We start from the raw sequence: 115,343 nt of genomic DNA on the forward strand, positions 1-115,343 counted from the left end.
AGCGCAATGCCGTCGGTGGTGAGGAACATCGAGTAGGGCATCGGTGCGTTGTTATATTTCTCGGACACGTTGTGCCGCATTTTATAGCGGATCGGGAAAGTGCCAAGCGGTGTTGGATGCTTATCTGTACCGAGCAGAACTGCCGCAGCACCAATTTCATAACCACCTTGGAAAACCGAAATAACGCGCGCTTGCAAATCGACTGTCATGACCAGTGGACCGTCCGCAATCCCCTCATCATCCCAATGCCATTCGCCATATTTGATTGGTCCGTCGATTGGCAGAATCCGCTTGATGACAAAAGCCTCGTCCTTAGGCGTCTTTGCTTCTTGGGCCTTTTTCTCGGGAATTTCCTGAATAACCGGTTCAGAGACGAATTCCGGAGTGGTGCTGTCGCCGGTGCCCGTTTGAGCATTTGCCTGCGCAACAGCGTCCTCATCGACCGGAATCGCGTCTTCCAGCGGCGGTGCCTCAGCATCCGTCACTGTGTCTTCGGACATAAATCCGCTAGCCAGCGTTGCTCCGCCGAATGCCAGCACCAATGCAGCGGTCGCGCCGCCAATCCATTTAGTCATCGAGTTCATGCATATAGCTCTGCACGAAAACCCTTAAATTTTCCAGTATACGGATGAAGGCGTCCCGTTACGAAACGCCTTTTCCGGCCAAAATTACTGTCGAATATCAGTGCGAACTACCCATGCGCACCGAATTGATTGGCAATCGCGGTGCTGATCCGCAGGCTGAGCTGATACGCGCGCTCTAACGGATCGATATAATCGCGCTGGATTGCGGTGTAGCCTTCGCCAGCACCATCGGGATAATCGCTAGGCTCATCTACGGAGAAATTGTCGAGACCCGGAAAGCTAGTCGGATAGGCGCGGCGAAGCTGTGCCAGCGCATCGTCAATCCGCAGGGTGAACACCATTTCCAGCACATCATTGCGGCTGATATCGTTGGCGCGGCTAAAGGCCGGGATCGATACCGCTTTCAGGAACATATGTTGGAGCAGCGTCAGCCGAAGCGCCTGCAGCGCACCGATAGACCGGCGGATATTCTCGCGATCATCCAGTGGCGCTTCATCCGGAATCATATCGAGCAAGCGGTGCAGTTTCAGCGCATCGACTCTCAAGCGAGAGGCGAGACGGCGGAATACACCCGTCCGATCGTCCTTGGTCAGATACTCGGCGAGCGTTTCGCAAGCATCCGACAGATGGCTCTCGGTTCCGCGATAGGGTCTGCTTGCCCAATAGGCGGAGTTGAACAACTCCCCGAAAGCGGCAACGGTTTTGATGCTGGCCAGCGCGTTGGAAGCCCGCACCAATCGTATGAGCTGCTTACCGCGCTCGCTCTCGGTTAGCAGTGCAGCGAGGTCTTCGTAGTTGCCATCCGCCGCGCTGCCGATGCCCGAAATGATGTTAATCGGATAGCCGAGCTGCTGAAGAATTGCGTTGTGCGGGATCGCGCGGATTTGTCGCAAATTCATATCGCGATCAGCGCTGAGATCAGACTGACGGCGAGAGACCCGGCTACCAGTGCTGTTGAGCAGGCCAAGGCCAAATGCGGTTAGCGCGCGGCTGTAAGTCTGACTCTCAAGGTGATCGCGCTGGTGCTTGCGAACCGCGCGATAGAAATCGAGGCTGAGATCAGTACGGCGATAGAATTGGTCTGTCGGCGCATCGGGATCGGTATGCGCCGGATCGAGTGTGGCGATACGGGTGAGGGTCGCCAGCGCTAACTCAGGCGTGGCGAAGTGCAAATAGCCGTCGCCGCCCTGGAAGCTGACTTCGGGTTCCAAACGGATGCCCGCACGAACAAACCGCCGCCGCGTCCATGGGCTTAGCGGCCATGCCAGCCGGTCAGCAAATCCGCCCGGATGCGCGCCGCGGCCCATGCTTTCGCCATGCGTGTTGAATATCAGCGCAGCGACATCGGTCAGTCCGTTGTCCTTCATCGCTGTAGCAAGGCGGCCCTGTAGGCGTTCGATAGCCAGGCTGGCGGGGATCTGCCCGACAAAGCGGCCTGCATCAGAGAAACCAGTCTGGATCGCGATACGGCCGCGACCGCGCGCGTATTCTTGATAAATTGGCTCTGCGAGAAGCGCGTCGAGGAACCGCCCGCCATGCTCCAGCGCGCTTTCGGTCTCGAACAAAGGTGAGACATCGACCATGTCTTCAATCCCGAACAGTTTCGAGAAATACAGCGCGGCAAGAATGGTGGAGGGCTGCTCACACTCCGCAATCAGCATCCGGATCGGGGCATCGCCATCCACATGCTGGATGATTTGCGCCATTGCGAGGAATTGACGGATCGCGGTGCTGCTTTCGATAGCCAGTGCAGCGAAGTTTGACCGCAGCGGCTGAACTTTCTCCAGCAATTCGCGCAGGGTCGCCATCGCGCCTTTGCTGCCCAGATCAAGCGTGTTGTCCGGATCAATCCGGCGGCGGATAGCATTATGCAACTGGCTGGAGTTCACGCGGAAGTGGATCCAACCCATCCCCAAGCCATCGGCACGCATTGCTGCGGCAAGTGTCTTCAAGCCAATCGCGCGCTGCGTATCAGAACCAACTGCCTCTGCTTCCAGCAGTTCAATCACTGGCGCTAGTGAGAGCAGTTTATGCGGGTGATCAGCCGTCAGGGTGTTCGCAGCTTTCGAAAGGGCGGCTGGCTCGGACAAATCCTCGCCGAAATCAGCCGCGCGATCTTGTGAGTACGAAAGCGCATTCCGTAGTGTTTCAAGCAGTGGATGGGCATCGTCGATTGCCTGTAGTGTAGAGACGTAACGTTCCAGTCGTTGCGCTTTTTCAGACAGGCGGAAGCCAATGGAATCGAACCATTTGATGTCGGTTCGGCCATCCATGTCGTATCCGACCCAGCTGGCGAACCGGAACGGCAGCGGCTTGGCTTCGTACCACTTGCTAGGGAAAGCTTCCGCAGCTTGGCCAAGCGCATTGGAGACGATCCGGTCACGCGCATCTTGCGCATGGGCAATCGCCTGCATTGCGCGGTCATGTTCGTAGCTTAGCGAGATTGTTGGACGTTCGGATGTCGCGACACAGGTGTCGTCAGTAATTTCGGCATCGCTGCTAGCAGATTGAGCGACTGCCGCAGTCTGTTCCGGTGTCAGCAGGAATGTGGGGTGCGCAGTAAACACTGCATGCAGGCCGGGGTTCTCCCAGCGAGCGCGGAACGCGTCAAAATCGTCGCCGCCCAATTCTGCCAGTGCTGCGTCATTTGCTTCCGGCGATATCGGCGCGAGATTACTCCTCAGCCGGCCCGCACGGCTTTTCAACGATCCGCATTCCAGCTCGGCAATCATCCGCTCGATATCGTCGAGGCTGATTTTCTGCGATTCCAGCTCGCGCGACAGATCGAGCGAGAGTTGGAACACGGGATTGAACAACGGTGTTTCCCGCGTCTGCTGATGTAGTTCGCTCAGGCGCTTGGTAAGATCGGCAACGCTCTTCATCCGTTGAGACCTGCTGCTTCGCGCGCCATTTCTTCGATTTTCGCGATATCCGGCTCTCCTTTTGGAGCGACCCAGCTTCCGCCGACGCACAGCACTTTATCGAAAGCGAGCCATTCGGGCGCGTTCGCCAGATTGACGCCGCCGGTCGGACAGAAACGGCATTGGCCAAACGGTGCAGCGAGTGCTTTGAGCGCTGGCAATCCGCCCGCCGCCATTGCGGGGAAGAATTTGAAGTGCGTTAGACCAAGATCAAGCCCGCGCATAATGTCGCCAGAGTTGGCGATGCCCGGCAGAAAAGGCACGCCATGGCGGATCGCCGCGCGGCCCAATGTCTCGGTCAGGCCGGGCGAAACGATGAATTCGCTGCCGGCTTCCAAAGCGTCTTCCAGCTCTTCCTGATTGGTCACAGTGCCTGCGCCGACAATCGCTCCGGGGACTTGCTTCATCGCTTTGATTGCATCCAAGGCTTGCGGCGTGCGTAGAGTGACTTCGAGGCAGCGTAGACCACCTGCCACTAACGCCTCTGCCATGGGCACCGCATGAGCGACATCTTCGATGACAATCACGGGTACTACGGGCGCAGTGCGCATGATGGTTTCGATATCGCTCATTGATTGGCTCCAGAATATTGGGTGGAAAATGCTGCCGCTGCGCCGAACAGGCCGGGCTGCGGGTGAATAATAAGTTTGACCGGAATGGTCGCCATTAAACCGGCAAACCGACCTTTGGCGCGGAAGCGTTCGGCAAAGCCGGATGCGGTGAGCGTGTCACGAATGCGGTAGCCAAGACCGCCAGCTATCACGACGCCTGCTGCGCCATGAGCCAGCGCAAGGTCGCCTGCGACACTGCCTAAAGACAGGCAAAACCGGTCCACTGCGGCGGCGGCAAGGCTGTCACTGCCATCCTGCCCTCGGGTCCAGATGGCGATGTCGTCTTCCTCGGTTACGGGTTTGCCCTCGAGTGCGGCGAGAGTTTGGTAAATGTCGCTGATAGCGGGACCGGAAACCACCCGTTCCGCCGAAACGCGATTGTGCCGCTTGCGCAGCCGCGCGAGGATTGCATCTTCGATAGAGTCGAGTGGTGCAAAGTCGATGTGCCCACCTTCGGTCGCTTGTACGCGGTATTCGCCGGTAGGTTCGCGGTAGAGATGCGCAACGCCGAGCCCTGTCCCGGGGCCGAGCACACTCAGCCTTCCGGTTGACGGCAGCGCGCCTTCCGGTCCGGTTAGATGAATGAACTGGTCATCATCAGCGCGCGCAACCGCATGGGCGACGGCTTCAAAATCATTAACGATGACGTGCTGGTCGCAGCCCAACTTTTCTTTGATCAGAGAGGGGCGGATGATCCATGGATTGTTAGTGAAACGGATGACTTCGCCATCGGCGCGGCCTGCAACCGCCATTGAGACGGCATTCGGCAAAGTGCCACCCTTGCGCTCACGGAAATCTTCCCACGCGGTCTGGAAGCTCACATGATCGCTGGTGTGTAGCGTTTCAGGCTCCTCCAGTGTGATTGCGCCACTGTCGGCAATAGTCGCGATGGCAAAGCGGGCATGTGTGCCGCCAATATCAACCGCGACGAGTTCCCGAGCCATTACAGCCCAGCCTGCGCGAGCATGGAGGAACCACCTTGCTCTGCGCCATCGGCATGCGCGCGGAACATTGCGAATAGCTCACGGCCGAAGCCATCATTGGCAGACGGATCGCTTGCTGCGTCGCGGTGATCTAAATCAGCGGTAGTGGTGAGAGCGCCCGTGTTTGCGCACAGTCGCACAACATCACCATCCTGCAATTTCGAAAGCGGTCCGCCCCCCAAAGCTTCTGGCGTGCAGTGGATCGCAGCGGGAACCTTGCCAGATGCGCCCGACATGCGGCCATCGGTCACCAGCGCGACTTTGTATCCGCGGTCCTGCAACACGGCGAGAGGCGGGGTCAGCGAGTGAAGTTCCGGCATGCCATTGGCGCGCGGGCCCTGAAAACGAACCACGACCACAACGTCTCGGTCCAGCTCGCCTGCTTTGAATGCGGCGCTTACATCTTCCTGACGGTTGAATACGCGGCAGGGTGCCTCAACGGTGTAACGGTCTTCGGATACGGCGCTGGTTTTGAAAGTTGCGCGGCCGAGATTGCCCTCGACCAAACGCATGCCGCCATCCTTTTGGAATGGATCGCCAGCGGGGCGTAGCATGGTATCGTCGCCGCTTTTGCCCACTTCGCGCCACGTTAGCGCATCGCCATCGAGTCCGGGCTCTTCGCCATAGCGGGTCAGATCGCTGTCACCGACGGTCAGAATGTCTTGATGCGCCAATCCGGCATCGAGCAATTCCTTGATCACATAGCCCATGCCGCCGGCATCGTGGAAATGGTTCACGTCGCCCGATCCATTGGGGTAAACGCGCGCCAGCAGCGGCACGACCGAGGAAAGTTCAGACAAATCGGTCCAATCGAGCTGCACGCCCGCAGCGCGCGCCATTGCCGGAATATGGATCGCGTGGTTTGTTGATCCACCCGTTGCCAGCAGACCGACAGCGGCGTTAATAATCGCTTTTTCGTCGACGCAGTGGCCGATTGGGCGATAGTCATTGCCGTCAACACCGATGGCTGCAACGCGGTGCACAGCTTCCCGGTCCAGCGCCTGACGCAGCTTGGTGCCCGGCTGGATGAAGGCCGCGCCCGGAATATGCAGACCCATCATTTCCATCATCATCTGATTGGAATTGGCAGTGCCGTAAAAGGTACAAGTGCCAGGTGAGTGATAGCTCCCCAATTCGCTTGCAAGCAATTCTGCGCGTGTCGCTTTACCCTCTGCATAAAGTTGGCGGGTCGCCTGCTTTTGCTTGTTAGAAATACCGCTGGGCATCGGACCGCTGGGCACAAAAATCGCAGGCAAATGGCCGAAGCGCAGCGTGCCGATCAGCAGTCCCGGTACGATCTTGTCGCAAATGCCCAGCATCAGCGCACCGTCATACATCGCATGACTAAGCGCGACGCCGGTGCTGAGCGCTATCACATCGCGGCTGAACAACGACAATTCCATACCGTTCTCACCCTGCGTCACACCGTCACACATGGCGGGAGTTGCACCAGCGACTTGCGCCGTCGCGCCGACTTCGCGGGCATAGATTTTCAGGCGTTCCGGATAGCGACCATAAGGCTGATGCGCGGACAGCATATCATTATAGGCGCTGACGATCCCGATATTGGCGCCCTTATGCGCCATCAACGCCTTCTGGTCCTCCTCCGCGCCCGCATAGGCATGGGCGAGGTTGGAGCAGGACACAGCATTACGATCCGGCTGGTTGTCAGCTTCGCGCTTAATCAGTTCGAGATAGCGGCCGCGGCTGCTTTTCGACTTCGCGATAACGCGCTCCGTGACTGCGTGGAGTGTGTCGTGCAGATTACTCATACCAGCTCACCCCGTCTTTTTCGGCGAGAGCAATGGCGGCGCTCGGCCCCCAACTGCCGGCGGTGTAGGTCTGTGGTGCCAGGCCTTGTTCGGCCCAGCCGGCACGGATTGCGTCGATCCATTCCCATTGTGCTTCAACTTCATCACGGCGGACGAACAGCGTCTGATCACCCTCGATCAGATCGAGCAGAAGCCGTTCATAGGCAATTCGCTTGTGCTGGCCGACAAAGGCATCGGGCATCGAAATATCGAGTGGAACAGAACGCAGCCGAATACCATCGCGACCCAGTCCAGGTACTTTGGCCATCATCGATAGCTGCACGTTCTCTTCGGGCTGGATGCCGATTACCAGCCGGTTCGGGTCCATCTTCGCGCCTTTTCCTTCGAAGATAGAGTGCGGCACCTGGCTGAATTGTACGACGATCTCCGTCACGCGCTCGGGCAGGCGTTTGCCGGTGCGCATGTAGAACGGCACGCCTTTCCAGCGCCAATTGTCGACATGCGCTTTGATCGCGACGAAGGTTTCGGTGCCTGAATCTTTGCCTAGCTCGTCATCATATCCGGGAACGGCTTCGCCGCCAATTGCGCCTGCGCGATATTGGCCGGTGACGGTTTCGCCCGCTGCCACTTCGCGCAAGGAACGGAGCACTTTGACTTTCTCGTCACGTATAGCGGTCGCATCGAAATCTGACGGTGGCTCCATCGCAACTAGCGCAAGCAATTGCAGCATATGGTTCTGCACCATGTCACGGATCGCGCCTGCATCGTCATAGAACGCCACGCGTCCTTCAAGACCGACCGTTTCCCCGACAGTGATCTGCACATGGTCGATATGCGCGGCATTCCACAACGGTTCGAACATGATGTTGGCAAAGCGCAGCGCAAGCAGGTTCTGCACCGTCTCCTTGCCCAGATAGTGATCGATCCGAAAAATCCGTTCTTCGGGGAAGGCAGCGGCAACCGCATCGTTGATCTCGCAGCTGGTTTCCAGATCGGTGCCAAGCGGTTTTTCGAGGCACATCCGCACGTTCTCGCCGTCCAGACCGGCATGTTGCAGACCCTTAATGGTCGGCTCAAACAGGCTGGGCGCAGTGGAGAGGAAAATTGCCAAGCCGCGCTCAGGCTCGCCGACTTTTGCCGCAAGATCGCTAAATCCTTCAAGGCTGGTCGCATCGAGCGGCTGGTAGCTCAAACGATTGAGGAAATCGGCCATCCCGCTGCGCCGGTCGGCAGGCATGTATTTTTCCAAGGCTTCGCGCGCAAAGTTGCGAAACTCGATGTCGGTCAGGTCAGATCGCGCCGTGCCGATGATCTTCACATCATCCGCAATCAACTCGTCAGCGTGCAATGCAGCGAGCGAGGGCAGCAGCATACGCTGTGCCAGATCGCCGGTCGCTCCGAATAGCAGCAGCTTGTCAGCCGTAAAATTCATGCGTGCCTATCTCCCAATTTGGCATCTCCCAATTTACGTGAGTGGGTAAGCCGCAGGTGTAGCACTCGCCTTCGCACCATGCACCCCGCATGATGCGCCTTTCGTGTGGCCGCATATGTATTCATAGCGCCAAGGCGCTGTGGGAGTTGGGTGCCGAAGTTAGACGGGGGAGTTAGCTGGCGGAGACGGCCACTTCGTTCGACAGAAAGTTGCTCGGCCCGAAGCTGGTCATAAAGCTGACATCGGCAGCATCGCGCCCAACACCGATCTTCACGATGTCTTCCGCATTGGCCATATTGGTGGCGTCGATCAGATACCAAGCGCCGCCGCCAGCAATCGTCGGGTCGGATAGAAACACCTCGGCAACCGCGTGAAAATCCTGCGGCGTCACTTGCGGGGCAAAGCAACTGACAAAGCGCGCCGGGATCGCGCTAGCCCGCGCTAACGTTACCATCACATGCGCATAATCGCGGCACACACCGCGCCGCTCGACAAAGCTGTCGACCGCAGTGGTGGAAGCGTTGGAGCTCCCGGGCGTGTAAGTGAAGTGGTTTGCGACCCATTCATGCATCGCCATAATGCGTGCGCCGCCCGCTAGGTCGCCGAATTCATCTTGAACAAAGCCCTGCATCTGGTCCGCTTGGCAATAGCGCGAGTCGAACAAATACTTCACCGCCTCTGCGGGCAGATTATGCGGTTCGACACGGTTCAGAGAACTGATCGGGCTGAGTAGCCGGTTGAGCTCCACCTCCGCCTGATATTGAACCGCATATTCCCCATCAACACTCAGCCAAATTCGCTCGCCAATATCATCCCCCGCCGCCACGCGCGCGAAGTGCTGAGCCTCGGGCAGAAAAGTTTCCGCAGACAGCAAGCGCTGCTCCGGTATCGCCGCTGCCTCGAATTGCAGCAGAATATCGGTCGGCTCGGCGGTGGAGAAGGCGAATTGGGCGGAGATGGTTATGGGCATGATGGGGTAAGGCCTGAGCAGGTTGCAAAGTTTCGCTTTGATTTCTTTCGAGAATCGGCATGGTGTGGGTTAACGGGAGGCATTTATGAGACATTTGGGAATTCTTGTCGCGGCTTGTGTTTTGGTGGCGGGCCCTAGCGCTGTCGCGGCGGCGCAGGACGACAAGTCTGTCGATGTCGAGAGCATGACCGTGAATGAACTTGTCGACGTCTTGCAGGATCGCAGAAATCCATGGACTGACAGGGCCTGCACGGTGGGCGTCCCAGTCCACGCGGAGCTCAACAAACGGATTCCTGGTCGGGATTTTATACAGAGTGGACTGCTTCTGGCCGAAGCGTTGTGTGCCGACGAGAATGATGAATACGCCCTGGGTGCAGCGAAGGTCGCTGAACTTGAAGCTTTGTCGCCCGAACAGGATTTCACGGGTCTTGGATTGTACTTTGCGCGACAGTCCGAGGATGCACCCGCCGCATTGGAACGGCTGCGCGGTCTGACTGACAAGCAAATGTCCGGATTGGGTCGAGAGCAGCTCTGGGCGGTTGGCCGGATGCTCAATGAGCAGGGGACCACAACGGAGTATGAGGCTCTTGCTTTGCACTGGGCGAATAGCGGCAAATTGGGTCTATTCGACATCGATCTGCAAAGCAGCTTGGCGCGCAACGCGCTGATCTCCGCGTCGGCGTCGGACGAAACCGTAAATGTCGACGGTATGTTGGCTCTAATCCGGCGCCCTAGAAGTTATACCGATATGCTTGCCGATCGGCGGTTAGAACCGTTTTGGCCACAGATCGAAGAGCGTGCTGGTGTCGGCCTGACAGCGATCACCGCCGAGTTCTCGGATTGGGCTTTGGCCCGTCTCGATACCAATGAAGGGGACCGGGATCGTTTCTCCGACGCCGCGCACGCGTTGCATTTCGAAGGACGCTTCGATGAGGCGGTCAAGCTTGCGCAGAGTTGGCGGAATAAACAGGACGATCTCGATACGATCAAGGAAGGTGACGGTTGGGCGCTCAACATTCAGGCATACGCTTATGATGCATTGGGTGAGACCGACAAGGCAGACGCGGTGTTCGACGCATTGGCTGCGATTGACTACGAAGAGAATTACTGGGTCGTCAATTTCGTCATCAATCGCGCTTCGCGCTTGATCGGCAGAGGGCGTTGGGAAGAAGGCCTTGAGGCGGCGAAACTCGCACGCGAGGTCGCAAAGGAGAACGGCTCACCATATGCAAAGATGATCGTGGCAGAAGATCATGCGTGCGCGCTGACCAAGCTAGGGCGCGACGCCGAAGCAGAAGCTGAGTTGGAATATTTGCGAGAGAACTGGAAGGATTCCGCGACGCTCGCCGCATCGGGACTGATGTGCGCAGGGAAACGGGATGAGGCGGCCTCGTTGGTTCGCACTGCTATTGCGGACGAACGGTATCGCGATGGTGTCATCGGAAATTTGCAAGCCGATAAGTTCGAGCTGTTCTACGCACCGTCGATCTTGCCAGGTATCAACGATCTGCTGTCCGATTATCCCGAGTTGAGGGCAGATTTCGAAAAATACGCTCGCGCTATCCCGGATGAGTATACGCCTGCTGCGCATGGGCTTCGCAAAGACACCTGACGAGCACCAATGACTAAGCCGGGACACCATACAGATCATGCGCGTCAGCTTCCTCGACTTCGACGCTGATGATATCGCCAGCGGCCAGCGTTTCGGGCACATTGCGCAGGAAGACATTGCCGTCGATCTCGGGTGCGTCGGCCTGGCTGCGGCCGGTCGCGCCGATGTCGCCGTCCTCGTCGGGCTCGCCAACTTCGTCCACAATGACGGGTAGCGTTTTGCCGACTTTGGCCGCGAGTTTGGCGGCGCTGATCCGCTCGGTGACTTCCATTAGGCGGGCATAGCGCTCTTCTTTGATATCCTCTGGCACAGGATCGGGCAGGGCATTGGCCTGTGCGCCTTCGACCGGTTCGAAACGGAAGGCTCCGACCCGGTCGAGCTGGGCTTCTTCGAGCCAGTCGATCAGATATTTGAAGTCATCCTCGGTCTCTCCGGGGAAGCCGACGACGAAGCTGCTGCGCACTGCGATGTCAGGGCAGACGGTGCGCCAGTTCTTGAGCCGTTCGAGGACCTTCGCCTCATTCGCAGGGCGCTTCATGCGTTTGAGGACCGCGGGGCTGGCGTGCTGGAACGGGATGTCGAGATAGGGCGTCAGCAGTTCCTCCGCCATCAGCGGGATCACCGCATCGACGTGTGGGTAGGGGTAGACATAGTGCAGCCGGACCCATGGGGGAACTCCGTCGCCGATATCCAACTGCCCAAGCTCGCGGGCCATATCGGTCATATGCGCGCGGACGGGGTGGCCCTTCCAATCGCGCTCTTCATGGCGGGTATCGACGCCGTAGGCAGAGGTGTCCTGGCTGATGACGAGCAGTTCGCGCGTCCCGGCAGCGACCAATTTTTCGGCCTCGCGCAGAACCGCATCGATCCGGCGGCTGGCGAGCTTTCCGCGCAGGTCGGGAATGATGCAGAAGGAGCAGGAGTGATTGCAGCCTTCGGAGATCTTGAGATAGCTGTAATGGCGCGGGGTAAGCTTGATATCCGGTTGGGGTATCAAATCTACGAATGGTCCCTGCGATGGCGGTGCGTGGGTGTGCACGGCCTCGACCACTTGCTCATATTGATGTGCGCCAGTTACAGCGAGGACTTGCGGATGCGCGGCGCGGATTGCGTCGGCTTCTTCGCCCATGCAGCCGGTCACAATCACCCGGCCATTCTCGGCTATGGCTTCGCCAATGGCTTGGAGGCTTTCCTCCTTGGCGCTGTCGAGAAAGCCGCAGGTGTTGACCAGCACGACGTCAGCGCCGGCATAATCGGGCGACATCGCATAACCGTCTGCCCGCAGGCGCGTGAGGATGCGTTCGGAATCGACCAAGGCCTTCGGGCAGCCGAGGGAAACCATGCCAACTTTCTTGGCGTCGGCCAGCGTCTTGGGAAGAGTCGTGGTGTTCATGATGGCCGCGCCCCTACACCCGAAAGCGTCTTTGCGCTATACCGCGCTGGTTGGGTCGCACCATCTGGGAGGAATTGATGAACTTATTCGATGTGAACTGGCTGGCGATTGTGCTTGCTGCTGCGTGCGGATTTATTGTTGGCGGCATTTGGTACGGGCCGGTAATGGGCAAGAAGTGGATGGGCGCTGTTGGCCTGACTGAAGACCAGATAAAAGAAGGCAATATGGGCCTGATTTATGGCGGCGCTTTTGCGTTTTCACTGCTTGCAAGCTGGACGTTAGCGCATACTTTTGCGAGCTATGCCACTGACCTGTCTGTGGCCGTAAAAGTCATGACGGCATTTGGTGTAGCGATCGGCTTCATCATTCCGGCGTTGGGGACCAATTACCTGTTCTCGCAGAAGGGCAAGACCTTGTTCTTCATCGATGCAGGATATTGGATGCTGTTCTACATCGCGATGGGGCTGGTTCACGCCTATATGCCGTAAGATGCGGTGAGCTCTGGGGAAGGGCGCGGTTTAGCTGTGGCCGTTATGGCCGTCGCCGCGCTCTTCGCCATTTTCGGTCGGGACGATTTCAACTACGATATCGCCCGGCTGAAGATCCTGGCACTCGTCTTCCCAGAAGCCGAGGACTTTACCGCCGCGATAGACCCGCAGCCCGCGACCGCCAGTTCTGAGTTCTGTGATTGCACAGCCGCATTCTTCGGCAGTAATCTCGCGTTCGACTAACTGCACGCGTCCGGTGACCGAGGCAAGGTCGGCGAGATAGTCGGCGATATGCGCGCCTTTCGCTGAACCCGCCAACAGTAAGCCGGTGAAGCGCACCGGATTGATTACATTGTTGGCACCGGCTTGGCGGGCGAGGGATTCGTTGTCGTCCGCACGGACTACCACGCTAATCGGCACATCGGGCGCCAAAGCGCGCACTGTCAATGTAATCAGGATCGAGGTGTCATCGCGCCCTGCGGAAACCAGCACATTTTGTGCTTCGGTAATCCGGACGGCTTTGAGTGTCTGATCGCGTGTTGCGTCGGCAGCCATGATGTTGCAGCCCAGCTTTTCAGCTTCGGCGAGACGATCCTCGCTCGGATCAATGACCACGATATTGCTGCCGTCCATCCCGCGTTCGATCAACTCATTGACCGATTCCGAGCCGGACACGCCATAGCCCAAGACTACGATGTGGTTGGACAGCTTCTCTTGAATGCGTTTCATGCGAAACTTCTCCCAGCTGCGCTTCATAATGAAATTGTAGGCGGTGCCCACGAAGATAAAAAATACGGCGAACCGGATCGGCGTCACAATGACCGCCTCTACCATCCGCGCCCGGTCCGTTACCGGCACAATGTCGCCGAAACCGGTAGTGGTGACCGAAATCAGGGTGAAATAGATGACATCGGTGAAGCTGACTTCGCTATCGAGATTGTCGACCAAACCGCCGCGATCCCACCAATGGATCATGACTACGATTGCGAGCAGGAAGATCGCGAGCCCGAGCCGTATGCCCAGATCACCCCATACCGGCACGCGCGACGCGCGCCGTAGCGGCTGAAACTTCGGCCCGCGCATTCGGCGCCTGGATTTCGGAGTTCCAATACGGTCGATTTTATCGCTCATGCAGGCTTACCGTTGCGGCAGCTTGCTCGCAGGGTCAATGCGCTTGTTATCTTTCATGATTTCAAAATGCAGCTCGGTTTCGGTGGCGATACCTGCATCACCGGCTAGACCGATGCGTTCGCCCGTCTTCACAACATCCCCCAGTTTGACCGTCAGCTTTGCAAGGTGGCCGTAGCGCGTGCGCCATCCATTGCCATGATCGATCACCACCAGACGCCCAAAGCGTTTCGGTTCGTCATCGGCGAATACCACCGTGCCTGAAGACGATGCGCGTACCATATCCAGCGGATTGGCTTTCATATCCAAACCGTCATGTCCTTTGCCGTCTTCGCGAAGGCTGAAGCCCAGCATCACTTTGCCATCATGCGGCCAGCGGAAATAGGGTTCAGTACGGACTTGCCGCGGTACGGGAACGGATTCGATCACCGCCGGGATGATCAGTCGTTGGCCCTTTGTGATGTTGTAGGGCTCCTCCAACCCGTTCGCGATGGCGATATTGGTGAAGGGGATGCCGTAACGGTGAGCGATCCCAAAGCCGGTATCGCCGTCCTTCACCACGTGCACCTTCTGCCGCGGAATCTGTAACTTCTGGCCGATGCGTACGTTGTATGGTTCCTGCAAGCCATTGGCTGCGGCAATGACAGAGGCGGGCACTTGCGCGCGATTTGCAATGCCGCCCAGCGTTTCGCCTTCGGTCACAACATGTTCGGTTTCAGTGGTTGGATCGCCTGCAGCAATTAGCAGCGGCGCAGCCAGTAGTACGGCCCATTTTCTCACGCGGCTTGTCCTCATTGTGAATATCTCCCAGCCAAGGCCTCGAGAGAGGTGTGGTGAGTGAGGTCCAGCTGAAGCGGCGTCACCGATACAAACCCCTCGTCAATCGCCTCCAGATCAGTCCCGTGATCAAGCGTATGCTCGATCGCATGCAGCCCGAACCAATAATAGGGCAGGCCGCGTGGATCTTTCCCTTCGACTACCGAGCCGCGCGAATAGTCATGGAATCCTTGCCTGACTGCGCGAATCCCCGCAACTTTTTCGCCCGCAATCGGTGGAAAGTTTACATTTACCAGCGTGCGCTCGGGCAGCGGAGCGTCGAGCAACGGAGCGATGGCTTTCGCCGCCCATTTGCGCGTGGCATCGAATTGCTCGTGCTCGGCAGAGCGGTTGAGAACCTGACTAAGCGCGATGGAACGGATGCCTGCCAGCGCACCCTCTATGGCAGCAGAGACGGTGCCCGAATAGGTAATGTCATCGCCCAGATTGGCCCCGCGATTGACGCCGGAGAGGATCAGATCGGGCGGACTGTCCATTACCTTGCGCAAACCCAGCGTGACCGAGTCCGTGGGCGTGCCGGTGACAGAGAAACGGCGAGGGCCGTGCGTGTGTAACCGTACCGGCGCATTGAGCGTCAGCGAATGGCCTGCGCCCGATTGCTCCTCATGCGGAGCGCACACCCAGATATCATCGCTGAATTCGGCGGCGATGTCTTCGAGCACTTTCAGGCCCGGTGCGAATATTCCGTCATCATTGGTTACGAGTATGCGCATCAGGATGCAGGCTCAAGCTTTTCAACTCCGCCCATGTAAGGCTGCAAAACCTCCGGAATTGCGATACTCCCGTCAGATTGCTGATAATTCTCCATGATCGCTACAAGCGTTCGGCCAACCGCCAGGCTGGAACCGTTGAGCAGGTGGAAGAACTCGGTCTTTTTTGCTCCCTCGGGACGATAGCGTGCGTTCATCCGGCGCGGCTGGAATGCACCGCCGTTTGAGCATGAACTAATCTCGCGATAAGCCTCTTGGCCGGGCAGCCAGACTTCCAAATCGTAGGTCTTCATCATGGTCGCGCCCATGTCACCGGCGCACAGTATCATCTTGCGATAATGCAGACCCAAAGCCTGCAGCACGCTCTCTGCACAAGCAGTGATCCGCTCCAATTCGGCTTCGCTTTCGTCAGGCAAAACGGCGCTGATCAGTTCGACTTTCTCGAACTGGTGCTGGCGGATGAAGCCGCGTGTATCGCGCCCGGCAGACCCTGCCTCGGATCGGAAGCACTGTGTCAGCGCAGTAATCCGCATCGGGAAATCGCGCTCCTCGAAAATCTGCTCACGGAAAGAATTGCCCAGCACCATTTCTGAAGTCGAGATCAACCAACGCCCATCGGTCGTTTGGAACAGATCTTCGGAGAATTTGGGCAATTGTCCCGTGCCGAACGCCGCGTCGTCGCGAACCAGCAGCGGCGGATTGCATTCGGTGTAGCCATGCTCGCCTGTGTTCTTGTCCAGCATGAACTGGCCAAGCGCGCGGTGGAGGCGCGCAATATCGCCGCGCAGGAACGTGAAGCGCGCGCCGGACAGTTTCGCCGCGGTGTCAAAATCCATACCGAGCGCAGGTCCCATATCGGCATGCTCCTGTGGCTTGAAATCAAACGTCGGTTTATCGCCCCACTGACTGATTTCGACATTGTCGTCTTCGTCCGCACCATCAGGAATGTCGTCAGCGACCAGATTGGGCAGGCGAGCCAGCGTGTCTTTCAGCTCTTCGCCAAGCTGCCGATCTTTCTCCTCCAGATCAGGCATGGCTTGCTTCAGTTCGGCCACTTCGGCCTTCAGCGCCTCGGCCTTTTCGGTGTCTCCTTGACCCATCGCCTGACCGATAGCTTTTGACGCGCCGTTACGTTTGGCCTGCGCGTCTTGGATGGCAGTGGCGGCTGAGCGTCTTGCTTCATCAAGCGTTATGATTTTTGCGGCCACAGGTTCCAACCCTCGACGCGCCATTACCGCATCGAAAGCTTCGGGATTGTCTCGGATAAATCGGATATCGTGCATGGGCGCGGCTATGGACTCGTTTTGGTTTGGCCTCAAGCACCGCTGTGGCTAACGCGTGAATATGCGCAAAGTCCTCGTCCATTTTGTCGGCTTTCGGGATGACAGGTACTGGAACGCCGTACGTATCTGGGGGCTGCCCGATATGATCCATGAGGCGTGGGACATGTATGCGGAAAATGATATCGCGCCCGGCGATATCATCATCTTCGCCAATGGAGACTGGAACCAAAAACCGCGCAGCTTCACTGTGGAAGCCGCGCGGTCTCGGGAAACCAGACGCATCGGGAGAGAAACGTCCGGCTGAGTTGGTTGCCGTTAGAAGCGGAACTCGCCAGTTACAAACACCCGGCGCGGATCGCCGTAGAAGCCGGTGAGCGTACCTTCTAGTCCGAGCGTCGGCGCGAATGGCATGCCATTGGTGCCGCCTGCGACGAAGTTGTATCCGGCCACGATGTAGCGTTTGTTGGTCAGGTTCTTGCCGTGAACACCAATCGACCAACGGTCGCTGTCGGCGGTGTAGACAATGCTGGCATCGAGCAGGACAAACCCGTCCTGATCGAGGAACGCGTTGGGCGTTTCAAACTGGCTGGCATCGGATCGCATACTAACCCCGCCAATCAGATCGACGATCCCGTCAGCAACCGGCAGACCCAGATCGAACCCTGCATTGACCGTGAATTCCGGCGTATTCTGGAATACCCGCTGGTTCGCTACATCATTGCCGAATGCGTCGATGAACTGGTTGTATTTCGCATCGACATAGCCGAGCGACCAATTGACGTTGAAGCGGCTTCCCGCACCGGCAAAATCCCTGCCGACCAGCGCGTTGCCTTCAAATTCGAAGCCGTTCACATCCGCTTCGCCAGCGTTGCTGGTGATGCCGATGAAGCTGTCATTCACGCCGTCATTATTGGTATCGACGCCGACCGATCCGGGGATCTGGATGCCAGTGTAATCGCCTTTGAAGGCAGCAACAGCAATGTTCAGGCGGTTGTCGAGCAGCGAGGCTTTCCAGCCCAGCTCATAGCTATCGACCGTTTCGGGATCGAAGCTGAGGAACTGGAACTGGTCGTCGAAATCGATGTCGCCATCGCCGTCCAGATCGGGCGCCGCGCTGGTCTGGCCGCGCGGATCGAAGCCGCCGCCCTTGAAGCCGCGTGAATAGGTGAAGTAGATATTGTGGTTCTCGTTCGGCTTGTAGCTGATCGAGGCACGCGGGGTGAATTCCTCGAATGTCTGGCTGCCATTGAAATCCGACGTGACGGCGATGGGGATGGCAGTCGATGGCGGGAACAGATCGGAGAACCCGCCAATAAAGGTCGTCCTGAGGACTCGGCTGGTACGTTTGTCGCTGGTGAAACGACCGCCAACCGATATGCTCAGCTGCTCGGAGATGTCATAGGTGAAATCGCCGAAGATCGACCACGTCTTGGTGTTCACATCACCCAATGTTTGCGCATTCAGGCCGGGCAGATTGATCAGATTGCCGGTATTGGCCAGCAGCACATCGAAGGCGGTGAACGCGTTCGCGTCGAGATAATACGCGCCGATCACACCGTTTAGATTGTCGCTTTCATAGAGCAGCTGCAATTCTTGGCTAAACTGGTCGTTCTCGTAAATTGCGGGAACGTCCAGATCGCCCGACGGCAGGCTGTCGAAATCAATCGGCGTAGTCGATTTGTCTTCGCGATAGCCGGTGATACTTTTCAGTGTGATCGTGTCGCTCACTTCGACCGCGATGTTGAGCGCGCCGCCATAGGCTTCGACTTCCTGATCGACGACATTCAGACCTGCGCGAGTATCGTAAACATCATCCAGCACCGGAGCGCCGCTTAGCAGTCCGGGAATCAAGCGATGCCCCTGACGGGCCTCGCTATTGTCTTTCACATAATCGCCCGACAGGCGTGCGAAGACAGGGCCATTGTCAAATTCCAGTGTGGCGCGGCCAGCCCAAACATCTTTGTTGTAATTCTCGACGCCCTGCAGGTTGAGATTGTCACCAAAACCGCCACGGCTAAGGCGCGCCGCGCTTGCGCCGAATTTCAAACTGTCGGAGATCGGCGCGGAGCCGCTGACTACCAGATCGGCTTGATTGTATGAGCCGTATGTCCCGCGCACTTTCAGCTCGACATCATCAGGCAAACGGCGGGTCACATATTTGATTGCACCGCCGATTGTGTTGCGGCCATAGAGCGTACCTTGCGGTCCGCGCAGAACCTCGATCCGCTCGACATCATAGATATCCAGAACGGCGGCTTGCGGGCGGTTGATGTATACATCATCAACATAAAGACCGACGCCGGCCTCGAAACCCGCGACGGGATCCTGTTGTCCGACACCGCGGATGAAGGCGGTCAGCGTGGTGTTGGTGCCGCGCGAGACTTCCAATGTGAGGTTGGGGACTTTCTGGCCGATTTCGGTCAGTTCCAATGTACCGGTCTTGGCCAATTCTTCACCGCTTACCGCGGTAATGGATAGCGGCACATCGACGATGCGCTCCTCGCGGCGACGTGCAGTGACGGTGATGATCGGATCGTCACTGCCGGCCTCGGCAGTTTCGCTTCCGTCGATGTCCTGCGCAAGGGCAGGTGTAGCGGTGAAAGCAAGCGCGGCGGTGCCCGCCATCAAGCTACAAATTAGTGTGCGATTGGTGAAACGCATCGATTCTCTCCCATGTTTCTGACTCTTTAATATTGAAATATGAACCAACTTTCAAGTTTAGTCTTGCGAGGAATCGATTTGCCGCCTACGCAAACTCTCAATGGGGTCGGGAAGGTCAGCAGCCATCGTGCAAACTCAACAGCAGCCTGAAAAGCAACCGCGTACCGAGCGTGGGCGCAAAACGCTGCGCAAATTGCTTGATGCTGCAACTGTCGAATTTGGTGAGAAGGGCTTTCACGAAGCCTCGATCAGCGGGATTACGCGCCGCGCAGGTGTCGCGCTGGGCAGTTTCTACACCTATTTCGAATCCAAGGACGCGATCTTCCGCGCGCTGGTCGCCGATATGAGCGATTCGGTAAAACACGCCGCCCGTGAAGCGATTGACGGGCGTATGACGGCGCTGGAGATTGAACGCGCTGCGCTCAAAGGCTTCCTCGACTTCGCGGGCGAGCATAAGGAAATTTACCGGATCATCGACGAGGCGGAATTTGTCGATCCGGCCAGCTACCAAAACCATTACGAGACAATCGCCGAACGCATTTTGGACCGGCTCAAAGCTGGCGCTGCCGAAGGGCACTTCCGCGCCGATCCGCAAGAAGCACACGCATGGGCGCTGATGGGAATGAACGTGTTCCTTGGCCTACGTTATGCGATTTGGGGTCGGGAAGACGACATGTCGTCAGACGAAGTCGCCGCCGCCGCCAATGCGATGCTGGCGCATGGGATCGCTGACTCGAAGTAGTCCCAGCCGCATGTTTGAACGGAACGAATTGCCGCGCGCTCCGTTTCCTGAACTTCAAACACACAATCAGCAGATGATAGGCGGCGGCAATGGACAGAGGATATTTGGGCGTAGGACTTGCAGCTTTGGCAGCCGGTACAGCAGTAGTGGCTGCTGCAGCAGACCAAACCGAACAGCCGCAATATACTGTCATCAGCACAGCGGATAATATTGAAGTGCGCGAATATGCGCCGATGATTGTCGCGCAGGCCGAAGTTTCCGGCGATCGCCGCCGGGCCATGGGGCGCGGCTTTCGGATCATTGCCGATTATATCTTCGGAAATAACCTATCCCAGAAAGATATCGCAATGACATCGCCGGTTACGCAGCAAGCGAACCCGCGCTCTCAAGGCGAACAGATCGCGATGACCTCCCCGGTCACTCAGCAAAGCGATGGTGAGACGTGGCAAGTGCGCTTTATCATGCCCTCGAAATATACCATGGAAACGCTGCCGAAGCCGAATAATCCCGACGTGACCCTGATTGAGGTTCCGGCCAAAAAAGTCGCCGTGATCCGATTCTCCGGCTGGGCATGGCAGGAGAGAGTCGATCAGCACGAGAGCGACTTGAAAGCCTATCTGGCGGCGACCGAACACACCGCAGCAGCGTCACCAACATATGCCTTCTATGACGCGCCGGGCACACCTCCGGAACAACGCCGCAACGAAGTGATGATCGAACTGGCAGAGGCTGAATAGCCCCAGCTCAGTCCGCGAAGAACGCCGCCGCCTTTGCGAACCAACCCTTAGGCGGCGTTTTGGCTGCAGCAACATTCGGCGATACCGGACATTCCAAGCAATAGGCCTGCATTCCGCGCACGGTTAGCAATCTGTTGAGATCCAGCTGAGCCTGCCCGATGAGCGCTTGCTGTTGACCGGCGACCATCGCGAATAGATCGCTATTTTGCCGGGCCGTATCAGCGTCATCATCCATCAACAAGCTGCGGAGCAACGTGCTATATCCGTCGGGCCCGTAGCCGAGATATTGCGCATGCCAAGCACCCTCTTCGAGGCCTGCTTTCTCAGCCGCATAGGCCAAGGCATCTTCGATCCCGCCATATTGATCGACCAAGCCGATTTGGCGTGCTGTTCCGCCATCCCAGACGCGCCCTTGACCAATTGCGTCCACTTCCTGTGTGGTCTTGCCGCGTGCTTCCGCAACGCGGGTGAGGAAGTCGTTATAGCCGTCTTCGATGGAAACTTGCAGAATTGTATCGACTTCCGGGGTGAACCCGCCAATTAGATCGGGTTGACCCGACAGCGGCGTTGATTGCACACCATCTGCATTGACGCCCCATTCTGCAGCTGCATCTTCGAATGTCGGAATGACCGCAAAAATGCCGATAGATCCAGTGATCGTTTCCGGTTCCGCAAAGATACGGTCAGCGGGTGTGGCCACCCAGTAACCGCCACTTGCCGCTACATTGGCCATCGATACGACTATCGGAATCTCTTTCGCCTTATGACGCAGGATCGCGCGGCGGATTTCCTCTGATGCGAGAACCGAGCCGCCCGGTGAATCTACCCGGACCACCAGCGCCTTGAATTCTTCATCCAACGCATCATCGAGCAATGCGGCAATGCGATCACCGCCTGCAGTACCGGGGCCAGCATCGCCGTCTACGATCTCACCTGCGATGGTAACAACACCAATGGCATCACCTTCGGTATCGACCGGATTGTCGGCCAGCCATGCACCAAGTTCGGTATACGCGAAGGTGCCGGGCGCATCGTCCCATTCATCCTCACCCGCGATTTCTGCGACGCGCGCTCCGAATGCGACCTTGTCACCAAGCTTGTCGACCATACCTGCGGCAAGCGCGGCTTGCGCCAAATCGCCTTGACTCGCCTGCACCCACTCGGCGGGTGTTTTGGTCGCGAGATCGAGATTGATATCAGGCCGCGCTTTTTTGACATTGGCTTGCCATTCTTCCCACAGCGAACCGTACAGTTGCTGGTAATTCTCGCGCGCTTCGGGTGACATGTCGCTCCGCGAGAAGGGCTCGACTGCGGACTTGTACGTGCCGACCTTATAAACGCGTGCATTGATGTTCAGATTGTCCAACAGCTCTCCATAATAGAGCCGCGAACCGCCTGGGCCTGCAATCACGGCACCGCCCAATGGATCGACCCAGACTTCGCTCGAATGCGCGGCGAGCATCATGGCATCGTCGCCATAACCGATCGCGTAAGTGAGCACGGGCTTGTCAGCGGCTTTAACCCGGTCGAGTGCTTCGCCAATGGTTTGCATATGGACATGCCCACCGCCGACAAAGCTGGTCAGATCGAGCACAACGGTTTTGATCCGCTCGTCAGTCGCGGCGGTATTGAGCGCATGAACGACGTCGCGAACCTGGAATTCGGCAAGTGGTGCTTGGCCGCTCAAGAAAGCTTCCAGTGGGTCGACCTCTGTGCGTTCCTCAACCACGACACCTTTCAGATCGAGCAGCAAGGCGCCTTCCTGAACCAATGCCGGGCTAGGCCGCGCAGTCAAAATAGAGAAGATTGCCCAGAAGAACAGCAGCAGGAAGATTAGAGCCAAGAAATCCTTGATACCCCGTAAAAGCCGCCAAACTTTACCTGCAAATGCCATATGTAAATTCTCTCTAAATCCGATATTGCAACCTAGTTAGGGACTGAATGCCCTGTACGCCAGCCGAATCCACTTGAGCAGCGGACGTGCCTCGACTAGGGGCTTGGCTTTAATGACATCGACGCAATCCTCATCTGGCACCTCACGGGAATATCCCGCAGGTTCGCTGGCCTTTCCGCATCGCGATCTGCTGGGCATTGGCCAGCTGGAGCGCCACGAAATCCTATTCCTGCTCGATGAGGCGGAACAATGGGTGGATTTGAACCGCCAGACCGCGAAGCATAGCGATGCTCTGGCTGGTCTGACGATCATCAATGCATTCTTTGAAAACTCCACGCGGACGCTGCTGAGCTTCGAGATTGCGGGCAAGCGTCTGGGCGCGGATGTCGTCAATATGCATGCGGCGCAATCGAGCGTGAAAAAAGGTGAGACGCTGATCGACACCGCGATCACGCTCAATGCTATGCGTGCCGATGCAATTGTCATCCGGCACGGTTCCAGCGGCGCGGTCGAATTGATTGCGAGCAAGGTCGATTGCCCGGTACTGAATGCCGGCGACGGGCAGCATGAGCATCCGACACAGGGCCTGCTCGACGCGCTGGCTTTGCGTCATGCTTTGCGCGAGCGCGGACACAATGCCGATGATTTCACCGGTCTCACGGTCACTATCTGCGGCGATATTCTGCATAGCCGCGTTGCGCGATCAAATATTCTCTGCCTCACCGCACTTGGCGCATCAGTGCGCTTGTGCGCGCCGCCAGCGCTGATGCCTGCAGAGGTGGAAGCGATGGGCGCTCAGCCATTTAGCAATTTTGATGCGGCATTGGATGGTAGTGACGTCGTAATGATGTTGCGGCTTCAGACCGAGCGTATGGAGGGCCAGTTCATCCCTTCCGCGCGCGAATATCATCATCTGTTTGGCCTCACTCAAGACAGGCTGCAGCGTGCTGCACCCGATGCACTGGTTATGCATCCCGGCCCGATGAATCGCGGGGTCGAGATTGATAGCGAAGTAGCCGATATGATCGGCCGATCTATCATTACGCGTCAGGTTGAGATGGGCGTTGCGATCCGGATGGCAGCGCTCGATGTGCTGACACGGAAAACTCGCGGTGTCGAAGGCTGGGTTGAACCTAAGGAGCGCTGGGCATGAAGCAGCGAGCGCCCCTAACGATAACAAATGGCCAGATTGTCGGGGCCGATGGCCTGACTTCTGGCGCGGTTCGCTGCGTCGATGGTCTGATCGACAGCATTGGCGATGTAACGCCGCAGGATGGCGACAGCGTCGTTGATGCGAAGGGTAAGTTGATAACGCCCGGTCTCGTCGATTTCGGTGTATTTGCGGTCGATAAGCCTGCGTTTCACTTCGGCGGGATTACCCGCGCCGCAGTGATGCCCGATCAAAGTCCGCCGCTTGACTATCCATCCCGCGTGCGGCTGGTCGCCTATAGCGGAAAGCCCGATCTGTGGGTCCATCCCCTAGCAGCGGCAACCAAGGGGCTTGAGGGAAGTGAACTGGCCGAGATTGGCCTGATGAAGGATGCCGGTGCGCGCGGCGTAGCAACCGGGCGCGGATGGATTGCAGATTCGGGCGCAATGCTGCGGTTGTTACAATATGCAACGATGCTCGATTTGGTCGTCGTGTCGCATGCCGAGGATGCCGGGCTGTCGGGAACCGCTGCGGCTACCGCAGGAGATATGGCAACGCGTTTGGGGCTACCCAGTGCCCCTGCCGAAGCCGAAGCATTGGCCGTCGCGCGCGATATCATGCTAGCCGAAATGGCCGGGGCGAGACTGCATATCAGACAGGTAACAACCAAAGCGTCGCTTGATCTGGTGCGCGCAGCAAAGGCGCGTGGTATTCAGGTGACCGCTGGCGTCACGCCTGCGCATTTCATGCTGTCCGATTTGGCGACAGCCGAGTTTAGAACCTTCGCTCGTCTATCACCTCCTTTGCGCAGCGAAAGCGACCGAAATGCTGTGATCGCGGCAATTGGCGACGGAACGATAGACGTTATTGCATCGGGTCACGATCCCCGCGGACCGGAAGACAAGCGTCTGCCATTTGCTGATGCAGAGCCGGGTATGGCTGGCGCGGAAACGCTGCTGGCCATGACGCTGACATTGCTACGTGATAATGTGATTGATATGGCGCGTGCTTTCGAACTGCTCGCAGCCAATCCGGCCAAACTGCTCGGTGTCTCCTGCGGTCAAATCGAAACAGGTCTTGAAGCGGATCTCTGCATCATTGATCCGGAGAAGCCATGGATTATTGACTCAAGCCAAATGGCGGCAAAAGGCGGCAACACGCCGTTCGACCATCAGCCGACACAGGGCAGGGCGCTGTCAGTGTTCAAAGGCGGTGTAGAAATTACCGCTTGAGCGGGAACAGCTTGCCGTAAGTCAGGCAACGCCACAGCCATTCGAGCGGACCGAAGCGGAACCGCGCCAGCCATGGCTTGGACCACAGCAGCATGATCGCCCAAGCGACCAGAACCACGATGTAGAGTTGTGGCCGGTTGAGTTCGCCCCACAGCCCGCCAGCCCATGGATGGAAGATCAGCATCATCAGCACCGATGTGCCAAGGTAATTGGTGAACGCCATGCGGCCGGCTGCCGTAAAGCGTTGACCCAGCCAGCCTGTTGCCTTCGGTCCCCACAGCGCGAGTAGCATCGCAAGCCCCAAAACCATGAAGACTCTAGGTAGGAAAGAGAACCCCATGAATGCGGCGATGCTCCCCCAATATGTAATTCCGCTTCCCAGCGCCCAGAGAGCCACTGGAATGGTAAGCGCGGTGCCAAAGATCAAAGATATCCATCCCCATCGACGCTGCGTGCCCGGATCAATCCCGCCGCTGAAGACGCCGATACGGAACAAGCCCATTCCCAGCAGCATCAGCGGGAAGGTTTCGAAACTGAACATCAAAATGTTGATGAAAGGCAGCCACCCGTGCTCATTGAATCGATGGGCAACTATGTCGCCATAGCTGCCATCAATATTGATCGCAGCTTCAGCCGCGTCGTCAGCCATTTGATTGGCGACTTCTTTCTCCAACTCCGCTCGCTGTTCGAGCATGGCACCTTGATCGCCAAATGATGTTTCGGTGACAAAATACGGGAATGTCATGAACACCGCGAACATGATTGCACCAACCACATAACCGAGTGCACCGACGATGAGCTGGGTCTTGGCCTTCCAACGGAGGCAGGCCATCGCTGCGAAGCCGACGACGGCATAAAGGATCAGGATATCACCGTGCCAGATCAGATAATAATGGATCATTCCGAAGATCAGCAGGAAAAACAGCCGCCGTGCCTGCAACCACCGGGTTTGCCCTTTTTCCCAGGCTTTCTCCATAAACAGCACCAGTCCGGCACCGAAGAGTAGCGTGAAAAGACCGCGCATTTTGCCGTCGATTAGAATGAACTGGACCACCCACATCCAATTGGATGCCTCACCATGCGGGGTCAGGAATGCCTCAGGCCACATATAGGCTGACATCGGCTGCCCGAAGGCTACAATATTTGCGGCCAGAATGCCGAGTACCGCAATGCCGCGTGTGAAATCCAAGCCAAGCAGGCGTGGTGCTTGTGTCGCGGATGCAGGCAGGACCTGCTCGCTATTGCTGTCGGTCATTCAAATTCCCCTCACGGCGCGGCGATAGCACCACGCAGCAGCGGGGGGAAAGGCAATTGTGGAGAGCTTAGCGGGTAACCAAGCAATCCTGTCCGCTACGCTTTAGCGTATTGCACGCTGTTTGCGCGCTAGACCGGCTCGGATAGCCGCCAACTTGCAGCTTCACTACGCGGCCGGCGGGAACAACGAACTTCTTCTTGCCCGACAGAACCGCCTTGCCCGACAGGCGCGACCAGAGACGGTCGGCATTGCTGCGCACACCGAATGCACCGAGCTGAACCCGCCATGGGCCGCTTGCGCTCGCTGAATTTGTAGCAACGCGGCGCGGGGCTGGTGTGGCCACACGCGGTGCAGGTGGCTTCGGTTTAGGAGCAACTTGCGCCGTTCGTACCGGAGTGGTTCGTGCCGGTGCGGCCTGTGTAGGTACTACGAAGTCAGCGCCCGCGCGGGCGGGGCTTTCGGTGCCAGTCACACGCGCTGCCTCGGCTACGGCAGTTTGTGCCGCAGCGACTGACGGCGGAACTTTCATTGTCTGGATCGGCTGCGGAATGCGCGTTACCGAGCTGGGTAGCGGTGAATGCGCAGGCGCGCTCGCTTGCCTGGTCGGCGTCGCAGCAGTGGCCGGTTTGACCGTCACGCCCAATTCGTCCGAAGCTATCTGCTGCGCCAACTTAGAGCTTGCGTCACGCTGTAGCTTTTGCGCCAGTACCTGTGCTTCCTGACGCTGGGTTAGCGGAATAAAATCATCCATTTGCGTGATCGCAGGTTTGGCTTGCGCAAATCCCGCAGAGTTCGACAGGGTCATCAGCGCATAGGCGCGTACCCAATCCTTACCCACCAGATCGCCATTGAAGTGCCCGATACCGAGCAAATATTGCGCGCGCGGATTACCGCGCTCAGCAGCTTTGATGATGTAAGGCATCGCCTCTTCACGGCGGCCGCTTTGGAACAGCAGCAGGCCGTATGTGTCGGTTGCTTTGATATGCCCCTGCGCCGCAGCTTTGGCGATCAGGATTTCCGCCTGCTTCGAGTTTTGCTCGACGCCGCGGCCCAGGCGGTAAGCCTGCGCCATGTTGAACTGCGCATCGGCATTGCCCTTCGCGGCCAGGTCACGCCATTCACGCACCGCGGTTTGATAGTCGCCGCGGTTCCATGCTTCATATCCAGCATTAAGCTCGGCCACGGCAGGGGCGGCGACTGCCAGTGTCGCAGCGACTGCGAGGAAAGAGAGTGCACGTGATCGTATCATAGCGTCGAGAGACCCTTATTAAGCTTGGTCTGATTCATTTCGTTACCGTGGCGTCCCTATAGTGAATGAGGCGTTAGCATTTCGTTTCCATGGTGACTTCCCCGTTAACCATGTCTGCAATCACAGGGAGTTAGCGACTCAAAACCGGTTTCACCCTTCATGCCACGTTCGTCTCGTTAACTCAAAATTAGGGGTATCCTGCGATCTCAACATCCGAACCGCAATCGTGCGGCTTTGTATGTAAACGGATTCTAGGGGGACCAGGCCTTGCGAGTACTGGCATTAGCATCGCAAAAGGGTGGCTCGGGTAAAACCACTCTTTCAGGACATCTGGCAGTGCAGGCGCAACGCGCCGGTGCAGGTCCAGTGGTTCTCATCGACATCGATCCACAAGGGTCGCTGGCCGATTGGTGGAATGAGCGCGAAGCAGAATATCCTGCGTTCGCCCAAACCACAGTCGCACGTCTTGCGAACGATCTTCAGGTTCTGCGTCAGCAGGGCTTCAAACTGGCCGTGATCGACACGCCGCCAGCAATTACTCTGGCTATCCAATCGGTTATCGGCGTTGCCGAACTGATCGTTGTGCCAACCCGCCCGAGCCCGCATGATTTGCGCGCTGTGGGTGCTACGGTTGATCTGTGCGAACGCGCAGGCAAGCCGCTGGTGTTCGTGGTCAATGCCGCAACGCCGAAAGCCAAAATTACATCGGAAGCTGCCGTCGCGTTGTCACAGCATGGCACCGTTGCTCCGATCACGCTTCACCACCGCACGGACTTCGCTGCCTCGATGATCGATGGCCGTACCGTGATGGAAGTCGATCCCGAAAGCCGCAGCGCTGCCGAAGTTACCGCGCTGTGGAACTATATGGCGGACCGGCTTGAGAAGAATTTCCGTCGCACAGTGTTTGCGGCACCGGGTTCGGTATCGCAAGTTGCGCCGGCTCACCGTCCAGGCGGAGGCTTCGGCCGCCGCGTCGCTCAGTAATCGGGGGATCAGGACAAGCGTCATGGACGACACGAACTTCGCCTCTCTCAGCCCGACTTTGCTGGCCCGTAAGGGCGGCGCGAAGCCGGCTATGCGCCCGCAGCTGGCGCCGCTGACAGCAGGCAGTGCTGCACAAAGCCTGGAAGATCTGGGATGGAACGATATGGGCGCGGATGATGATGCGCCCAAACATGATGCCGAGGTCGCGCATCTCACGCCTGCTCCGGCTAATCCTGAAGCGGACGCCGAAGCGCAAGAACTGGCTGAACAGGCTGAAGCCGCGCTGACCGACCTTTTGGTTGAAAAACCCGAAGTTCGCCGCCAGCAAGAAGGTCTCTACGCGACGTTGAGCCCTGCTGAGGCTGGTCCCGGCGAAGGCCATGAATTCGAAGCAGACGATGAGCCAGAGCAGCTAGAGGATCAGCCCGCTCAGGTCGAACCAGAGCCCGTTCAAGAAGTGGCTCAAGAGGCCGTTCCTGGGGTTGCACCTGCAGAAACGCATGTGAAATCATCGCGCAAGCGCCGCTCGGCTTTGGATCGCGGCAAGCGCGCTGCCTTTACTCTGCGTCTCGACGCGGACCGCCATCTGAAGCTTCGTCTCGCCTGCACGCTGCGCAATCGCAGTGCACAGCAATTGGTGACCGAAGCTCTCGATCATCTGCTCGGCGATATGCCTGATGTGGATTCACTCGCCGCGCAAGTGCGCACCTAATTTTGACACGAAGACCAAGAGCAAGAGGGAAACAGACAATGCCCAAGATAGCCAAACAGAACCGGGCCATCATGCTGGCCGTTACGACTGCCCTTGCGACCACCACTCTGGCTGGTTGCGCATCGCAGGCTGCACCGCGCGCTGACTTCTCTGCGCAAAAAGCGCAGAGCGCTCTGGTCAAAGGTAAGACAAGCAAAGCGATCGCCCATGCGGAAGAATCCGTATTGGCTGAACCGCGCAATGCGGGTTACCGCGCAATGCTTGGTGCCGTTTATATGGAAGCAGGCCGTTTCCAGTCGGCAGCGACGAGCTTTAAAGACGCAATGACGCTGGGTGATGATAGCTCACGCACGGCGCTTAGCTATGCCCTTGCGGAAATCGCAGCGGGTAACAATCCGGCGGCACTTGCGGTTCTGAGTGATCACCGCGATTCGATTGATCCGGCCGATCTTGGTCTGGCATTCTCACTCGCAGGCAATCCAGAGCGCGGCATCCACGTATTGGGCAACGCCCTGCGTTCGGGCCAGACAACTCCAAAGGTCCGTCAGAACCTTGCATATTCTTACGCGCTCAAAGGTGAGTGGCGTGCGGCTCGGTTGATGGCGGCAGAAGATGTGCCAGCAGATCAGGTCAGCGACCGGATCGGCGAATGGGCGCAGACTGTTCGCCCGGAACACTTCCAGACACGCGTTGCGACGCTGCTCGGCGTGCCGTTGGTCGGCGATGCCGGTCAGCCTGCGCAATTGGCGCTATCGAACGCAGTGACCGCAGAGCAACTCGCGGCTGAGGCAACTGCTCCAGCTCCGGTCCAAGTCGCCGAAGCGGCTCTAGAGGCTCCGCGTTACATTTTGCCACCAATGGGCGGTGAGCTTCCAGCAGTTGGCGATGAGCCAGCGTCAGAGTTCGCGCCAGCTCCAGCTCCAACACCAGTTGTCGCCGCTGCACCTGCACCTGCAGACGCACCGGAGCAATTCGCTGATGCGTTTGCGGAGCCGACACCAACCGGTGCAACGCTTGCTGATATCACCAACAGCGCGGTTCGTTTCGTATCGAACCCTGTGGTCCAGAAAATGCCCGCCAGCGTGGCGGCCAAATCTCATGCTGAATCGCGTCCAGCGGTTCAGGGTGAGCATTTGATCCAGCTCGGTTCGTTCACCAGCGAAGCCGGTGCAAAGCGCGCATGGGGCATCTATGCTAAGCGTTATCCGCAGCTGAAAAACTATGACATGGTCATCACCGAAGCGCGCGTGCGCGGTAAGCGCTATTTCCGCGTTTCCGCTGGCGGTTTTAAGAATGCCAGCGCACGCAGCATGTGTTCGACGGTCAAGGCCAAAGGCCAAGGTTGCATAACTTGGGCGGCAAATGCTCCGCTTCCGGGTGCAGTTGATCGCGGTGTACGGATGGCCAGTCGCTAATCCAGACCGGCAAATCAGGTCGGTTCTGCCGACTTCTGAAAAAATTGAATAGCAGCGAGAGCGCTCTTCCGACCTAGGGAGAGCGCTTTTCGTTAACAACTCTTTGCAAATGATTCTCAAAAGCGCTTGCTATTGCGAGTAAGTCGCATTACTTCTCTTTCTATTGAAGGAGATTGCCCGCGTGTACATCTGCATTTGCAACGCCATCAAAGAAAGCGATTTGCGCCGCGCTGCGTGTGCTGGGGCGAGTGCGAAAGATGGTGATGTAGAGGCAGTCTATGCAGCGATGGGCAAGCGCCCCAATTGCGGCCAATGCCTCGAAGATGCTCAAGCGATTGTCGATGAAGAGCGCGAAATGGCGCTCATGCCGGCCTACGCCGAGTAAATTCGCGCTCCATTTTCTACTAACGCAAATCACTCGCAAGTGGCGGAATTCCGCCGTTTTTTCGACTTTTCCGCTTGCTAATTCGGCTCCTCACGGCGCATAGACTGCGCCATAATTCCGATTTGGACCCAAGCAGGAGACGTGCCGTGAAGGGCGACGAAAAAGTCATCGATTTTTTGAACAAGGCGCTTACTAACGAGCTGACCGCGATAAACCAATATTGGTTGCATTACCGCGTCCTTGATGATTGGGGCGTGACCAAGCTAGCTGAATATGAGCGGCACGAATCAATCGACGAAATGAAGCATGCCGATATGCTTGCGGAACGGGTTCTGTTTCTCAACGGCCTGCCGAACTTTCAGGCGATCCACAATTTGCGCGTCGGCGAAACGGTCGAAGAAATCCTCAAGGCGGATCTCGCGGTTGAACATGACGCAATCCCGCTGCTTAAAGATGCTGTGGCCTATTGTGAGAGCGTGCGCGACTTTGTCAGCCGCGATCTGTTCGCCAGCATCCTTTCCAGCGAGGAAGAGCATGTCGACTTCCTCGAAACCCAGTTCGATATGATCGAACGCATGGGGCTGGAAAACTACGTGCAGTTGCAAAGCCAGGCCGCTGGTGAAGGCGGCGAGGGGTAATTACTTCTCGCTTTTACGGGGGTTAGTAACCAATTCTCTCTCGCGCAGCTGCTCAAACACTTCTGCTGCAATATCCCGTGAGAACGGCCAGTCAGGGTGGTCGTCGTCAATATACAATGCTTCTCCGTCACGCTCGTTGAGGCAACGGCCGGTGTTGTCGCTGCACACCATGGGTGCGGTACGCACGACCGAGATCGCTTCATTCTGCTCCAGCCGGTCGAACATCGCGATCACGTTACGATTGGCGTCCAGATAGGCGTCGTAGCTGGTTGTAAGCGGTTCGTCTGGTCCGATACTCATCTGGCGGCGGCGGGCTATGGCGCGTTTCACCAACCAGCCCGCTTCTGGGATTGTATCGATAACGACGAGAGGCACATCCTCCGACCAATCAAGTAGGGCAAACTCGACTCGCTTAACTGGGTTGTCGACCAACTCACCGTCCGCGACCATCGGCATTGACGGACCAAATTCCTGACCACCCTCGCGGTTGTTGAACGGGTCACCTTGAATAAAGCGCCGCCAGCGGCTGGATAGAATTACCGGTGCGGGGAAATCGCGCGTCAGCTGACGTGTTTGTGCCTTTAGTTTTGAACACGTCTCCGATTGGCGGGTGCGCGCGACGTTCTGGACCGGCATACAGCCGCTTTCCCACAAGACGATCAGGGTCAGATTGTTGCTACCGGCTATCTTACCCACGGCTTGCGAGATTGATCGCGCGTGGGAATCACCGATCAGGTAGATAGTGTTTCCCGGTTCGTAACACGCTTCGATCTTCGCGCGCAAAGCGTCCGGCTCTCGCTCGGAAATGATGCATTTACCCTTCAAGCCGCCGGCATCGGCCTTGCCGTCAATCAATTCGCGCACCTCGGGTGAGAACCGTCCAACGAAACCATCAGAAAAATACAGCCCGACGCCAATGATGAACGTCACGGCCAGCGTGATGAAAGAGCCGACAAAAATCTGTTTCTGGCTAAAGAGTGATCGGTCACGGAAGGGTGCCTCGACAAAGCGCCAGCTAAGGTAAGCAAGGCCCGCGCTGATTAGGATTGCAATGGGCATCATGATACCGGAGGGATCGGCGATATAGAGATGCCGCGCATAGGCAAAGACTGGCTGATGCCACAGATAGGCGCTGTAAGATGCCAGGCCGATAGCAACCATTGGCTTCCAAGCAAGAACGCTACGAACAAGCCCGCCGTCGCGTGCAAATAGAACAATCATCACCGTGCCAAGAACCGGTGGAACTGCATAGAGGCTGGGGAAGGGCGTGGTGGAATCGAGCCAGAAGATCGAACCAAACACCAGCATAAAGCCGGCCATGCTCCCAATTTCGCGAGTGGATGCCGACCAATTCGCGGGGATGCGATGCAGGAAAATCGCTGCGAGTACCCCGCTGAGTAATTCCCACGCGCGCGTGTGCGGGTAGAAGAATGCGATGTCGGGGTAGGCGTGCACGGTCAGTTCAGCCGCCGCGAAGCTGGCAACCAAAAGGCCTGCGAAGATCGCAGATGCCCGGCGCGCGCCGAGCTTCCACAGCGCGAATATCAAGATCGGGAAGACCAGATAGAACTGCTCTTCGACCGAAAGGCTCCAAGTATGGATCAGCGGCTTAAACTCGCTGAGTGCGTCGAAATAGCCAGTCTGGCGAGAGAACACGATATTGGACAGGAAGGTTGCCACCCCCGCCATGCTGCTACCCAATCGCTTTATATCCCCCGGGAACAGCAACACAAAAGCGATTAAAACGGTGCCGAGCACCATCGCGAACAAAGCCGGGAATATCCGCCGCGCGCGGCGCTCCCAAAACTCGAGGAATGAGAATTTGCCCTGATCGAGATCCTTCAGGATCAGCGAGCAAATCAAATAGCCGCTGATAACGAAGAACACATCGACGCCGACAAAACCGCCGGAAAACAGCGAATAGCCCGCGTGGTACAGAATGACCGCAACAACCGCGACAGCGCGTAAGCCGTCAATTTCAGGCCGGTAGGAGAATGCAGGCAGGACTACCATACGCGACCCTTTAGCGCTCCGTCCGTTCCTGCTTCGAAGCTTGCTGGCGGATGTGATACGGGTTCTTGGCGCTCTTCAGCCCGACGCGGACCGGCACTGCATCAAAGCCCAAATGCTTGCGGATCCCGTTGACCAGATAGCGCTCATAGCTTGTCGGCAGCGAGTCCAGCCGCGTCCCGAACACCACAAAACGTGGCGGGCGTGTGCCAACCTGCGTAATATAACGCAGCTTGATCCGCTTGCCGCCGGGGGCAGGGGGAGGGTTGTTGTTAAGCGCATCATCGAACCAGCGATTGAGTGCTGCGGTCGGCACGCGTTTTGACCAGTTGCTGCGGTGCTCGAACGCTGCACCCAGCATCGTGTCGATGCCTTTGCCGGTTTTGGCGGATACAGCGAAGAGCGGCACGCCGCGCACTTGGGCCAGGCCTTCATTCAATGCCTCACGAATGCCGTTGAACAGGCTGGAGGCATCCTGCGCGATGTCCCACTTGTTAATCGCAATCATCAGCGCGCGGCCCTCCTCGAGCACTTGCGAGGCGATTTTGAGATCCTGATGCTCGAGGCCTTGTGTAGCATCGAGCAGAAGCACCACCACTTCCGCGAAATCCACGGCCAATTTGGCATCTTGGACCGCTAGCCGCTCCAGTTTCTCTGTGACTTTCGCGCGTTTGCGCATCCCGGCGGTGTCAATCAGGCGGATATCGCGCTCTTCGCCGCTGCTTGGATCGGTCCATTTCCAGTCAACAGCGATTGAATCACGCGTGATGCCCGCTTCGGGGCCAGTTAGCAGGCGATCCTCGCCCAGCATCCGGTTAATGAGTGTCGACTTGCCCGCGTTCGGTCGCCCGACAATGGCCAGCTTCAGCGGGCCGGTATCAGGCTCGTCTTCCTCGAAAAATTCCTCGCCAGCAGCTTCTGCGGCGGCGCGGGCTTCATCGACTGCCAGCTTCTTATTGTAGGCGATCTCGGCTTTTTCGGCCGCGATGAGTGCTTCGCTATCGCCAATGATCGGCCAGAGCGCGCCGAACAGATCGGCAATCCCTTCGCCATGTTCTGCGGAAACCGGGATGGGGTCGCCGAAGCCAAGCGCGTAGCTTTCATAAATGCCTGCTTCGGCAGCTTTGCCTTCGGCTTTGTTGCAGACCATCACCACGGGCACTTTCTGACTGCGCAGCCACAAAGCGATTTCTTCGTCCAGCGTGGTGACGCCAGCGCGTGCATCGATCACCATCATGGCAGCATCTGCGCCGACCAGGCTGACTTCGGTCTGCTTGCGCATCCGGCCCGGCAGCGTGTCAGGATCGTCATCTTCCCAACCTGCTGTATCGACGACTTCAAACTTTAGTCCGGCGATCTCTGCTTCGCCGCTGCGCCGGTCGCGAGTCACACCCGGCTGATCGTCGACGAGCGCCAGCTTCTTCCCAACCAAGCGGTTGAAAAGCGTGCTCTTGCCGACATTGGGCCGGCCAATAATGATAACTTGCGGAAGCATGATGGGCCGCAGGTGGCGGTTAATGCCGCGAATGGCAAGGCTTGTGAGTACCACTGCGGCTTATGGTTATTTCCGGTTAACCTTGTCCGGCAGGGTGGTTGCAACCCTAACGCATCATTAGCGATGTCATGTTGAAGGGAATTTCCAAATGTGTTGCGCTGGCAGCCTTGGCGGGATCGATGCCGCTATTGGCCGACAGCGCTGAAGCACGCGTAAGCGTCAGCCAATCTCGCGAATTGCCGCCTTACCTACAATGCGTACCATATGCGCGTGAGGTTAGTGGAATCAGTATCTACGGCGATGCCTACACGTGGTGGAAGCAAGCCAAGGGCAAGTTCAAGCGCGGCAACCGGCCCAAAGTCGGTGCCGTGATGGCGTTCCAACCGCATGGCAATATGCGGCTGGGTCACGTGGCTGCGGTCAGCAAGATCGTAAACAGCCGCACCGTTCTGCTGCGCCATTCCAATTGGTCACCGATCAACGGACGCCGCGGTCAGATCGAGAATGATGTACGCGCGGTTGATGTTTCGCCCAATAACGACTGGAGCCAGGTTCGTGTGTGGTATCACCCGATTCAGGCGCTGGGTAAAACGGCATGGCCGATCCACGGTTTCATCTATTCAGACAAGGCGCCGAAGTTTGAAACGCCTTCGTTTGTCGCGCCAAAGCCGAGAATGCAGATCGCCAGCGCGCCAGCGCCAAAGCCGGTATCGCGTGCACCTTCGCAAGCTTTTGCCAGTGCTTTCGCCAACATATCGGCCAAGCCAGCGCAAAAAGCGGCATCCCGCAGACAGCCTCTTCGCACGGTGCCTAAAACACGCGTCGAGAGACGAAATGCGGATGATCGCGTGAGTGCTGCTGTTTCACTCTACGATTAGAGAGTTTTTGTTTAGCCCTGCGGGCGCGATGCATCCGCCTCGCTTGCTTCTTCGTATAAGCTCGGGCGGCCGGTCGGCCTTGCGGTCAGCTAGTCGCTGACCGGGATTGAGCGCTACCAATACGGCTTGGAATAGTCCGGTTTCCGACTAGGAAATCGCAAGCGCGACCGTGCGCCGCCCGGTAGGGCGGAAGCCTAAGCGAACGGATGTGAGCGCCGGCGCCTGAGGCTAAACACACAAAACGCCCGGCGACTGAGGGTCTATAAAAACAATAGATCTACTTTTTCGCCACAGGCGGCTCGTCGCCCAGATCTTCGTACCATGCTTCAACCGGGCCTTTTAGCTTGATCGTCAGCGGCTGACCCTTGCGGTCCAGTGTTTTGCCCGCTTGCACACGCACCCAACCTTCGGAGATACTATACTCTTCGATATCGGTACGTTCTTTGCCTTTGAACCGGATGCCGATGCCGCGTTGCAGCTTCTCACCGTCAAACGCCTTGTTGCGCGGATTCACAGAAATGTGATCGGGGGGCACATCTGGCCCGGTTGAAGTCGGGGTCTCTGGGCTCTCTGGAGTGTTTTCGTCGCTCATAAGCGCCCGATAGTCGGACATTGTGTGTGTCGCAAGGCCCCGCACGCCACAGACCGTGCTTGCCCTTTTCATCGGGGCCTTTTAAGGGCGCACCCTTGCTCGCGAGTCTAGCGCTCGTGCGGCTTCGTTCGTGTGCGGGCGTGGCGGAATTGGTAGACGCGCTGGTTTTAGGTACCAGTATCTTACGATGTGGGGGTTCGAGTCCCTTCGCCCGCACCATTTTCTGCACGGGTTTCCCGTTGTGGAACGAGTCGAATGCTCAGAAATTTGTGATTTTATAAAGGTTTAAACAGCGCATCATGCAAATCAAAGAGACCACGAACAAAGGCCTCCAGCGCGCCTATACGGTGACCATTCCCGCGGCAGATATTGCCAGCCGGATCGACGCAGAGATCAAGAAGATTGCCCCGCAGGTCAAAATGCCCGGCTTCCGTCCCGGCAAAGTTCCTGCGAATCTGGTCAAGAAAATGCACGGCGAGCAGCTTCACGCGCAAACCGTCAATGATGTGATCCGCGAATCGGTCGACGAACTGATGAAAGAAAAGCAGCTTCGCCCAGCGATGCAGCCTGCGATCGACCTCGAAGAAGGTTATGAGGAAGGCAAGGATGCCAGCCTGACTGTGGAACTCGAAGTTCTGCCAGTCATCGAAACGCCTGACATCGACAGTTTGAAGCTTGAGCGCCTGACCGTTCCGGTTAGCGACGATGCGGTTGATGAAGCGGTCAAGAACATCGCTGACCAGCAGAAGAGCTACAAAGACGCGCCGAAATCGAAAAAAGCCGGCGACGGTGATCAACTGATCATCGATTTTGTTGGCAGCATCGATGGCGAAGAATTTGAAGGTGGCAAAGCAGAAGACGCGCCGCTGGTAATCGGTTCGGGCCAATTCATTCCCGGCTTCGAAGAGCAACTGACCGGCGCGAAGACCGGTGATGAGAAAACCATCACTGTGACTTTCCCTGAAGATTATCAGGCAGAGCATCTTGCCGGTAAAGATGCGCAATTCGCGATCACTGTGAAGCAAGTCAAAGTCGAAGGCGAAAGCAAGATCGACGATGATTTCGCGACTTCACTCGGCCTCGACAGCCTCGACAAGCTTAAAGAGCTTCTCAAAGGCCAGCTTGAGCAAGAGACAAACGGTCTGACTCGCACGCAGATGAAGCGCCAGCTTCTTGACCAGCTGGCCGCCGGTCACGATTTCGATGTGCCTGAAAAGATGGTCGATGCGGAATTCGACCAAATCTGGGCCCAGCTTCAGCAAGAAGCCGCGAAGGACGAAGATCCTGACGGCGCGCTGAAAGAAATCGAAGCCGAGAAAGACGATTACCGCAACATCGCCGAGCGCCGTGTGCGTCTTGGTCTGCTGCTCAGCGAAATCGGCCAGAATAACGGTGTTGAAGTCAGTCAGCAGGAAATGAGTATGCTCATCCAGCAAGCGGCTCAGCAATATCGCGACGAAGACCGCGAGCGCTTCATCCAGTACATCCAGCAAGAGCCAATGGCTGCTGCCCAGCTTCGCGCACCTCTATATGAGGACAAGGTCGTCGACTTCCTGTTCGAGAAAGCCGATGTCACCGAACGCGAAGTGACCAAGGAAGAACTCGAAGCTGCTATCGAAGCAGACGAGGAAGCCGAGGAAGCAGCAGCGAAGAAAGGTGCCAAGAAGAAGCCAGCGGCGAAGAAGAAAGCCCCGGCTAAGAAAGCCGCACCGAAAAAGGCAGCTGCCAAAAAAGCACCAGCCAAGAAAGCCGCTCCTAAGAAGGAAGCTGCGAAGAAGGCTCCGGCTAAAAAGGCAGCCGCCAAGAAGGCTCCGGCCAAGAAAGCAGCCGCTAAACCTGCAGCAAAGAAAGCCCCGGCTAAGAAGCCTGCAGCGAAAAAAGCACCTGCCAAAAAGGCTGCTGCAAAGAAAAAGTAAGGACCAAGCCTAACACCAAAAAGAGGGCCGCACGGGATCACCGCTGCGGCCCTTTTTGTATCAGTCTTCGGTCGCCTGTACCTGCCACGGTTTGAATGACGGAATAGGCAGCTCTGCGCTGCGGGCACGCTCATAGGCAGCGCCAACTTTCAGCACATCGTGGTCCCCCCATTTTGCACCGAAGAAACTGATCCCGACAGGCAGCCGTTCAACAGCACCCATCGGCACGGTCAAATGCGGATAGCCAGCAATGGCGGCGGGGCTGCCAAATCCGATGCTGCCGTTAAAGCTGTCACCATTCTCCAAATCGCTGACCCACGCAGGGCCGCGTGTGGGCGCGACGAGGAACTGCACGTCATACTGTGCCAGCAGCATATCGAGTGTTTCTTTGCCCGCGATGCGCACGGCATTTTCGCGCGCTTTTACGTAGGCCTGCCGGTCGGTGGTTCGTTCGGCGACTTGGAAGATACCTTGCCCGAAATATTGCATCTCGGTCTCGGCATTGGCTTTGTTGAACGCAATAAGGTCGGTGAGGCTGCGCGGTAAGTCTTCGCCCGGCAAGCTGCGCAGATATTTGCCCATCTCCTCACGCAATTCGAACAGCAATATTGTGAAGCTGTCTCGGTACATTTCGGGATTAGGGTCAAACTCGATATCGACCAAAATCGCGCCGGCCCTTTCGAGATCGGACATGGCGACGCCGAATACCGTTTCGACATCGGCGTCATTGCCGATCTGATTACGCATCACCCCTATTCGCACGCCTTCGAGAGAGAAGTCTTCCAGACCGAGAGTATAGTCTGCCTGACGGTTCTGCGCTGTCAAAGTCACTGCATCTTGATCGTCCTCGCCGGCCATCGCGCCCAAGAGCATTGCAGCATCGTTGACCGAACGCGCCATCGGACCGGCAGTGTCCTGAGTTGAGCTGATCGGGACAATGTGCCGGCGGCTGACAAGGCCTACGCTGGGTTTGAATCCGACAACGCCATTGACGCTGGCAGGGCAGGTTATCGATCCGTTGGTTTCAGTCCCAATAGCGGCCCAAGCGAACGCTGCGGCAATCGCCGCACCGCTTCCCGAAGACGAACCACATGTGTTGCGGTCGGTTGCGTGAGGATTCTTCGTCAAACCGCCAATTGCGCTCCACCCACTCGTCGATTTGCGATCGCGAATATTGGCCCATTCGGACAGGTTCGTCTTGCCCAGAATGACACCGCCCGCCGCACGGATATTGGCGATTAGCGGTGCATCGCGGCCAGTGTTGTTGTCCTTGAGCGCCAGACTGCCCGCGGTGGTCGGAAATTCGCGCGTCTCGATATTGTCTTTGACGAGGATCGCGCGGCCAACGAGCTCGGTGTTGGTCTGAAACGCGCCAGCCGCCATCGCGCTTGGCACATTATGCGTGATGACCGCGTTGATCGCGGGGCCGTCATCATCAAGCGCCTTGAGCAATATGCTATATCGAACGAGCAAATGAAGATGCAGTGCGTGATCGTCGGGATGCTCCGTCTGTGCGGTAAACTCTTCCAACTCAGTGATGAGCTCGCGCGGCGTTTGTTGTTCTTGGGCAGATAGCTGAGTCGCCTGGAGACAACAGAAAGTTGCCAGCAAAATCGGTAGTATTCTAAGCATGAGGCGTAGTCTGACGGCAAATTTGGGATACGCAAGTGTCGCTTAAAAATTCCCGCTTACGCTGAACCGGAAGATCGGGCCGATTCGTGCTGTGCGGTTCTCGACGAACAGGACCGGATCGACATCGCGGCTACCGTCATAAACGGTGCGGTCGAAAAACCCTTTTCCGCCCAACAGATTGCCCGCTTGCGCATTCACTGTCAGGCCAAACACGTCCTTATGCTCGATAAAGATGTTGGCGAAAGTCGGGCCTTCATATTCGCGCCCGACTTCGCCTCGCCGGAAATACTGGTTGTTGCGCGAATAAAAGATGTTGGTGCCATAGGCGATATCGCTGCGCGGAATGTCGTGGCGGAATTCCGCCCGATAACGCTGGTTGCGCTGGCCGGAAAATACCCGTTCGATACCGTCCAGCGGATCGCGCACATTCGTTTTGACGATTTGGAGCTCCAAATCGACTTGTGCGCCGGGGATGCCCAGCGGATCGAATTTCAGTGTGGTGTTCCAGTCAAAATCGGTCCGCGTAGCCTTGTCTATATTGCCGCGCGCTTCGCCGCCTCCTGTAAGCGGGATAACGTCGATGAAATCTTCAATCCGGCGGTGGACGACTGAAACGGTGGTCGAACCCCATTCGCCAAGCGTTTTGTTGATCTCCAGATCCAGATCCCAGCTTTGTTCGGGCACCAGCTCGTTATTGGCACCGTTCTGGTTACCTTGATCAAGAAAGACCCGTGCCAGAACATCACCGAAGGAAAGCTGCCCTACCGCCCGGCGCAGTTCCAGCGAAATGTCGAAGCCATTCTCCGGTCTCCAAGCCAGTGATGCGGAGCCCTTGGGGCGTTTGAACTTGCGCGCATTGGCAGCTGCACCGGTTTGCTTGATGTTTGAAAATTCCATCCCGCCAGATGCTTGGAAGCCGAGCTTGTCGGTGATCTGTTTGCTGACACTGAGGATGCTTTCATAGCGATCCTCTGTGACGCCTCCGGTTCCTTCAGGAAAAGCGATCTCGGTGAAGGTTCCAGCGGTCAGTTCGAACAAGCTGGCGACGCGGTCGAGGCGGTTGAACGCAGCCTCGCCTGAAATCTGCCAATCGGCATCGAACATATTCCAGTTGTATTCAGCGCGGCCGATCCGCTCGCCTTCATCAGCGTCGGAGATAAATCTGTCACCCTGGTCATCCGACCCATCAGCAAATTCGGTCACAAGTGTTTGGGTAAACACGCCGCTCTCGAAACTTTCTAGGCCGATAAGCTTGAGTGTGCCGGGACCCAGCGGAAATTCAATATCTGCGCTGATTTCATATTGCGTTTCGCGGTTCTTGCGGTCGCTTCGTTCGTTGCGATCGATCAGTCCGGGGCCGAACTGGAACTCGGTCTGGTTCCGGTCGAAGAATTCTTTCTCATAGGACAGGTTGAGATTGGCGGTGACATCATCGCTGAAGTCATACTTCAGATTGGCCGAGGCCGATGGCTGGTCGAAAGCGCCGGGGGAATAAAACTCCTGCGTTTCGATCAGCGTTCCATTGGCGTCGCTGATAAAGCCCGTACCGACACCGCCAAAGCGGTTGTTGGTCATTTCGATAGCGAGCGTATAGCCAAGCTTGCCGATGGCTCCCGAGACCGAAGCTTCACCGCCAAAATACTCTTGCCGGTCAGTCAGCGGGCGGAAGCCGCCGCGCCATTCGAACTGACCCGATAGGCCGCCGCCCGACGTAAATATGTTCGCGACTTGGCCGGTCAGGCCGGGAATATCGAGTGTGGTGCCATCAACGATCTCAATCCGGACCACTTTGTCCGCGGGGATGCGTGCCAGCTGATCGCGCGCGCTGTCAGACTTGCTCGACAGGCGCTCGCCGTTAATCAGAACATTCTCGTCAGCTTGACCGAGGCCGCGGTTACCGTCGCCGCCTTGAATGTTGAATCCGGGCACTTCGCGAAGCATATCGAGCGCATTGCGCGGGGCAAATTGGGCGAAATATTCGGGTGTATACGAAGTTCCACCGTCTGCGGTCGTACTTACAGCTTGTTCCGCCGGCGCGGCTGCGGTGTCGGTGCCATCCATGGCTTGCTCAACATCACTTTCCTGCGCGGCGAGCGGAGCTCCGACCCAAAGGGCGGTACTTGCCAGCAGGGATGAAGCCAGGCGCAATAAGGGGGTATTTGCGTCCATGATTTCCAGTCCTCCCTTGCGCCTTTTGCAACTGCTGCAAATCAAACAACAGCGTGCTTCGACTAGATGAGCATCGAAAGCGACCAACTGCATTGCCAACGCGCTGATCGCGTTAGAGCGAGTTTGACGCGCGGCGAATGGATTAGTTCCAGTGTTTCTCGTTAGATTTCAATCTGCCCGAACAAAGTTAACGTGATCTTAGCTATCGGCTGCGTAACTCGCCCGTTCATTGAGTTGCGTTGAGCGGCACAGATTGACAACGATGACAACAAGCTGGCGCAAAGATGCTGGTTGATCAGGGGGCGTAATGCTTGAGCCGGTATCGAACTGGGTACGTTACGAGAAGATTGCCAAATGGCTGGAGCAGGGCTCCATCGCCCGCCAGTCGAAGCTTATTTTTCGCGCGTCGGCAGTATTGGTCATCCTGTTGGGGCTTGCCGCCGCACTTGGCTTTATGCGCACCGAACAGCGGGCCAGCCGTTCCGCCGATCTGACCGAATTTGCATTCCTGATCTCTGACATCAGCAAGAACATCACGCTCTCGAAAGACAATATGGGCGCCTATCGCGCTCGCGATTATGAGGTCGAGCTGATCGATCTGTCGATCACCAATGCGGAAACTGCGACAAGTCTAAATGCGGAATTAAGTGCGGCTGCGCAGTCGGTCGATCCGGCCTACCTCCCGGCAATCGACGAGCTGCACGATGATCTAAAGCAAGTCGAACGTATTCAGCAGGAAGTAAAGGACGCGCCGCTCGATCTGGTCGAGCAAGAGAGCTTCCTTGGCCCGCGTTACGACTTCATCGATACGACTTTGGGCAAAGTCGCGAACTTAGGCGATGATGCGTCTGGCCGTGTTGAAGAGCTGTCGAACGACGGTATCTGGGAAATTCAGGCGCTGGTGGTGGCTATGCTGCTTATCGCGCTGCTGGCGCTTGGGCTTGTCCTGGTGGGGCAACGCCTTGTGAACCGCCGGATTATAGATCCAATCGGGAATATTAGCGATGTGAGCCTTCGGGTCGCACAGGGGGATACGGAGCTAATAATTCCAGAAGCGGGCCGTGATGATGAAATAGGTGTCATGGCCCGCTCACTCGCCATTATGCAGGAGAACTCTGTAAAACTGGTCGCAGCGCAGCAGGAAGTTGCTGAAATCGCGACCAAAGAGCTCGAGCATCAAAAAGCGCTTGAGGAAACACGCGCAACGCAAAGCCAGATGTTGCACGATCTGGCAGACAAATTCGAGCGGACAATCGGCAATGTGACCAATGAGGTTTCCTCCGCCACCGATCAATTGCAATCCGCTGCCAGCGCTATGTCGGGCAATGCGGAGAAATCGTCGCAGGAATCTGTTGCTGCTGCCGAGCGCCTGAAGGAAGCATCCGCTGGCGTCATCGGTGCCGCTGCTGCCAGCGACGAATTCGTCTTGTCGATCAATGAAATCAGCAAACAGGCGTCCAGCTCCGCACGGCGCGCCCGGGATGCCAATGATGTTGCGGTGAAAGCCAATGATACAATCGAATTGCTCGATTCAGCGACCGCGCAAGTGGGTTCGATCGTGGAAATGATCTCTAGCATCGCGCAGCGCACCAATATGCTTGCGCTCAACGCAACAATTGAGGCCGCTCGCAGCGGCGAGGCCGGTCGCGGATTCGCTGTGGTTGCTTCCGAAGTGAAAGAACTCGCTGCGCAAACCAGCAAGGCAACCGGCGAGATTGAAGAGCAGATCAGGGCAATGCAAAGCAGGGCTGGTTCCAGCGTCACTGCTCTGCGCGAGATTGTGGGCGAGATTACCGAACTGGAAACAACCGCCATCTCGATTGCTTCGGCAGTGGATCAGCAATCTGTTGCCGGGCAAGATATCGCCCAGAGCATCGATATCGCTGCGCAAAGCACAGAGGCGGTAAACGCCAATGTCACTTTGGTCAGCGAAATGGCGGTTGAGACGGGATCGGCTGCGTCGCAGGTTCTTGGCTCCGCCGGTCATCTGGAGCAGCAAGCCAATACGCTGCGCGATCATGTGTCCGAATTCCTGAAGCATGTGCGCAGCGCCTGAGCACCTATCCCGCTATTTGGTCACAGTTTTCCACCTCTGACATGGGATAAGGGGTTAACGCCCTTGAACTCCGCTTTCGCAGTCGCGACATAGGTGGCCGATAATAATTCAGGTTAGGAATATCATGATCGACGTCTCACAGCAGCTTGGCGACACTTACGGCACTCAAGGCCAGTTCACGCGTGACCCGCTTACCGGGGCACTGGTTCCGATGGTGGTTGAGCAAACCAGCCGCGGAGAGCGTAGCTTTGACATTTTCAGCCGCCTGCTGCGCGAACGGATTGTATTTGTAACCGGTCAGGTTGAAGACGGCATGGCTTCGCTGATTACCGCGCAGCTGCTGTTCCTCGAGAGCGAGAATCCCTCCAAGCCTATCAGTATGTATATCAACTCGCCCGGCGGTGTTGTGACCGCCGGCATGGCGATACACGACACGATGCAATACATTAAGCCGCGCGTTTCCACCGTGTGCATGGGCCAAGCCGCATCGATGGGCAGCTTCCTGCTTGCTGCGGGTGAACCGGGTATGCGCGTTGCGCTGCCGAACAGCCGTATCATGATCCACCAGCCATCGGGCGGCGCGCGCGGTATGGCATCGGATATCGAAATTCAGGCGCGTGAGATCCTGCGGATCAAAAAGAGCATGAACGATCTATACGTCAAATATACCGGTAAGAAATTGGCCGAGATTGAAAAAGCGATGGACCGCGATACCTTCCTCGAAGCCGACGAAGCCATGAAGTTCGGTCTGGTCGATAAAGTCTTCGAAACGCGCCCTGAAGGCGAAGAATCGGACGACGAGAAGGGCAGCGGCGGCGCACCTGAGTAAGGTTTGACCACCACTTTCATACACTTCTATCGCAGTTTCGCCCCAGTGCGGGACGTTAACTGTAGCATTTCAGCAACCCTGTCGCTTCAGGTGCCCGTAAGGGGTGTTTGCTAGTGATGGCTGGTTGATTATCAATTATCCGGCTTTACAGTCGGTCGAATCCTCTTGCCACCATTCGGCCGGACGGACTCGGGAAGACGGGATATGACGAAATTGAGCGGAACTGATTCCAAGAGTACACTTTACTGCAGCTTCTGCGGAAAATCGCAGCATGAAGTGCGCAAACTGATCGCGGGACCAACTGTGTTCATCTGCGACGAATGCGTTGAACTGTGTAACGATATTATTCGTGAAGAAACCAAAGCCGGCATCGCTGGCGGCAAGGGTGACGGCGATGTGCCGACCCCGATGGACATTTTCACCACGCTCAATGACTATGTGATCGGGCAAGACCGCGCGAAGCGCGTTCTCTCGGTTGCAGTCCACAATCACTATAAACGGCTCAAGCACGGCGGTAAGTCGGGCGAAGTCGAGCTGGCGAAATCGAACATCCTGCTTGTTGGCCCGACCGGCTGCGGTAAGACTTTGCTCGCGCAGACGCTGGCGCGCACATTCGATGTGCCGTTCACAATGGCCGATGCGACCACGCTGACCGAAGCGGGCTATGTCGGTGAAGACGTCGAGAACATCATTCTCAAGCTGCTGCAATCCAGCGACTATAATGTCGACAAAGCGCAGCACGGCATCGTCTATATTGACGAGATCGACAAGATTACCCGCAAGGCGGAAAATCCCAGCATCACTCGCGATGTTTCGGGTGAGGGCGTTCAGCAGGCTCTGCTGAAGCTGATGGAAGGCACCACAGCCTCGGTTCCACCGCAAGGCGGGCGCAAGCACCCACAGCAGGAATTCCTGCAAGTCGACACAACGAACATTCTGTTCATCTGTGGCGGTGCGTTTGCTGGTCTTGAGAAAGTCATCGCTGATCGTCTGCAAAAGCGCAGCATCGGTTTCGGCGCGCATGTTGCCGATCCGGACAAGCGCCGCATCGGCGAACTGCTTGAAAAATGCGAGCCGGAAGATCTGCTGAAATTCGGCCTGATCCCCGAATTCGTTGGCCGTCTGCCGGTTATTGCCACTCTGCGCGATCTGGATATTGATGCGCTGGTGGAAATCCTCAGCGAACCGAAAAACGCGCTGGTCAAGCAATATGCCAAGATGTTCGAGCTGGAAGATGTCGATCTGACATTCAAGCAGGACGCTCTGGAAACGATTGCCCAGAAGGCGATCGAACGCAAAACCGGCGCTCGTGGACTTCGCTCAATTGTTGAAGGCATCCTTTTGGATACGATGTTCGATCTACCCGATATGGACGGCGTGACCGAAATCGTGATCGACAAGGACGTGGTCGAGGGAACGAAAGAACCCATCCGCGTTGTGGGTGGTGAAAAGGCTAAGAAAGACGAAGCGGCTTAGTTTGTTTTGTGCCTCAAGCGCCGGCGCTCGCATCCGCTCGCTTAGGCTTCCGCGCTAACCGCGCGTCGGGCAGTTGCCCTCTGACTACCGCGACCAAGAACACGAGCAAGCTAGATAGCTGGCTCTGATCCGGTCGGCGACTAGCCGACCGCAAGGCCGACTGGCCGCCCTAGCTTATGCGAGGTAGCCAAGCGAGCCGGATGGCTCGCGCCCGGCGACTGAGGGCCCACAACAAAAAACAAAACCCCGCCCGGCCGGAGGAGTGGCCGAGCGGGGTTCTTTATGCGCTGCGTGTTTGGGGGGAGATCGGCAGCGCAGGAAAGGTCTGTGATCAACCGGGCAGGAACACGCCGTCGGTTACGTGGATCACGCCGTTCGATGTCTTCACGTCCGTTTGCGTTACCGCCGTTGCGCGGCCTGCTGCGTCGGTGATGACTACCGTGTCGCCAGAGAGGCGTGCGGTCAGTTTGCCGCCTGACAGTGTGGTCACAGTGGCGCTGCCGCCATGCTTGTTGATCAGCGCAACCAGATCGGCTGCGCTCACATTACCGGCCACTGCGTGATATGTCAGAATGCCAGTCAACTGGCCTTTGTTTTCCGGCTTTACCAGTGTCGCAATGGTGCCGTCTGGCAGCTTTGCGAATGCTGTGTCTGTTGGGGCAAAAATAGTGAATGGGCCGGGACCAGATAGCGTCTCAACCAGACCTGCTGCCTTCACGGCCGCAACCAGAGTTTCATGGACGCCTGTGCTCATCGCGGTTTGCACGATGTTCGGCTGTGTCTTCGCGGCAGTCTTATGATGGCCCGCCGTAGCCGGAACTGCGGTTAGTACCGCGCCGCTAGCAATCGCGGCAGTTGCGGCAAGGCCAAGTGCTTTAAGTGATTTCAATTTAGACATGTGTATCTCCTTTTTCATCAAGCCCCGTCCTGCTTGTGATGGAGATACGCAGCCCGCCAATCAGCGGATGCAATTTAATTTAGATTTGTGTGAATTGGCCCTGCGCGACCACTGGTCCAGCCTCTCCGCCCTTCGGTGCGCCGCCCAATGGCTCGCGCGTTAGAACCATCTGCGAACCGTCGGTGATGAGCGAGGCCAATGTCGGATCGATAGCAACACGGCGTTCTTCGCCAGGGACAACCACGCCCAGTGACTTGGCGCCATCATCTGCCACTAGCCACAATTCGTGATCGTGCACGCCATCTGCGGTCAGACCGCTCGCCGAAACCAGAATCTCTTCGCGTTCAGGTAAGTAGGTAACGGCCAGCCTCAGCGGCGTGTCCGCAATCGGAATATTCGCCATCAACGGAGCATCTGGTGTTGCCGGTTGCTCACCCGGACCGAACATCGCGGGGAAAGCAAAAAAGGCGAGAGCAATAGCCGCAGCTGCAGAGAAGATGCTGGCAAACTGCCAATTGCGCACACTCTTTTGCAGCGAGACGACATTATCGTTGTCCGCCGATCGGTTCCCTGCAATTTCGCTTTCAATCCGCGCCCACAGTTCAGGACCAGGCGCAATTGGAGGTTGAGCCACTTGCAAATGGCTGAGTTTGTCTTCCCATTGTGCGACTTCAGCGGCGAATTCTGGATCATTCGCCATCAGTCCGCGTGCCTGCAGCAACTCCTCACCTTCGAGCAGGCGCAATGCATGCTCGGCGGCAAGGCGTTCCTTCTCTGTCAGTTCGGGAGCGCTCATATCTCGAGACACCTTTTTAATTTTGCGAGGCCCCTGCGGACCCAGCTTTTCATTGTTCCTAGCGGAACATCACGGGTTTCGGCCAGTTCGGCATAGGTTGCGCCGTTGAAGAAGGCCGTTCGGATCGCATCCTGCTGCCGTTCTTCCAACTCACCAAGGCAGTGATGAATCTTCTCGTTACGCTGCTCGGTTTCTAGCATGGCGTCGGCCAGCGGAGCATCGTCAGTGATTTCCATCGCTTCATCAACCGGCACCGCGCCGCGCTGAACCTTCCCCGTACGCAGGCGATCAATCGCCCGGTTGCGCGCAAAGGTGGCCAACCAGCTTATCGGGCTGGCCCGCTCCGGATCGTAGCGGTCAGCGCTACGCCATAAATTTACATAGACATCCTGCAATGCGTCCTCGGCTTCATTTCGCTCTCCCAAGATACGGAGGCAAATGCCAAATAGTTTCGCTGACGTTGCATTATAGATGAATTCGAGGGCCGAACGGTCGCCATTGGCAAGGCGTGCCATTGCCGCTTTCAGTTCTTCACGAGCGATGTCGCCGGAGCTCACGTTGCATCAGCCCCAAAACATGCAGAGCCGTGCTGCGCACATTCACGCGATTGCTCGATCTGGATGGTTGCGTGATTGATCCGGTGGTGATGGTCCAACTCGCGAGCGATATCGTGAAGGAAAGCGTCGCCTGGATGGCCGGCAGGCATAACCAAATGCGCAGTCAGGGCAGTTTCTGTCGTGCTCATCGGCCAGATGTGTAATTCATGGACTTCATCAACGCCAGACAATCCCGATAGATACTCGCGCACATTCGCTTCAGAGATGCCTTCTGGCACGCCGAGAAGGCCCATCTTCACGCTGTCTTTCAATAGGCCCCAAGTTCCCCAGGCGATCACTGCAACGATAATAAGGCTCACTGCGGGATCGATCCAAAGAGCGCCGGTCCAAATAATTGCGAGGCCTGCCAGCACAACGCCCGCAGACACCAGCGCATCGGCGGCCATATGCAGATAGGCGCCGCGAATATTCAGATCATCCTTGCTGCCTTTCATAAAAAGCATTGCCGTAAAGGCGTTGATCGCGATGCCGATGCTGGCGACGATCACTACCGTCATCCCCTCGATAGGTTGCGGATCGGTCATCCGGTGCAATGTCTCGTAGAATATCGCGCCGATGGCGATCAGCAGCAGCGCAGCATTGGCCAGCGCGGCGAGGATCGTGGAGCTTTTGTAGCCGTATGTGAATCGTTCAGTCGGCGCGCGCTTCGCTGCGATGCTTGCACCCCAAGCCATCAGCAGAGCGAGCACGTCCGATAGATTGTGCCCCGCGTCGGCCACCAGCGCCATCGAGCCTGACAGGAAGCCATAGATCGCCTCGACAATGACAAATGCCGTGTTGAGGACAATTCCGATCGCAAAAGCGCGGCCAAAGTCAGCAGGCGCGTGTGAATGTCCATGACCATGCGAATGGCCATGCCCGTGCCCATCATGATGTGCATGATTACGTGGATGGTTATGTGTGTGACCCGCGCCCATTATTGTCAGTCATAGACGCAGGCATCGAGCGCGTCACGCCTTACCACATCTATCCGTGCGGCAATGGTGTTGCCATATTTGCGCGTGAAGCCGGTTGGATTGGTGACAGAGCGCTTTTGCGGCAGGGGTAGGGCGGCGGCCATGCGGGAGGCCTCGCTCTTGGTCAGTCGGGCGGCGGAATGGTTGAAATAGCGTTGTGCGCCAGCCTCCGCACCATACGTTCCGATGCCGGTCTCGGCGACGTTGAGATACACCTCCATAATCCGCCGCTTGCCCCAGATGTTCTCGATAAGGAATGTGAACCACGCTTCGAAACCTTTGCGGACATAACCGCCGCCTTGCCACAGGAAAACGTTCTTCGCGGTCTGCTGACTGATGGTGGAGCCGCCACGGATTCGCCCACCTTGCGCATTGCGCTTGATCGCTTTCTCGATAGCCTCGCGATCGAAGCCATTATGGCTGCAGAATTTCCCATCCTCGCCCGCGATTACCGCGCTGACGAGATTGCGGTCGATATTGGAGAGCGACTCCCAGTCTTTGGTAATCCCGTCCCCGTTCATCACCATCGTCGCGGTGATCGGCGGCGGCACAAATTTGAACAATAGCACAAAGGCGAGGCTGAGGCCGATGAACCACAGGATGATCTTCGCGATGAGTTTGGTAAGCCGCGTGAGCATGTATCCTCGTTAGCATGCCCTCGACCGAGTGCAATTGACCGTTGTGATGGAGGATCATATTCGCTGCGCATGATTATCGTGGTCGAAGGCATCAGCGCAGCAGGTAAGACGACATATTCGCGTCAGTTTGGTGACGAGCACTGGTTGCCGGAATTGCCTGTTAAAGATGAAAGGCCTGATGCTGGCGCGCCCACGGAAGACCACACGCGGTTCTGGGCAGAACACAATATCATGCGCTTCCAGAAAGCCTTGGAGATTGAGCGCCAGCATGGCTTTGCCATTTGTGACACCGATCCGATGAAGATCCACTACCCATGGTGCATAGAACGCGCGGGCTTTGACTGGCCTGACAAATTCGCAATTGCTCGGCATGCTGTGCGGCAGGCGCTAGCTGACCGCCGCATCGGGTTTGCTGATCGGTATTTCGTGAAAAATATCGATCCGGCCGTGGCGCGCGCTCAGAAAGAGGGCGATGCGACGCGCCGGCGCGGCAATTTCGAGCAGCACCTGGCACTGCAGCCACATCTGATGGATTGGTTTACAGCATTGTCAAAAACACTGCCCGATCGGGTCGAGTTTGCTTTCCCGGATCACCAGACAGTTTTGTCGCAACTGAAAAACAAAACGCCGGAGACGAATCCCCGGCGTTTCGATGTTTCAGTGTTTGATGCTCTGGAAGAGCATCTGCCTACCTAGTCAGGTAGGATTGGGCATAAACCGTTCGCCAGCGATGGTCTTCATCGCCTTCTGCAGTTTCTCAAACGCCCGTACCTCGATCTGGCGGATGCGTTCGCGGCTGACTTCGTAAACCTGCGATAGCTGTTCCAGCGTTTGCGGGTTTTCGGTCAGGCGGCGCTCGGTTAGAATGTGCTTCTCGCGGTCATTCAGACTTTCCATCGCTTCGCCGAGCATTTCATGCCGTACTTCGGCTTCTTCAGCGTCAGCCACGGTTTCATCCTGCAGCGGGCCGTCATCGACAAGCCAATCCTGCCACTGGCCGCCTTCATCCTCGTCACCGCGCATCTTGGTGTTGAGCGAGCCATCGCCGCCCATCATCATCCGGCGGTTCATGTTGACGACTTCCTGCTCCGGAACACCCAGAGTGGTCGCGATTTCGGTTACGTCATCGGGATGCAGGTCGCTATCTTCATAGGCCTCAAGCTCTTTCTTCATCCGGCGAAGGTTGAAGAACAGCTTTTTCTGCGCCGCAGTAGTACCCATTTTTACCAGCGACCAGCTGCGCAGGATAAACTCCTGCATGCTCGCCTTGATCCACCACATCGCATAGGTAGCGAGGCGGAAACCACGTTCTGGCTCGAATTTCTTGACGCCCTGCATCAACCCGACATTGCCCTCTGAAATGAGGTCAGAAACGGGGAGGCCGTAGCCGCGATAGCCCATCGCGATTTTCGCGACGAGACGCAGGTGACTGGTCACCAATTGCGCAGCTGCTTCGGGATCTTCATGCTCCGCATAGCGCTTGGCGAGCATATATTCCTGCTCGGCGGTCAATACGGGGAATTTCTTGATTTCCGACAGATAGCGGTTGAGACTTTGCTCGCCGCCTAATGCCGGGACTTTGGTCGTTACGTTACTCATTTCCCTAACCTTTCTTCGCCAGCCTCTGTTTTCCGAACCTCTAAGGAGCATCCGTAATTTCGGGCCGCTTGGTTACATATAGACGCACTTTTCACGATTTGCAGTGCTATTCATCGATTAGAACGTGCGGTTTCGTCGATCAGTTCCCGCATATCGACGGGAATCTCAGCCTGAAACTCCACAAATTCGCCTGTGACCGGGTGGTCGAAGCCCAAGGACGCTGCGTGCAGCGCCTGCCGGGCAAAGCCCAGTTCTTTCAGAATCGCTCTCAATTTCGCTGGAGTTCGTCCATATGTTGGATCCCCTAATAGCGCATGACCGATTGACCCAAGGTGAACCCGTATCTGATGCGTCCGTCCTGTTTCCAGACGGCACTCTACCAGACTGCAATTGTTGAGTTTTTCGATAGTTTTGTAATGTGTGATAGCGTGTTTTCCGCGTGACGATGTGTCGGGCAGAACCGCCATCTTCTTGCGGTTATTATCGGACCTTCCGATACGCGTTTCGATGGTTCCGCTAGAGGGGTTGGGATGCCCGCCGCAGACGGCCTGATAGCGGCGCTTGATCGAATGGTCTGCGAACTGCGCGGCCAGCCCCTCATGCGCAGCAGTAGATTTTGCTACAACCAGCAAACCAGAAGTATCCTTATCGATCCGGTGAACAATGCCGGGGCGGGCGACGCCGCCGATTCCGGAAAGCGCTCCCTTACAATGATGCAACAGTGCGTTCACCAGAGTGCCGTCGGGATTTCCGGCTGCTGGATGAACGACCATGCCCGCCGGTTTGTTGACGACGATCAGATGTTCGTCCTCGAACGCGATATCAAGCGGGATATCCTGTGGCTGTGCTTCGGCTTCGGCAGCGGGCGGTACGGTGATGGTGAATGTGCTGCCGGCCCTGGCTTTGGCGGATGGGTTGGTGGCTGGTGTATCATCGACAGCTACCGCGCCTTCAGCCATCAGCGCCTTCACCCGTTCTCGCGACAGACCGGAGGCTTCGGCCAGCGCTTTGTCGATGCGGCCCGATGTGGCGACGGTTCCGGTAATGACTTCACTCTCGCTCATGCTAAAGCGATGGGCGATGACGTTGAACATCTCAAGTGATCTTATCGAGGCGCTCCGAAATGAAGCCAACAAAACGCATCCTGAGGAATGCTGCGGCATAATCTTCGGTGAGGAGGGTGCGTTAAGGCTGGTTATTCCAGCAAAGAACACGCACCCCACGCCTGAAACTCACTTCGAAATCGATCCGGCCACACTCATCGCAGCACATAAATCTGAGCGTACAGGTGGCCTCAAAATCATTGGCTATTACCACTCGCATCCCAAGGGTCCGGCAAAGCCATCGAAGACTGATCAAGCCTCCGCCTCTGGCGATGGAAGAATCTGGGCGATAATCGGGCAAGACGAGATACGCCTCTGGCGCGACGAACCCGATGGTTTCGAACCGCTTTCCTACGAGATGGTAGACGGTTAGAATTGCCACCATGACTGGCGCCAAATCTTTCGAAAAACTGTCATTTTGTTGCTGCGGGTGGCGCTATGGTTATTTTGCCCTAAGACAGTGTTCCATGTGTTCCATCCTGTAGGATTTGTATCCGTAAATGACCGAAAATGCCTCTCCTGATCTTGCCGCGTTACTGTGTTCGCGGCTGTGCCATGATTTGCTCAGCCCGGTGGGCGCGATGAGCAATGGCTTGGAATTGCTCGCAGATGAGCATGATCCGGCGATGCGTAAGCAATGCATGGATCTGCTGGAACAAAGCGCCAAGACTAGCACCGACAAACTCAAATTCTTCCGGCTAGCATTTGGCGCGGCCGGTGGTTTCGGCGAAATGGTCGAGGTTGCCGAACCGAAGGCCGTGATTGATGCCCTGATCGGTGATGCCAAGCGGGTCGAAGCCAATTGGGCGATGGAAGCCGCGAAATTGCCAAAGGACGCGGTGAAGGTACTGCTCAACCTCGCGCATATAGCGCTCGATGCGCTTATTCGCGGCGGTACGTTGGATATTGGCGCAGAGATAACAGGTGGGAATACCGAGATTGTTGTTCGTGCTGCTGGAGACAAGATCGCATTTGACGAGTCGATCGGACATGCGCTGCAAGGAGATTTACCTGCTGCCGAGCTGAGCAGCCGCACAGCACCGGCCTACATGATTGCGCAGCTTGCCAAGAAAGCCGGCGGCGGCTTGCAATATCAGCTGGGCGACGATGCGCTGGTTCTGGGTGCCGTACTGCCTCAGCCAGAAGGTATCATCGGGTAAATATGGCGGACGAGCTCGTTCATCACACGCGGTTATCGCCCAATTGCAATGAGCGAAAATTGCCGATTTCGATGGTCGTGCTGCATTATACAGAGATGAAGCCAGTAGAGACTGCGTTGGAGCGGCTCTGCGATCCCGAAGCGCAAGTCAGTGCGCACTATCTGATCTCTGAAGAGGGTGAAGTCACTCTGCTCGTCCCCGAGGAGAAACGCGCTTGGCATGCGGGCGCGGCATTCTGGCGTGGCACGAAGGACGTGAATTCGGCCAGCATCGGGATTGAATTAGATCATCCGGGGCATGGCTTGGGATATCGCCCCTTTGAGGATGCGCAGATCGAAGCGCTGGTGCCGCTGCTTCACCGGATTGTGCAGACATATGACATCGCCAAGTCGAATGTTATCGGCCATTCCGATGTCGCGCCAGCACGAAAGACTGATCCAGGTGAACTGTTTCCGTGGGACCGGTTGGCTGATTACGGCCTCGCGACTGCTGTTCCAAAGATCGAGCTGGGCGATCCGTTCGATAATGACGGAGCGTTCTATTTGGCACTCGAACGTTATGGCTATGACATTACCGAAGGGCGCAAAGCAGTCGAGGCATTCCAGCGCCGCTGGCGTCCGCATAAAGTTGACGGCCAGATCGACGGGGAAATCCGCGCGATCCTGTTCCAACTCCTGCTCGACAGAGACAGAGGCGCGGCGCGTTAAGCAACCGACAGGATCGCGCGGTAGTTTCTACATCTCCATATCCATGCCCTCGGCAACGATAATATCTCCGCCGAGATTGAGATGCGGACAGGATGCAGCCATTGCACCCGCTTCTTCGCAAGTCGCAACTTCAACCACGCTGACGCCGTTCAACGGAACATCGCCTTCCCATTTTTCGATGCCATTTTTGTCGACGCGAACCATTTGAGAGAACGGCATGCCCGGATCAATCAAAGCATCGCCGAGGCCGCTGCTCCATGCTCTCCAAGCTTCCATGTGCGCTTGGCCTTCCTCGGGTGAGGATGGTGGATTGGCGTCGCGATAAATGAATGCAAATTTTGGCATAGTCAGTTCCTTATAAAGTGGTGAATCAAAGCCGTCAGGGGGACAGCTCACGTGCAAACTGACGCCGATCTAAATATGTTCAAGAACATATTTAGATGTATGATAGCGATGCCTACTCAGCACTCAGGACATATCGATGCCATATTCAAAAGAACATAAATCAGCAGTCCGAGCGCGGATCATCGAAGCGGCACGTATTCTGTTCAACCGGCATGGCTTTGACCATGTGACAATCGACCAGTTGATGGCGGAGGCGAACCTAACGCGTGGCGGATTTTATGCGCATTTTCAGAACAAGGAGGAGGTCTTCGCAGCCGCTACGGCGAGCTTCCTCAATGGCCGCGGCGCGATCTGGCGTGAGGATGCTGGTGTTGATCCCACAGCCGGACAAGTGGAAATGGCGCGGCGAATGGTCAACTCATATCTCTCAGCAGAGCATCTGGATGATACTGACGGCCAATGCCCGATGATCGCCTATGCGACCGATGTGGCCAGAGCGGGGCCGCAAGTGCGGTCAAGCTATCATGCGTTGTTGCAGGGCATGGTGGGTCTATTCGAGCACAATCTGCCAGACGAGGGTGACGGTAGGCGTGAGCGTGCTCTTTCGCTAGCAGCGCTGTGTGTCGGCGGGATGGTGGTTGCTAGGGCTTTGCCCGGAAATGCGATGGCTGATGAGATTCGCGAAGCGGCGCTGAAAGAGGCAAACGCCTTGTGGTTAATTGATGAGGAAACGGCAGCGGCATAAATGCAAACACTTCCCATTCCAATGCCCTCGGCTTAGAGAGCTTCCGCCAGGGGGCCGGGCAGCCGCGTTATTTTAGGATACCGAGGAAAGTCCGGGCTCCACGAAACAAGGGTGGCGGGTAACGCCCGCCGGGCTTCAATATCGCAAGATGGCGAGGTCAAGGGATAGTGCCACAGAGAGCAAACCGCCGAACTCGTTCGGTAAGGGTGAAAGGGTGCGGTAAGAGCGCACCGCGTGACCGGCAACGGGAACGGCATGGTAAACCCCACCTGGAGCAAGGCCAAATAGGGGCGGCGCGCCAAGAGCCTAGGCTTGAGGCAGATGCGTTTCGCATCGACCGCCCGGGTTGGCTGCTTGAGCCGTGTGGCAACATACGGCCTAGAGGAATGGCTGCCCTTGCGGATCGGGTCCACCCACAGAAATGAGGGGGGAAACCACCCGCAAGACAGAACCCGGCTTACAGGCCCCCTGGCGATTTCCCTCATTTATGATGCCATGACGTCAAATTTGTATTCTCGATCGAAATGCCGCATATTTCCGCTGAAAAATCAGGAGAGGGACTACTATGATGCGTAAATTAGGTGCCGAGGCATTCGGTACATTCTGGCTGGTATTTGGCGGGTGTGGCTCGGCCGTTCTGGCTGCGGGTTTTCCGGAGTTGGGTATCGGTTTCGCTGGTGTATCGCTGGCATTCGGTCTGACGGTTCTGACTATGGCCTATGCTGTGGGCGGCATTTCAGGCGGGCATTTTAACCCCGCCGTTTCGCTGGGACTGGCTTTGGGTAATCGCTTTTCTTGGGGTGATTTGATTCCCTATTGGGTTGCACAGCTTTTCGGCTCGTTTGTGGCGGCAGCGTGCCTGTTCGTGATTGCGTCGGGGATGGATGGCTGGAGCGCGGGCGGCTTTGCATCGAACGGCTTTGGTGATCTGTCACCGGGCGGCTATTCGATGACGGCAGCACTACTGATCGAAATCATCCTGACGGCTGGTTTCTTGATCGTGATTCTCGGTTCGACATCGAAAGCGGTTCCCGGCGGTTTTGCGCCGATTTCTATCGGCTTGTCGCTGACTCTGATCCATTTGATCTCGATCCCGGTGACCAATACTTCGGTCAATCCTGCGCGGTCAACCAGCGTTGCGTTCTACGCTGAAACAGGTGCGGTTTCGCAGCTTTGGTTGTTCTGGGTTGCCCCGCTGATCGGTGCGGCGATTGGCGCGCTGATCTGGCGTTACATTCTTTCGCCGGGTGAAACACTGGAAGACATCGGCGGCGAATAACCGCGTTATAACGCAATTTGGGCTTTGTCCCTCGGCGAACCCCCACTATCCCAACACAGCGTTGGCGAGAGTGGGGGTTCTTTCATGAGTCGGAGATTGTTGGCCGAAGCGATTGGGAGCTTCTTCCTATTCGCCTGTGTAATCGGCTCAGGGATCATGGCTGAAACGCTGGCTGGCGGGAACGTCGCCATAGCGCTGCTCGGCAATACAATCGCAACTGGCGCAATCCTCGCGGTGTTGATTGCAATGCTCGGGCCGATTTCGGGGGCGCATTTCAATCCTGCGGTCACCTTAGCATTCCGGATCCGCGGAGAGATCGCAACGAAAGAAGCGCTGCTGTTCGTCGCTGTACAGTTGATTGCGGGCATAATCGGGGTGTGGGCGGCGCATGTGATGTTTGACCAGCCGCTGATGCAATATTCGCTCAAGCCGCGCACCGGTGCTGGGCAATGGCTCGGCGAATTTATCGCAACGTTCGGCCTTGTCCTGACCATATTGGGCACAATCAGAGTGAACGCCGCATGGGTGCCCGCCAGCGTCGGCCTCTATATCAGCGCGGCTTACTGGTTCACCTCTTCGACCAGCTTTGCGAATCCAGCGATTACAGTGGCGCGTAGCCTGAGCAATACTTTCGCCGGAATCGCTCCGGTTGATGTCGCGGGCTTTATCCTCGCGCAGTTGGCAGGTGCAGTCGCGGCAGTGTTGATTGCTAAAGTGCTCTACGGCAAGGCAAGCTGATGCGTGTCGCCATAATCGGGTCTGGAGCATCGGGCATTGCCGCAGCTTACTATCTGAAGCAGGCAGGCTTTGCCGATTTCACACTGTTCGAAAAGAGCGACGACCTTGGCGGAACATGGCGCGATAATCGCTATCCGGGTGTGGCGTGTGATGTCCCGTCGCACCTCTATCGCTTCACGTTTGCGCCGAACGCTGAATGGACGCGGCGCTGCTCGCCGGGGGCAGAGATCCAAGCGTATATGCGCGACGTCGCAAAACAGATCGGCGCGTTCGAGAAAATAGCTTTCAACCATGAAGTTACCAAGGTGCAATTCGCCGACGGTGGTTGGGAAGTGGAAACCAGCAAAGGTCCCTACGGGCACTTCGATGCAGTTATTTCGGCCAGCGGAGCGCTGCATCATCCGAAAATGCCCAATATAGACGGGATCGAGAGCTTCCTAGGCCGATCGTGCCATTCGGCGCAGTGGGATGACGCGACTGATCTGACGGGCAAACGGGTGGGAGTTATAGGCAGCGGATCAACCGGTACACAGATCACTGCGACCTTAGCTGATCACGTACAGTCGCTCACCCTGTTCCAGCGGACAGCACAGTGGATCATGCCGCTGCCCAACTATCCGATTGCAGAGGAGAAGCGGCAGGAATATCGCGATGATCCGGCCAAGATGGACGGCTATTATCACTACCTTGCAGGCCGGTTTAACGAAGTGTTTGGCGATGCAGTGTCGGGCCACAATCCCGAGGCGTATGAACACATGGCGGAGGCGTGTGAGGAGAATTTACGGACGAGCGTCACCGACCCGGAACTGCGCGCGAAGCTGACGCCCGACTATGCCGTCGGATGCAAACGCTTGGTGCTGTCTGACAGTTTCTATGAAGCGATCCAAAGGCCTAACGCAACGCTGGAAACCGGCGCCATCAGCAAGGTCGAGCAAAACGGTGTGCGGATGGAAGATGGCTCTCTGCATGAACTCGATTATCTCATCTACGCCACCGGTTTTCACGCGCACAGCCTGTGTCACCCAATGCATATTGCCGGGCGTGATGGTCGCGTGTTGGCAGAAGAATGGGCCGACGGAAATTATGCCTATCGTTCGGTCGCGGTGCCGGGCTTCCCCAACTGGTTCATGATTGGCGGTCCGAACAGTCCGATTGGCAATTTCTCCTATCTGATGACTGCGGAGCATCAGGCCAAATATGTCGTTTCGCTGATCAAAGAAGCGAGCATTAGTGGAACGGTCGAGCCCAAACCAGATGTGACCGACGCGTACAATGCTGAGCTGCGTGAGGCGATGAACGGCACCATCTGGGTCTCGGGTTGCGATAGTTGGTACTTCGATAAACAGGGTAGGGTGGCATCGTATCCTTGGAGTTTCAGCCGTTTTGCGGAGGAAATGCAGACGCCCAATTTGGCGGATTTTCATATCAGGCCTTAGTTTCGCGGAACCGACACGTTCTCGGTCGGTTTCGACCCTATGCAAACTTCAATCCCGATCACTCGCAGCGCTCTCCAGGTCCTTGCCATTATTCTCGCCGTTGCTTGGCAAATCGGAGCGACCTTCTTACCAAACTTGGGGTTGGGCGAACCGATTGGTCAGCGATCCGACGCAATCCGAACGCTGGTGGTACCCTCGGGATGGGCCTTTGCGATTTGGGGGCCATTGTTTCTTGGTTGCGCCATTTACGCTGTGTGGCAAGCGCTTCCCGGGCAACGCGACAACGTACTGCTAGACCGTATTGGCTGGTATACGGCAGGTGCAACGGCAGCGAACGGTCTTTGGGCGACCTACACGCAGTTCTATAATCTAACCGTGATTTCGGCTGTCATCATTCTGTTTTCGTTGGTCTGTCTGCTGGCAACACTGCGAGTTCTGGTTAAGTGGGCAAAGCCGTTCACAAGAGGTGAAAGATGGATCGCTGCGCTGACCTTCAGTGCATTGGCGGCATGGCTAACCGTCGCATCGACCGTAAACATCACGGCTGCGCTCAAATATCACGGTGTCGGCGCGGGCGGTTCCTATCCGATGCTCGCGGCGGCGATTGTACTGGTGGCCGGACTGATTGGATCTGCGGCAGTGACCGGCAGCCGCGGAAATCCTTGGTACACCGTGGTGATCCTGTGGGCGATGCTGGCGATCTATTTCAAAGGCGGACAGGAGTATGTGCTGATTGCCGTCGCCACTGGTATATCGGCCCTGATCATCGTGTTCAGCTGTCTTCGAAAGCTAAGCGGGCGGGCCGATCGTCAGCATTGGCTGAGTGTTTAAGGCCCCCGGTCTTAAGCCCGACCGATGCTTGAATATTCGAAGCCTGCCGTCCGGACGTCATCCGGCTGATAGATATTGCGTAGATCGACAAGAACTGGCGCTTTGGCGAGTTCTTTGACCCGAGCTAAATCGAGTGCGCGGAACGCATCCCATTCGGTCACGATTGCGATTGCATCTGCTCCGTCGATTGCCGCATAAGGATCATCCTTCATCGCGACTTCGGGCATGAGCGGCGCAGCGATCTCCATTCCTTCAGGATCATAGGCAGCCACGTTGACGCCCGCATCGTGCAGCGTTTGCGCAATGGCAATTGCGGGACTGTCGCGCATATCGTCAGTGTTTGGTTTGAAGGTCAGGCCGAGCAGCGCGACTTTCTTGCCGCGTGCTTCGTCTGGACCGCCCAATGCGTCGACGACTTTGCGGCCCATCGCCCGTTTGCGCGTGTCATTGGTTTTGACTACCGCTTCAACAATGCGGACAGGGCTTTCGTAATCCTCAGCTGTCTTGAGCAGTGCCAGCGTGTCTTTCGGGAAACATGAACCGCCATAGCCCGGGCCGGCGTTGAGAAATTTCGGACCAATGCGTCCATCGCTGCCGATACCGCGGCTGACATCTTGTACGTTTGCACCGACTTTTTCGCACAGATCGGCCATCTCATTGATGAAAGTGATCTTGGTCGCGAGGAAGGCGTTGGCAGCGTATTTGATTAGCTCAGCACTGCGGCGGCTAGTGAACAGGATCGGAGATTCGTTGAGGAACAGCGGGCGATAAACTTCGCGCATGATCTCGCGGCCAAACTCGTTCTCGGCACCGATCACAATCCGGTCAGGCCGTTTAAAGTCACCGATGGCTGCGCCTTCACGCAGGAATTCTGGATTGGAGACGACAGCAACCTTATGCGAAGTGCCGCTATCGCTGAGAATACGTTCAACCTCGTCACCGGTCCCGACCGGCACAGTGGATTTGGTCACGACAACAGCATCATTTGCCAGATTCGCGCCAACTTCTTTGGCGACGGCATAGACAAATGACAGGTCGGCATGGCCGTCACCGCGGCGGCTTGGCGTGCCAACGGCGATGAAGATCGCTGAGGCATCCTTGATTCCCTCAGCCAAATCAGTGGTGAAGGACAGGCGACCAGCTTTGACGTTCGTTCCGACCAGCTCAGCCAGTCCCGGCTCATAAATCGGCATTACACCATCATGTAGGCGATCGATCTTGGATTGATCCTTGTCGATGCAGACCACCTCATGTCCGAAATCAGCGAAACACGCGCCCGAGACCAAGCCTACATAGCCTGATCCGACCATTGCGATTTTCATGGCTGTGTATCCCCCATCATTAGCCCTCGTCTGTCGCCTGCAAATGGACGATCTTTGCACCGCCCTTTTTCTTTTTCTCGACCGCCTGAATGTAGCGGCGTGTGTCGCCTTCTAGGACGAGCGCGGTCAATGTGCCAAATTTGTAAGCGCCAGTGTCGATTCCGATACGGTTCTTACGCTCTTCAATCTCTTCAGTGATCGTATGCCCGTGAACCACGATATGTGAATGCCGATCCTTATGATCGAGAAATTTATCGCGAATCCAGCGAAGCTCGCGCGGTTTTTGATCATCCAGTGCGCGGTTAGGATTGATACCCGCATGGACGAACAGGTAATCGCCGACGATGATCATATCCTCGAAGCTCTTGAGGAATTTTCGGTCGCTCTTTGGAACCTTGTCGATCATCAGATTCTGCAACTCTTCGGTTGAAGAATTGTTGAACTGCTTCTCGCTCACGCCGTAACTCAAAATGGTTTCGCGTCCGCCATGCTTCAGGAAATGGCGCATGACTTCCAGATCATCGAAAGAGTCGAGAAACATCTCTTCATGATTGCCGAAGAGGTAGCGGATGGCGCGATACTCTTCCCACAGTTGTGCCAGTTGGATCACGCCCGCGCTGTGAGGGCCGCGATCAACCAGATCACCCAACAAGATGATTGTGGTTTCGGCTTCGCCCGATTGCTTGTCGTCTTCCTCAATAGCGCGCACCAAAGCGTCAAACAGATCAAGCCGACCATGAATGTCACCAATGACATACAGGCGCTCGCCGTCGGGTACGCAGGCGCGCTTCTTCTTGGCCTTGCCGTTAAAGATTTTGAGAATTGGTTTTAACATGGGGCCTTAGGCGAGGGTGTAAGCGTATCGTGTGATGCTGTGCGACATAGGGGCAGACGGGACAGGCTGCAATCGGTGTAATGGTGCGTATCGACGGCGCACCTGATGCAAAAAGTCCACACAAACGCTGACTTTCGCTGGACTCAGTTTAATTCTCTTGTGCGGCGCAGCATCACACGGCAAGTTTGTTTCAGATTTACACGAGATCGCACATCAAAAAGAGGCGGCCGGTAAATTGCAGGTGGGACGTAGCACTGTTCACCAACCAAGGAATTTGGCTATGCTTACGTCCATTCGCGGTCTTACCGCCGCAACTCTCGCAGCCTGTGCTGCACTTTCTTCGGTTCCTGCCTATGCGCAGGATGAGGAAGAAGAATCCGGTCCAATCGAAGTCACGGCCAATGTCGCCATGACCAGTGAATACCGTTTCCGCGGTGTCGATCTGTCTGGTGGCGAACTTGCCATCCAAGGCGGTGTCGATGTTGCACACGAATCGGGCTTTTACATCGGAACTTGGGCCTCCTCGCTTGATGAAACCACGGTCGGTTTCGGTAGCACCGAGCTCGATATTTATGGCGGCTGGAGCGGCGATGTCGCCGAAGGCGTGTCGATCGATGTTGGCGCAATCCAATACATCTATCCAGACGCTGGTCCAGGCGACTTCGACTATACCGAATTTTACGGTTCGGTCGGTTTCTCTTTCGGACCTGCTGAAGCGACTGTTGGTGCTGCCTATGCGCCAAAGCAGGATTCGCTTGGCGGAACCGACAACACCTACATCTACGCTGATCTTGGCGTTGGCCTTCCGGGCACACCCATCTCTCTGACCGGCCATGTCGGTTACACAGATGGTTTCCTGACATTCACCAACGACAGCAAAGCGTTTGACTGGTCGATTGGCGCAGAAGCGGCGATCCCTGACACACCTTTGTCACTGGGTATCGCATACACCGGGGCTGAGGGAGACATTCCCGTGGGCGCATATGACTTCGTCGACGATGCAGTAGTCTTCACACTCAGCGCCAGCTTCTAAGGCGCAAGCCTAAGCAGCTCCGGCTGAGTAAGTTAGAACCCGCGCTTTCAAGGGGGAAGCGCGGGTTCTTTTTATGTGGTGCAGGCTTAGTCGAGAGAGAAATCGACGGTCGTGACCACACGAACCTTTTTGTAGGGTGTGTCGCTGACACCCCATCCGCCGGATTCGCCATCGCGTGCATTGATCGAGAAATAGCCTTGCGTAGCCTTGCGGATTGATCCGACATCGGCGCCGCTGTCTTTAGCGAATTGTTCTGCGGCGGCTCGCGCATCTTTGGTCGCTTCGGCCACCATTTCGGGTTTGATCTCGTCCAGACCTGTGAAAGTGTAGGACATGCCTGAACCGTCCTCGAGCACGACGCCGCGCCGCACGAGTTCAACTTGCCGCTTTACCGCATCTTGCGCGCGCTCGATGTCTTTGGTGCGCAAAGTCATCCGCTGGCGGACGGTGTAACGACCTACGCCGCGATCCGAGTAGTAGGACACATTCACGCCGGTCGGTTGCAGAGCGTCTTCCGGAAAACCGATGTCTTTGAAGAAGGCTTTGATCGATTGGCTATCGGAGTCGACTGCGGATTGGGCGGCCTGAAGATCACCGGCAGTGGACGAGTATGAGATGGTCCACGTGGCCAGGTCGGCCAGCACTTCGCGCTCGTCCAAGCCGCGGACAGTCACCGAGCGGTCTGCATCCTTTGCGCGGACCAACCCATCTCCCAGCAGGAAACCGCCAGCGATCAGCCCGATGGATACAATCGCGGAACTGATCAGCCAGCGACGCGTCGTCTGTTCGCCCCAGAAAGAGGTGGCTTCGTGTGCCTGTTCGCTAGTATCGGTCATGACAGTCCTTCCGGTTGGGCCTTTCGGCGTAGAGCTTTAGTGATATTGCTCCTCTGACGAAATGCCGATGAACTGTGCTTGAATAGCGACGAATGGAGTTTGTAACGTAATGACGAAATATCTTCACAGCATGATCCGGGTCAGCGATCCCGATGCCACCGTCGATTTTTTCAAGCTGATTGGATTGGAGGAAGTGCGCCGCTTCGATGGCGAGGCAGGGCGCTTCACGCTAATCTTTCTCGCCGCGCCGGGCCAAGAAGGCGTGGCCGAGGTCGAGCTAACGTATAATTGGCCAACGGAAGATGGCAGCAAGCCCGAGCAATATGATGGCGGGCGCAATTTCGGCCACCTCGCTTACCGGGTCGATGATATTTATGGGACCTGTCAGCGGTTAATGGATGCTGGGGTTACGATCAATCGTCCGCCGCGTGACGGGCATATGGCTTTCGTTCGCTCACCCGACGGGATTTCCATAGAATTGCTTCAAGAAGGCAATCTGCCGCCGCAAGAACCGTGGGCGAGCATGGAAAACACCGGAAGCTGGTAGGCGCGGTTAAGCGGGGTCCGGATCGGCTGTATGGTCGTCCGGATGGGTGGTTGTCATACGCAAGATGACATATCCCATAATCGCCGAGATAACTGAGCCAGCAAGAATGCCGATCTTCGCCTCGTCAATCAGTTCGCGATAGTCGGGGAATGCCAGTTCGCCGATGAATAACGACATGGTGAAGCCAATACCGCATAGGATCGAGACACCCCAAATCTCTGCCCAGCTTGCGCCCTTGGGTGGTTTCGCAAAGCCGATCTTGGCGGCAACGAAGATCGTTGTGAAGATGCCCAATTGCTTTCCGAGCACCAGACCTGCAGCGACCGCGAGCGGGAGCGGCGCAAGCATGCCGTCCATCCCGATGCCGCCGAGATTGACACCAGCATTGGCGAAACCGAAGATCGGCACAATCGCATAGGCGCTCCAAGGCGCCAGCCCGTGCTCAAGTTTTTCAAGTAAGCTGTTGCCGTCTTTGCGGTGCATTGGAATGGTCAGCGCAGCAACCACACCCGCGATTGTCGCGTGTACGCCGGAGTTCAAAACGCAGAACCACAGGACCAATGCGACAAATATATAGGGCAAGATCCGGCTAACATGCAGCCTGTTCATCAGCATCATCACGCCGAGAACGACCAGCGATGCGACTACCCACATCAGCTTGATATTGGCGGTGTAGAACACTGCGATCACCATCACCGCGCCGATATCGTCAACGATGGCCACCGTTAGTAGGAACAGTCTTAGAGAAGCGGGTACGCGGCTGCCAAGCAACCCGAGCACGCCCATCGCAAAGGCAATATCTGTTGCGGCTGGAATGGCCCAACCGCGTGTCAACTGCGGATCACCGCCTGCAATCAGAATGTATATCCCAGCTGGGACGAGCATCCCAGCAACGGCTGCAAGCATAGGCAGCCGGCGCTGTTCTGGCGTGGCGAGCTGCCCGCAGATGATTTCCCGCTTCACTTCAAGCCCGACGACGAAGAAGAATATCGCCATCAAACCATCATTGATCCAATAATGGAGGGTGTCGAGCTTCCCGATCGGTGTCCAAGATAATTTGCCGTTAAACAGCGCGTTGTATTCGCCCGCCAGATCGGAATTTGCCGCGAGCATTGCCGCCGCTGCTACCAGGATCAGCAGAATGCCTGCCGAAGCGTCGCCAACGAACAGCGCACGCACAGGAGCAAAAACGGAGCGAATGGGTAATCTGTTATCGGCCATGGATAGTGCCCCATATTGGCAAATCATTGTCCGTTGCAAGCGCTGCCTGCGTCCGATACGCTGTTTTGTGATGGGGACCTCACTTTTGTAGGGGTCGGGGCATTGCTGGATTATACCGCATGGGAATGGCTCGTGCTGGTTCAACACGAACTTCTGCTGTTTGCAGGTGTGTTTTTCCTCATCGGCGCAATTGATGAATTGGGCATCGACTTGGCGTGGCTATGGCTGCGCCTGACGCGGCGCATTTCGACGCCAAGCTTTCCGGACGATGCAGACCTCACACCTGAGCTTCACGGGATCGGGGCTGTGTTTATTCCTGCTTGGCAAGAGTCGGCTGTGGTAGGAACAACGATTGCACATGCTTTGTCGGTTTGGCCGCAGCAGCAGTTGCGTATTTATGCTGGATGCTATCGCAATGATCCACAAACGATGGAGGCGGTTACCTGGGCAGCAAAGGGCGATCCGCGTGTCAGACTGGTCATCCATGACGCGGACGGTCCAAGCACCAAGGCAGATTGCCTGAACCGACTCTATGATGCGATGCGCGAAGATGAAGCACGCGGCGGAAGCCCGGCGCGGATGGTGATCTTGCATGATGCGGAGGACATGGTCGACCCGGCAGCGCTGGCTCTATTGGATCGCACAATGGATCATGCGGAACTTGTTCAATTGCCGGTCTTGCCGATCTCGGTCACAAACTCACGCTGGATATCCGGGCACTACCAAGAAGAATTCGCCGAAGCGCATGGGAAGGCGATGGTCGTTCGCGATGCGCTGCGCGCGGGAATGCCGCTGGCAGGCGTGGGCTGTGCCATTGCTCGCGGTGCTTTTGAGCAACTTGCCGCAGGCAAAGCTGGGCATCGACCTTTTGCTGCCGACTGTCTGACCGAGGACTATGAGCTCGGCATAGGCGCGGCCGATCTTGGGGCACGAGCGCGCTTCATTCGGATGCGCCACCGCGATGGTAGTCTGGTCGCGACGCGCGCTTGCTTTCCTGCCAAGCTCGACCAGGCGGTTCGGCAGAAAACACGCTGGGTGCACGGGATTGCGTTTCAAGGATGGGACAGGCTGGGTTGGTCGGGCCGTCCGGCGGAGTTGTGGATGCGGTTGCGCGACAGGCGAGGTCCGTTGCTCGCGCTGGTGCTTGCAGCGGCCTATTTGTTGCTGATCTTATCGGCGATCGGCTGGATGTTGAGTGAGTTCGGATACGGCCATACGTTAGAACTCTCATCCGCCTTGAAGATAATTTTGACGCTCAACCTCGCTAGCTTCTTATGGCGCGCCGCATGGCGCTTCGCATTCACTGCCCGAGAATATGGCTGGCGCGAGGGTGCGCGAGCCGTGCTGCGCATCCCGGTCGCTAATATTATCGCCATCATGGCCGGTCGGCGGGCCTTTTCCGCGTATATCGGAACGCTCGCAGGCCAATTGCCTCGGTGGGATAAGACCGAGCATTCGGCCCATCCGGCGATGATGCACCGTCAGGGTAAGACGGCATGACCAGCTCAGGGGCAGCGAATAAGCCGCGTCGGCGCGGGCAACCAATTGTGGTGTTTGGGGTGCTGATCCTGCTGTGGATCGGAGGGCGTACAATGATGTGGCAGTCGCCGCTGACGACGGACTGGCCGACCTTGGATTCGCCCAATGTGTTTGCGGAGGCTGGGGCACCCAATCAGGAACTGAGGACGAGCACGTCGAGCCCCGTTCTAACCAGCGCAGAGACCCACGCATCAAAGCCTCATTCAGTGAAGGAATTGCTGGCTTCCATAGATACACCGCCAGCCGAATTGACCAAGCGTTACCCCAGGCAGCCCGCAACTCTTGCCTCGCATCAAGCACTATGGATGGCGGCGCTCGCTTATGTTCCCGTTCCTGAACCCGTTGCCAGAATGTTAAACCAAAACGCGGCTCCGCGCGCCACAGCACCGTTAGGGAAGCTGTTGGAAACTGATCAATCCAATGTCAATCGCTGGTCGTTGGACGGGTGGCTGTTCTGGCGGCCCAGCTCGACACAGGCGCCTACAGCCGGACCTTTGCCAGCATCTTACGGCGGGAGCCAAGCCGGTGCTGTGCTCCGATATCAACTTGCTTCCAGCAGCCAGCGCAGACCCAGTGCCTATATCCGCGCAACCACTGCGCTATCGGGTGGCCGAGATAGTGACCTGGCCGCAGGCCTGTCTGCACGCGTCTTTCCCAAAGTACCCGTCTCGACCCATGCCGAGATGCGCGTCAGTCGAAGTGCAAACCGTACTGAATATCGCCCGGCTGCGTTTATGGTGACCGAAATTTCGCCACTGGAGGCGCCGTTTGGAGTTCGAGTGTCAACCTATGCTCAAGCTGGCTATGTCGGCGGTGACTTTGCGACCCCTTTCGTAGATGGGCAGGCAAAGATCGACCGTGAAGTTGTCAATTTCGACTTAGCAAAGATCCGCGTCGGCGCTGGCACTTGGGGCGGCGCGCAGAAGGGGGCAGCCCGTCTGGATATCGGTCCCACCGCCAGCATTGATGTCTCAATAGGCGACGTGCCCGCACGTGTCTCTATGGACTATCGTCACCGCGTAGCTGGTGATGCTGTGCCACAGTCTGGACTCGCAATTACACTTTCGACCGGTTTCTAGCGCGACTCGCCTTTAATCCGGCGCTTGCGTGGGGTAGGGCGATGGCATGGACATCTACCTCCCCATTGCGAATCTCGCGGTCAACGGGCTGGTAATTGTCGGACTAGGTTTGCTGACCGGAGTCCTGTCTGGCCTGTTTGGTGTTGGTGGAGGGTTCCTAACAACGCCGCTTTTGATCTTTTACGGAGTACCACCAACGGTCGCCGCAGCGTCCGCATCGACACAGGTTACCGGTGCAAGCGTTTCGGGCGTGCTCGCGCATAACAAGCGTAAGGGGGTCGACTACAAGCTGGGCGGAGTGACCGTAGTCGGCGGAGTATTCGGTGCCGGAATCGGCGCCTTGCTGTTCCGCTTCCTTGAATCCGTTGGCCAGATCGATGTGGTGATTAACGTTCTCTATGTTGTAATGCTGGGCACCATTGGCTCGTTGATGGCGAAAGAGGCTTACGAAGCTATTCGTCCATCTGCGGTGAAGGAGGCCAAGAAAGCCCCCAAGAGGCGTCACCACCCGCTCGTTACTGCTCTGCCGTTGCGTTGGCGGTTTTATCGTTCGGGCCTGTACATCTCCCCGCTTGCGCCGCTGATCCTCGGTGTATTTGTGGGTATCCTAACGATGCTGATGGGCGTTGGCGGTGGGTTCATCATGGTGCCTGCGATGCTTTACATTCTCGGCATGAGCGCGGGCGTTGTGGTCGGAACTTCGCTATTCAACATCCTGTTCGTCACTATGGCAACTACGATGATGCATGCACTGACCACGCAAGCGGTCGATATTGTGCTTGCGGCTTTCTTGCTGATCGGATCAGTTACCGGGGCGCAAATGGGCACTCAGATTGCGCAGAAGGTAAAGCCTGAATGGCTGCGCATGGTGCTGGCCGCCATCGTACTGGTTGTAGCGCTGCGCATGTTCCTCGGCCTGACTTACGAGCCGCCCGAGATTTATTCGGTGACCGCGCTATGAGGCGGATCCTCTTCCTCATCATGTGCTTCGTGGCACTAAGCGCTCAGCGCGATCCGATCCTTGTCCCCGAAGTATCGCAGCACGAAGTGCAAGTGCGGCAAGGCTTTACCGGCACCGAGCTGTTGCTGTTCGGCGCGATCCTTGATCCTAGCGGTGCAAGGGCTGGTCAGGATTACGATATCGTTGTGGTTCTCAAAGGCCCGACCCAACCGATCCAGTTGCGAGAGAAGGAACGGATCGCAGGGATTTGGATGAATGCAGACAGCACCGCGTTCCGCTCTGCGCCATCCTTCTTTGCCGTATCCTCTTCAGCACCGATCCCAGATATCGTCGATGAACGCACAGCAGCGATTTACGAGCTTGGTCTCGATTTTATCCAGCTATCTCCGAGCGGCACGATTGAGCCGGAGGAACAAGCGCGATTTACTGCTGGATTGGTGGATTTGCGGCAACGTCAGGGACTCTACAAAGAAGGTAGCGGAGGTGTAACGATCAGCGAGCAAGTCCTGTATCAAGCCCGCATCTCGCTCCCGTCCAATGTGCAGATCGGTACCTACACCGCAGAGACATTTGCAATCGCTGACGGCCGGGTGATCGCATCGGCCATTAGCGAAGTTGAAGTGAAGAAAGTGGGCTTCGAGCGGCTGGTAGAGGAGTTCTCGCAGGACTGGTCCTTTATGTACGGCCTGCTGGCGATTGCCTTTTCTATCTTCATGGGGTGGATGGCTGGCCGGTTATTTGCTCTGATCTAACCGCGTTCTGACACTTTGCTTCCTGTGGTCGTCAATGAGCACAGTTGACGCGAAATTAACCTATTTCGGAGTAGCGCATTCCTAACCAAAACTAGGAAACGGGCGCTGACATGGGCGATATGGGGAATCAGAATTTTCGACGGCCGCAAGCCGAACCGGTGCAGGCTGCGCAAGCGAAGCCTGCCGCTGTGGCTCCTGCTGGTCAGCCAGCAGCCGCTCAACAGCCCCAGAAAAAGGCGCCCGCTGCGTCGGCGCCGCAAAAGGGTTCGTTGGATAATGCCAGTCAGCCGATAGGTGTGGTGCTGGAAATTTCCGGCGCGGGTTCGCAAATCGCCATCGATATCGAACGGCTGAACCAATGCATGGCGGATGATGATCCTTCGATCGCACTCGCTGGCCAAGTGGGTAGCCAGATCAAAATTAGGGTTGGTGATAGCTGGTTGCTGGCCAATGTTCGCAATCAGAAGCAAGATCGCCGGGCTGGCGGCGGCGTCCTCGCCAACATCGATTTTCTCGGTGAAGGACAGGAAGAGAAACTGACCGGCCGCATCCACGCATTCCGCCGCGGTGTTACCCGCTATCCCGTACCCGGCGCGATGATCTATCCGGCAACCACTTCCGACCTCAAACAAATCTATGCCAGCGATGGCCGCGCCAATATCCAGATCGGCACTGTCTATCCAACCAAGGATATCCGCGCCGGCATGTATATCGACGCGATGTTGGGCAAGCACTTTGCGCTGCTCGGGTCGACCGGTACCGGTAAATCGACCAGCGCCGCATTGATCCTGCATCGGATTTGCGAAGCTGCGCCTGACGGCCATATCGTGATGATCGATCCGCATGGCGAGTACTCGGCGGCGTTTAAGACGAACGGCCAGATTCTCGATGTGAGCAACCTGAATCTGCCATATTGGCTGCTCAACTTTGAAGAACATTGCGAAGTTTTGCTGACCTCGGACGGCAATGAGCGTCAGGTCGATATGGACATTCTGGCGCGCTGCCTGCTGAAAGCCCGTGCCAAAAACCGTCTTGCTGAGAACCTTGGCAAGATCACCGTTGATTCGCCGATACCCTATCTACTGTCCGACCTTTCCAACGAAATCCAGAATGAGATGGGCAAGCTCGACAAGGCGACATCATCTGCTCCGTTCATGCGGATCAAGAATAAGCTCGAAGAGATCAAGAGCGATCCGCGTTACCAATTCATGTTCTCGGGCATGCTCGTGGGTGACACGATGGCCGAATTTATCGGCAAAGTGTTCCGCATGCCGGGCGAAGGTAAGCCGATCTCGATCATCGACGTTTCGGGCGTTCCTTCCGATATTACTTCGACCGTTGTCGCAGTTCTCAGCCGTCTTGTGTTTGACTTTGCGATCTGGGGCCGTGACGAAAAAACGCGTCCGATCCTGCTCGTTTGCGAGGAAGCTCACCGCTACGTTCCGAACGAGGCAAATGCCGATGGTTCATCGGTCGGCTCGATCCTGAGCCGGATCGCGAAAGAGGGCCGAAAATACGGAATTTCGCTTGGTTTGATTACCCAGCGGCCATCCGATTTGGCGGAAGGCGTGCTATCGCAATGCGGTACTATCATCTCGATGCGTCTCAACAATGACCGCGACCAAGCCTTCGTGAAAGCTGCAATGCCTGAGGGTGCGCGCGGTTTCCTCGATTCCATTCCCGCACTTCGCAACCGCGAATGTATTGTCTGCGGTGAAGGTGTGGCCATTCCGATCCGCGTGAGCTTCGACAATCTCGAAGAGGTCAAACGACCGGCGTCTGAAGATCCGAGCTTCGTGGATCTGTGGACGGGCACTGGCGGCGAGGAAGAGGCGGTCTACCGCACTGTCCAACGCTGGCGCGCTCAAGGCGTCTAGTTACCTCACCACGCGAGCAAACTTCCCGTTAGGAGGGCTCTGCGCGCGTCCGGTTGCTTTTCCATTGATCGCAGCATCTGCAGCATGCTGTCGCACTGCTCGGCAGAACTGAGAGTGGCGGGATCACCATTCTCAAACAGCACCGCGATCTGCATATCGCTGGCACCTTCGGCTCGCATCGTGTCGGAGAGTGACGCGATATCGCGGGGTGTAGCTTTCATGCGCAATTGTTGATCCGCACGGCCTGCAGCCATTGCTTGAACCCGCGCCGCGGCCGCTTCGCCCATTAATTGATTGCTTTCCGGTGAGAGGGGATCGGTCGGAATCAACGTGCCGAACAGATAGTCTGCGCAATAGACGGGTTCTTCGGTGCGCAATGCCTCGAGAAGTTTGCGCTCGGCGGTCAAAACGGCATCCAGCGACTGTTGCGGCGCCAAAGCAAAATCTGTGCGATGGCTGGCCATAAATTGGGCAAGCTGCGCGCTACCGGCCTGACTTACGGCGTCTGGAGACGCGTCACGCTGAGCGACATAGGTCATTGCCTCGAGCAACTCGTCATATTGGAGCGGAAAGTAATCTTCCATCGCGCGCAGCAATGCGAGATCACCTGGGCGCTCCTCCAGTACCTCGACGATCTGGTTTTCCACTTGTTTGGCTGGATTAAAGTACTCTTCGACGCCGCCTGCCCAGACAAACCGCGCGACTAGCGAGAGCGCGATAAGCCCAACCACAAAGCTAATCTTTTGCGCAGGTGATGTGTCGGAAATATAGCTCATCAGGTCCCCCTTGTGTCGCCGAATAGATGAATATGCAGGCGGTCGGACATCCTGAAACCGTGCTCCAGGCAGCTTTGTGTAAGCCATTTCTCGCGCGTACGCAGGGTTTCGCTGTCCGTGCCCTCGGGCATTAGGAACACGCGTTTTTTGGGTAGAGCATGCGCTCGCACCAATTCTGCGACTTCAGCCACATCATCTTCACTTGCCACGACAAATTTGAAATAGGCCCGCTCGTCCAGCGAATAACTGCGCAGTCGTTCCGGGATCAGTGCCAGTTCTGCGGCATTGCCGCTATGCGCCAGTTTCGGGCTGACATTGTATTGATCGATCCGGATATCGAGCCGGGGCGGGGCGGTGGTAGTTCCGTTGGTTTCCACTTCCACGGTCAAGTCCGGTAGCAACTCCAACAATTCCGCGAGCGGTCCGGCTTGCATCAGTGGTTCGCCGCCGGTGATGATTAGGCGGTTTTGGCCGAGTGCAGTGATCCGTTCTGCAACATCCGCGACGTCTAAAGTGACTTGATTGGCTTTGCGGTCGAAGGTTTCGCCGTCGCGGTGCGCGCGCGCATCTCCGTCAAAATGCCACGTATAGGCCGTATCGCACCAGACGCAGGCCAGATTGCAGCGGGACAAGCGGATGAATGTGCAAGGCGCACCCATGCTTGGCCCTTCGCCTTGGACCGAAGCGAAGATTTCAGGCTCGTCGGGGGCTTGAGTGGCGAGGACTAGCGGCATGGCTTACCCCGAAAAGCGGACAAAGGTGACACCGTGTCACTTTCGTGTTGTGGAAATAAATCACACAATATCAGTAGATTACGCGCAGTCAGGTTCACCGGACGGACAGGGAAGCGCGGCCCCTTTTGCAAGTTTGATTGCCAAATCATCTCCGCGCCTTGCCATGTTTCGGGTGAGTAGGAAAATAGCCGTTGTCATCTTTCGAGGGGATTCGATAGCTTAGCGTATTCACGCCCATGTCGCCGGATCCAGCGCGAGCAACTCTGCCAATTGGGCATACAGCGCGGGTTCTTCGCGGCGCAGAGCCTGCGGCCTCTCAAAGAAAGTGACAATCGCTTCGGCGAAGAATTCTTCGTGGTTGGTCGCGCCATATGGGTCGATCAAGGTGTACTCCCCGCGCTCGAGCCGGTCCACGTGATCATGATATGCGTCGAGCATCGCCGTTTCCCATCCGGCATAGGCTTGCCCTTTACGCAGGATAGGAATGCCATCGGTGTGTCCGGACAGCCCGTCCAACTGATGCGCAAATTCATGAATCACAACGTTGTGCCCATCCTCAGCATCAAGCCCGCCATGCAGCGCATGGTCCCACGAAAGGATGACCGGCCCACGCGCCCAGCTTTCGCCAAGCGTCGCATGATTGTTATCGTGGACGAGATGGCCGTCATGCGTCCCGCGATGCGTGAGGAAGGCGGACGGGTAGATCAGCACGTTTCTGAGCGTATTATACCAAGCCGGACTGTTGACGATCAGGAGGCAGGCCTGCGCAGCGATGGAAAGCCGCATTTCGTCACTGACTTCCAGATCATTCTGGCCCCTGAAAGTGATCTGATCGAGGAACAGGTTCATCTTCCCTTCCAGTGTGAGCCGCAGGGGCTCGGGCATCCGTCTTACAAGCGGCACTAACCTCTCAACCACCGCACGCTGTTCGGGCGAGAGCGGTGTCGCCAAAAGCGCCCTGCGCTTCCGCAAACGCGCGTAGCGGCGATACAACAGAAACGCGACGATGAGCAACGGTATGGCAAGGGCGATCCAAGGTGTCATGTTCTACAAGTAGGTTCGATCATATTGCATTGATATAGTGGTGGCGCCGAGTTTTAGAATGGGGACTTTCCGCTGGCGGCTCAATTGCAGACCTTTTGATTTTCTGGAATAATCACATCGATGAGAGTCGACGGCCTTGAAAAACTAACTCCACGGCAGAAGGAGATTTTGCGCCTTCTTCTTGGGGGCTTCGATACGAAATCGGTTGCGCGCGAACTGGACATTTCGGTCCACACCGTGACCGAGCATCTGCGTGAAGCGCGGCGTCATCTGGGCGTTTCGAGCAGTCGGGAAGCTGCGCGAATCCTCGGACAGGCGGAGGCGACACCCCCAGATAATATGGGACCCAGCACTATTGGGGTGGTTGAACCGACAGCAGGATCTAACCCTTCTAGGCAATCCAGCACGCATTGGCGGCTGGTGTACCTTGGAGCATTGATGATGATCTTTCTCACAACTGCCGCTATCGCCCTTACACTTTCTGGCGACGAAACGCGTAAGCAGGATGTCGAAACGGCATCCGACGCGGCTTCAGCGTCCACGGGGGAGCGCGATCCCAAACACTTTCCAGTCGTCACCATACCTGTCGATGAGTTCGACAAGCTGGAGGTTACAGGCGCATTTAAAGTGAGCGTTTTTGTGAGCGATAGTCCAAACCGGGTTGCGCTGGTCGGGCCCCGCTCGATGACTTCCGACGTGATCGCAACGGTCGATGACGGAATTCTCACGATCCGCTTTCGTGAAGGCGCAGAACGGAGTTGGAATCCAGGGGCGGGCGTGAACGTCTCCGTTTCAACGCCGAACCTGTCATCCGTAAGTATCGACGGACCGACGCTGACCGAAATCAACGGGCCGAAGGGCGATAGTTTCACCGCAACGACGCAAGCGGCAGGGTCCATCGAAATTACCAGGCTCGATGTCGGCAAGGTCGCGTTGGCGACGAAAGGAGCGGGGGGCATATCGGTGGGCGGATCGGCCCGTGAGGCGAGCTACACGACCGGAGGTGCCGGTTCGATCGACGCAAAACGGCTGCACGCGACGAACGCGAAGATGACGGTCGGGGGTGCAGGCTCGATCTATGCCGATGTGTCTGGCGAGTCTGAGATTTCGCTTCGTCAGCCCCGGGGCGGACGTGTCGAAGTCGTTGGAGGCGGGACATGTACCTCGCAGCCTGCCAATTCGGACCGTATCGATTGCAGGTGAGGACTTGGGAAGCCGTCCGCTCACACACTCCCAATCCCGGCTTTTCAAAGCCACAATTGGCTCGTCTGACAGCAGACGCGCGATGCGCGAGTGCGGAATTGAAACCTATCCCAACCGTTCCAGCGCAGCCTTCAACCGGTCGACTTCGGCGCTGTGATGCGCGTGGTCAGCTTTGGCTTTTTCCACCGCTTCGGGTTTGGCGCGTTCGACGAAGTTTGCATTGCCTAGGCGGCCTTCGAGAGACTTCACTTCCTTTGCGGAAGCTTCCAGCGTTTTGGTCAGGCGTGCTTTCTCGGCGTCAATATCGACCAGACCTTCGAGCGGAATTACCAGCGTATCGGTGCCAGCACCGATCTGCATCGCGGCGCCATCGGGTGCTGGTGACGTGTGGATCGTGGTGATGCGCGCGAGGCGCTCGATAGCGGCTGCGTTGCGCGAAATTGCGTCAGCGGCAAGCGCACTTGGCTCTGAACAATAGGCTTCGAGCTTCTGGCCGGGAGGAATGCCGAGTTCGTTCTTCGCGCCGCGCACCGCGCTGGTCAGACCGATCAACCATTCGACTTCGGCTTTCGCGTCCGCATCAACGCCAGCATCAAACTCTGGCCATTTCGCGGTTATGATCGGATAGTTCGCTCGGTCGCCCTGTGCGTTCCACAGCTCCTCGGTGACGAAGGGCATGAAGGGGTGGAGCATCACCAGAATTTGGTCGAGCACCCATCCGGCAACTTGGAGAGTTTCTTCTTTCGGATCACCAAGTAGCTCATTTGCCCCCGCTCGCATCTGAAGCGTAGGTTTAGCAAGCTCGATGTACCAGTCGCAGAATGTGTCCCATGTGAAGTGGTAGATGATGTTCGCCGCCGCATCGAAGCGCAGATCGGCCATTGCCGCATCTAGCTTGCCCAGCGTTTCGGCGACTTCACCGATGATCCATTTGTTGACCGCGCTGGTCGCTGCGGGCGCTTCCAGAGTAGTCGATGCGGTGATGCCGTTGGTTTGGCAGAAGCGTGTCGCGTTCCACAGTTTGGTTGCGAAATTGCGGTATCCTTTGACCCGCTCGTCATCCATTTTGATGTCGCGGCCCTGGCTTTCCATCGCCGCCATAAAGAAGCGCAGTGCATCCGCGCCATATTGATCGATAAGGCCGAGCGGATCGACGACATTGCCCTTCGACTTGGACATTTTGGAGCCGTCTGCCGCGCGGACGAGGCCGTGCAGATAGAGCCGCTTCCACGGCGCTTGATCGGTCAGATGCATCCCCTGCATCGCCATCCGCGCATCCCAGAAGAACAGGATATCGAACCCGCTGATAAGTAGATCGTTGGGGTAGTGCTTTTCATAGAGCGGCGCGTTCTCGTCGGGCCAACCGAGTGTGGCAAAGGGCCACAATCCGGAGGAGAACCAGGTGTCGAGGACGTCGCTATCGCGCGTAAGTTCAACGCCTGCGCCTGCCTGCGCCTGCGCCTCTTCTTCGGTCATAGCGACGTAGCATTTACCGTCATCATCGAACCAAGCCGGTATCCGGTGGCCCCACCACAATTGGCGTGAGATGCACCACGGTTGGATATTCTCCATCCAGTGGAAGAAGGTTTTTTCCCAACTTTGCGGGATGATTTCGATATCGCCGTCGCGGACGGCTTTCATCGGCGCGACAGCCAATTTCTCCGCGTCGACATACCATTGGTCGGTCAGCCAAGGCTCGATCACCACGCCGCCGCGATCACCGAATGGGGTCGCGATGGTACGCGGTTCGGAATCGAGTTCGACTTCCTCACCCTTTTTGGTCTTGGTGATGTGCGGAATCAGGCTGTCGAGTTCCTTCAGACGCTGCACAACCAGCTCGCGCGCGCCATCGACGCCATCTCGCTTGAAGCGGTGCAGGCCGAGGAATTCATCGGGCACCAAGCCATCAGCAGTCTGACAGACATTCGCCTCACCATCGAGCATGTTGAGCATATCGCCCGCAGCAATGCCGGCGCGCTTGCCGACTTCGAAGTCGTTGAAGTCGTGACCGGGAGTGATCTTCACCGCACCCGAACCCAATTCAGGGTCGGCGTGTTCGTCCTCGACAATTTTCACACGGCGACCGGTTATCGGCAGGACAACTTCTTTGCCGACGACCGAGGCGTAGCGCTCGTCAGTCGGATGGACCGCAACCGCCATATCGGCGAGCATTGTTTCGGGCCGCGTGGTCGCAACCTCGATATAATCGCGGCCATCATCGAGCGTAACGCCGTCCGCGAGCGGGTATTTGAAGTGCCAGAACTGGCCTTTCAAATCCTGAGTCTCGACTTCCAGATCGGAAATCGCGGTTTTCAGCTTCGGGTCCCAATTGACCAAGCGCTTATCGCGGTAAATGAGGTCCTTATTATACAGGTCTACGAATACTTTGAGGACGGCATCGCTGAAATGCGGGTCCATTGTGAATTGCTCGCGACTCCAGTCCATGGAGCAACCGAGGCGGCGCAGCTGGCCGGTAATCGTACCGCCGCTTTCCTCTTTCCACTCCCAGACTTTGTCGACGAATTCCTCGCGCGTGTAATTGGTGCGCTTGTCCTGCCGTTCTTCCATCTGGCGTTCGACGACCATCTGTGTCGCGATGCCCGCATGATCCATCCCGACCACCCACAGCGCATCCTTACCGCGCAGACGTTCATAGCGCACGACAATGTCCTGCAGCGTGTTGTCGAGCGCGTGACCGATATGCAGCGAACCCGTGACGTTTGGCGGCGGATTCACGATGGTGAAAGGCTGCGCGTCAGGGCGCTCAGGCCGGAACAGGCCGTTCTCTTCCCAATGCTGGTACCAGCGCGCTTCGATGGAAGCGGGATCGAATGTCTTTGAAAGTTCGGTTGTCATATCAAAAACGCCTTTGCCAGCGCCTTTCGCGGTAAGCAACTGGCACTTGGCGGCTTGTAGTGTGGGAGTTTTCACCGCATAGCTTTGCACTATGGATGATGGGGCAGAATTTTCCCTCGAGGAAATTGACGGAGGCGGCACGCGATTGGTGCTCTCTGGCCCTTATCTTGTTTCAACTATTGGAGAAATCGAGCGCGACTTGCGTGATTTGGGTGAGGGGATAACCCAGATTGATCTAAGCGCGGTGCATCCGATCGACACCGTTGGCGCGTGGATAGCCTGCCGTATCGCAGATGATCACGAGGCCGAAATTGTCGGTGCGGATGGGCGTGCCCAGCGGCTGCTTGATGCGGTCGAATCGCTGGGTGAGACCGACAGTCAGAAAGCGGATGAACAACCGCTTTGGGCTTGGCTACCCGAGCATGCCGGCCGTCTGACGCGCAATGCGGGTTGGGGCATTGTTGGCGTGGTCGGGTTTCTTGGACAGATTTTGCAGGCCGCCGGCGGCCTGATAGCAAACCCTAGCCGGTTTCGCGGCAAGGCGCTGATCCGCCAGTTTGAGCTGGTAGGTATTACGGCGCTGCCTATCGTTGGCCTGATGAGTTTTCTGATCGGAATTGTGATCGCACAACAGGGGGCTGTGCAGTTGGCGCAGTTTGGCGCGGAGACGCTGACGGTCAATTTGGTCGGGCGGATTACCCTGCGCGAATTGGGTGTCCTTATGACCGCAATTATGGTTGCGGGCCGCTCGGGATCTGCTTTCGCTGCGCAGCTAGGCACAATGAAATTGACCGAGGAAATCGATGCGATGCGGACCATCGGTATCTCACCGATGGAAGCGCTTGTCATTCCGCGCATTCTCGCTGCCACCTTTATGATGATCTTGCTCGGTTTCTATGCCGCAGTGATGGCGATTATCGGCGGCGCTGTGGTGGCGGATGTGTCGCTGGGCATTCCGTTCTGGACATTCCTGGAGCGGATCAAGGATGTGGTGCCGACTTACGATCTGTGGGTTGGCCTGATCAAAGCGCCGGTCTTCGGACTGATTATTGGGCTTGCGGGCTGCTATCACGGGATGCAGGTCAAGGGCGATTCTGAGCAAGTCGGGCGGCGCACCACCATGGCGGTGGTTTCTGCAATCTTCGCCGTGATCGTGCTCGATGCGTTCTTTGCAGTGTTTTTCACCGAAATCGGGTGGGGCTGATGTCAGACGATCAGTGCCCTGAAGACGCGCAGGATTTCATGCAGGATGATTTTCCGATTGTAGTCGAAGGACTCGCCAATCGGTTTGGCGAACAGTCGGTCCACGAGGACTTGTCGCTGGAAGTGCGGCAGGGCGAAATTCTCGGCGTGGTCGGCGGATCAGGTACCGGTAAATCGGTTCTGATGCGCTCGATCATTGGCCTTCAGCGCCCGAGTGAGGGGCAAATCAGGGTCTTCGGTCAATCGATAACCGATGCGGAGCCGGACGAAGCGATCGGTGTCCGCTGCCGTTGGGGTGTGTTGTTCCAGGGAGGAGCGCTGTTCTCCACGCTGACGGTCGGCGAAAACGTCCAAGTACCTCTGAAGCAGTTTTATCCCGAACTTGGGCCGAAGCTGATGGAAGATATCGCCCGCTACAAGGTGATGCTCTCGGGCTTGCCGGAAGAGGCGGCTGATAAATATCCGTCCGAATTGTCAGGCGGCATGAAGAAGCGTGCTGGCTTGGCGCGGGCATTGGCGCTCGATCCCGAGCTGTTGTTTCTGGACGAGCCAACAGCAGGTCTCGATCCGATTGGTGCGGCGCGATTTGACCAACTGACCAAGGAACTGAAAGAGACACTCGGTCTGACCGTGTTCTTGATCACCCACGATCTCGATACGCTGTACGAGATTTGCGACCGGGTCGCGGTGCTGGCCGATAGGCAGGTGGTCGCGGTCGGCACGATTCCCGAATTGCTCGAAACTGGGCATCCGTGGATCGAGGAATATTTCAACGGGCCGCGCGGGCGCGCCGCACAGGCCAGCCAAGCGCGCGACGAGCGCCGCAAAGCGAAAAGCGCGTCGCGATCAATGGACAAGCCGCATCAAGGCAAGGCATAAGGCCGGAAGATAGAGGAAGCATATGGAAACGCGGGCAAATCATCTGTGGGTCGGGGCAGTCACTTTGGTGCTGCTTGGCGCGCTGGCCGCTTTCATCATCTGGCTCGCACAATTGGGGCAGGGTGAGCAGAAGCAATACGACATCCTGTTCGGACAGGACGTGTCGGGCCTTGCCAATGGCTCGCAGGTTTCCTTTGCCGGTGTTCCCGTGGGCCGTGTCAGCGAAATCAAACTCTACGAGGACAATCTGGAATTCGTCCGCGTGCGGATCGAAGTCGAGAAAGAAGTACCGATCCTGATTGGTACGACGGCCACGATCCAGGGGTCGTTTACCGGTGTGTCGACAATCCTTCTGGAGGGCGCACGCCAAGGCGCACCGCCGATCACTTGCGAAACAACCGCTTGCTTTAGCGAGAACGTCCCGCAAATTCCGCCCAAGGCTGGCGGTTTGGGTGCATTATTGTCGAGCGCGCCGGTTCTGCTGGAACGTCTAGCTACGCTGACCGAACGCATGACCGAATTGCTGTCCGACCGGAACCAGTCGGAAATCAGTGCAATTCTGGCTAATACCAACCGGATGACTGATCAGCTGGCCGATACCGGACCGCAAATTCAGGCGACAATGAAAGAGCTTGAGAACACTCTGCGCGAGGGTGCCGAGGCGCTTGATGCCTTTGAGAAAGTCACCCAGTCGACCGACACCTTGCTCAATCAGGAAGGCGCGCAGCTTGCTACCCAGCTTCGCACAACGCTGGGTTCAGCGGATACTGCTGCGAAATCGCTCAGTGCGACGCTGGACGCTGCTAAGCCTGCGACGCAGCAACTGACCAGCCAAACGCTGCCTGCGGTGGAAGCGACGCTGGAAGATTTGAAAGCGACGAGCCAAGCGCTGCGCAATGTGACCGAACGGTTGGAGAATGAAGGAGCTAGCTCGCTTCTCGGCCCGCAGCCGTTGCCGGAGTATGAGCCGTGATCGAGACAGTGAAAAAGGAAACAACGCCGATGAACATCCTGCGCGGCAGTCTCGCCTTCGGCCTAGCGATTGCGTTGTCGGGCTGCATCAGCCTAGGCTCCGAGCCTCCACCTAGCTTGCTGACATTGACGCCTGAAACGGCAGTTCCCGCGGGCGCTGGCGCGACAGGTACAGCAGAAACGGCAATCAAAATCATCGAACCCGAAGCGCCCCAGCGCATCGCAGTGAACCGCGTTCCGGTGCAGGTTACCGATACCGAGATCGCCTATCTGAAGGATGCGACTTGGGTTGAGCGGCCGACGCGCTTGTTTCGCCGGTTGCTCGCGGAGACAATCCGTTCGCGCGGAGAGCGTTTGGTGATTGATGGCGATGATCCGGGTATTGTTGCCTCGGCCCAATTGCGCGGAACTCTGCGCAATTTCGGATATGATGCGCGCTCATCATCTGTCGTGGTCCGCTACGATGCGATTCGCGCTGCAGCTGATGGCGGGATCGAAACCAAGCGCTTCGAAAGCGTGCAATCGGGCGTGCCAGCGGAAGCCAGCGAAGTCGGTGATGCGCTCAATCGCGGTGCCAATGATGTCGCTCGTCAAGTTGCCGAGTGGATTGGTTCTTAAGCGCTCGCGGCAGCCAAACGGCCAAATTCAAACGCATTGAGGAAATCGGCTGTCCGCCGCTTGCGGACGTCCTCGGCTTCGTGGTCCTGACCCCATTGCTCGATCTGCCAATCCTCTTCGAGGTTTGCGGCAGACCATAACGCGTTGGCATCTGCGTCCGCCGCGTTGGCCAGTAACGCCACCGATAGCGACGCAGCGAGTGATGCCATCGTCAGCGTGGACGCCAGCGCGAAGTCATCAAAATTGTTTAACCGATCGGTCAGCTTGATATGCATTTCCGGCGATTGCGGCCGGTGCATGATCCCGCTGATACGTTCGAGCTTTATGTCTGTTTGCGATTCCAGTTCTTCGAGCAGCGGATCCCACATCTCGCATTGTCTTGCGTAGAACGCCTCGTCCGGATCGGCGCGGTAGCACAGCGTGTCGGTTTCGATGAAACTGAGCAGTTTGGTGATTGTCGCGTCGCGATCGGGCGCGATCATATCAATCGCAAAGTCGGCAAGATCGCGATAAAGAAACAGCGCCGGATCGATCTCCTCCCCTTGCGCGTCCCACTCCTTGGCCATCGCATCGGAAAGGGCTTTTGTTGGCAGAACTTGCGCATTGCCGAGCGCGGTCTTGATTCCGCGGCCATCCAGCGTGATCTGAATTCCGTTGTCGGCGGCCTCGACGTCAACCGCCTCATAAAAGCGTTTCACTCCGGATTGCTCCGCCATTTCTTGGTCAGGAATTGCGGAATGATGAGAAAGTCAGCCACACCGACGACTAGCAATACATATCCGACAATCGGGGGCCAATCGACCTTGCCGAGCACCACCAGAATGCCAAGCATCAACGCGAACACGCCAAAAACGCGGGTCAGGCTAATAATCAGAAATCGCGTTTTTGCGACATTCTCATCGACGGTTGGATCGCTCATAGCAAAATGCTCCCAAGTTCCTGTGTGGTCGTGACAACATGCGTCGCGCCAGAGGCGGTCAGCTCATCGGGCGTGTGATAGCCCCAATCGACACCGATCCCGCGCACTTTCGCCGCGGCAGCCATATCCATATCGAACGTGGTGTCGCCGATCATCACCGTGTTTTCCGGTTGGGCCAGAGCATCGCTCATCGCTGCCTCCAACATTGCAGGGTGCGGTTTCGACGGATGTCGGTCCGCCGTTTGCAGCGACACGAAGTGATCGTTCAGTCCGTGCGTTGCAAGGCATGAGAATAGGCCGCGATCCGATTTTCCGGTAGCGACCGCAAGCGTCCATCCGCCATCACGGAGACGGTCGAGCAGGGCGACCATCCCGGTGAATAGTGGTTCCTGCACACGGCCTTGCATCCGGCTGGTGCGAAACGCTTCCTTATACCCCTCGACCGCAGCAGCGCGTTGTGCCTCGCTGGCATCGGGGGCGAGGTGGCGCATTGCTTGCGGCAAGCTCAACCCGACAATCCGGCGAATGTCATGGCGGTCCGGCGCAGGCAAATCGGCCAAACCAAACGCGATTTCCATCGCTTCGCAAATGCTCGCCTGGCCGTCGACCAGTGTCCCATCGCAATCAAAGACAGCGAGTTTGACGGTCATGGAACCAATGTCCGCATAAGATGCGCAAGCGCGCTCGAACCCATATTGTCTAGCCCTGCCGCAATCCGCTCGCGTTCGTCAGGCGATTTCTTCTGCGACATTTTCAAAGTAGGTCGCCACGCCAGAATTTCCATTTCGAAGCCGGCGATGGCTTTGAACAACTTCTGCCAAACATCATCGGGAGTTTCGTCCGCCGCCCATTGCTCGCCGCCCAGCCGCGTTTCGTGCTTATCGATTACCGAATGGAGCAGAGCTTCCAGACCTTCGTCACTCATCCGCCGGACACGGCCCTCGAGTTCGACAGAGATGTAATCCCATGTCGGCACGGTGCCGCGATTATCGTACCAGCGCGGACTGACATAGGCATCCGGACCGTTGACGACGACCAGACCGGTTTTCCCGTCGAGAGATTTGGTCAGCGCATTGCTCCGCGCCAAGTGGAATTGGACTGCGCCGTCCCCGGTCGAGAGCAGCGGTGTATGCGCCACGCGCGGACCATCGGGCGTCTCCGCGAAAACCATGCCAAAGCCGATCTGGTCGATCAGCGTTTCGAGCAGATTGCGATCATCGCTACGGAAGACCGGGTTGGGATGCATTACCGCTTGCCCCGCTTTGCCGGCTTCCCACCACCGAGTTTACCGCCAGGCCTACCAGCGCCTTTCGGTCCCTTGGCAAATTGTGCTTTCGACTTCTTGCCCAGTTTCCGTTTTGGCGCATCTTTCATGCCGCGGCCTTTGCGTTCGCCGCGCTGTTCCTTGCGGATTTGCTTGGAGTGTTGGCGTGCCGCTTTCTTCTGAAGCTGTTTGGGCATCGGGCCGCGATCTTGCTCGGGCGCAGCATCGCTATCGGCCTCATCGAAGCCCAATTGCTCCATGCTTTGCGCGAAATGCTCTGGCAGACTTGCGGTGACGTCCAACGGCACGCCATCGGGATGATCGATAATCAAGCGGCGAGCGTGAAGGTGCATCTTGCGGCTTATGCTGCCGGTTAGAAACGCGTCTTGCCCGCCATATTTGCCATCGCCGACAATCGGGTGACCGATCGCGGCCATATGCACGCGTAGTTGGTGAGTGCGGCCCGTGAAGGGTTGCAATTCGACCCATGCGGCGCGGTTTCCTGCGCGGTCAACGACACGATAGCGCGTTTTAGCAGTCTGACCGTCTTTCTCGTCGACATGCATTTTCTCGCCGCCAGTACCGGGCTGTTTGGCGAGCTTGGCTTCGATCACACCGTCATGCACTTCGGGCACGCCGACAATGAGCGCCCAATAGACTTTCTTGGCATCGCGGCCAGAAAACCGCTTGGAGAAGAACGCCGCGCTACCGGGACTGCGTGCAGTCAGAAGAACGCCGCTGGTGTCTTTGTCCAGCCGGTGAACGAGGCGCGGGCGGGGATCGGTTTCGCCAGCAAAAGCATCAAGCAAACGGTCAACATGATCGCGCGTACCGGTGCCGCCTTGCGTCGCCAGACCCGGGGGTTTGTTGAGCACAATCGCGGCCTTGTCCTGCGTGATCAGCATCGCCTCTGCGCGGTCGATATCGTCGTCGGACAATTCCTCACGCTTACGCGGTTTGCGTTGAGTGCTTTCTCCGCCCGGTGGAACGCGCAGCACTTGGCCCGCTCTCAGTCGCGCTTCCGGCTTGGTGCGCTTGCCATCAACGCGCACTTGTCCGGTACGCGCCCAACGGCTTACCATGGCAAAGCCGATCTGCGGCAGATTGCGTTTGAACCACCGGTCGACGCGGATATCGTCGTCATCAGGGCCAACGGTAAACTGCCGGACCTTGTCAGATGTTTTGGCGCTGTCCCACGGGTTTACGCCCGAGCCTTCACGCTCTTCGTTGTCATTGCTCATGATACCAGCCTCACAGCGTAAAGCCCGATGTAAAGGCCAACCAACCCCGCCATCACTGATACAAAAGCATAGAGCAGCGACTGCCCGATCTGGCCGCGTTCGATCAGGAGCATCATTTCAAGGCTGAAGGCGGAAAACGTTGTGAAACCGCCCAGCAGACCCACGCCAAGCAGCAAGCGCCATTGTTCGCTATTTTCGCTACCGTGCCGCGCTAACCAACCTGCCAGCGCGCCCATCAGCAGGCAGCCGATCAGATTGACAGTCAGCGTGGCCCACGGGAAGGTGCTGGCGGCCTTGGGGCCGACCCAACCGGTCACGGCGCGCCCGGTTTGATAACGCAGCGCCGCACCGGCGGCACCGCCAACCGCAACATTCAGCGTGGCAACTAGAGGAGAAAGGGAGGACATGGCGTGCCTCTTAGCCGCGCGCGCGGCGGCTTGGAAGCGTAGTGTGTCATTTGTGTTGCGGCACGAGCGAGCGCGGCATAGTCTCGCTCGATAGAACAACAGCATAAGATGAGGATCCCATGGCGACGCCCGAAGAACAATTGGCCACGATGCTAGCAAATATTCCGGAGAAAACCGGCAAGCCATTGGACGAATGGCTGAAGCTGATTGCCGCGCAGAACTTTGCTAAGCACGGCGAGATCATGGCGTTCCTGAAAGGCGAGCATGGCGTTTCCCACGGATTCGCCAATCTAATCGCTGCGAAGAGCAAAGAAACCGGTGGGGAAGTTGATCTGGTTGCGGAACAATATTCGGGCGCGAAAGCCGATTTGAAGCCAATCCACGATTCAATTGTAGAATTCGCGAAATCGCTGGGCGGCGATGTTGAGGTCGCGCCTAAAAAATCTAGCGTGAGCTTGCGCCGGAAGAAGCAATTCGCGTTGATCACGCCTGCGACCAAGACCCGGATTGATCTGGGTTTGGCGCTGAAAGGTGACGAACCAAGTGGCCGGCTCGAAACTTACAACGCAATGTGCAGTCACCGCGTTCGCCTGGAAACTCGGGCCGATTTTGATGCAGAGGTGCAGGCATGGATGCACGAGGCGTATGATCGGGCGGGGTAGACCCGCAGTTTTGACGTAGCCATTTTTGCCAGCTTCGCACTTGCCAAAACACTTGCCAATTCAGGGATGATTCGCTAATTGCGCCTCTGTTCGAGCCGATCCCTCGCGGATTCGGCCCATTTTCGTTGATTTTTACGGGGTCACACCGCGTTCGTGCGGTCTCTGTCTCTTTGCACTGAGGTTTTTGAATTTATGCAAATCATGGTTCGCGATAACAATGTCGACCAAGCCCTACGCGCGCTCAAGAAGAAGCTGCAGCGTGAAGGCGTGTATCGCGAGATGAAACTGCGTCGTCACTACGAAAAGCCAAGCGAAAAGCGCGCCCGTGAAAAGGCTGCTGCGGTTCGCCGTGCACGCAAAATGGACCGCAAGCGGATGGAGCGTGACGGGGTATAAATCCTCGCTGCTTCAATACTCGCTTGAACACAGTTCAGTGATAAGCCATCAGGGCGCGGAGAAATCTGCGCCCTTTTGTTTTTGGCGCCGAAGCCGAAGACGATAATTCGCATAATCAGGATGTTTACATGACCGAAGTCACTCGCGTTCCTCTGCAACCCATTGCCAAGGGTTCGCTTACCAAGCTGTGGCTTGGCATTATTGTGGCAATCCTGATTGGCGCAGGCATTGCCTGGGCGGCGGTGCCGAAAAGTGTTTCGGTTGAAACGTTGACTGAAGGCACAGGCCCTGCACCAGAGCTCGGTCAAGTCGTGTTCGTCAACTATGTCGGCAAGCTGCCCGATGGCACTGTGTTCGATGAATCGGGAACGTCGCAATTACCGCCGCAATTGTTCCCAGAGGGCCAGCCGCTACTGCTCGAAGAAGGTGCGCTGATCGACGGCTTTATTGAAGGTCTGCAAAAAACGCAGAAGGGCGGCAAATATCTGATCGAGATACCGGCAGAGAAGGGTTACGGCGCAACACCAGCACCTGGTTCACCCATTCCGCCTAACAGTGATCTGATCTTTGAAGTCGAGATCGTCGATATGATGGCACGTGAAGATGCCGAGCGCCGGATGATGGCGTTCCAGCAGATGATGCAACAGCAGCAAGGTGAGGGCGGTCCAGGTGGGCCTGCCGGTCCCGGTGGCCCGGCTGGTCCGCCACCTGCTGCACCCGGAAACTGATCGGATAACTAAGCAGGTTTACGAGCGTAACGATCAACCGGAGAAGTTTGCATGAGTGAAGCGGTCGATATCGAGCCCGAAGCAAGCTCCGAAGCAAACTCCAATCCGGCCCAAAATCCGGCATTTCCTGACGATTGGTCGCTACGCCCATGGGTGCTGGCAGGGCTACTCGCTATCGCGGGTCTCGGCGTGCATCTGGCCAGCGATGGTGGCTATGATGTGCCATGGCGCATGGCGCTGACTGCGTTTTTCTTCTTTGCTGCCGGCGTTGCTGCTTTCACGCTCGACCGCGACTATCTGATCCCACCAGCCATTTTTGCCGGCGTGTCCGGACTGGTGATGGCGGGGATCGCTTGGCGCGCGACCAGTGCAGGGGACTACTATTCCGATTCCAGCTTTTGGGTGGCTGCGGGTATCCTTGCGGTGACGCTTTCGCTGCCTCTGTTCCAAGCGGGCTTTTTCAAAAAGCGCTTCGACACGTCCTATGCCGATGCGCATTACTTCGTTTGGACCGATGCAATTAGCGGCGCAGGCGCATTGGCTTTTACCGGGTTAAGCTGGCTGGTCCTGCTGTTGCTATCGAGCCTGTTTGAACTGCTCAATATCAACATAATCGAAGAACTGATGCGCGAAGAATGGTTCGGTTGGGTGTTCTCCGGTCTGGCATTTGGCGCTGCGCTGGGCGTGCTGCGGAACCAGATCAAAGTACTCTCCACCCTCCAATCGGTTGTTCTTCTGGTTCTATCGCTGCTCGCGGTGCCACTGGCTATTGCGCTGATCCTGTTTCTATTGGCGATGATCGTATCCGGTCCAGACGTCTTGTGGGAAGCAACCCGTAGCGCGACACCAGTATTGCTTGGCTGCGCCGTTGGTGCATTTGTGCTGACCAATGCTGTGCTGCGTGACGACGATGCGGACATGACCAAGTCACGCGTTCAGCAATGGGCGGCGCTGATCCTTGCGCTTGGTATCTTCCCGCTGACTGTATTTGCCGCCGTGTCGATGGGGACGCGGATCGCGCAGCATGGCTTATCACCCGAACGCATATGGGCGCTGATCGCTATCGTGGTCGCGACGACGTTTGGGCTGGTCTATTTGATTGCGTTCATTCGCGGGCGGATGGCCGGATGGCGTGACTATTTACGGACGTCGAACCTGCACCTGGCAGTGCTGGTTTCGACCATCGCGTTTATCCTTGCCATGCCGCTGTTTAATTTCGGCGCGATATCGACCAGCAACCAATTGTCCCGTTTGCAAAGTGGGGCAGTGTCGGTGGCCGATTTTGATTATGCCGCGCTGCGCTGGGATTTCGGCGATGCAGGACGTGAGACCCTGACCGAACTCACGAAGAGCGACAATGCCGAAATGGCCAAGCTCGCCAAAGCCGCTGAGGATATGGAAAGCCGGTATGGCGGCCGCCGCGCGGCGCAAAGCCGTGATGCTGTCGAGAAGGCAATTATCGACGTTTCGGAAGAGCGCATAGAAATAGCTGTGCGGACCTATCTGCTTGAGCGTGGTTATCTATGCCGCATAGCCTGCCGTGTATCGCAAATCGGTGAGGCAGAGGATGGGCCTTTGTTGGCTGTAATTGCCCAATATGACCCCGAATTCTTGGTGTTTAACGAGGCAACCGGTGAAGTCGAGGAAATGCAAATCCGCCACGGCACAATGCAGCAGGACCGCTCGATGGGCGCGGTTGAAGCTGGACCCGATGCCGAGGTTGAATTGCGACCCTTTACCGGACGTCAGCTATATGTTGACGGCAAACCAGCCAGCGCTCCATTCGAATAGCCGGCATTTGAATAGCATTCCGCGCGCGAATCCCGCTTGAAGCCGCCCGCCCGCGCGGCTAAGCGCAAGGCATGTCAGTCAATAAAGAAAACGTTGCCAAGATCGCTTCTTTGGCCCGCATCAAAATGAGCGATGACGAGCTCGAGCGCATGGTGCCCGAACTCAACCAGATTCTTGGCTGGGTTGACCAGCTGAGCGAGGTCGATTGCTCTAATGTTGAACCAATGACCGCTGTCATTCCCAACGAACTGCGCCTGCGCGCTGACGAGGTGAATGCCGATCCCAAAACTGGCGGAGATCGCCGTGATGATGTGCTGGCCAATGCGCCCGCTGCTGAACACGGGTTCTTTGGCGTGCCGAAGGTGATCGAGTGATGAGCAACCTAACTGACCTGGGCGTCGCGGCGATCCGTGACGGCGTTGCAAACGGCGACTTTTCTGCGCGTGAAGTGGCGGAGGCGTTCAACGCTAATGTTGCTGCGGCGGCTGACCTCAACGCGTTTATCGTGACCACGCCTGAAAGGGCTCTTGAAGCCGCGGACGGAGTCGATGCCGACCGCGCTGCTGGTAAAGAGCTGGGCAGCATGGCTGGCGTACCCATTGGCATGAAAGATCTGTTCGCCACCAAGGGTGTGCAAACCACTGCCGCGAGCCATATTCTCGAAGGCTTTACGCCACAGTACGAAAGCACTGTTTCGAGCAATCTCTGGGCCGCTGGCGCTGGGATGCTGGGCAAGCTCAACCTTGACCAATTCGCAATGGGTTCATCCAACGAGACGAGCTATTTCGGCAATGTCACCTCACCGTGGCGCCGCCCCGATGGGTCGAATACGCCGATGAGCCCTGGCGGTTCTTCGGGTGGTAGCTCGACCGCGGTTTCGGCGCGTTTGGCTCCTGCTGCGACGGGTACTGATACTGGCGGATCGATCCGTCAGCCGGCGGCCTTTACCGGGATTACCGGCGTGAAACCGACTTACGGGCGCTGTTCGCGCTGGGGCGTGGTCGCGTTTGCGTCTTCGCTCGATCAGGCAGGACCGATGGCGCATGATGTGCGCGATTGTGCGATCATGCTGGGCGCGATGGCGGGGTTCGATCCGAAAGACTCGACAAGCCTCGACCTGCCGGTTCCCGATTGGGAAGCGGCGCTTAATTCGGACCTCAAAGGCAAGAAAGTCGGCATTCCCAAGGAATACCGGATGGAAGGCACCGATCCTGAGATCCTGCAAAGCTGGGACAACGGAATTGCATGGCTGAAGGATGCGGGCGCGGAGATCGTCGAGATCAGCCTACCGCATACCAAATATGCGCTGCCCGCCTATTACATCATTGCGCCTGCAGAGGCGTCGAGCAATCTCGCGCGCTATGACGGCGTGCGGTATGGTCTGCGCGATCTGCCCGACGGTGCAGGGCTGCAGGACATGTATGCCGAGACACGTGCCGCCGGTTTCGGTGACGAGGTGAAGCGCCGCGTGCTGATCGGCACCTATGTGCTCAGCGCGGGCTTCTACGATGCCTATTACAATCAGGCGCAGAAAATCCGCACGCTGGTGGCGCAGGACTTCGAAAAGGCGTGGGAGCATTGCGATGTAATCCTCGCCCCGACAACGCCCTCGGCCAGCTTTGGCCTGGGCGAGAAGGACGACGATCCGCTGGGCATGTATCTCAACGATGTGTTCGCAGTGCCTGCAAGCCTTGCCGGACTGCCCGCAATGTCAGTGCCATGCGGCGTGACCAGCGAAGGTCTGCCGCTCGGCCTGCAGATCGTCGGCAAAGCCTTTGACGAGCAAGGTGTGATGAACGCTGGCCTCGCGATTGAAGAGCGCGCCGGATTCACCGCGAAACCGGAGAAGTGGTGGTGAGAGCGCTAAGCCACCTTAAAGCGACGGTGGTTTCGGCGTCTTTGGTTACGTTGGCTTTGCCCGTGTCCCTGCAAGCTCAAGACAAGCCGTTGAGCGTCGAATGCATCGACAGCAACAGTGAAGTTGCCCAAGCACCTACAGAGGCGATGACGCGCTGGCTTTCAAGTCATGCTGAGTCCTATGATCGATCCGATGCGTTCACGATCAGTGCAACAGGCGCGATGAATCGCGTTTTTGCACCATCGGGAATGCTGGTACATCCGCTTCAGATGGCAGAAGTGGTTCGCAGGTCGAGTTCCTTCAGTGGCGATAAAGCGAAGCTCGTTGAATTGGGCATTAGCGGATCATCATTAGGCGATACTTCTTCCTACGCCGATCAACTGTCAGCAGCATTGGATACTGAAGTTCAGGGCTGTGACGGTATTGCTTACTATGTGAACAGCGGATTGTATCTCTGTGCCGCTGCGCTGAAAGAAACTGAGGCGGTGAACAATCGCCTTTTGCCGATAGGTTTTCACCCCGAGCAATTTCCGATGTTCATGGCGTTTTGTGTGGGCAAAGGTCAGAGTCCAGATCCGAGAACGCTCTTATCGTCGCAGGCGGCCTATGGTCTCTTCCCGAATGAACTCGCGGAACTCGATGCAGCAGCAAAAAGTGATGCCGCCGCCGCATTTCGCCTCTACCAATATTACTGGATCGCGAAGCAAGATCGTGACAGCGCGCTGTCATGGCTCGAAAAGTCTGCGAACTTGGGTTCGCAAATAGCGCAGTACAACTTAGCTTATGAATTGTTCGAATCCGCCAAGGTCGAACAGATTGAACGTGCTAATGGAGTGATGGATGAGCTTGTATCATCTGGCGCACGGCTTCCCGATCTAAGAGAATTTTACACTAATTCTGGTGAAACAAATGAGTAACTACCGCATCCAAGGCGCAACGGGCGAATGGGAGGTCGTGATCGGCCTTGAGGTCCATGCGCAGGTCACGTCGCAGTCCAAGCTGTTCAGCGGCGCGGATACGACTTTTGGCGCAGAGCCGAATACGCAGGTGTCATTGGTCGATGCCGCGATGCCGGGAATGCTGCCCGTGCCCAATGCCGAGTGCATCCGTCAGGCGGTGCGCACCGGCATGGCGATCGAGGCGCAGATCAACAAATATTCGCGGTTTGACCGGAAGAATTACTTCTACGCTGATTTGCCGCAGGGCTACCAGATTTCGCAGCTCTATCACCCTATCGTGGGCGAGGGGCAGCTGCTGATCGAGAAGGACGAGAAGGCCGGTATTCCCGAAGACAAGATCATCGGCATTGAGCGGATTCACGTGGAGCAGGATGCGGGCAAGCTGATGCACGACCAGCACCCGACCATGTCCTATGTCGATCTCAACCGCTGCGGTGTGGCGCTGATGGAGATTGTCTCCAAGCCCGATATGACCTCGCCTGCCGAAGCCGGAGCATATGTGCGCAAGCTGCGCTCGATCCTGCGCTATGTCGGGTCGTGCGACGGCAATATGGAGCAAGGCTCGATGCGTGCAGACGTTAACGTATCGGTGCGCAAAGTCGGCGATACAGAGCTGGGCACACGCACAGAGACGAAGAACGTCAACTCGGTCCGCTTTGTGATGGCAGTGATCGAAAGCGAAGTGCGCCGTCAGGTCGATCTGATCGAAGATCGTGGCACGGTGGTGCAGGAAACGCGCCTCTACGATCCCGACAAGAACGAAACGCGGTCGATGCGCTCCAAAGAAGACGCGCATGATTACCGTTACTTCCCCGATCCCGATTTGCTGCCGGTGAATTTGGAGGATTCCTTCCTTGAGGAATGCCGTGCTAGCCTGCCCGAACTGCCCGATGCCAAGCGCACGCGCTACATCGAGGAACTGGGGCTGAGCGAATACAACGCAGCGGTTCTGACGGTTGAAGTCGAAACCTTCGCGCGTTTTGAAACGCTGCTAGACATCACTGCCAAGCATCTCGGTAAGCCTGAAAGCGAAATCGCGACGACCGTGGCAAACTGGTCAATGTCGACCGCACCAGGTGTGGTGAAGTCGCTCGGCGATGAAGCAAACCTCGAATACGCCACAGCCGAGGCGCAGGCGGCGATCCTTGGTATGCAGGGCGCAGGTGATATCTCCGGCAGTCAAGCCAAGGAAATCTACGAGATTGTCCTTAAAACCGGCCGCGACCCAGCAGAGATCGCCGACACCGAAGGCCTCAAACAAGTCAGCGACACTGGCGCCATCGAAGCGGCCATCGACGATATTCTCGCCAGTAATGAGGATAAGGTCGAGCAGTACAAAGGTGGTAAGGACAAGCTGTTCGGCTTCTTCGTCGGCCAGACGATGAAAGCGATGAAGGGACAGGCCAATCCGCAGGTCGTGAACCAGATTCTAAAGGGCAAATTGGGCTGACCTCGATAGTCCTCGTCCATCCGGAAATACCCGGCAACACTGGCGCAACCGGCCGCACCTGCGTGGCGCTCAACATGGAGCTGGTGCTGATCCATCCGCTCGGCTTTGAGCTTTCGGACAGCCGCGTAAAACGCTCTGGCCTCGATTATTGGCAGCATATTCGGCTGGCGGAATTCGCTAGCTGGGATGCTTTCCTAGAGGAACGCAAGCCGCGCGATAACCAGCTTTACCTGTTCGAAGAATATGCGGATCGCAGCTTTTACGAGCCGGATTATCCGGACGACGCTTTTCTTGTTTTCGGATGCGAAACCAAAGGACTTCCGCCGGAAATCGTCGATGCGCACCGGGCGCAGCTTGTCGGCCTGCCGATGCGGTCAGACAAGGTGCGATCACTAAATTTGGCAAATACGGTGACTGCCGCGGCCTATCAAGCCGTGCGTGCGCATATTTCACCGTAAAGCACCCCTCGAAGACAGCGGCCAAAAACGGCAGAACGGCGTCATTTCGGGACGGTTTCGCGCCGCTGACTCGACATTCGCAGGCATCCCCTTAACTTCGCGCGCGATTACGGGGAGAGTCGTTGATGACTGACTGGGTGAAAATTCTGCTGGGCGGGGTCGCGACCTCGGTGCTTGCATTTGCCACACATGCGTTGACGGGCAAGTCCTATGTGGCTGGCTTGGAAGAGAAAGCCACGGCAGCTCTGTCTGCGGCGGGTGTAAAGGGCGCAAGTGCCAGCATGGTGCGCGAGCCATCGATCAGGCGACTTGCGATACTCTCTGGCGATCTCGATGATGCTGCGCGTTCGGAAGCAAAAAAGGCTGTTCGCACCGTTCGCGGCATTGCCGAAGCCCGTTGGGACGATGAAGGCGGCGCGGTCGCTAACCCTGAAATTGATGGTCTTGCAGAAGCCGGCCCATCCGAATGTCAGGCAGAAGTCACAAAAGCGGCGGAGGCTGATCCGATCACGTTCCGCAGTGGCAGCCCGTATTTGTCCCCTACATCGCTGCGCACAATCGACGCTGTCGCAGCTGTGCTGAAGGAATGCGAAGGCGCAAAAGTCGCTGTTGAAGCCCACACCGATGCCACGGGAAGCGCCGCGATCAATAACAGCATGAGCCAGGCACGTGCGGACGGCATCGCTGCTGCGCTGATTGAGCGGGGCATTGCTGCTGAACAAGTGTCAGCCAAGGGTTTCGGTTCCGAAAAACCGAAGGTCGAAGGGACAGGTGCCGCCGCTAACCAAGCCAATCGGCGAATCGAGTTTACGGTGCGCGGCGGAACTACTGACGCCAAGCCGGAAGAAGGGGAGTAAGCCGATGCCATTGCTAATGGAGACATGGATATTGCTCATCATTTGCTTCCTGATCGGGCTCGGTGTGGGCTGGTTGATCTGGAAGCGCAGCTAAGCGCGCGGGAGAATAGACATGCTATCGATTATCGCCGCCAATCCGCTTCCCTTCATTGTTGCCGTGCTTATCGGCGTTGCCACTGCATGGTGGGTCTGGGCAGGTTCTGACACGGAAGAATCCTATGAAGACGACACCCATGAAGAGGATGAAGTCCTAGACGAAGTGTCCGCTGAGCCAGAGCCCGCGCCTGAACCAGAGCCGGCATCCGAACTGGCACCTGAACCGGAACCAGAGCCAGTTGTCGAAGAGATCACCAAGGAAGTTCCGGTCGCTCCGGTGGCTTTGGCTACCGCCGCGACCGCTACTGTCGCCGCTTCCAAAAAACGGGATGAACCGCCTGCGCCGTTAACCGTCGCCGAGATCGAAAACAGGCCGAACATTGCCGTTGCCATCGGTGATCCGGACGATCTGAAACGGATCAAAGGCATTGGTCCGAAACTGGAAGACCTGTGCAACTCGCTTGGCGTATCACGGTTCGATCAGATTGCCGCATGGCGTGCAAAGGATGTCGGCGAAGTTGACGCACATCTGGGCAGCTTCAAAGGCCGTATCACCCGCGACGAATGGGTTGCGCAGGCCAAGCTTCTCGCGGCGGGTAAAGTGACCGAGCACAGGTCTAAATACGGCGACTGATTGCCGGTTGTTTTTCAGCCGCTCCGCCTATTTTGACTGCAGCGCAATCGCGCCTTCATCGGTCCAGATGGTGGGCCCTAAATCGTCACGAAACAGCTCTGGTCCATAGAACCCGGCCAAGAAGGCTTTCGCTTGCTTCTTGCTGGTCGCTTGGTCGAATTGCTGACGGTTCATTGCCGCAATCTGCGGGATAAGAGTTTCCAGCCTTTTGAAGCCCGCATCGAGTGCGACCTTGGCCAGTTCGCCGTCATCGGCGGACCATGAGCGCACATTGATCCGTGGTTCGTAGGAGCGCTTCTTAAGCTGGACGATGCTGGTCACGCGCTGCTCCAACGCCGGTTTACTCGCGTCGCTCCATGACAAAGCGATATCGGCTGAAATGCGGATCTGGGTGAAGTCCGGTGACAGGCTGTAAGTGTAAGTTACCGCGCCGGCTGACACGCCTTTATTCGCGCCAAGAAAGCGTTCTGCGGTCAGAGTGGGTTCTACGTTCTGAGTGTTGAATGCTGCAATTGTGGTCATCTGCGCGAGCGCGCGGATGTCGACGTTCTGCAGTACTTCTCGGAGAGGGCGCACCGCGGCTTCAGCGCGCTGAGACGCATTGGACCGCATCACCTTGCCCTTATTGTCCTGCGCCGCGATGATCAGACCGCCGAGCAATCCGCCGCCGCCCATTGAATCGGACGCTACACGGCCAATCTCGACATCTGTGGCAATCTCATCCTGCGGGATGGCGACCCCGACGGTCCATGCCTCCCCAAACGCCACCGGTGCAGATTTCGGTAGGACGGGATCATAGTCTCGTGCGGCCGCTGGTGGAGCTAGCAACAGGCCGAGTGCGAGAAGAAGCGGCGTGATGGATTTCATCAGGCGATACCTTGTTATTTGTGTCAGGTCGGGAAAAAGCGCGCGGCTCTCCTCGGCGAAGAGCCGCGCCCTCTGTTACCTCTTGAAGCGCTTTGAATATTCGAGGAAGTTCTTGGTGAAGGCTGCGAGTAGATCAGCCTCTGCTGCCTCGGTCTCATCGGTGGTCTTTGGCGGGAAGTGCTTCAGACCGTTACCGCCGCGACCCTTGACCATTTTAGTCTTGGTTTTGCCGCCACGGAAATCTTTGAAGATAAACCGGTTGTTGAGCGAGCGGCCATAGATCGCTTTCTTCTGATACAGGTTCTGCGTGATGAGCAGCTCGGCGTAGCAATCCGCTGTGGAGTCGGTCAGGCGCGTTTTCACCTTGGTGGTGATCTTACGATCAGCGATGGGCGTTTCGTACATAATCGCGGTGCCTTCAGGCAATTTCAGCTCCTCGACGAGATCAATCGTGCCGAGCGCTTCGACCTGAAAACGGGGGCCGAGCGCATCGCGCAGATATTCAGCTTCGCTAATATTGCGATCCTTGTTTTTGGCCGCGTCCGCAACCGCGCCGATCACGCCAAAGCCGGAAAGCCAGCCGGTGGTTTGGGCCTGTCCTTCCAAGGTCGGAAAGACGCGCAATTCGCAAACCGGTGGGGCGAGCTCTTCTACGATCTCGACCACTTCGGTAACCTGTTCGCCTTCGACCGGCTGAACAGGCATCATCTCTCTCGGTTCAACGGGTGCTGCTTCTTTTGGCATCACGGCATCCGCAGCAGCTTCAGCTGTCGCCTCAGCAGCGGCATCTGCTCCCTCGGCGGCGTCTTGGGCTGACACGGTTGTGCTGAGCAGAATGGCAGATGCTAGAGCGACTCCGGTTGAGCCGAATGTGTGTTTGATCTTCATCGTTACTTCTCCTGTCGAAGGCTAAATTGGGTTGTCTGGAAGAATCTCGCGCGTGCCTGAGTTTTCAGGTTCGGCTGCGCTTGGCAGGGCTTCCTCGATCTGCTCGCCTAGCGATTCCGCTGCAACGCTGGGTTCTATACCTATGGAAGTCTCCGGCGCCTCGCTTGTCGGCACCTCTGCTGGAGCGGGTTTGATTGTGTCACGCAGCGGGAAGTATGTGATCTCTTCCCCGGTACGCGCTTTCAGTTCGCGCCCTGCGGGGATCGTGCCATCCTTGCCCCGGACAAATCCAGAGAAGACCCCGACTGCGACCCAAGTCGCGACTGCCGCGCCATTCTTGTTCTTGCCTTCTTCACGGTATCGACCGTCAAGCAGGAATTCCTGACCGCCGAGGTCAAGATAACTCAAATTGATGGCGATGATCCCTGACTTGCCGAAACCGCCATTGCCGGTGACAAAGCTCACGTCGCCATAACCCTTGGTGCCCTTCGGAATGACGATCACGTCGTCCTCCAGCACATCGTGCAACACCGTAACGCTAAAGGTGTCGCCAATCTGATTGAACTCGGTCGAGAGCTCGTCGTCCAGCATGACGAACACTGGTGTCTTCGCAGGCAGGGTAACCGGCGGGAGGGGGACGGGTTCGGTCGCGGTGTCATCCGAAATGGGCAGATCGTCCGCAGTTTGCATAGTTGGCATAGCGTCCGGGTCGAGCAGTATCGGCGCGTCAGCTGCGGCAGCGTTGTCTATCGCTTCGGGTTCAGATGATTCTGTGGGCTGTGCAGAGTCGGTCGCCCCGGCTTGTGCGGGAATGCAAAGCAGCGCTGCTGCCGCCGACCATTGCAGAATTGTCACGTAACCCCCAGACCCCTTCGCTCGCGAAATTAAGCAATAAGCATTTGAATGTCTATCGGAAAATCGGCCGGAAGATTGGCAGTCATGTGAGAGTTCGTGACGCCTCAATTGCACAACAAAAAAGGGCGCCGGAGCATTGCTCCCGCGCCCTTTCATTGTCGCTTTGAAAGCGGATTAACCTTGGCGTTGGCCCGTCATTGCCATCTTGCCGAAAGCGCCAGCGTTGACTTCACCGGTCAGCTGATCGCCGTCAACGGTTGCTTCGCCTTCGAGCTTCATTGGCATCGGAACAGTCATGTTCATCGTCCAAGTCAGCTTGTTGCCGTCAATCTTGCCGTCTTCCAGTTCCATACTGCCCATTGCGCCGGCATTGGTGCCGGTGAACTCGGTGCCGTCATCGTTTGGCACGATGGTCACGGTGCTCTTTTGGTCGCCCATCGGGCTTTTGGTTACGCAATCATAAGTGCCTGCTACGGACATAGTCGTTCTCCTAAAATTATTCTCTCAAAGGGTTAGTCACCCGACGCTATTCAGCATCTAGGCTGCGTACTTCCACGGGAATGCCGAGGGCGTCAAGCTGTGGGCCGACTACCTTGGCATCGCCGACCACCACCAGAGTGAGGTCGCTCAGGCTGAATGTCTGCCTTGCCGCAGCGTCAAGCTGGTCTGTGGTCAGTGCAGAATATTTTTCGGCCAGCGTCTCGTAATAATCGTCTGGACGGCCATAGGTGATGATATTGGTCAATCCGCCCAGCACATCGCGGCTGGTTTCGAACTGACCTGGCAACTCGCGGACATTGCCATTGATGAGGCGGGTAAGCTCTTCACCGGTGACACCATCGGTTGTCGTATAGGCTGCGAGATCGCGGAACAGTTCAGTGATGGAATCACCAGTGCGGTCGGCCTGCACTGGCGCATAGATCAGGAAGTTCCCGCGATCGAGCGGCGCTCGCAGCAAACTGCGAACACCGTATGACCAACCTTTGGTCTCGCGCAAATTCATATTGATCCGGCTGAGGAAGCTGCCGCCGAACACTTCATTGGCAGCGCGCAGTACCGTCAGATCATCGGTGCCCTTCTGCTCCAGAACATGACCGCCCATAATGATCGATTGTGGCGAGTTGGGCCGGTCAATCAGCACGATTTTGCGGCTGGTGTCCGGAACCGGCGCATCATAGCTCTTAACCGGTGCAGGCGTGTTGGGTGCCTGCCAATCGCCAAAGCTGGCTTCGAGCAGTGTCACTGCTTCGTTCAGTGATGTGTCGCCGACAACCAGCACGCGGGCCATATCAGGGCGCAGCCAGACGCGGTGGAAGTCAGAGATTTCCTCTTTCGTGATGGTCGAGACAACCTCTGCCTCACCAGTGCCGCTTGGCGGGATGCCGTAGGGATGCTGATCGCCGTACAAGATCGGCATCAATGCGCGCTGCGCAATTTGCGCGGGGCTATTCAGTTCGTTGGTGATGCGCGTCAGTTGCTGCGCGCGTACGCGTTCGAGCTCGTTCTCATCGAAAGCCGGATTGCGGATGTAATCGGCCAACAGGTTGAGCGAGCCAAGCAGGTTGGGGGTAATTGCATCGAGACCGAAGGATGTTGTGTCTGCATCGGCTGTACCGAAGATCGAGGCACCATATTTCTCGCGCTCGATGGCTAGAGCGGTGGAATCGAGCGTGGTTGTGCCCTCATCCATCAATTGCAGCATCAGCGATTGCAGGCCGAGCCGGTTGCGCGGATCGGCGGCATAGCCAGCGTCGAATGCAACGCGGACGCTGACCACCGGAACAGCATCACGCTTGGCGAAATAGATTTCCATCCCGTTCGACAGTGTAGCGCGCTCGATATCAGGGAAGTCGAGTGGCTTGAGTTCGCCGACGTCGGGTAATTTCGAGCGATCTGCTTCGACAGGTGCTCCAGTCGCACCTTGCATCCCAAGACCAAGCGGATTGGAATAATATTCCGGTTGCAGTGAGCCAGCATAGCTTTCGGGTGCAATCACGAAGCCGCCGCGATCTTCGCCGCCTTCTTTGCGATCTCCGGGCTCGACGATCAGTTCAAAGACAGGGCGCGAAAGCCACTTCGCAGTAACCGAGCGGACTTCTTCCGGCGTCAGCGCCGCTGCGCTTTTGAGAGTGGTTTTGTAAGCGGCCGGATCACCTTGATAGAGGAACCCTTCGGCAAGTGTTGGCGCTTTGCCACTGAAGCCGCCGACCTGTTCCAATCCGCGAATCTGGCCTGCGGCGTAGACGGTGGTCGAGCGCTGGATTTCCTCAGCGGTCGGACCTTCCTCGAGGAACTTGGCGATTTCTGCATCAAGCGCGGCAGCGACTGTGTCTTTGTCGACACCGGGCTTGGCATCGGCATAGACCACGAACTGCCCGGCTTGCGCGAAGATCTGTGCATTGGCGACAACACGAACGGCCAATTGCTGTTCACGCACCAAGCTGTTGTCGAGCCGTGATGAGGCGAGGCCGCCCAGTACGCTGGCGCCCATCGACAATGGCAGGAAATCCGGATTGTCGAGGCCGGGAACCGCCCACATCCGGTAGACGCGCGTGGTTGCGACCTTGTCATAAATTGTCTTGGATTTTGGAGCATCCAGCGTTGGCACCGGAGCATCGACTGTGGGTGTTTCCGGACCGCGTTTAATCGCGCCGAACCATGTGTTCATTTTGGCTTTGGCGGTCGCGGTGTCGATGTCACCCGCGAGGACGATGACTGCATTGTTTGGCCCATAATTGTCGCGGAACCACTGTTTCACATCTTCCAGAGTTGCGGAGGACAGATCGTCCATCGAGCCGATGGTGGAGTGGTGGTACGGATGGCCCGAGGGATAGAGGTTCTCAAGCTGCTCATATTCGGTGAGGCCGTAGGATTGGTTGTCACCCTGACGTTTTTCGTTCTGAACAACGCCGATCTGATTATCGAGCTTCTCCTGAGTGACCGCGCCTAGCAGATAGCCCATTCGGTCACTTTCCAGCATCAATGTGCGGTCCAGCGCGCCAGTTGGGACGGTCTGGAAGTAATTGGTCCGGTCAAACCATGTGGTGCCGTTGAAGTCGGTCGCGCCAACTTGTTGCAGCGGTTCGAAGAAGTCATTTGGCGCGTTTTCGCTGCCATTGAACATCAAATGTTCGAACAAGTGCGCAAAGCCGGTCTTGCCTTCCGGCTCATGCTTGGAACCCACATTGTACCACACCGAGACCGCGACAACCGGGGCTTTGCGGTCTTCGTGCACCAGCACGGTCAGGCCATTATCAAGCTCGAACTGTTCGTAAGGAATAGAAACCGCATCAATTAGATCAGAGACTGATGCAGGCGCTGCCGGATCATCCGCCATTTCGGTTGTTGTGTCTTCCATAGCCTCTGCAGCCGCAGGCGCGTCTTGGGCCATAACCGGTGTCGCGGCGAGCGACAGTGCGAGCAGACTTGCCGAAGCAAAGCGTGTGATCGGTGTAAGGCGCATAATAATCCCCTAATTGGTATTCGATGTCCGCAAGTGGCCGATTGCCGCTAGCCCCTAGCGGTTGGTCACGGTTTTCCGTGTGGTTGCAGCTTTCAGCGCATCAACGCGCCAAAAGTGAACCGGTTTCAATTCATGTTTGACGAACAACGCAGTCTGATCGGCAAAATGCGGACTCTCGGGCCGCGTTGTTGCCGCGCCAAACGGTTGGATCGATTCCGACCGGACACGCTGGCCGGGTTCCCACTCGACGAACATCAGAAAACTGTCGCCGTGGCGGACCGATAGCCTTCCGTCATCATCGACATTCCACAGGGTCGATGCACGCAAAGTGTCGCTGCCTCCATCGAGCGGCAGATCAATGTCACCCTGTCGCAGCCGCAGTAGTTCGGACATTGGCGGATCAAGCTTGCCGAAATGCGTCATCAGGTGCTCGGCCGCTTTGGCGAGTTCTTCTTTTGCATCGGGCAGTGGCTTGTTTTGATACTCAGCGCTCATCCATGGACGGATCATCAGCAAAGCGATGGAATCGCCTTCGCCGACACTGTCGGAGGTCATATCCCATCCTTTGAGCAGGGCTTGCGCCCTGGCCAGTTCGGGGTCGTCAGTCAGATCGAGCGCTTCCACCCCGTCCATCATCGTGTCGACATAATCCTCGCGGACATAGCCGGTGTCATATTTGATCTTTTCCAGCGTCTTGCGGTCGATGATGTTATATTGCGCCATCAGAATTTCAGTGCGGCGCGAACGGTTTGTTTCCTTGAGCTCCACTCCCATTTCGGGCGCGACGCTGTCCGGGTCGATATCGTCGTCCGGACCGGCGGCGGAGTAGGGCTTGTTGTTGGAGTTGTAGACCCAGCCGCTCGATGGGTTGTAAATCTTCGGGATCGCGTCGAAGTCGACGGTTCCCTGCCAAATCAGTGAACTGTCATTTCCGGGCAGGATATTGCGCCAATCAGGACCGACGGGGCGGTTGGGAATAGCGGCGTTATAGACATAGGCGATATTGCCTTCCTTATCTCCATAGATGAAGTTGGTGGAGGGTATATCCATCCGTGCGATGATGGTCTTCCACTCGTCGAAAGTCTCCGCTTTGTTGAGCCGGTAATAGGCGTCGAGCATATCCACGCTGTCCATGCCGCCATAGCGGATCGCAAAGGCACCTTTGTCGTTCTTGATGACCGGCCCATGCGCGCTGCGATAAACGGTTTGCGGAACAGGCAGGACCAGCGGCCCTTTTTTGACTGGCAGAATGACGCTCTTCGAAAGCAGCGGTTTCCATTCGCCATCGAGCTTGTAATTCTCGCCGCTCTCGTCGAGCTCCAGCTCGTATACATCGGTCATGTCAGGCCGATTGACCGTGTTGGTCCAGCCGAGATTTTCGTTGTGGCCTAGGAACGGGAAGGGGCTGCCGGGGAAGTTTGCGCCGGCATAGTGCCAGCCCTCATTACTTTCCACGACGAGCTCATACCAGGCAACGCCGCCACGCCATGGCTGGTGACTGTTGGAGACAAGCCGGGTGACCCCGTCGCCCGATTTTTCCGGCGCGATTGCCCACGCGTTGGAACCCGATAGTGCACCATCCTCGCCGAAATAGAGCGGATGCGCGCGAGCGACGTTGGTTGGTTCTGCTTCGTCGTTTTCTTCCATAATTGGCGGGGCGTCAGCAGATGGTTCGACCTGGCTACCAGCCTCAGGGATTGGCGGGCCAAATTCCGGGTTTAGCTCTTCGCCCGCGACCAATGGGCCAATGACATTGCCGAGCCCGAAGAAGAACGGTTGGCGCAAAGCAAAGCCCGTCGCGACATCCATGCCATTGACCGGGAAGAGATTGGCCAGCTTAACCTCGCCGGGGTTTTCCTTGGCGAATTGGTTGAGGCCGGTTGCATAGGCTTCAAACAGCGCGCGGGTATCTTCGGGAAGCGAGGCATAATGCCGCTCCGCTGTGCCGCGCGCATCGAGCAGGTGATAGGCGTAATCAATCTGCGCGCCTTGCTCCCCGGCAATCGCGCCGTAACGCCCGCGCGTCATCGCCACGACATCTTGCAGCGTGAAGAAGTCATCCTCCGCATGGGCAATCGCCACTCCGTAGGCAACATCGGCATCGGTCTCGCCATAAATATGTGGGACGCCAAATTCGCTACGGACGATTTCGGCAGAGTAGGTCCGATCGCTATCAGGTGCGGTGCCTTTTTGCGCCGCGAAAGGCTCCCATACCATCAGTCCGATCAGGACTGTGAGTGTGACCCCAAGCAGCAGCCATCCGCCGCGAACCAACCAACGCTTCATAAAATTTCCTCTCTCGCGCAGCGGCGTAGCGCGAAATCAGGGCAGGGTGAACCCTATGTGTTGCACCCCTTCACACGCGGTTTGGAGGTCCTATATGTGAGTAACACACCTGATCTTGTGACGCGGTGATTGTGCGCCATATGCGAAGAGAACGATTTTTGAGGACTATGCGATGAACCTGGAAAAATTCACCGACCGCGCCAAGGGTTTCCTGCAAAGCGCGCAGACGGTCGCGATCCGCAACAGCCATCAGCGCATTTCACCAACGCATTTGCTGAAGGCGTTGCTTGAAGATGATGAAGGCATGGCCGCTGGCTTGATCCAACGCGCTGGCGGACAGACTGCGACAGCGCAGGATATGGTCGATGAAGCGCTGGCGAAGATACCGGCAGTGTCGGGAGGCGGAGCACAGCAGACGCCGGGTCTCGACAATGACGCCGTCCGTGTGCTCGATTCTGCGGAGACAATCGCTGAGAAGGCGGGCGATTCCTATGTGACAGTTGAGCGCTTGCTGGTGGCATTGTCACTCGCATCGACGACTGCTGCGGGACAGATACTGAAAGAAACGAGCGTCGACCCTAAGGCTCTAAACGAAGCCATTGTCGAGCTGACCGGCGGGCGTGCGGCCAACACCGCCAGCGCCGAAGATGCCTATGACGCAATGAAGAAATATGCTCGTGATCTGACGCAAGCTGCGCGCGATGGTAAGCTCGATCCAGTTATCGGCCGCGACGAGGAAATCCGCCGCACGGTGCAAATCCTTGCCCGCCGGACCAAGAATAACCCTGCTCTGATCGGTGAACCGGGAACGGGTAAAACCGCGATTGCTGAGGGCCTCGCGCTGCGGATTGCCAATGGAGATGTGCCCGACAGCCTCAAAGGTCGTACCCTGATGTCGCTCGATATGGGTTCGCTGATTGCGGGCGCGAAATATCGCGGTGAGTTTGAGGAGCGGCTCAAGGCGGTGCTCGACGAAGTGAAGGGTGCCGATGGCCAGATCATTCTGTTTATTGACGAGATGCACACGCTGATTGGTGCGGGCGCGTCTGAAGGTAGTATGGATGCGTCCAACCTGCTTAAACCGGCCCTGTCGCGCGGCGAGCTACACTGCATCGGCGCGACCACGCTCGATGAGTACCAAAAATATGTCGAAAAAGACCCGGCGCTGCAGAGGCGTTTCCAGTCGGTCTATATCGATGAACCATCGGTCGAGGATACAATTTCAATCCTGCGCGGTTTGAAAGAGAAATACGAGCTGCATCACGGTGTGCGGATTACTGATGGCGCGCTGGTTGCCGCGGCGACGCTCTCCAACCGTTATATCCAGAACCGCTTTCTGCCTGACAAAGCGATCGATCTGATGGACGAGGCAGCTTCGCGCATCCGTATGGAAGTCGAGAGCAAGCCGGAGGAAATCGAGGGTCTCGATCGCCGGATCATCCAGTTGAAAATCGAAGAATCAGCGCTCTCGAAGGAAAGCGATCAGGCATCGATGGATCGCTTGCACGCCTTGCGCGAAGAGCTCGCCAATCTGGAGCAGCAATCGTCCGAACTGACGACGCGTTGGCAGAATGAGCGCGACAAAATTCACGCTGAAAGTAAGCTCAAAGAAGAGCTCGATGCGGCGCGGCTGGAATTGGAACAGGCACAACGCGAGGGCGATCTCGCCAAGGCAGGCGAGCTGTCCTACGGCAAAATCCCCGAGCTTGAGAAAGCTATCGAAGCAGCCTCCGATCAGACCGAAAACGCGATGCTGCGTGAAGAAGTGACCGATGACGATATCGCGGCAGTAGTTAGCCGCTCCACCGGCATTCCGATTGACCGGATGATGGAAGGCGAGCGTGAGAAGCTCCTCCAGATGGAAGACATGCTCGGCAAACGCGTGATCGGTCAGCGTCAGCCTATCGAAGCTGTGTCGAAGGCCGTGCGCCGTGCGCGTGCAGGACTAAAAGACCCGGGCCGTCCGCTCGGTTCCTTCCTGTTCCTCGGCCCCACAGGTGTCGGTAAAACCGAGCTGACCAAAGCGCTCGCCGAGTTTCTGTTCGACGATGACAGCGCGATGGTTCGCATTGACATGAGTGAATTCATGGAGAAGCACTCGGTCGCCCGCCTGATCGGCGCACCTCCGGGCTATGTTGGTTATGACGAAGGCGGTGTATTGACCGAAAGCGTCCGCCGGCGTCCCTATCAGGTGATCCTGTTTGACGAAGTCGAGAAGGCGCATAGCGATGTGTTCAACGTGCTGCTGCAAGTGCTCGATGATGGCCGTCTGACCGACGGGCAGGGCAGAGTGGTGGATTTCTCTAACACTCTGATCATTCTGACGTCGAATCTGGGCAGCCAGTATCTCGCCAATATGGAAGACGATCAGAAGGTCGCCGATGTCGAGCCGCAGGTTATGGATGTTGTGCGCGGACATTTCCGCCCCGAATTCCTTAACCGCTTGGATGAAATCATCCTGTTCCACCGCCTCGCGATGGAGCATATGGCGCCGATTGTCGAAATTCAGGTCAAACGGGTGCAGAAACTGCTCAACGACCGCAAGATCGAACTCGACCTCACTGATGCTGCGCTCCGCTGGCTCGGCAGGGTCGGTTATGACCCCGTATATGGCGCGCGCCCGCTAAAACGCGCGGTACAACGCTATCTGCAGGACCCGCTTGCTGAGATGTTGCTGCAGGGCGATGTGCCTGACGGCAGCACGGTCAAGATCGATGAGGGCGACGGTGAATTGCAGATGACGGTCAGCTAATCGACCCGCTTCTGGGCAGTCATTTAACACGCCGTCCTTTTTCGCCGTTCTGTCCGTTGATCCGGACAAAATAGCTGCCCAGCGCAGCTTTCTTGAACTCGACTTTATCGCCCACTCTGGCGCGTAGGGATTTCTTGGCGCCGGGTATCCGCCATACCGCGTTGCCGTCTTCGATTGTGATAAAGACCGTATTGCGGCCCGAGATCGAGACATTGGTGATTGTGGATTGAAGGAGCTCCAGATCTTCTTCTTTGTCATCATCACCAAACAGGCCGAGCTTGGGCAGGCTAAAGCCGAACAGACGGCGCTTGGTCTTTTTTACGTCTTCGCCGTCGATAATGCGGACTTGGCCCTCATCACTGGCTGCCACGACGGTGCCCACTGCTGCGTCATAACAAGTAAGCCTTTGCGAATCATCGGTGATTGCCTGACACGCCTTTAGGCTCTTTATATACGCATCCTCTTCAGCCGCTTCCTGCGCGCTAGCAGGGCCTGCTGCGATGCTCGCTGCTGCGGCCATAGAAAGTGTCGAGGCAAAGATTCGTGCGCGAAATTGTCCATTGGTGGACGTATTATTGCGTGTCATTCGAAATGATCCTTGAGGCGGTATGAATATGTCCAGTGGTTGGCACAGTCAGCGCATCTATCCAACTGTAACACGAATGCCACACTCGCTACCTTACGAGCAGATTAACCGCTCACTGCGATTGCGATTGTGGTTTCGTATGCACTAGACGGCACTCACTCGGACCTCGTGTCCGTTCCGTATACCTATTCACATGAGTGCCAAGGGGGCGCTCAGATTAAGGGGATTGGAATGTCCAACCGTTTAAATAAAGCCGCGCTTATGGCGGGTACGATCATGGCAGGTGCCTTGATCGCGACTCCGGCATATGCACAAGAGAATACCGATGGTGCCGAAGCCGCCAACGAAGATGATTTCATCATCGTTACCGGTTCGCGCATTCAAAAGCGTAACACCGACAGCGCAGCGCCTGTTGCTGTTGTTGATAGCGAAGAGTTTGAACTGTCAGGTACCGTCAACGTTGAGAACGTGGTCAACACGCTTCCTCAAGTTGTTCCGGGTACGACTTCGTTCTCGAACAACCCAGGTAACGGTACTGCTACACTGAACCTTCGTGGTCTTGGTGCTCAGCGTACTCTGGTTCTTGTCAACGGTCGCCGTTGGTTGTCATTCGACACTCAGCAAATCGTCGATTTGAACACAGTTCCTTCGTTCCTGCTTGATTCGGTTGACGTTGTGACCGGTGGTGCTTCGGCTGTTTACGGTTCGGACGCCCTTGCTGGTGTTGTTAACTTCCGTCTGAAAGACGTTGAAGGCGTGGAAATCGGTGGTCAGTACTCGATCACAGAGCGCGGCGACGCTGCTCGTTACGAAGTTCACGGTGCAATCGGTACTTCATTCGATGATGGCCGCGGTAGCGCGACTGTCTACGCTGAATACTACAACCGTGATGATCTCTTCCAAGGCGACCGTGGTTTCTCCAACTTCGCACTTGGTAACGAGACTGGCCCAGGCCAGCAGCAGCAGTTCGGTTCGTCCACTCTGCCAAACGGCGTTCTGCGTTACATCGGCGGTTCAACCGGCCAAGGCGTTCTGCCAGCTGGCACCGAGTTCGGTGCTGCAGGTGCAGTAGGCTTCGGTACCGGCGTTGTATTCGACAACACACCTGGCGACTTCCGCCAGCGTACTGGTGACACATACAACTACGCACCGGTTAACTACCTGCAGGTCCCGCAAGAGCGTTACCTCCTTGGTGGTTATGCTGACTATGAATTCAGCGACGGTCACGAGTTCTACACAGAAGTAGCATTCGTGAATAACCGCGTTGCACAGGAACTGGCTGCTACGCCGGTAACTGGTAGCTTCAACATCGATCTGGCGACTCAGGGTCAATTCCTTGTTGCTAGCGATCTTGCCCAGCTGCAAGCGATTGACGCGAATGAAACTGCGTTGAACGCAGCTTTCAACGCTGCGATGGCTGACCAAGATCCGGTGACACCTGGTGTTCAGTTTACACCGGTTGTTGACGATCCAGGCGTGGTCAACTTCTTCGTACAACGTCGTACGATCGAAGCTAGCCGTCGTAACAGCCTCGATGAGCGGAACGCGTTCCGTGTACTCGGCGGTGTTCGCGGTGCGATCACTGACAACCTGAACTATGACGCGTATTACATGTACTCACGTACACGTAACGCGAACATTCAGGCTGGTAACATCTCGCGTTCGGCCTTCCAGGCTGGCCTCGACGGTACTGCTACCCCGATCAACATCTTCGGTCTGAACACGCTGACTCCAGCAATGTTCGGCCAGATCGCGATTCAGGCGCAAAATGGTGACATTTCAACCCTTCAGGTTGCTTCGGGTGCCATTTCTGGCTTCCTCGGTAACTTCGGCATGGGCGGTGATGACATCGGCTTCGCTGTTGGTGCAGAATACCGCAGCGTTGGTTCGCAGTTCATTCCTGATACTGCACTGTCTTCGGGCGACGTTATCGGCTTCAACGCCGGTCTCCCAACCGAAGGTTCTTACGATGTGAAGGAAGTCTTCGCAGAGCTTAACGTTCCTATCCTCGGCCCCGACTCGGGCGTTGAGCGTTTGGAACTGACCGGTGCTGCGCGTTACTCTGATTACTCGCTGGCAGCTGTCGGCGGTGTTTGGACCTTCGCTGGTGGTATCGAATTCGCTCCTGTTCCGGACGTAACACTTCGTGCGCAATATCAGCGCGCGGTTCGTGCTCCGAACGTGGGTGAGCTCTTCGGTGGCCGCGCAATCGGTTTCCCACCTGCAACTGACCCTTGTAACAACGCTACTAACGCGGCGACTATCGCAACTTGCGTAGCTTCGCTTCCTGGTGGTGTAGATCCTCAGAACGTTATCGGCAGTGGTAACATCCAACCGAATGCGCAGATCCCTGCGACCTTCGGTGGTAACTCCACACTGGGTGAAGAAACTTCAGACAGCTACACCTTTGGTGTGGTTCTTGAGCCTTCATTCATGCCTGGTCTGACGATCACAGCTGACTACTGGAACATCTCGATCGAAGACTCGATCCAGACATTCGGTGGTGGTTTGAACAACACCTTGGATCTGTGCTTCAACCAAGTACAGGACATCACTGCTCCGATTTGTGCTCCTTTCGCAGGTGGTACAGCTCGTTCGGCAGGTGGTGCGATTACCACGGCTTCGAACCCGCTGGTTCTTGCGGCGAACATCGCTAGCCAAGACGTTTCCGGTATCGATCTTCAGGTGAACTACGGAACAACCATTCCGTTCTCGCTCCTGACTGATAGCGGTGAGCAGCAGGTTAACTTTGCGTTCCTGGGTACTTGGACCGAAAACTCGGACTTCACTCCGGTTGCCGGCTTCCCAACAGTCAACGAATGCGCTGGCCTGTTCGGACCGACCTGCGGTGAGCCAACACCTACGTACAAGTGGACAAGTCGCTTGACGTTTGTTGATGGTCCTCTGACGACATCGTTCCGCTGGCGTCACCTGAGCGGTGTTGGTGATGATGATCCGACAACGGATTACAGCCAGTTCAACGGCGTTGAGCGTATCAATGCCTACGACCTGCTGGACATCACGCTCTCGTTCGAAGTCAATGAGAACCTGACTATCGCAGCTGGTGTAGACAACGTGTTTGACACGTTGCCACAAACACCAACTTTCGATGCTAACGGCATCGTCAGCAGCACCAACAATGGTACGCTGCTGGGTGATAACCAAGAGCAAGCAAACACATACCCAAGCACATACAACGTGCTCGGTCGTGACTTCTTCGTATCGGCGAACATCAAGTTCTAATCCGACGAAGAATTGCGAAAGCAAAAAGAGGGGGCGGCGCACTTCGGTTCGCCGCCCCTTTTTTATGCGATGAAGAGATCGTTTGGCGCTGCGCCGATTGGCGCCAGTGCCGGCGCGCTTCTAATTGCCGGTAGTTTTGCGAAGAACTCTAAAGTCCGCGAAGGGTTGGTTCGATACGTTATCGACCATCGGTTCGGCGCTCACTTGCGTTAGGCCGCCCGCCAGCACAGCGCTTTCAAAGCCATCGGCATCTGCCGTCTGTTTGCACGCTGCTTCTAGGGAGTTGATCCGTCCAATTTCATTCTGCGCACGGTCCCGTATAGTATCGAGCAAGCGCGCAACATTGGCCGGATGGTCGCGCGCGCCGAGCGATAGCGTTTGTTTCACCGCTTCAGCAATTTCCCATGCAGCTGAACCGCGCCCGAACTGTTGTGCCCCGATGGCCGGTGCATTCATAATCTTGGTCGAGACGGTTTGCAGACCGCTTGCACGCAATTTCAAATTGCCTTTGGCGACTTCGATCAGGGTTTGCTCGTCAATCGCCCAACCGATTTGCTCGCGCCGTGCGGCGTTGTGAGCGAGGATCGGCCCATCAATTCGGTGCGTGATAAGGCCGACTATGCCTTCTGGCTTTAGCACGCGCGCGATCTCGCTCGCGGCAGCTTCCAGATCGCCATATTCGAAGCCGAATTGGCTTGTCACGGCATCGAATTTCGCGTCGGGGAAGGGCAGTTCCTCCATCGGTACGCCGCTGCGCACTCTCGCGCCTTTGGGTGGTGCAGGCAATTCTGGGGCCATATCGACCCCGACGGGCTTCACATCGGAGCGCTTCTGCAAGATCCACCGCATCACACGGCCGTCGCCAGTGGCAACATCCAGCAATGCGGATTTGCGCGGCAGATCTTTGGCGAAACCATGCCATGCCGCGCGCTGTGCTGCGTCTATGCCTTGATATTTCGCAGGCAGGCAGCCGCCATCCTGACCGGACTTTGTGTTCTGCGCCCAGAAGTCGCTCCAGGCTTTGTCATGCGGTGAACTCATTGCGGAGCGCCTTGCCTCAAAGTGACATCAAACGCCACCGTCATCCGGCGGCCATCCGCAAACGGACGCGTTCCGTGATAGAGTGTGGAGGGAAACAGCGCCATATGCCCTGGCTTTGGTTCCAAAGTGCGGCGCGGGCCGAGATCGAGGCCAAGATCAGCTGCAGGCCGGCCGACCTCCAGCCAACCAGCCTCATCATTGGCGTCTGCGGTTTCATCCGGAACTTCCAAATAGAGTGCAGAAGATACAATACCTTGAGGGTGAATATGCGCGGTATGAAAATCACCTCCACCGTTTAGCCGCACGGACCATGATCCCGCGAGTGCCCATTCGCTATCACGATGTCGCAACAAAGGATGCGCCGCATCATGCTCTGGCAAAGCACCGCGATATTGTTCCACGGTAGCGACGATTGCATCGCGCAGTTCGGCGAATTCGGGCTCCGTTCGATCAAACAATATACCGCGTGTTTGTGATCCACCGCGTAAAGACTGACCCAGCGGCAGAGGCGAACCATCGTGCAATTGGTGCAGTTGGGGAATGACCTTTGGCAGCACCGCGTCGGCGTTGTGCAACGGCATCAAGCGGACTAGCTCTTCGCGCCCATCGAGCCAATCGGACCGCTCATCTGACGTTAGCCGCCAGACGACACCGCGGAGCGCCCATGCAGAAATGCTCCACGGGTCCACCTCGATGATTTGATCGAGCAGCGTCCCGGCACGGTCAAATTCTGCACAGCGAATACGGTGGCGCGCTTCGTGCAGCCACCGCTCGCTGTCTTGTCGGTCTAACCGAGTAAACACTGCCTCTGCGCGATCATTGTCGCCTGCAGCGCCCGCATTGACCGCTTCGAGCATGACAAAGTGATCAAGATCGGGAAATTTGCTTTGCGCATCGACTGCGACATCGGTCGCTTGTGTATTGTAATCGAGTCCCGACAGCACCGAACACCACTCGGACAGAATATTGGGATCCTGCGGGGCCTTCGCCGCTGCATCGCCGTAATGCGAGGTGAAGTCCTCTTCCCCTTGCGCCAGCCGGAGCTGGGCCAAAAAGCGCAGTCCCTCGGTCCATTGCGGGGCTTGCTTGGCTAGCGCTTCGGCAATTTCACGCGCGCCTTTGTAATCGCCCGCGACGTCGAGTGATTGTGCTTTGCCGAGCCACAGATCGGCATCGCCATTGTTAACCGACAAGGCACGATCAAAGCGTTGTACGGCGGCGGCTTCACCGCGCTCCAATGCAACACGCGCGCGGCCATGCAGGGCCTTTGCACGGTTGGGTTCCAGAGCAAGCGCCAGATCGTACCAGAATCCGGCTTTGGCAGGATTGCACATCCCGCGTTCTGCAGTTCCACGTGTCGAGCAATAGACCGCCGATGATCGCCCTTGCTTCTCGAACGACGCAAGCTGTGCCACTGCGCTTGCGTGCTGCCCTAACGCGGACAAAGCGATCGCATGATTGATCGCGAATTCGATGTTCGTAGATTGCAGAGCCGCTGCCTCGGCGAAGTGCTTCTTCGCCGCTGTGGCGTCGCCCAAACGCAGGAACATACCGCCTGCACTGTTCCACAATGCCGCATCTTGGGGGTGCTGCTCTACACCCCTTTCCATTGCTTGCCGCGCCGCAGCAGCATCGCCGCTTCGCTCCGCGGCCAAAGCGCGCTCGCGCCACTGATGCGCGGAGAATTTGCTCACTGGTCGCGGAACCAGCCGGTGATTGCGAAGCGGCCAGCAGGGGCGAATGGCGGGACGTAGGATACCGCATGTGCTTGCGGCACGGCGAACAGATTCAGCGCGTTAAAACGCGGCCTAAACCCCTGAACAATATCGCCTTCATCGTCATAGAAATTGAGGTAACCGCCCCAATCGGGCTTCCAGTCATCAATCGCAAAATTCATCACATAGGCCACACGCCAACCTTCGGCGACGTGACTGTCTGTGTGCTGTGACAGGAAATGCTGTGCGGCGTAAAGCGTTGCCTGCCCGTCCGCTTTGATCAGTTCTTCGATACCGGTGGCATCGCGTGCCAATTGGATGAAGTCGGGCGCGTTGAGATATTCCAGAATAAGATCATGCGGTCCGCCCGGATTCCATTTTTCCAGATACGCTTCGACCAGCGAATAGTGCGCATAGCGGAAAGCATAATCACCCTTGGCCGCGGCCTCATGCGAAGCCTGCGCGAGTTGCTGGACTTTTTGTTGGCCCACCGGCGTCTTCAAATCTTGCGCGCGGATTTGGTCTGCGCCGGTTGGATTATCCGAGCCCGCTTTCATCGCCATTCCCCACGGAGTCTGCTGGGCGAGGATCATGCGGATTTCCTCCGCCGTTTCGCGCGTCAGCACGTCCCGAATCTGCAAGCGGCCATTGACTGCAAACTGCTCGGCGAGCGCCTTGCGGTCCAGATCGGGATTAATTTCGAAGAGTTTCTTGGACATCGATTGGGCTAAGGGCCTGACTATTGCGCGGCGGAACGGAAGGACTGCTTCAGCCATTACTAGGGGGAGCACCCCGAAAGCAAGCTGACTGATAGCAAGCGGGGTGACGCCAAGTAGGTTGACGCCTCGTAGGTTGACGTTGGCGGAAACCTGCTTGACGCTACAGACTGCAATGCTAATCCCCGCAGCAACATAGCTAACTAAGTGAACTATCTCAGGAGAGCCCCCTATGGCGACAGCCT

General features: G+C 57.0%; 105 protein-coding genes, 1 tRNA gene and 1 other RNA gene (2 of these 107 running past the window's edge). 54 read left to right on the forward strand and 53 right to left on the reverse strand.

Annotated features, from left to right (window positions below; genetic code table 11):
* From J9777_RS00695 to J9777_RS00725, 7 genes are all read right to left on the reverse strand, one after another.
* Positions 1 to 584 carry the 5' portion of a L,D-transpeptidase family protein gene (locus J9777_RS00695; protein WP_209346891.1) on the reverse strand. The gene continues 154 nt to the left of window position 1, outside the view, so 584 of the gene's 738 nt are visible here — the first part of the coding sequence; the start codon lies at positions 582 to 584; its stop codon lies off the left edge, out of view.
* A gap of 107 nt (positions 585 to 691) precedes the next feature.
* The gene (locus J9777_RS00700) at positions 692 to 3,466 is read right to left on the reverse strand and encodes a phosphoenolpyruvate carboxylase (protein WP_209346892.1); all 2,775 of its coding nucleotides are present in this window, start codon (positions 3,464 to 3,466) and stop codon (positions 692 to 694) included.
* Positions 3,463 to 4,077 (reverse strand): bifunctional 4-hydroxy-2-oxoglutarate aldolase/2-dehydro-3-deoxy-phosphogluconate aldolase, encoded by a 615-nt coding sequence (gene eda, locus J9777_RS00705; RefSeq protein WP_209346893.1) that lies wholly within the window; start codon positions 4,075 to 4,077, stop codon positions 3,463 to 3,465. Before eda ends, J9777_RS00700 begins: the two co-directional genes overlap by 4 nt.
* Positions 4,074 to 5,060 (reverse strand): glucokinase, encoded by a 987-nt coding sequence (locus J9777_RS00710; RefSeq protein WP_209346894.1) that lies wholly within the window; start codon positions 5,058 to 5,060, stop codon positions 4,074 to 4,076. Before J9777_RS00710 ends, eda begins: the two co-directional genes overlap by 4 nt.
* A complete protein-coding gene (edd, locus tag J9777_RS00715) occupies positions 5,060 to 6,871 on the reverse strand; it encodes a phosphogluconate dehydratase (protein WP_209346895.1) in 1,812 nt (603 codons plus the stop codon). Before edd ends, J9777_RS00710 begins: the two co-directional genes overlap by 1 nt.
* Positions 6,864 to 8,303, reverse strand: a complete 1,440-nt coding sequence (zwf, locus tag J9777_RS00720; protein WP_209346896.1) for a glucose-6-phosphate dehydrogenase — start codon at positions 8,301 to 8,303, stop codon at positions 6,864 to 6,866. The genes edd and zwf overlap by 8 nt, the downstream gene beginning before the upstream one ends.
* Positions 8,304 to 8,475: 172 nt before the next feature.
* A complete protein-coding gene (locus tag J9777_RS00725) occupies positions 8,476 to 9,273 on the reverse strand; it encodes a transglutaminase family protein (protein WP_209346897.1) in 798 nt (265 codons plus the stop codon).
* 85 nt (positions 9,274 to 9,358) lie between these two features.
* Here J9777_RS00725 and J9777_RS00730 point away from each other — a divergent pair, with 85 nt between their 5' ends.
* On the forward strand, positions 9,359 to 10,885 hold the full coding sequence (locus J9777_RS00730) for a hypothetical protein (protein WP_209346898.1): 1,527 nt from the start codon (positions 9,359 to 9,361) through the stop codon (positions 10,883 to 10,885).
* A gap of 13 nt (positions 10,886 to 10,898) precedes the next feature.
* On the opposite strand, the gene rimO is transcribed toward J9777_RS00730, so the two are convergent.
* On the reverse strand, positions 10,899 to 12,278 hold the full coding sequence (gene rimO, locus J9777_RS00735) for a 30S ribosomal protein S12 methylthiotransferase RimO (protein WP_209346899.1): 1,380 nt from the start codon (positions 12,276 to 12,278) through the stop codon (positions 10,899 to 10,901).
* 77 nt (positions 12,279 to 12,355) lie between these two features.
* Between rimO and J9777_RS00740 the strand changes: the two genes are divergently transcribed.
* Entirely contained in the window at positions 12,356 to 12,766 is a 411-nt protein-coding gene (locus J9777_RS00740) for a DUF1761 domain-containing protein (RefSeq protein ID WP_209346900.1), read from the forward strand.
* Between the two features lie 30 nt (positions 12,767 to 12,796).
* On the opposite strand, the gene J9777_RS00745 is transcribed toward J9777_RS00740, so the two are convergent.
* From J9777_RS00745 to serS, 4 genes are read right to left on the reverse strand one after another with little or no spacing between them, the layout of a single operon-like run.
* Complete coding sequence (locus J9777_RS00745) at positions 12,797 to 13,897, reverse strand: potassium channel family protein (RefSeq protein WP_209346901.1); 1,101 nt, start codon at positions 13,895 to 13,897, stop codon at positions 12,797 to 12,799.
* Between the two features lie 6 nt (positions 13,898 to 13,903).
* Positions 13,904 to 14,674 (reverse strand): M23 family metallopeptidase, encoded by a 771-nt coding sequence (locus J9777_RS00750; RefSeq protein ID WP_209346902.1) that lies wholly within the window; start codon positions 14,672 to 14,674, stop codon positions 13,904 to 13,906.
* A gap of 11 nt (positions 14,675 to 14,685) precedes the next feature.
* Entirely contained in the window at positions 14,686 to 15,444 is a 759-nt protein-coding gene (surE, locus tag J9777_RS00755; protein WP_209346903.1) for a 5'/3'-nucleotidase SurE, read from the reverse strand.
* Positions 15,444 to 16,724 (reverse strand): serine--tRNA ligase, encoded by a 1,281-nt coding sequence (gene serS / locus J9777_RS00760; RefSeq protein ID WP_209346904.1) that lies wholly within the window; start codon positions 16,722 to 16,724, stop codon positions 15,444 to 15,446. Before serS ends, surE begins: the two co-directional genes overlap by 1 nt.
* A 61-nt stretch (positions 16,725 to 16,785) precedes the next feature.
* Between serS and J9777_RS00765 the strand changes: the two genes are divergently transcribed.
* The gene (locus J9777_RS00765; protein WP_209346905.1) at positions 16,786 to 17,028 is read left to right on the forward strand and encodes a hypothetical protein; all 243 of its coding nucleotides are present in this window, start codon (positions 16,786 to 16,788) and stop codon (positions 17,026 to 17,028) included.
* A gap of 11 nt (positions 17,029 to 17,039) precedes the next feature.
* Here J9777_RS00765 and J9777_RS00770 read toward each other — a convergent pair whose 3' ends face one another.
* Complete coding sequence (locus J9777_RS00770) at positions 17,040 to 19,385, reverse strand: TonB-dependent receptor (protein ID WP_209346906.1); 2,346 nt, start codon at positions 19,383 to 19,385, stop codon at positions 17,040 to 17,042.
* 127 nt (positions 19,386 to 19,512) lie between these two features.
* Between J9777_RS00770 and J9777_RS00775 the strand changes: the two genes are divergently transcribed.
* Together J9777_RS00775 and J9777_RS00780 are read left to right on the forward strand one after the other, a co-directional pair.
* A complete protein-coding gene (locus J9777_RS00775; RefSeq protein ID WP_348631898.1) occupies positions 19,513 to 20,127 on the forward strand; it encodes a TetR/AcrR family transcriptional regulator in 615 nt (204 codons plus the stop codon).
* Positions 20,128 to 20,216: 89 nt separating this feature from the next.
* Positions 20,217 to 20,864, forward strand: a complete 648-nt coding sequence (locus J9777_RS00780) for a heme-binding protein (protein ID WP_209346908.1) — start codon at positions 20,217 to 20,219, stop codon at positions 20,862 to 20,864.
* A 7-nt stretch (positions 20,865 to 20,871) separates the two neighbouring features.
* Here the strand turns inward: J9777_RS00780 and sppA are convergent, their stop codons facing one another.
* Complete coding sequence (gene sppA / locus J9777_RS00785; protein ID WP_209346909.1) at positions 20,872 to 22,758, reverse strand: signal peptide peptidase SppA; 1,887 nt, start codon at positions 22,756 to 22,758, stop codon at positions 20,872 to 20,874.
* 112 nt (positions 22,759 to 22,870) lie between these two features.
* On the opposite strand from sppA, the gene J9777_RS00790 reads away from it, so the two are divergent.
* Positions 22,871 to 23,911 (forward strand): aspartate carbamoyltransferase catalytic subunit, encoded by a 1,041-nt coding sequence (locus tag J9777_RS00790; RefSeq protein ID WP_209346910.1) that lies wholly within the window; start codon positions 22,871 to 22,873, stop codon positions 23,909 to 23,911.
* Positions 23,908 to 25,140 carry an amidohydrolase family protein gene (locus J9777_RS00795; RefSeq protein ID WP_209346911.1) on the forward strand — a complete coding sequence of 411 codons (1,233 nt, stop codon included), beginning with the start codon at positions 23,908 to 23,910 and terminating at the stop codon, positions 25,138 to 25,140. The genes J9777_RS00790 and J9777_RS00795 overlap by 4 nt, the downstream gene beginning before the upstream one ends.
* Here the strand turns inward: J9777_RS00795 and J9777_RS00800 are convergent.
* Positions 25,130 to 26,395: a DUF418 domain-containing protein gene (locus J9777_RS00800; protein WP_209346912.1), complete on the reverse strand. Its 1,266-nt coding sequence runs from the start codon at positions 26,393 to 26,395 to the stop codon at positions 25,130 to 25,132. The two genes, J9777_RS00795 and J9777_RS00800, sit on opposite strands and share 11 nt — an antisense overlap.
* A 67-nt stretch (positions 26,396 to 26,462) precedes the next feature.
* Positions 26,463 to 27,644: an SPOR domain-containing protein gene (locus J9777_RS00805; protein WP_209346913.1), complete on the reverse strand. Its 1,182-nt coding sequence runs from the start codon at positions 27,642 to 27,644 to the stop codon at positions 26,463 to 26,465.
* A 267-nt stretch (positions 27,645 to 27,911) separates the two neighbouring features.
* On the opposite strand from J9777_RS00805, the gene J9777_RS00810 reads away from it, so the two are divergent.
* From J9777_RS00810 to bfr, 5 genes are all read left to right on the forward strand, one after another.
* On the forward strand, positions 27,912 to 28,628 hold the full coding sequence (locus tag J9777_RS00810; RefSeq protein ID WP_160613258.1) for a ParA family protein: 717 nt from the start codon (positions 27,912 to 27,914) through the stop codon (positions 28,626 to 28,628).
* Between the two features lie 22 nt (positions 28,629 to 28,650).
* Positions 28,651 to 29,340 (forward strand): hypothetical protein, encoded by a 690-nt coding sequence (locus J9777_RS00815; protein ID WP_209346914.1) that lies wholly within the window; start codon positions 28,651 to 28,653, stop codon positions 29,338 to 29,340.
* A 38-nt stretch (positions 29,341 to 29,378) separates the two neighbouring features.
* Positions 29,379 to 30,755 (forward strand): SPOR domain-containing protein, encoded by a 1,377-nt coding sequence (locus tag J9777_RS00820; RefSeq protein ID WP_209346915.1) that lies wholly within the window; start codon positions 29,379 to 29,381, stop codon positions 30,753 to 30,755.
* A gap of 181 nt (positions 30,756 to 30,936) precedes the next feature.
* Entirely contained in the window at positions 30,937 to 31,140 is a 204-nt protein-coding gene (locus tag J9777_RS00825; protein WP_209346916.1) for a (2Fe-2S)-binding protein, read from the forward strand.
* A 146-nt stretch (positions 31,141 to 31,286) separates the two neighbouring features.
* Positions 31,287 to 31,778 carry a bacterioferritin gene (gene bfr, locus J9777_RS00830; protein WP_209346917.1) on the forward strand — a complete coding sequence of 164 codons (492 nt, stop codon included), beginning with the start codon at positions 31,287 to 31,289 and terminating at the stop codon, positions 31,776 to 31,778.
* Here the strand turns inward: bfr and J9777_RS00835 are convergent, their stop codons facing one another.
* The gene (locus J9777_RS00835) at positions 31,779 to 33,791 is read right to left on the reverse strand and encodes an acyltransferase family protein (protein WP_209346918.1); all 2,013 of its coding nucleotides are present in this window, start codon (positions 33,789 to 33,791) and stop codon (positions 31,779 to 31,781) included.
* A gap of 10 nt (positions 33,792 to 33,801) precedes the next feature.
* Positions 33,802 to 35,283, reverse strand: coding sequence for a ribosome biogenesis GTPase Der (gene der, locus J9777_RS00840; protein ID WP_209346919.1), 1,482 nt, complete (start codon positions 35,281 to 35,283; stop codon positions 33,802 to 33,804).
* A gap of 128 nt (positions 35,284 to 35,411) precedes the next feature.
* Here der and J9777_RS00845 point away from each other — a divergent pair, with 128 nt between their 5' ends.
* Positions 35,412 to 36,161, forward strand: coding sequence for a CHAP domain-containing protein (locus J9777_RS00845; RefSeq protein WP_209346920.1), 750 nt, complete (start codon positions 35,412 to 35,414; stop codon positions 36,159 to 36,161).
* A gap of 277 nt (positions 36,162 to 36,438) precedes the next feature.
* Here the strand turns inward: J9777_RS00845 and J9777_RS00850 are convergent, their stop codons facing one another.
* Positions 36,439 to 36,753, reverse strand: coding sequence for a DUF3297 family protein (locus J9777_RS00850; RefSeq protein WP_209346921.1), 315 nt, complete (start codon positions 36,751 to 36,753; stop codon positions 36,439 to 36,441).
* Positions 36,754 to 36,887: 134 nt separating this feature from the next.
* Here J9777_RS00850 and J9777_RS00855 point away from each other — a divergent pair.
* Together J9777_RS00855 and tig are read left to right on the forward strand one after the other, a co-directional pair.
* Positions 36,888 to 36,972: transfer RNA gene (locus J9777_RS00855), tRNA-Leu, on the forward strand.
* 80 nt (positions 36,973 to 37,052) lie between these two features.
* Positions 37,053 to 38,669 (forward strand): trigger factor, encoded by a 1,617-nt coding sequence (tig, locus tag J9777_RS00860; RefSeq protein WP_209346922.1) that lies wholly within the window; start codon positions 37,053 to 37,055, stop codon positions 38,667 to 38,669.
* Between the two features lie 60 nt (positions 38,670 to 38,729).
* Here the strand turns inward: tig and J9777_RS00865 are convergent, their stop codons facing one another.
* Both J9777_RS00865 and J9777_RS00870 read right to left on the reverse strand, forming a co-directional pair.
* Positions 38,730 to 40,301 (reverse strand): amidase, encoded by a 1,572-nt coding sequence (locus tag J9777_RS00865; RefSeq protein ID WP_209346923.1) that lies wholly within the window; start codon positions 40,299 to 40,301, stop codon positions 38,730 to 38,732.
* A gap of 42 nt (positions 40,302 to 40,343) precedes the next feature.
* A complete protein-coding gene (locus tag J9777_RS00870) occupies positions 40,344 to 42,470 on the reverse strand; it encodes a TonB-dependent receptor plug domain-containing protein (protein ID WP_245228461.1) in 2,127 nt (708 codons plus the stop codon).
* Positions 42,471 to 42,777: 307 nt separating this feature from the next.
* Between J9777_RS00870 and J9777_RS00875 the strand changes: the two genes are divergently transcribed.
* From J9777_RS00875 to clpX, 3 genes are all read left to right on the forward strand, one after another.
* Positions 42,778 to 44,526 carry a HAMP domain-containing methyl-accepting chemotaxis protein gene (locus tag J9777_RS00875; RefSeq protein WP_209346924.1) on the forward strand — a complete coding sequence of 583 codons (1,749 nt, stop codon included), beginning with the start codon at positions 42,778 to 42,780 and terminating at the stop codon, positions 44,524 to 44,526.
* 124 nt (positions 44,527 to 44,650) lie between these two features.
* Positions 44,651 to 45,355, forward strand: a complete 705-nt coding sequence (locus J9777_RS00880; protein ID WP_209346925.1) for an ATP-dependent Clp protease proteolytic subunit — start codon at positions 44,651 to 44,653, stop codon at positions 45,353 to 45,355.
* A 204-nt stretch (positions 45,356 to 45,559) separates the two neighbouring features.
* The gene (gene clpX / locus J9777_RS00885) at positions 45,560 to 46,831 is read left to right on the forward strand and encodes an ATP-dependent Clp protease ATP-binding subunit ClpX (RefSeq protein WP_209346926.1); all 1,272 of its coding nucleotides are present in this window, start codon (positions 45,560 to 45,562) and stop codon (positions 46,829 to 46,831) included.
* Positions 46,832 to 47,162: 331 nt separating this feature from the next.
* Here clpX and J9777_RS00890 read toward each other — a convergent pair whose 3' ends face one another.
* The 5 genes from J9777_RS00890 to mtgA form a co-directional block, all read right to left on the reverse strand.
* A complete protein-coding gene (locus J9777_RS00890) occupies positions 47,163 to 47,729 on the reverse strand; it encodes a fasciclin domain-containing protein (protein ID WP_209346927.1) in 567 nt (188 codons plus the stop codon).
* A 79-nt stretch (positions 47,730 to 47,808) separates the two neighbouring features.
* Complete coding sequence (locus J9777_RS00895; protein WP_209346928.1) at positions 47,809 to 48,525, reverse strand: anti-sigma factor; 717 nt, start codon at positions 48,523 to 48,525, stop codon at positions 47,809 to 47,811.
* Positions 48,522 to 49,040, reverse strand: coding sequence for a sigma-70 family RNA polymerase sigma factor (locus tag J9777_RS00900; RefSeq protein WP_209348542.1), 519 nt, complete (start codon positions 49,038 to 49,040; stop codon positions 48,522 to 48,524). The genes J9777_RS00895 and J9777_RS00900 overlap by 4 nt, the downstream gene beginning before the upstream one ends.
* A gap of 38 nt (positions 49,041 to 49,078) precedes the next feature.
* A complete protein-coding gene (locus tag J9777_RS00905; protein ID WP_209346929.1) occupies positions 49,079 to 50,059 on the reverse strand; it encodes a cation diffusion facilitator family transporter in 981 nt (326 codons plus the stop codon).
* A gap of 5 nt (positions 50,060 to 50,064) precedes the next feature.
* Positions 50,065 to 50,736, reverse strand: a complete 672-nt coding sequence (gene mtgA, locus J9777_RS00910) for a monofunctional biosynthetic peptidoglycan transglycosylase (protein WP_209346930.1) — start codon at positions 50,734 to 50,736, stop codon at positions 50,065 to 50,067.
* 69 nt (positions 50,737 to 50,805) lie between these two features.
* Here mtgA and J9777_RS00915 point away from each other — a divergent pair, with 69 nt between their 5' ends.
* The gene (locus J9777_RS00915; RefSeq protein WP_209346931.1) at positions 50,806 to 51,432 is read left to right on the forward strand and encodes a hypothetical protein; all 627 of its coding nucleotides are present in this window, start codon (positions 50,806 to 50,808) and stop codon (positions 51,430 to 51,432) included.
* On the opposite strand, the gene rpoH is transcribed toward J9777_RS00915, so the two are convergent.
* Together rpoH and J9777_RS00925 are read right to left on the reverse strand one after the other, a co-directional pair.
* A complete protein-coding gene (rpoH, locus tag J9777_RS00920; protein ID WP_209346932.1) occupies positions 51,433 to 52,335 on the reverse strand; it encodes an RNA polymerase sigma factor RpoH in 903 nt (300 codons plus the stop codon). It abuts the gene before it with no gap.
* A gap of 110 nt (positions 52,336 to 52,445) precedes the next feature.
* On the reverse strand, positions 52,446 to 53,399 hold the full coding sequence (locus tag J9777_RS00925; protein ID WP_209348543.1) for an RluA family pseudouridine synthase: 954 nt from the start codon (positions 53,397 to 53,399) through the stop codon (positions 52,446 to 52,448).
* A 16-nt stretch (positions 53,400 to 53,415) separates the two neighbouring features.
* Here J9777_RS00925 and J9777_RS00930 point away from each other — a divergent pair, with 16 nt between their 5' ends.
* The 3 genes from J9777_RS00930 to J9777_RS00940 all read left to right on the forward strand — a co-directional run bounded on the left by J9777_RS00930 (position 53,416) and on the right by J9777_RS00940 (position 55,305).
* Positions 53,416 to 53,811 carry a M67 family metallopeptidase gene (locus J9777_RS00930; RefSeq protein ID WP_209346933.1) on the forward strand — a complete coding sequence of 132 codons (396 nt, stop codon included), beginning with the start codon at positions 53,416 to 53,418 and terminating at the stop codon, positions 53,809 to 53,811.
* 127 nt (positions 53,812 to 53,938) lie between these two features.
* Positions 53,939 to 54,598: a histidine phosphotransferase family protein gene (locus J9777_RS00935; RefSeq protein ID WP_209346934.1), complete on the forward strand. Its 660-nt coding sequence runs from the start codon at positions 53,939 to 53,941 to the stop codon at positions 54,596 to 54,598.
* A 2-nt stretch (positions 54,599 to 54,600) separates the two neighbouring features.
* Entirely contained in the window at positions 54,601 to 55,305 is a 705-nt protein-coding gene (locus J9777_RS00940; protein WP_209346935.1) for an N-acetylmuramoyl-L-alanine amidase, read from the forward strand.
* Between the two features lie 27 nt (positions 55,306 to 55,332).
* On the opposite strand, the gene J9777_RS00945 is transcribed toward J9777_RS00940, so the two are convergent.
* Complete coding sequence (locus tag J9777_RS00945) at positions 55,333 to 55,650, reverse strand: hypothetical protein (RefSeq protein ID WP_209346936.1); 318 nt, start codon at positions 55,648 to 55,650, stop codon at positions 55,333 to 55,335.
* Positions 55,651 to 55,786: 136 nt separating this feature from the next.
* Here J9777_RS00945 and J9777_RS00950 point away from each other — a divergent pair, with 136 nt between their 5' ends.
* From J9777_RS00950 to J9777_RS00975, 6 genes are all read left to right on the forward strand, one after another.
* Positions 55,787 to 56,395: a TetR/AcrR family transcriptional regulator gene (locus J9777_RS00950; RefSeq protein WP_209346937.1), complete on the forward strand. Its 609-nt coding sequence runs from the start codon at positions 55,787 to 55,789 to the stop codon at positions 56,393 to 56,395.
* A 46-nt stretch (positions 56,396 to 56,441) separates the two neighbouring features.
* An RNA gene (gene rnpB, locus J9777_RS00955) (RNase P RNA component class A) lies at positions 56,442 to 56,871 on the forward strand.
* A gap of 89 nt (positions 56,872 to 56,960) precedes the next feature.
* A complete protein-coding gene (aqpZ, locus tag J9777_RS00960) occupies positions 56,961 to 57,674 on the forward strand; it encodes an aquaporin Z (RefSeq protein WP_209346938.1) in 714 nt (237 codons plus the stop codon).
* A gap of 84 nt (positions 57,675 to 57,758) precedes the next feature.
* Complete coding sequence (locus J9777_RS00965; protein ID WP_209346939.1) at positions 57,759 to 58,412, forward strand: MIP/aquaporin family protein; 654 nt, start codon at positions 57,759 to 57,761, stop codon at positions 58,410 to 58,412.
* Positions 58,412 to 59,848, forward strand: a complete 1,437-nt coding sequence (locus tag J9777_RS00970; protein WP_209346940.1) for an NAD(P)/FAD-dependent oxidoreductase — start codon at positions 58,412 to 58,414, stop codon at positions 59,846 to 59,848. Before J9777_RS00965 ends, J9777_RS00970 begins: the two co-directional genes overlap by 1 nt.
* A 39-nt stretch (positions 59,849 to 59,887) precedes the next feature.
* Positions 59,888 to 60,679 carry a hypothetical protein gene (locus J9777_RS00975; RefSeq protein ID WP_209346941.1) on the forward strand — a complete coding sequence of 264 codons (792 nt, stop codon included), beginning with the start codon at positions 59,888 to 59,890 and terminating at the stop codon, positions 60,677 to 60,679.
* Between the two features lie 11 nt (positions 60,680 to 60,690).
* On the opposite strand, the gene J9777_RS00980 is transcribed toward J9777_RS00975, so the two are convergent.
* Both J9777_RS00980 and J9777_RS00985 read right to left on the reverse strand, forming a co-directional pair.
* A complete protein-coding gene (locus tag J9777_RS00980; RefSeq protein ID WP_209346942.1) occupies positions 60,691 to 62,001 on the reverse strand; it encodes a UDP-glucose/GDP-mannose dehydrogenase family protein in 1,311 nt (436 codons plus the stop codon).
* A gap of 19 nt (positions 62,002 to 62,020) precedes the next feature.
* On the reverse strand, positions 62,021 to 62,836 hold the full coding sequence (locus tag J9777_RS00985) for a metallophosphoesterase family protein (protein WP_209346943.1): 816 nt from the start codon (positions 62,834 to 62,836) through the stop codon (positions 62,021 to 62,023).
* A 280-nt stretch (positions 62,837 to 63,116) separates the two neighbouring features.
* Here J9777_RS00985 and J9777_RS00990 point away from each other — a divergent pair, with 280 nt between their 5' ends.
* Positions 63,117 to 63,869 carry a TorF family putative porin gene (locus J9777_RS00990; protein WP_209346944.1) on the forward strand — a complete coding sequence of 251 codons (753 nt, stop codon included), beginning with the start codon at positions 63,117 to 63,119 and terminating at the stop codon, positions 63,867 to 63,869.
* Between the two features lie 86 nt (positions 63,870 to 63,955).
* Here J9777_RS00990 and J9777_RS00995 read toward each other — a convergent pair whose 3' ends face one another.
* A complete protein-coding gene (locus J9777_RS00995; protein WP_209346945.1) occupies positions 63,956 to 64,705 on the reverse strand; it encodes an SIMPL domain-containing protein in 750 nt (249 codons plus the stop codon).
* Between the two features lie 109 nt (positions 64,706 to 64,814).
* Here J9777_RS00995 and J9777_RS01000 point away from each other — a divergent pair, with 109 nt between their 5' ends.
* A complete protein-coding gene (locus J9777_RS01000; protein ID WP_209346946.1) occupies positions 64,815 to 65,252 on the forward strand; it encodes a VOC family protein in 438 nt (145 codons plus the stop codon).
* A gap of 6 nt (positions 65,253 to 65,258) precedes the next feature.
* On the opposite strand, the gene nhaA is transcribed toward J9777_RS01000, so the two are convergent.
* Complete coding sequence (gene nhaA, locus J9777_RS01005) at positions 65,259 to 66,473, reverse strand: Na+/H+ antiporter NhaA (protein WP_209346947.1); 1,215 nt, start codon at positions 66,471 to 66,473, stop codon at positions 65,259 to 65,261.
* 102 nt (positions 66,474 to 66,575) lie between these two features.
* Between nhaA and J9777_RS01010 the strand changes: the two genes are divergently transcribed.
* The 5 genes from J9777_RS01010 (at position 66,576) to J9777_RS01030 (ending at position 72,681) form a co-directional block, all read left to right on the forward strand.
* Positions 66,576 to 67,973, forward strand: coding sequence for a glycosyl transferase family protein (locus J9777_RS01010; RefSeq protein ID WP_209346948.1), 1,398 nt, complete (start codon positions 66,576 to 66,578; stop codon positions 67,971 to 67,973).
* Positions 67,970 to 69,091, forward strand: a complete 1,122-nt coding sequence (locus tag J9777_RS01015) for a hypothetical protein (RefSeq protein WP_209346949.1) — start codon at positions 67,970 to 67,972, stop codon at positions 69,089 to 69,091. Before J9777_RS01010 ends, J9777_RS01015 begins: the two co-directional genes overlap by 4 nt.
* Before the next feature lie 46 nt (positions 69,092 to 69,137).
* Complete coding sequence (locus J9777_RS01020) at positions 69,138 to 70,052, forward strand: sulfite exporter TauE/SafE family protein (protein ID WP_209346950.1); 915 nt, start codon at positions 69,138 to 69,140, stop codon at positions 70,050 to 70,052.
* Positions 70,049 to 70,804, forward strand: coding sequence for a TIGR02186 family protein (locus tag J9777_RS01025; protein ID WP_209346951.1), 756 nt, complete (start codon positions 70,049 to 70,051; stop codon positions 70,802 to 70,804). Before J9777_RS01020 ends, J9777_RS01025 begins: the two co-directional genes overlap by 4 nt.
* A gap of 110 nt (positions 70,805 to 70,914) precedes the next feature.
* Entirely contained in the window at positions 70,915 to 72,681 is a 1,767-nt protein-coding gene (locus J9777_RS01030; RefSeq protein ID WP_245228462.1) for an ATP-binding protein, read from the forward strand.
* A gap of 5 nt (positions 72,682 to 72,686) precedes the next feature.
* Here J9777_RS01030 and J9777_RS01035 read toward each other — a convergent pair whose 3' ends face one another.
* From J9777_RS01035 to J9777_RS01045, 3 genes are all read right to left on the reverse strand, one after another.
* Positions 72,687 to 73,457: a hypothetical protein gene (locus tag J9777_RS01035; protein WP_209346952.1), complete on the reverse strand. Its 771-nt coding sequence runs from the start codon at positions 73,455 to 73,457 to the stop codon at positions 72,687 to 72,689.
* Complete coding sequence (locus tag J9777_RS01040) at positions 73,457 to 74,191, reverse strand: 7-carboxy-7-deazaguanine synthase QueE (protein WP_209346953.1); 735 nt, start codon at positions 74,189 to 74,191, stop codon at positions 73,457 to 73,459. The genes J9777_RS01035 and J9777_RS01040 overlap by 1 nt, the downstream gene beginning before the upstream one ends.
* A gap of 228 nt (positions 74,192 to 74,419) precedes the next feature.
* Positions 74,420 to 75,235, reverse strand: a complete 816-nt coding sequence (locus J9777_RS01045; protein ID WP_209346954.1) for a M90 family metallopeptidase — start codon at positions 75,233 to 75,235, stop codon at positions 74,420 to 74,422.
* 120 nt (positions 75,236 to 75,355) lie between these two features.
* Here J9777_RS01045 and J9777_RS14615 point away from each other — a divergent pair, with 120 nt between their 5' ends.
* Entirely contained in the window at positions 75,356 to 76,438 is a 1,083-nt protein-coding gene (locus J9777_RS14615) for a DUF2807 domain-containing protein (RefSeq protein WP_280842168.1), read from the forward strand.
* Between the two features lie 105 nt (positions 76,439 to 76,543).
* Here the strand turns inward: J9777_RS14615 and J9777_RS01055 are convergent, their stop codons facing one another.
* Positions 76,544 to 79,294, reverse strand: coding sequence for a valine--tRNA ligase (locus J9777_RS01055; protein ID WP_209346955.1), 2,751 nt, complete (start codon positions 79,292 to 79,294; stop codon positions 76,544 to 76,546).
* A gap of 91 nt (positions 79,295 to 79,385) precedes the next feature.
* Here J9777_RS01055 and J9777_RS01060 point away from each other — a divergent pair, with 91 nt between their 5' ends.
* From J9777_RS01060 to J9777_RS01075, 4 genes are read left to right on the forward strand one after another with little or no spacing between them, the layout of a single operon-like run.
* On the forward strand, positions 79,386 to 80,498 hold the full coding sequence (locus J9777_RS01060) for an ABC transporter permease (protein WP_209346956.1): 1,113 nt from the start codon (positions 79,386 to 79,388) through the stop codon (positions 80,496 to 80,498).
* Positions 80,498 to 81,376, forward strand: a complete 879-nt coding sequence (locus J9777_RS01065) for an ABC transporter ATP-binding protein (protein WP_209346957.1) — start codon at positions 80,498 to 80,500, stop codon at positions 81,374 to 81,376. The genes J9777_RS01060 and J9777_RS01065 overlap by 1 nt, the downstream gene beginning before the upstream one ends.
* 22 nt (positions 81,377 to 81,398) lie before the next feature.
* A complete protein-coding gene (locus J9777_RS01070; RefSeq protein WP_209346958.1) occupies positions 81,399 to 82,349 on the forward strand; it encodes an MlaD family protein in 951 nt (316 codons plus the stop codon).
* Positions 82,346 to 82,966 (forward strand): ABC-type transport auxiliary lipoprotein family protein, encoded by a 621-nt coding sequence (locus J9777_RS01075; RefSeq protein WP_348631899.1) that lies wholly within the window; start codon positions 82,346 to 82,348, stop codon positions 82,964 to 82,966. Before J9777_RS01070 ends, J9777_RS01075 begins: the two co-directional genes overlap by 4 nt.
* On the opposite strand, the gene J9777_RS01080 is transcribed toward J9777_RS01075, so the two are convergent.
* From J9777_RS01080 to crcB, 6 genes are read right to left on the reverse strand one after another with little or no spacing between them, the layout of a single operon-like run.
* Positions 82,963 to 83,664 (reverse strand): ATP12 family protein, encoded by a 702-nt coding sequence (locus tag J9777_RS01080; RefSeq protein WP_209346959.1) that lies wholly within the window; start codon positions 83,662 to 83,664, stop codon positions 82,963 to 82,965. The genes J9777_RS01075 and J9777_RS01080 overlap by 4 nt on opposite strands.
* Positions 83,661 to 83,885 carry a hypothetical protein gene (locus tag J9777_RS01085; RefSeq protein ID WP_209346960.1) on the reverse strand — a complete coding sequence of 75 codons (225 nt, stop codon included), beginning with the start codon at positions 83,883 to 83,885 and terminating at the stop codon, positions 83,661 to 83,663. The genes J9777_RS01080 and J9777_RS01085 overlap by 4 nt, the downstream gene beginning before the upstream one ends.
* Complete coding sequence (locus J9777_RS01090) at positions 83,882 to 84,535, reverse strand: HAD-IA family hydrolase (RefSeq protein WP_209346961.1); 654 nt, start codon at positions 84,533 to 84,535, stop codon at positions 83,882 to 83,884. Before J9777_RS01090 ends, J9777_RS01085 begins: the two co-directional genes overlap by 4 nt.
* Complete coding sequence (locus tag J9777_RS01095; RefSeq protein ID WP_209346962.1) at positions 84,532 to 85,131, reverse strand: FMN-binding negative transcriptional regulator; 600 nt, start codon at positions 85,129 to 85,131, stop codon at positions 84,532 to 84,534. Before J9777_RS01095 ends, J9777_RS01090 begins: the two co-directional genes overlap by 4 nt.
* Positions 85,131 to 86,390, reverse strand: coding sequence for an RluA family pseudouridine synthase (locus J9777_RS01100; protein WP_209346963.1), 1,260 nt, complete (start codon positions 86,388 to 86,390; stop codon positions 85,131 to 85,133). The genes J9777_RS01095 and J9777_RS01100 overlap by 1 nt, the downstream gene beginning before the upstream one ends.
* On the reverse strand, positions 86,387 to 86,797 hold the full coding sequence (crcB, locus tag J9777_RS01105; protein WP_209346964.1) for a fluoride efflux transporter CrcB: 411 nt from the start codon (positions 86,795 to 86,797) through the stop codon (positions 86,387 to 86,389). Before crcB ends, J9777_RS01100 begins: the two co-directional genes overlap by 4 nt.
* A gap of 119 nt (positions 86,798 to 86,916) precedes the next feature.
* Between crcB and J9777_RS01110 the strand changes: the two genes are divergently transcribed.
* The 11 genes from J9777_RS01110 (at position 86,917) to J9777_RS01160 (ending at position 96,686) form a co-directional block, all read left to right on the forward strand.
* Positions 86,917 to 87,459 (forward strand): DUF4287 domain-containing protein, encoded by a 543-nt coding sequence (locus J9777_RS01110; protein ID WP_209346965.1) that lies wholly within the window; start codon positions 86,917 to 86,919, stop codon positions 87,457 to 87,459.
* 192 nt (positions 87,460 to 87,651) lie between these two features.
* Complete coding sequence (gene rpsU, locus J9777_RS01115) at positions 87,652 to 87,855, forward strand: 30S ribosomal protein S21 (protein ID WP_160602859.1); 204 nt, start codon at positions 87,652 to 87,654, stop codon at positions 87,853 to 87,855.
* 128 nt (positions 87,856 to 87,983) lie between these two features.
* A complete protein-coding gene (locus J9777_RS01120; RefSeq protein WP_209346966.1) occupies positions 87,984 to 88,583 on the forward strand; it encodes an FKBP-type peptidyl-prolyl cis-trans isomerase in 600 nt (199 codons plus the stop codon).
* Positions 88,584 to 88,634: 51 nt separating this feature from the next.
* Positions 88,635 to 90,374, forward strand: a complete 1,740-nt coding sequence (locus tag J9777_RS01125) for a DUF4153 domain-containing protein (protein WP_209346967.1) — start codon at positions 88,635 to 88,637, stop codon at positions 90,372 to 90,374.
* 71 nt (positions 90,375 to 90,445) lie between these two features.
* Positions 90,446 to 90,748 carry an Asp-tRNA(Asn)/Glu-tRNA(Gln) amidotransferase subunit GatC gene (gene gatC / locus J9777_RS01130; RefSeq protein ID WP_209346968.1) on the forward strand — a complete coding sequence of 101 codons (303 nt, stop codon included), beginning with the start codon at positions 90,446 to 90,448 and terminating at the stop codon, positions 90,746 to 90,748.
* Positions 90,748 to 92,232, forward strand: a complete 1,485-nt coding sequence (gene gatA, locus J9777_RS01135; RefSeq protein WP_209346969.1) for an Asp-tRNA(Asn)/Glu-tRNA(Gln) amidotransferase subunit GatA — start codon at positions 90,748 to 90,750, stop codon at positions 92,230 to 92,232. Before gatC ends, gatA begins: the two co-directional genes overlap by 1 nt.
* Complete coding sequence (locus J9777_RS01140) at positions 92,229 to 93,149, forward strand: hypothetical protein (RefSeq protein WP_209346970.1); 921 nt, start codon at positions 92,229 to 92,231, stop codon at positions 93,147 to 93,149. The genes gatA and J9777_RS01140 overlap by 4 nt, the downstream gene beginning before the upstream one ends.
* Positions 93,142 to 94,641 carry an Asp-tRNA(Asn)/Glu-tRNA(Gln) amidotransferase subunit GatB gene (gene gatB, locus J9777_RS01145; protein WP_209346971.1) on the forward strand — a complete coding sequence of 500 codons (1,500 nt, stop codon included), beginning with the start codon at positions 93,142 to 93,144 and terminating at the stop codon, positions 94,639 to 94,641. The genes J9777_RS01140 and gatB overlap by 8 nt, the downstream gene beginning before the upstream one ends.
* A 5-nt stretch (positions 94,642 to 94,646) precedes the next feature.
* Positions 94,647 to 95,099: a tRNA (cytidine(34)-2'-O)-methyltransferase gene (locus J9777_RS01150; RefSeq protein WP_348631977.1), complete on the forward strand. Its 453-nt coding sequence runs from the start codon at positions 94,647 to 94,649 to the stop codon at positions 95,097 to 95,099.
* A gap of 125 nt (positions 95,100 to 95,224) precedes the next feature.
* Positions 95,225 to 95,956 carry an OmpA family protein gene (locus tag J9777_RS01155; protein WP_209346972.1) on the forward strand — a complete coding sequence of 244 codons (732 nt, stop codon included), beginning with the start codon at positions 95,225 to 95,227 and terminating at the stop codon, positions 95,954 to 95,956.
* A gap of 112 nt (positions 95,957 to 96,068) precedes the next feature.
* Positions 96,069 to 96,686 carry a hypothetical protein gene (locus J9777_RS01160; RefSeq protein WP_209346973.1) on the forward strand — a complete coding sequence of 206 codons (618 nt, stop codon included), beginning with the start codon at positions 96,069 to 96,071 and terminating at the stop codon, positions 96,684 to 96,686.
* Between the two features lie 27 nt (positions 96,687 to 96,713).
* Here J9777_RS01160 and J9777_RS01165 read toward each other — a convergent pair whose 3' ends face one another.
* From J9777_RS01165 to J9777_RS01190, 6 genes are all read right to left on the reverse strand, one after another.
* Complete coding sequence (locus J9777_RS01165) at positions 96,714 to 97,553, reverse strand: hypothetical protein (RefSeq protein WP_209346974.1); 840 nt, start codon at positions 97,551 to 97,553, stop codon at positions 96,714 to 96,716.
* Between the two features lie 75 nt (positions 97,554 to 97,628).
* Positions 97,629 to 98,441 carry a hypothetical protein gene (locus J9777_RS01170; RefSeq protein ID WP_209346975.1) on the reverse strand — a complete coding sequence of 271 codons (813 nt, stop codon included), beginning with the start codon at positions 98,439 to 98,441 and terminating at the stop codon, positions 97,629 to 97,631.
* 21 nt (positions 98,442 to 98,462) lie between these two features.
* A complete protein-coding gene (locus tag J9777_RS01175) occupies positions 98,463 to 99,296 on the reverse strand; it encodes a hypothetical protein (protein ID WP_209346976.1) in 834 nt (277 codons plus the stop codon).
* 174 nt (positions 99,297 to 99,470) lie between these two features.
* On the reverse strand, positions 99,471 to 99,776 hold the full coding sequence (locus tag J9777_RS01180; protein WP_209346977.1) for a hypothetical protein: 306 nt from the start codon (positions 99,774 to 99,776) through the stop codon (positions 99,471 to 99,473).
* A gap of 46 nt (positions 99,777 to 99,822) precedes the next feature.
* Positions 99,823 to 102,759, reverse strand: coding sequence for a pitrilysin family protein (locus tag J9777_RS01185; protein WP_209346978.1), 2,937 nt, complete (start codon positions 102,757 to 102,759; stop codon positions 99,823 to 99,825).
* A gap of 54 nt (positions 102,760 to 102,813) precedes the next feature.
* Positions 102,814 to 105,045 (reverse strand): acylase, encoded by a 2,232-nt coding sequence (locus J9777_RS01190; protein WP_209346979.1) that lies wholly within the window; start codon positions 105,043 to 105,045, stop codon positions 102,814 to 102,816.
* Between the two features lie 172 nt (positions 105,046 to 105,217).
* Between J9777_RS01190 and clpB the strand changes: the two genes are divergently transcribed.
* Complete coding sequence (gene clpB, locus J9777_RS01195) at positions 105,218 to 107,797, forward strand: ATP-dependent chaperone ClpB (protein ID WP_209346980.1); 2,580 nt, start codon at positions 105,218 to 105,220, stop codon at positions 107,795 to 107,797.
* A 19-nt stretch (positions 107,798 to 107,816) separates the two neighbouring features.
* Here clpB and J9777_RS01200 read toward each other — a convergent pair whose 3' ends face one another.
* Positions 107,817 to 108,383, reverse strand: coding sequence for a hypothetical protein (locus tag J9777_RS01200; protein ID WP_245228465.1), 567 nt, complete (start codon positions 108,381 to 108,383; stop codon positions 107,817 to 107,819).
* Positions 108,384 to 108,614: 231 nt separating this feature from the next.
* On the opposite strand from J9777_RS01200, the gene J9777_RS01205 reads away from it, so the two are divergent.
* On the forward strand, positions 108,615 to 111,626 hold the full coding sequence (locus J9777_RS01205) for a TonB-dependent receptor (RefSeq protein WP_209346981.1): 3,012 nt from the start codon (positions 108,615 to 108,617) through the stop codon (positions 111,624 to 111,626).
* A gap of 120 nt (positions 111,627 to 111,746) precedes the next feature.
* Here J9777_RS01205 and J9777_RS01210 read toward each other — a convergent pair whose 3' ends face one another.
* The 3 genes from J9777_RS01210 to J9777_RS01220 are packed head-to-tail and all read right to left on the reverse strand — an operon-like array spanning position 111,747 to position 115,101.
* Positions 111,747 to 112,667, reverse strand: a complete 921-nt coding sequence (locus tag J9777_RS01210) for a class I SAM-dependent methyltransferase (RefSeq protein WP_209346982.1) — start codon at positions 112,665 to 112,667, stop codon at positions 111,747 to 111,749.
* Entirely contained in the window at positions 112,664 to 114,361 is a 1,698-nt protein-coding gene (locus tag J9777_RS01215) for a putative 2OG-Fe(II) oxygenase (RefSeq protein ID WP_348631900.1), read from the reverse strand. Before J9777_RS01215 ends, J9777_RS01210 begins: the two co-directional genes overlap by 4 nt.
* A complete protein-coding gene (locus J9777_RS01220; protein ID WP_209346983.1) occupies positions 114,358 to 115,101 on the reverse strand; it encodes a 2OG-Fe(II) oxygenase family protein in 744 nt (247 codons plus the stop codon). Before J9777_RS01220 ends, J9777_RS01215 begins: the two co-directional genes overlap by 4 nt.
* 229 nt (positions 115,102 to 115,330) lie before the next feature.
* On the opposite strand from J9777_RS01220, the gene J9777_RS01225 reads away from it, so the two are divergent.
* Positions 115,331 to 115,343, forward strand: partial view of an acetyl-CoA C-acetyltransferase gene (locus J9777_RS01225; RefSeq protein ID WP_209346984.1) — the beginning only. 1,160 nt of this gene lie beyond the right edge of the window; 13 of the gene's 1,173 nt are visible here — the first part of the coding sequence; the start codon lies at positions 115,331 to 115,333; its stop codon lies off the right edge, out of view.

The organism is Pontixanthobacter sp. CEM42 (genome assembly GCF_017812015.1).
Classification (GTDB): Bacteria; Pseudomonadota; Alphaproteobacteria; order Sphingomonadales; family Sphingomonadaceae; genus Pontixanthobacter.

Coding starts and splice junctions, on each gene's coding strand:
- J9777_RS00950 (WP_209346937.1), top strand. CDS start 55,787: ATGCCATATTCAAAAGAACATAAATCAGCAGTCCGAGCGCGGATCATC.
- edd (WP_209346895.1), bottom strand. CDS start 6,871: ATGAGTAATCTGCACGACACACTCCACGCAGTCACGGAGCGCGTTATC.
- J9777_RS01210 (WP_209346982.1), bottom strand. CDS start 112,667: ATGAGTTCACCGCATGACAAAGCCTGGAGCGACTTCTGGGCGCAGAAC.
- J9777_RS01165 (WP_209346974.1), bottom strand. CDS start 97,553: ATGAAATCCATCACGCCGCTTCTTCTCGCACTCGGCCTGTTGCTAGCT.
- rimO (WP_209346899.1), bottom strand. CDS start 12,278: ATGAACACCACGACTCTTCCCAAGACGCTGGCCGACGCCAAGAAAGTT.
- J9777_RS01180 (WP_209346977.1), bottom strand. CDS start 99,776: ATGTCCGTAGCAGGCACTTATGATTGCGTAACCAAAAGCCCGATGGGC.
- J9777_RS00780 (WP_209346908.1), top strand. CDS start 20,217: ATGGACAGAGGATATTTGGGCGTAGGACTTGCAGCTTTGGCAGCCGGT.
- gatC (WP_209346968.1), top strand. CDS start 90,446: ATGTCAGTCAATAAAGAAAACGTTGCCAAGATCGCTTCTTTGGCCCGC.
- J9777_RS01020 (WP_209346950.1), top strand. CDS start 69,138: ATGGACATCTACCTCCCCATTGCGAATCTCGCGGTCAACGGGCTGGTA.
- J9777_RS01220 (WP_209346983.1), bottom strand. CDS start 115,101: ATGTCCAAGAAACTCTTCGAAATTAATCCCGATCTGGACCGCAAGGCG.
- J9777_RS00815 (WP_209346914.1), top strand. CDS start 28,651: ATGGACGACACGAACTTCGCCTCTCTCAGCCCGACTTTGCTGGCCCGT.
- surE (WP_209346903.1), bottom strand. CDS start 15,444: ATGCGCATACTCGTAACCAATGATGACGGAATATTCGCACCGGGCCTG.
- J9777_RS00995 (WP_209346945.1), bottom strand. CDS start 64,705: ATGACCGATACTAGCGAACAGGCACACGAAGCCACCTCTTTCTGGGGC.
- rpoH (WP_209346932.1), bottom strand. CDS start 52,335: ATGAGTAACGTAACGACCAAAGTCCCGGCATTAGGCGGCGAGCAAAGT.
- clpB (WP_209346980.1), top strand. CDS start 105,218: ATGAACCTGGAAAAATTCACCGACCGCGCCAAGGGTTTCCTGCAAAGC.
- J9777_RS00740 (WP_209346900.1), top strand. CDS start 12,356: ATGAACTTATTCGATGTGAACTGGCTGGCGATTGTGCTTGCTGCTGCG.
- J9777_RS00870 (WP_245228461.1), bottom strand. CDS start 42,470: ATGGACGCAAATACCCCCTTATTGCGCCTGGCTTCATCCCTGCTGGCA.
- J9777_RS00985 (WP_209346943.1), bottom strand. CDS start 62,836: ATGTTAAAACCAATTCTCAAAATCTTTAACGGCAAGGCCAAGAAGAAG.
- J9777_RS01125 (WP_209346967.1), top strand. CDS start 88,635: ATGAGTGAAGCGGTCGATATCGAGCCCGAAGCAAGCTCCGAAGCAAAC.
- J9777_RS00850 (WP_209346921.1), bottom strand. CDS start 36,753: ATGAGCGACGAAAACACTCCAGAGAGCCCAGAGACCCCGACTTCAACC.
- tig (WP_209346922.1), top strand. CDS start 37,053: ATGCAAATCAAAGAGACCACGAACAAAGGCCTCCAGCGCGCCTATACG.
- J9777_RS01190 (WP_209346979.1), bottom strand. CDS start 105,045: ATGAAGCGTTGGTTGGTTCGCGGCGGATGGCTGCTGCTTGGGGTCACA.
- J9777_RS00880 (WP_209346925.1), top strand. CDS start 44,651: ATGATCGACGTCTCACAGCAGCTTGGCGACACTTACGGCACTCAAGGC.
- J9777_RS00800 (WP_209346912.1), bottom strand. CDS start 26,395: ATGACCGACAGCAATAGCGAGCAGGTCCTGCCTGCATCCGCGACACAA.
- J9777_RS01045 (WP_209346954.1), bottom strand. CDS start 75,235: ATGACACCTTGGATCGCCCTTGCCATACCGTTGCTCATCGTCGCGTTT.
- J9777_RS01090 (WP_209346961.1), bottom strand. CDS start 84,535: ATGACCGTCAAACTCGCTGTCTTTGATTGCGATGGGACACTGGTCGAC.
- J9777_RS01085 (WP_209346960.1), bottom strand. CDS start 83,885: ATGAGCGATCCAACCGTCGATGAGAATGTCGCAAAAACGCGATTTCTG.
- J9777_RS00945 (WP_209346936.1), bottom strand. CDS start 55,650: ATGCCAAAATTTGCATTCATTTATCGCGACGCCAATCCACCATCCTCA.
- J9777_RS01185 (WP_209346978.1), bottom strand. CDS start 102,759: ATGCGCCTTACACCGATCACACGCTTTGCTTCGGCAAGTCTGCTCGCA.
- aqpZ (WP_209346938.1), top strand. CDS start 56,961: ATGATGCGTAAATTAGGTGCCGAGGCATTCGGTACATTCTGGCTGGTA.
- crcB (WP_209346964.1), bottom strand. CDS start 86,797: ATGTCCTCCCTTTCTCCTCTAGTTGCCACGCTGAATGTTGCGGTTGGC.
- J9777_RS01060 (WP_209346956.1), top strand. CDS start 79,386: ATGGATGATGGGGCAGAATTTTCCCTCGAGGAAATTGACGGAGGCGGC.
- J9777_RS01205 (WP_209346981.1), top strand. CDS start 108,615: ATGTCCAACCGTTTAAATAAAGCCGCGCTTATGGCGGGTACGATCATG.
- J9777_RS00865 (WP_209346923.1), bottom strand. CDS start 40,301: ATGCTTAGAATACTACCGATTTTGCTGGCAACTTTCTGTTGTCTCCAG.
- eda (WP_209346893.1), bottom strand. CDS start 4,077: ATGAGCGATATCGAAACCATCATGCGCACTGCGCCCGTAGTACCCGTG.
- J9777_RS01030 (WP_245228462.1), top strand. CDS start 70,915: ATGGGCGATATGGGGAATCAGAATTTTCGACGGCCGCAAGCCGAACCG.
- J9777_RS00925 (WP_209348543.1), bottom strand. CDS start 53,399: ATGAGCGAGAGTGAAGTCATTACCGGAACCGTCGCCACATCGGGCCGC.
- J9777_RS01035 (WP_209346952.1), bottom strand. CDS start 73,457: ATGAGCTATATTTCCGACACATCACCTGCGCAAAAGATTAGCTTTGTG.
- J9777_RS00845 (WP_209346920.1), top strand. CDS start 35,412: ATGTTGAAGGGAATTTCCAAATGTGTTGCGCTGGCAGCCTTGGCGGGA.
- J9777_RS00930 (WP_209346933.1), top strand. CDS start 53,416: ATGACGTTGAACATCTCAAGTGATCTTATCGAGGCGCTCCGAAATGAA.
- zwf (WP_209346896.1), bottom strand. CDS start 8,303: ATGAATTTTACGGCTGACAAGCTGCTGCTATTCGGAGCGACCGGCGAT.
- J9777_RS00975 (WP_209346941.1), top strand. CDS start 59,888: ATGCAAACTTCAATCCCGATCACTCGCAGCGCTCTCCAGGTCCTTGCC.
- J9777_RS00895 (WP_209346928.1), bottom strand. CDS start 48,525: ATGAGCGCTCCCGAACTGACAGAGAAGGAACGCCTTGCCGCCGAGCAT.
- gatA (WP_209346969.1), top strand. CDS start 90,748: ATGAGCAACCTAACTGACCTGGGCGTCGCGGCGATCCGTGACGGCGTT.
- J9777_RS00905 (WP_209346929.1), bottom strand. CDS start 50,059: ATGGGCGCGGGTCACACACATAACCATCCACGTAATCATGCACATCAT.
- J9777_RS00795 (WP_209346911.1), top strand. CDS start 23,908: ATGAAGCAGCGAGCGCCCCTAACGATAACAAATGGCCAGATTGTCGGG.
- J9777_RS01120 (WP_209346966.1), top strand. CDS start 87,984: ATGACCGAAGTCACTCGCGTTCCTCTGCAACCCATTGCCAAGGGTTCG.
- J9777_RS00710 (WP_209346894.1), bottom strand. CDS start 5,060: ATGGCTCGGGAACTCGTCGCGGTTGATATTGGCGGCACACATGCCCGC.
- rpsU (WP_160602859.1), top strand. CDS start 87,652: ATGCAAATCATGGTTCGCGATAACAATGTCGACCAAGCCCTACGCGCG.
- J9777_RS00820 (WP_209346915.1), top strand. CDS start 29,379: ATGCCCAAGATAGCCAAACAGAACCGGGCCATCATGCTGGCCGTTACG.
- J9777_RS00965 (WP_209346939.1), top strand. CDS start 57,759: ATGAGTCGGAGATTGTTGGCCGAAGCGATTGGGAGCTTCTTCCTATTC.
- nhaA (WP_209346947.1), bottom strand. CDS start 66,473: ATGGCCGATAACAGATTACCCATTCGCTCCGTTTTTGCTCCTGTGCGT.
- J9777_RS01200 (WP_245228465.1), bottom strand. CDS start 108,383: ATGACACGCAATAATACGTCCACCAATGGACAATTTCGCGCACGAATC.
- J9777_RS00980 (WP_209346942.1), bottom strand. CDS start 62,001: ATGAAAATCGCAATGGTCGGATCAGGCTATGTAGGCTTGGTCTCGGGC.
- J9777_RS01155 (WP_209346972.1), top strand. CDS start 95,225: ATGACTGACTGGGTGAAAATTCTGCTGGGCGGGGTCGCGACCTCGGTG.
- J9777_RS01100 (WP_209346963.1), bottom strand. CDS start 86,390: ATGAGCAATGACAACGAAGAGCGTGAAGGCTCGGGCGTAAACCCGTGG.
- J9777_RS00970 (WP_209346940.1), top strand. CDS start 58,412: ATGCGTGTCGCCATAATCGGGTCTGGAGCATCGGGCATTGCCGCAGCT.
- J9777_RS00900 (WP_209348542.1), bottom strand. CDS start 49,040: ATGGCACGCCTTGCCAATGGCGACCGTTCGGCCCTCGAATTCATCTAT.
- J9777_RS00700 (WP_209346892.1), bottom strand. CDS start 3,466: ATGAAGAGCGTTGCCGATCTTACCAAGCGCCTGAGCGAACTACATCAG.
- J9777_RS00790 (WP_209346910.1), top strand. CDS start 22,871: ATGACATCGACGCAATCCTCATCTGGCACCTCACGGGAATATCCCGCA.
- J9777_RS00835 (WP_209346918.1), bottom strand. CDS start 33,791: ATGGTAGTCCTGCCTGCATTCTCCTACCGGCCTGAAATTGACGGCTTA.
- J9777_RS01065 (WP_209346957.1), top strand. CDS start 80,498: ATGTCAGACGATCAGTGCCCTGAAGACGCGCAGGATTTCATGCAGGAT.
- J9777_RS01040 (WP_209346953.1), bottom strand. CDS start 74,191: ATGCCGCTAGTCCTCGCCACTCAAGCCCCCGACGAGCCTGAAATCTTC.
- J9777_RS01055 (WP_209346955.1), bottom strand. CDS start 79,294: ATGACAACCGAACTTTCAAAGACATTCGATCCCGCTTCCATCGAAGCG.
- J9777_RS01000 (WP_209346946.1), top strand. CDS start 64,815: ATGACGAAATATCTTCACAGCATGATCCGGGTCAGCGATCCCGATGCC.
- J9777_RS00730 (WP_209346898.1), top strand. CDS start 9,359: ATGAGACATTTGGGAATTCTTGTCGCGGCTTGTGTTTTGGTGGCGGGC.
- J9777_RS00805 (WP_209346913.1), bottom strand. CDS start 27,644: ATGATACGATCACGTGCACTCTCTTTCCTCGCAGTCGCTGCGACACTG.
- J9777_RS01160 (WP_209346973.1), top strand. CDS start 96,069: ATGCTATCGATTATCGCCGCCAATCCGCTTCCCTTCATTGTTGCCGTG.
- der (WP_209346919.1), bottom strand. CDS start 35,283: ATGCTTCCGCAAGTTATCATTATTGGCCGGCCCAATGTCGGCAAGAGC.
- J9777_RS00890 (WP_209346927.1), bottom strand. CDS start 47,729: ATGTCTAAATTGAAATCACTTAAAGCACTTGGCCTTGCCGCAACTGCC.
- sppA (WP_209346909.1), bottom strand. CDS start 22,758: ATGGCATTTGCAGGTAAAGTTTGGCGGCTTTTACGGGGTATCAAGGAT.
- J9777_RS01015 (WP_209346949.1), top strand. CDS start 67,970: ATGACCAGCTCAGGGGCAGCGAATAAGCCGCGTCGGCGCGGGCAACCA.
- J9777_RS01025 (WP_209346951.1), top strand. CDS start 70,049: ATGAGGCGGATCCTCTTCCTCATCATGTGCTTCGTGGCACTAAGCGCT.
- J9777_RS01070 (WP_209346958.1), top strand. CDS start 81,399: ATGGAAACGCGGGCAAATCATCTGTGGGTCGGGGCAGTCACTTTGGTG.
- J9777_RS00915 (WP_209346931.1), top strand. CDS start 50,806: ATGATTATCGTGGTCGAAGGCATCAGCGCAGCAGGTAAGACGACATAT.
- J9777_RS01095 (WP_209346962.1), bottom strand. CDS start 85,131: ATGCATCCCAACCCGGTCTTCCGTAGCGATGATCGCAATCTGCTCGAA.
- J9777_RS00770 (WP_209346906.1), bottom strand. CDS start 19,385: ATGCGTTTCACCAATCGCACACTAATTTGTAGCTTGATGGCGGGCACC.
- J9777_RS00765 (WP_209346905.1), top strand. CDS start 16,786: ATGCGCAAAGTCCTCGTCCATTTTGTCGGCTTTCGGGATGACAGGTAC.
- gatB (WP_209346971.1), top strand. CDS start 93,142: ATGAGTAACTACCGCATCCAAGGCGCAACGGGCGAATGGGAGGTCGTG.
- J9777_RS00990 (WP_209346944.1), top strand. CDS start 63,117: ATGCTTACGTCCATTCGCGGTCTTACCGCCGCAACTCTCGCAGCCTGT.
- serS (WP_209346904.1), bottom strand. CDS start 16,724: ATGCACGATATCCGATTTATCCGAGACAATCCCGAAGCTTTCGATGCG.
- J9777_RS00935 (WP_209346934.1), top strand. CDS start 53,939: ATGACCGAAAATGCCTCTCCTGATCTTGCCGCGTTACTGTGTTCGCGG.
- clpX (WP_209346926.1), top strand. CDS start 45,560: ATGACGAAATTGAGCGGAACTGATTCCAAGAGTACACTTTACTGCAGC.
- J9777_RS01110 (WP_209346965.1), top strand. CDS start 86,917: ATGGCGACGCCCGAAGAACAATTGGCCACGATGCTAGCAAATATTCCG.
- J9777_RS00725 (WP_209346897.1), bottom strand. CDS start 9,273: ATGCCCATAACCATCTCCGCCCAATTCGCCTTCTCCACCGCCGAGCCG.
- J9777_RS00940 (WP_209346935.1), top strand. CDS start 54,601: ATGGCGGACGAGCTCGTTCATCACACGCGGTTATCGCCCAATTGCAAT.
- J9777_RS00745 (WP_209346901.1), bottom strand. CDS start 13,897: ATGAGCGATAAAATCGACCGTATTGGAACTCCGAAATCCAGGCGCCGA.
- J9777_RS14615 (WP_280842168.1), top strand. CDS start 75,356: ATGAGAGTCGACGGCCTTGAAAAACTAACTCCACGGCAGAAGGAGATT.
- J9777_RS00875 (WP_209346924.1), top strand. CDS start 42,778: ATGCTTGAGCCGGTATCGAACTGGGTACGTTACGAGAAGATTGCCAAA.
- mtgA (WP_209346930.1), bottom strand. CDS start 50,736: ATGCTCACGCGGCTTACCAAACTCATCGCGAAGATCATCCTGTGGTTC.
- J9777_RS01170 (WP_209346975.1), bottom strand. CDS start 98,441: ATGAAGATCAAACACACATTCGGCTCAACCGGAGTCGCTCTAGCATCT.